Annotated in this window: 79 protein-coding genes and 2 pseudogenes (1 of these 81 running past the window's edge); 23 read left to right on the forward strand and 58 right to left on the reverse strand. The window is 70.4% G+C overall.

From position 1 onward, the window contains the following. Window positions 1–1,192: the 5' portion of a 1-deoxy-D-xylulose-5-phosphate reductoisomerase gene (gene dxr / locus SSP24_RS20155; RefSeq protein WP_141311054.1), read on the reverse strand. 89 nt of this gene lie to the left of the window's left edge; only the first 1,192 of its 1,281 coding nucleotides appear in the window; it begins with the start codon at window positions 1,190–1,192; the stop codon falls past the left edge of the window. Window positions 1,193–1,496: 304 nt separating this feature from the next. After that, complete coding sequence (locus tag SSP24_RS20160; RefSeq protein ID WP_141311055.1) at window positions 1,497–3,431, reverse strand: acyl-CoA dehydrogenase family protein; 1,935 nt, start codon at window positions 3,429–3,431, stop codon at window positions 1,497–1,499. A gap of 351 nt (window positions 3,432–3,782) precedes the next feature. Here SSP24_RS20160 and SSP24_RS20165 point away from each other — a divergent pair, with 351 nt between their 5' ends. Together SSP24_RS20165 and SSP24_RS20170 are read left to right on the forward strand one after the other, a co-directional pair. Next, window positions 3,783–4,796, forward strand: coding sequence for a LacI family DNA-binding transcriptional regulator (locus SSP24_RS20165; protein ID WP_141311056.1), 1,014 nt, complete (start codon window positions 3,783–3,785; stop codon window positions 4,794–4,796). Window positions 4,797–4,899: 103 nt separating this feature from the next. Continuing rightward, a complete protein-coding gene (locus SSP24_RS20170; RefSeq protein WP_141311057.1) occupies window positions 4,900–6,951 on the forward strand; it encodes a glycoside hydrolase family 31 protein in 2,052 nt (683 codons plus the stop codon). Window positions 6,952–7,008: 57 nt separating this feature from the next. Here SSP24_RS20170 and SSP24_RS20175 read toward each other — a convergent pair whose 3' ends face one another. The 5 genes from SSP24_RS20175 to SSP24_RS20195 form a co-directional block, all read right to left on the reverse strand. After that, window positions 7,009–9,474 (reverse strand): CBM35 domain-containing protein, encoded by a 2,466-nt coding sequence (locus tag SSP24_RS20175; protein WP_141311058.1) that lies wholly within the window; start codon window positions 9,472–9,474, stop codon window positions 7,009–7,011. 102 nt (window positions 9,475–9,576) lie between these two features. Further along, window positions 9,577–10,404, reverse strand: coding sequence for a carbohydrate ABC transporter permease (locus SSP24_RS20180; RefSeq protein WP_141311059.1), 828 nt, complete (start codon window positions 10,402–10,404; stop codon window positions 9,577–9,579). Continuing rightward, entirely contained in the window at window positions 10,401–11,321 is a 921-nt protein-coding gene (locus SSP24_RS20185; protein WP_141311060.1) for a carbohydrate ABC transporter permease, read from the reverse strand. Before SSP24_RS20185 ends, SSP24_RS20180 begins: the two co-directional genes overlap by 4 nt. After that, the gene (locus SSP24_RS20190; protein ID WP_141311130.1) at window positions 11,318–12,646 is read right to left on the reverse strand and encodes an ABC transporter substrate-binding protein; all 1,329 of its coding nucleotides are present in this window, start codon (window positions 12,644–12,646) and stop codon (window positions 11,318–11,320) included. Before SSP24_RS20190 ends, SSP24_RS20185 begins: the two co-directional genes overlap by 4 nt. A 59-nt stretch (window positions 12,647–12,705) precedes the next feature. Beyond that, window positions 12,706–13,764 (reverse strand): LacI family DNA-binding transcriptional regulator, encoded by a 1,059-nt coding sequence (locus SSP24_RS20195; RefSeq protein ID WP_229866033.1) that lies wholly within the window; start codon window positions 13,762–13,764, stop codon window positions 12,706–12,708. Between the two features lie 208 nt (window positions 13,765–13,972). On the opposite strand from SSP24_RS20195, the gene SSP24_RS20200 reads away from it, so the two are divergent. Both SSP24_RS20200 and SSP24_RS20205 read left to right on the forward strand, forming a co-directional pair. Beyond that, window positions 13,973–16,096, forward strand: a complete 2,124-nt coding sequence (locus SSP24_RS20200) for a glycoside hydrolase family 36 protein (RefSeq protein ID WP_141311062.1) — start codon at window positions 13,973–13,975, stop codon at window positions 16,094–16,096. A gap of 133 nt (window positions 16,097–16,229) precedes the next feature. Beyond that, a complete protein-coding gene (locus SSP24_RS20205) occupies window positions 16,230–17,417 on the forward strand; it encodes a sulfotransferase family protein (protein ID WP_141311063.1) in 1,188 nt (395 codons plus the stop codon). A 30-nt stretch (window positions 17,418–17,447) separates the two neighbouring features. Here the strand turns inward: SSP24_RS20205 and SSP24_RS20210 are convergent, their stop codons facing one another. From SSP24_RS20210 to SSP24_RS20240, 7 genes are all read right to left on the reverse strand, one after another. Then, window positions 17,448–18,179 carry a glycoside hydrolase family 12 protein gene (locus SSP24_RS20210; RefSeq protein ID WP_141311064.1) on the reverse strand — a complete coding sequence of 244 codons (732 nt, stop codon included), beginning with the start codon at window positions 18,177–18,179 and terminating at the stop codon, window positions 17,448–17,450. A gap of 37 nt (window positions 18,180–18,216) precedes the next feature. Continuing rightward, window positions 18,217–20,412, reverse strand: a complete 2,196-nt coding sequence (locus SSP24_RS20215) for a glycosyl hydrolase family 95 catalytic domain-containing protein (protein WP_141311065.1) — start codon at window positions 20,410–20,412, stop codon at window positions 18,217–18,219. Beyond that, entirely contained in the window at window positions 20,409–22,376 is a 1,968-nt protein-coding gene (locus SSP24_RS20220) for a beta-galactosidase (RefSeq protein ID WP_141311066.1), read from the reverse strand. Before SSP24_RS20220 ends, SSP24_RS20215 begins: the two co-directional genes overlap by 4 nt. After that, window positions 22,376–24,583, reverse strand: coding sequence for a sialidase family protein (locus SSP24_RS45570; protein WP_229866034.1), 2,208 nt, complete (start codon window positions 24,581–24,583; stop codon window positions 22,376–22,378). The genes SSP24_RS20220 and SSP24_RS45570 overlap by 1 nt, the downstream gene beginning before the upstream one ends. 121 nt (window positions 24,584–24,704) lie before the next feature. Continuing rightward, window positions 24,705–25,658 (reverse strand): carbohydrate ABC transporter permease, encoded by a 954-nt coding sequence (locus SSP24_RS20230; RefSeq protein WP_141311067.1) that lies wholly within the window; start codon window positions 25,656–25,658, stop codon window positions 24,705–24,707. Continuing rightward, window positions 25,655–26,680: an ABC transporter permease gene (locus SSP24_RS20235; RefSeq protein WP_141311068.1), complete on the reverse strand. Its 1,026-nt coding sequence runs from the start codon at window positions 26,678–26,680 to the stop codon at window positions 25,655–25,657. The genes SSP24_RS20230 and SSP24_RS20235 overlap by 4 nt, the downstream gene beginning before the upstream one ends. Before the next feature lie 26 nt (window positions 26,681–26,706). Further along, entirely contained in the window at window positions 26,707–28,392 is a 1,686-nt protein-coding gene (locus tag SSP24_RS20240) for an extracellular solute-binding protein (protein ID WP_141311069.1), read from the reverse strand. A 272-nt stretch (window positions 28,393–28,664) separates the two neighbouring features. Here SSP24_RS20240 and SSP24_RS20250 point away from each other — a divergent pair, with 272 nt between their 5' ends. The 3 genes and pseudogenes from SSP24_RS20250 (at window position 28,665) to SSP24_RS44200 (ending at window position 33,123) form a co-directional block, all read left to right on the forward strand. Continuing rightward, the gene (locus SSP24_RS20250) at window positions 28,665–31,535 is read left to right on the forward strand and encodes a glycoside hydrolase family 3 C-terminal domain-containing protein (RefSeq protein WP_141311070.1); all 2,871 of its coding nucleotides are present in this window, start codon (window positions 28,665–28,667) and stop codon (window positions 31,533–31,535) included. A gap of 189 nt (window positions 31,536–31,724) precedes the next feature. After that, window positions 31,725–32,794: pseudogene (locus tag SSP24_RS20255) on the forward strand (DNA polymerase III subunit beta family protein). Continuing rightward, a pseudogene (locus SSP24_RS44200) lies at window positions 32,791–33,123 on the forward strand (hypothetical protein). Before SSP24_RS20255 ends, SSP24_RS44200 begins: the two co-directional pseudogenes overlap by 4 nt. 100 nt (window positions 33,124–33,223) lie before the next feature. Here the strand turns inward: SSP24_RS44200 and SSP24_RS20265 are convergent. From SSP24_RS20265 to SSP24_RS20275, 3 genes are all read right to left on the reverse strand, one after another. Beyond that, the gene (locus SSP24_RS20265; protein ID WP_141311071.1) at window positions 33,224–34,669 is read right to left on the reverse strand and encodes an aldehyde dehydrogenase family protein; all 1,446 of its coding nucleotides are present in this window, start codon (window positions 34,667–34,669) and stop codon (window positions 33,224–33,226) included. Between the two features lie 155 nt (window positions 34,670–34,824). Continuing rightward, on the reverse strand, window positions 34,825–36,396 hold the full coding sequence (locus SSP24_RS20270) for a PucR family transcriptional regulator (RefSeq protein ID WP_141311072.1): 1,572 nt from the start codon (window positions 36,394–36,396) through the stop codon (window positions 34,825–34,827). A 133-nt stretch (window positions 36,397–36,529) separates the two neighbouring features. Beyond that, window positions 36,530–38,632 carry an ATP-binding protein gene (locus SSP24_RS20275; RefSeq protein WP_141311073.1) on the reverse strand — a complete coding sequence of 701 codons (2,103 nt, stop codon included), beginning with the start codon at window positions 38,630–38,632 and terminating at the stop codon, window positions 36,530–36,532. A 243-nt stretch (window positions 38,633–38,875) separates the two neighbouring features. Here SSP24_RS20275 and gabT point away from each other — a divergent pair, with 243 nt between their 5' ends. Beyond that, window positions 38,876–40,210, forward strand: a complete 1,335-nt coding sequence (gene gabT, locus SSP24_RS20280) for a 4-aminobutyrate--2-oxoglutarate transaminase (protein WP_141311074.1) — start codon at window positions 38,876–38,878, stop codon at window positions 40,208–40,210. A gap of 472 nt (window positions 40,211–40,682) precedes the next feature. Beyond that, window positions 40,683–41,354, forward strand: a complete 672-nt coding sequence (locus SSP24_RS20285; RefSeq protein WP_174864677.1) for a phosphatase PAP2 family protein — start codon at window positions 40,683–40,685, stop codon at window positions 41,352–41,354. Here SSP24_RS20285 and SSP24_RS20290 read toward each other — a convergent pair. The 8 genes from SSP24_RS20290 to SSP24_RS20325 all read right to left on the reverse strand — a co-directional run bounded on the left by SSP24_RS20290 (window position 41,293) and on the right by SSP24_RS20325 (window position 50,937). Further along, window positions 41,293–43,083 (reverse strand): chitinase, encoded by a 1,791-nt coding sequence (locus SSP24_RS20290; protein WP_167529639.1) that lies wholly within the window; start codon window positions 43,081–43,083, stop codon window positions 41,293–41,295. The two genes, SSP24_RS20285 and SSP24_RS20290, sit on opposite strands and share 62 nt — an antisense overlap. An 86-nt stretch (window positions 43,084–43,169) precedes the next feature. Then, window positions 43,170–43,628, reverse strand: a complete 459-nt coding sequence (locus tag SSP24_RS20295) for a hypothetical protein (protein WP_141311075.1) — start codon at window positions 43,626–43,628, stop codon at window positions 43,170–43,172. A 113-nt stretch (window positions 43,629–43,741) separates the two neighbouring features. After that, a complete protein-coding gene (locus SSP24_RS20300) occupies window positions 43,742–45,172 on the reverse strand; it encodes an NAD(P)/FAD-dependent oxidoreductase (RefSeq protein WP_141311076.1) in 1,431 nt (476 codons plus the stop codon). Window positions 45,173–45,195: 23 nt separating this feature from the next. Then, window positions 45,196–45,999, reverse strand: coding sequence for an ABC transporter permease (locus tag SSP24_RS20305; RefSeq protein WP_229866055.1), 804 nt, complete (start codon window positions 45,997–45,999; stop codon window positions 45,196–45,198). Window positions 46,000–46,023: 24 nt separating this feature from the next. Further along, on the reverse strand, window positions 46,024–46,950 hold the full coding sequence (locus tag SSP24_RS20310; protein WP_141311078.1) for an ABC transporter permease: 927 nt from the start codon (window positions 46,948–46,950) through the stop codon (window positions 46,024–46,026). Continuing rightward, window positions 46,950–48,095, reverse strand: a complete 1,146-nt coding sequence (locus SSP24_RS20315) for an ABC transporter ATP-binding protein (RefSeq protein WP_174864678.1) — start codon at window positions 48,093–48,095, stop codon at window positions 46,950–46,952. The genes SSP24_RS20310 and SSP24_RS20315 overlap by 1 nt, the downstream gene beginning before the upstream one ends. Window positions 48,096–48,103: 8 nt before the next feature. Beyond that, entirely contained in the window at window positions 48,104–49,348 is a 1,245-nt protein-coding gene (locus SSP24_RS20320; protein ID WP_141311080.1) for an ABC transporter substrate-binding protein, read from the reverse strand. A gap of 53 nt (window positions 49,349–49,401) precedes the next feature. Continuing rightward, a complete protein-coding gene (locus tag SSP24_RS20325; protein WP_141311081.1) occupies window positions 49,402–50,937 on the reverse strand; it encodes a gamma-aminobutyraldehyde dehydrogenase in 1,536 nt (511 codons plus the stop codon). A 220-nt stretch (window positions 50,938–51,157) separates the two neighbouring features. Between SSP24_RS20325 and ybiA the strand changes: the two genes are divergently transcribed. Next, a complete protein-coding gene (gene ybiA / locus SSP24_RS20330) occupies window positions 51,158–51,727 on the forward strand; it encodes a riboflavin biosynthesis intermediates N-glycosidase (RefSeq protein ID WP_141311133.1) in 570 nt (189 codons plus the stop codon). A 48-nt stretch (window positions 51,728–51,775) separates the two neighbouring features. Here the strand turns inward: ybiA and SSP24_RS20335 are convergent, their stop codons facing one another. Next, window positions 51,776–52,240: a DUF4190 domain-containing protein gene (locus SSP24_RS20335; protein ID WP_141311082.1), complete on the reverse strand. Its 465-nt coding sequence runs from the start codon at window positions 52,238–52,240 to the stop codon at window positions 51,776–51,778. Window positions 52,241–52,309: 69 nt separating this feature from the next. Beyond that, window positions 52,310–52,972 carry a DUF4190 domain-containing protein gene (locus tag SSP24_RS20340; protein ID WP_141311083.1) on the reverse strand — a complete coding sequence of 221 codons (663 nt, stop codon included), beginning with the start codon at window positions 52,970–52,972 and terminating at the stop codon, window positions 52,310–52,312. A 235-nt stretch (window positions 52,973–53,207) separates the two neighbouring features. Here SSP24_RS20340 and SSP24_RS20345 point away from each other — a divergent pair, with 235 nt between their 5' ends. After that, the gene (locus SSP24_RS20345; protein ID WP_141311084.1) at window positions 53,208–54,269 is read left to right on the forward strand and encodes an adenosine deaminase; all 1,062 of its coding nucleotides are present in this window, start codon (window positions 53,208–53,210) and stop codon (window positions 54,267–54,269) included. Window positions 54,270–54,286: 17 nt separating this feature from the next. Beyond that, entirely contained in the window at window positions 54,287–54,994 is a 708-nt protein-coding gene (locus SSP24_RS20350) for a glycerophosphodiester phosphodiesterase (RefSeq protein WP_141311085.1), read from the forward strand. Here SSP24_RS20350 and SSP24_RS20355 read toward each other — a convergent pair. Next, window positions 54,991–56,655: an RNA polymerase sigma factor gene (locus SSP24_RS20355; protein ID WP_141311086.1), complete on the reverse strand. Its 1,665-nt coding sequence runs from the start codon at window positions 56,653–56,655 to the stop codon at window positions 54,991–54,993. The two genes, SSP24_RS20350 and SSP24_RS20355, sit on opposite strands and share 4 nt — an antisense overlap. A gap of 395 nt (window positions 56,656–57,050) precedes the next feature. Between SSP24_RS20355 and pucD the strand changes: the two genes are divergently transcribed. Further along, entirely contained in the window at window positions 57,051–59,375 is a 2,325-nt protein-coding gene (gene pucD, locus SSP24_RS20360; RefSeq protein WP_141311087.1) for a xanthine dehydrogenase subunit D, read from the forward strand. A 35-nt stretch (window positions 59,376–59,410) separates the two neighbouring features. Beyond that, window positions 59,411–59,914: a nucleoside deaminase gene (locus SSP24_RS20365; protein ID WP_141311088.1), complete on the forward strand. Its 504-nt coding sequence runs from the start codon at window positions 59,411–59,413 to the stop codon at window positions 59,912–59,914. 59 nt (window positions 59,915–59,973) lie between these two features. On the opposite strand, the gene SSP24_RS20370 is transcribed toward SSP24_RS20365, so the two are convergent. Both SSP24_RS20370 and SSP24_RS20375 read right to left on the reverse strand, forming a co-directional pair. Then, window positions 59,974–61,164: a polyamine ABC transporter substrate-binding protein gene (locus SSP24_RS20370; protein WP_141311089.1), complete on the reverse strand. Its 1,191-nt coding sequence runs from the start codon at window positions 61,162–61,164 to the stop codon at window positions 59,974–59,976. Window positions 61,165–61,324: 160 nt separating this feature from the next. Continuing rightward, window positions 61,325–62,764 carry a gamma-aminobutyraldehyde dehydrogenase gene (locus tag SSP24_RS20375; RefSeq protein ID WP_141311090.1) on the reverse strand — a complete coding sequence of 480 codons (1,440 nt, stop codon included), beginning with the start codon at window positions 62,762–62,764 and terminating at the stop codon, window positions 61,325–61,327. Between the two features lie 165 nt (window positions 62,765–62,929). Between SSP24_RS20375 and SSP24_RS20380 the strand changes: the two genes are divergently transcribed. From SSP24_RS20380 to SSP24_RS20410, 7 genes are all read left to right on the forward strand, one after another. Further along, window positions 62,930–63,427, forward strand: coding sequence for an Lrp/AsnC family transcriptional regulator (locus SSP24_RS20380; protein WP_141311091.1), 498 nt, complete (start codon window positions 62,930–62,932; stop codon window positions 63,425–63,427). 2 nt (window positions 63,428–63,429) lie between these two features. Continuing rightward, window positions 63,430–64,794, forward strand: coding sequence for an aspartate aminotransferase family protein (locus tag SSP24_RS20385; protein WP_141311092.1), 1,365 nt, complete (start codon window positions 63,430–63,432; stop codon window positions 64,792–64,794). 209 nt (window positions 64,795–65,003) lie between these two features. Continuing rightward, window positions 65,004–65,744 (forward strand): ABC transporter ATP-binding protein, encoded by a 741-nt coding sequence (locus tag SSP24_RS20390; protein WP_141311093.1) that lies wholly within the window; start codon window positions 65,004–65,006, stop codon window positions 65,742–65,744. Next, window positions 65,726–67,069 carry a hypothetical protein gene (locus SSP24_RS20395; RefSeq protein WP_141311094.1) on the forward strand — a complete coding sequence of 448 codons (1,344 nt, stop codon included), beginning with the start codon at window positions 65,726–65,728 and terminating at the stop codon, window positions 67,067–67,069. Before SSP24_RS20390 ends, SSP24_RS20395 begins: the two co-directional genes overlap by 19 nt. Before the next feature lie 109 nt (window positions 67,070–67,178). Beyond that, the gene (locus SSP24_RS20400; RefSeq protein WP_141311095.1) at window positions 67,179–67,586 is read left to right on the forward strand and encodes a VOC family protein; all 408 of its coding nucleotides are present in this window, start codon (window positions 67,179–67,181) and stop codon (window positions 67,584–67,586) included. Between the two features lie 26 nt (window positions 67,587–67,612). Further along, entirely contained in the window at window positions 67,613–68,743 is a 1,131-nt protein-coding gene (locus SSP24_RS20405; protein ID WP_141311096.1) for an LOG family protein, read from the forward strand. Window positions 68,744–68,903: 160 nt separating this feature from the next. Next, window positions 68,904–69,614, forward strand: coding sequence for an LAETG motif-containing sortase-dependent surface protein (locus SSP24_RS20410; RefSeq protein ID WP_141311097.1), 711 nt, complete (start codon window positions 68,904–68,906; stop codon window positions 69,612–69,614). An 81-nt stretch (window positions 69,615–69,695) separates the two neighbouring features. Here the strand turns inward: SSP24_RS20410 and SSP24_RS20415 are convergent, their stop codons facing one another. The 10 genes from SSP24_RS20415 to rpsB form a co-directional block, all read right to left on the reverse strand. Then, on the reverse strand, window positions 69,696–70,493 hold the full coding sequence (locus SSP24_RS20415; RefSeq protein WP_141311098.1) for a maleylpyruvate isomerase family mycothiol-dependent enzyme: 798 nt from the start codon (window positions 70,491–70,493) through the stop codon (window positions 69,696–69,698). 24 nt (window positions 70,494–70,517) lie between these two features. Beyond that, entirely contained in the window at window positions 70,518–71,540 is a 1,023-nt protein-coding gene (locus tag SSP24_RS20420; protein ID WP_141311099.1) for an ABC transporter ATP-binding protein, read from the reverse strand. Next, window positions 71,540–73,213: an ABC transporter permease gene (locus SSP24_RS20425; RefSeq protein ID WP_141311100.1), complete on the reverse strand. Its 1,674-nt coding sequence runs from the start codon at window positions 73,211–73,213 to the stop codon at window positions 71,540–71,542. Before SSP24_RS20425 ends, SSP24_RS20420 begins: the two co-directional genes overlap by 1 nt. After that, on the reverse strand, window positions 73,189–74,271 hold the full coding sequence (locus SSP24_RS20430; RefSeq protein ID WP_141311101.1) for a thiamine ABC transporter substrate-binding protein: 1,083 nt from the start codon (window positions 74,269–74,271) through the stop codon (window positions 73,189–73,191). The genes SSP24_RS20425 and SSP24_RS20430 overlap by 25 nt, the downstream gene beginning before the upstream one ends. Window positions 74,272–74,500: 229 nt before the next feature. Then, window positions 74,501–75,607 (reverse strand): dual-specificity RNA methyltransferase RlmN, encoded by a 1,107-nt coding sequence (gene rlmN / locus SSP24_RS20435; RefSeq protein ID WP_141311102.1) that lies wholly within the window; start codon window positions 75,605–75,607, stop codon window positions 74,501–74,503. Window positions 75,608–75,886: 279 nt separating this feature from the next. Then, window positions 75,887–77,011: a phosphatidate cytidylyltransferase gene (locus SSP24_RS20440; RefSeq protein WP_141311103.1), complete on the reverse strand. Its 1,125-nt coding sequence runs from the start codon at window positions 77,009–77,011 to the stop codon at window positions 75,887–75,889. Beyond that, the gene (gene frr, locus SSP24_RS20445) at window positions 77,011–77,568 is read right to left on the reverse strand and encodes a ribosome recycling factor (protein WP_014675285.1); all 558 of its coding nucleotides are present in this window, start codon (window positions 77,566–77,568) and stop codon (window positions 77,011–77,013) included. Before frr ends, SSP24_RS20440 begins: the two co-directional genes overlap by 1 nt. Window positions 77,569–77,751: 183 nt before the next feature. Then, window positions 77,752–78,510, reverse strand: coding sequence for a UMP kinase (pyrH, locus tag SSP24_RS20450; protein WP_141311104.1), 759 nt, complete (start codon window positions 78,508–78,510; stop codon window positions 77,752–77,754). 210 nt (window positions 78,511–78,720) lie between these two features. Next, window positions 78,721–79,557 (reverse strand): translation elongation factor Ts, encoded by an 837-nt coding sequence (tsf, locus tag SSP24_RS20455; RefSeq protein ID WP_141311105.1) that lies wholly within the window; start codon window positions 79,555–79,557, stop codon window positions 78,721–78,723. A gap of 176 nt (window positions 79,558–79,733) precedes the next feature. Then, the gene (gene rpsB, locus SSP24_RS20460) at window positions 79,734–80,612 is read right to left on the reverse strand and encodes a 30S ribosomal protein S2 (protein WP_141311106.1); all 879 of its coding nucleotides are present in this window, start codon (window positions 80,610–80,612) and stop codon (window positions 79,734–79,736) included. Between the two features lie 274 nt (window positions 80,613–80,886). Between rpsB and SSP24_RS20465 the strand changes: the two genes are divergently transcribed. Continuing rightward, window positions 80,887–81,474 carry a murein hydrolase activator EnvC family protein gene (locus tag SSP24_RS20465; protein ID WP_141311107.1) on the forward strand — a complete coding sequence of 196 codons (588 nt, stop codon included), beginning with the start codon at window positions 80,887–80,889 and terminating at the stop codon, window positions 81,472–81,474. Between the two features lie 242 nt (window positions 81,475–81,716). On the opposite strand, the gene SSP24_RS20470 is transcribed toward SSP24_RS20465, so the two are convergent. The 17 genes from SSP24_RS20470 to SSP24_RS20550 form a co-directional block, all read right to left on the reverse strand. Then, a complete protein-coding gene (locus SSP24_RS20470; RefSeq protein WP_141311134.1) occupies window positions 81,717–82,271 on the reverse strand; it encodes a TetR/AcrR family transcriptional regulator in 555 nt (184 codons plus the stop codon). A gap of 94 nt (window positions 82,272–82,365) precedes the next feature. Beyond that, entirely contained in the window at window positions 82,366–83,208 is an 843-nt protein-coding gene (gene whiG, locus SSP24_RS20475) for an RNA polymerase sigma factor WhiG (protein ID WP_141311108.1), read from the reverse strand. Window positions 83,209–83,477: 269 nt separating this feature from the next. Then, window positions 83,478–84,638 carry a DNA-processing protein DprA gene (gene dprA / locus SSP24_RS20480; protein WP_141311109.1) on the reverse strand — a complete coding sequence of 387 codons (1,161 nt, stop codon included), beginning with the start codon at window positions 84,636–84,638 and terminating at the stop codon, window positions 83,478–83,480. Then, window positions 84,635–86,260: a YifB family Mg chelatase-like AAA ATPase gene (locus SSP24_RS20485; protein WP_141311110.1), complete on the reverse strand. Its 1,626-nt coding sequence runs from the start codon at window positions 86,258–86,260 to the stop codon at window positions 84,635–84,637. The genes dprA and SSP24_RS20485 overlap by 4 nt, the downstream gene beginning before the upstream one ends. 1 nt (window position 86,261) lies before the next feature. After that, window positions 86,262–86,624, reverse strand: a complete 363-nt coding sequence (locus tag SSP24_RS20490; protein ID WP_141311111.1) for a YraN family protein — start codon at window positions 86,622–86,624, stop codon at window positions 86,262–86,264. 129 nt (window positions 86,625–86,753) lie between these two features. Next, window positions 86,754–87,062, reverse strand: a complete 309-nt coding sequence (locus SSP24_RS20495; RefSeq protein WP_003993268.1) for a DUF2469 domain-containing protein — start codon at window positions 87,060–87,062, stop codon at window positions 86,754–86,756. 56 nt (window positions 87,063–87,118) lie between these two features. Continuing rightward, window positions 87,119–87,640 carry an NUDIX hydrolase gene (locus SSP24_RS20500; protein WP_141311112.1) on the reverse strand — a complete coding sequence of 174 codons (522 nt, stop codon included), beginning with the start codon at window positions 87,638–87,640 and terminating at the stop codon, window positions 87,119–87,121. Then, complete coding sequence (lepB, locus tag SSP24_RS20505) at window positions 87,630–88,394, reverse strand: signal peptidase I (protein ID WP_141311113.1); 765 nt, start codon at window positions 88,392–88,394, stop codon at window positions 87,630–87,632. Before lepB (SSP24_RS20505) ends, SSP24_RS20500 begins: the two co-directional genes overlap by 11 nt. 367 nt (window positions 88,395–88,761) lie before the next feature. Then, window positions 88,762–89,733 (reverse strand): signal peptidase I, encoded by a 972-nt coding sequence (lepB, locus tag SSP24_RS20510; protein ID WP_141311114.1) that lies wholly within the window; start codon window positions 89,731–89,733, stop codon window positions 88,762–88,764. Then, complete coding sequence (lepB, locus tag SSP24_RS20515; RefSeq protein ID WP_141311115.1) at window positions 89,621–90,715, reverse strand: signal peptidase I; 1,095 nt, start codon at window positions 90,713–90,715, stop codon at window positions 89,621–89,623. Before lepB (SSP24_RS20515) ends, lepB (SSP24_RS20510) begins: the two co-directional genes overlap by 113 nt. Then, on the reverse strand, window positions 90,708–91,424 hold the full coding sequence (lepB, locus tag SSP24_RS20520; RefSeq protein WP_141311116.1) for a signal peptidase I: 717 nt from the start codon (window positions 91,422–91,424) through the stop codon (window positions 90,708–90,710). The genes lepB (SSP24_RS20515) and lepB (SSP24_RS20520) overlap by 8 nt, the downstream gene beginning before the upstream one ends. Window positions 91,425–91,469: 45 nt before the next feature. Next, window positions 91,470–91,820, reverse strand: coding sequence for a 50S ribosomal protein L19 (gene rplS, locus SSP24_RS20525; RefSeq protein WP_141311117.1), 351 nt, complete (start codon window positions 91,818–91,820; stop codon window positions 91,470–91,472). Window positions 91,821–91,956: 136 nt separating this feature from the next. Then, a complete protein-coding gene (gene trmD, locus SSP24_RS20530; RefSeq protein ID WP_141311118.1) occupies window positions 91,957–92,790 on the reverse strand; it encodes a tRNA (guanosine(37)-N1)-methyltransferase TrmD in 834 nt (277 codons plus the stop codon). Beyond that, complete coding sequence (rimM, locus tag SSP24_RS20535; RefSeq protein ID WP_141311119.1) at window positions 92,790–93,332, reverse strand: ribosome maturation factor RimM; 543 nt, start codon at window positions 93,330–93,332, stop codon at window positions 92,790–92,792. Before rimM ends, trmD begins: the two co-directional genes overlap by 1 nt. 105 nt (window positions 93,333–93,437) lie before the next feature. Continuing rightward, window positions 93,438–93,677, reverse strand: a complete 240-nt coding sequence (locus SSP24_RS20540; protein WP_014176063.1) for an RNA-binding protein — start codon at window positions 93,675–93,677, stop codon at window positions 93,438–93,440. Between the two features lie 2 nt (window positions 93,678–93,679). After that, the gene (gene rpsP, locus SSP24_RS20545) at window positions 93,680–94,099 is read right to left on the reverse strand and encodes a 30S ribosomal protein S16 (protein ID WP_141311120.1); all 420 of its coding nucleotides are present in this window, start codon (window positions 94,097–94,099) and stop codon (window positions 93,680–93,682) included. 278 nt (window positions 94,100–94,377) lie between these two features. Then, window positions 94,378–94,974 carry a hypothetical protein gene (locus tag SSP24_RS20550; protein ID WP_141311121.1) on the reverse strand — a complete coding sequence of 199 codons (597 nt, stop codon included), beginning with the start codon at window positions 94,972–94,974 and terminating at the stop codon, window positions 94,378–94,380. Between the two features lie 583 nt (window positions 94,975–95,557). Here SSP24_RS20550 and SSP24_RS20555 point away from each other — a divergent pair. Continuing rightward, window positions 95,558–96,478: a class I SAM-dependent methyltransferase gene (locus SSP24_RS20555; RefSeq protein ID WP_141311122.1), complete on the forward strand. Its 921-nt coding sequence runs from the start codon at window positions 95,558–95,560 to the stop codon at window positions 96,476–96,478. 65 nt (window positions 96,479–96,543) lie between these two features. Here the strand turns inward: SSP24_RS20555 and ftsH are convergent, their stop codons facing one another. Continuing rightward, the gene (gene ftsH, locus SSP24_RS20560) at window positions 96,544–98,484 is read right to left on the reverse strand and encodes an ATP-dependent zinc metalloprotease FtsH (RefSeq protein ID WP_141311123.1); all 1,941 of its coding nucleotides are present in this window, start codon (window positions 98,482–98,484) and stop codon (window positions 96,544–96,546) included. Window positions 98,485–98,503 lie beyond the last annotated feature (19 nt).

Raw genomic sequence — 98,503 nt, forward strand, 5'->3', positions numbered from 1 at the left:
CTTCGAGGACGTCCGGCACGGTGAGCGAGGTTCCCGTGCCGGGAGTGCCGTGTTCGTCGACGACCCGGGTGACCGTCTCCATGATTCCGTTGAAGGGCAGCGTGCCGCGCAGGAACGCGTCCACGCACTCTTCGTTGGCGGCATTGAACACCGCCGGGGCGGTACCCGCGAGCTCTCCGACGTGCCGGGCGAGGCCGACCGACGGGAAGGCGTCGGTGTCGAGCGGGAAGAACTCCCAGGTCGACGCCGTGCTCCAGTCGAAGGCGGGCGCCGCGTCGGGGACGCGCTCGGGCCAGCCGAGGCCGATGGCGATCGGCCCGCGCATGTCCGGGGGCGTCGCCTGGGCGATCGTGGATCCGTCCGTGAACTCAACCATCGAGTGGACATACGACTGCGGATGCACGACCACCTCAATGCGTTCGAAGGGAATGTCGTACAGCAGGTGGGCCTCGATGACCTCCAGACCCTTGTTGACGAGGGTCGCGGAGTTGATCGTGATCACGGGTCCCATGGCCCAGGTGGGGTGGGCGAGGGCGTCCTCGACGGTGACGTTCGCCAGTTCCGCCTTCGTCCGGCCGCGGAAGGGGCCGCCGGACGCGGTGACGACGAGCTTGCGCACGTCCGCGCGGGTGCCGGCCGCCAGCGCCTGGAAGAGGGCGGCGTGCTCGGAGTCGACGGGGATGATCTGGCCGGGCTTGGCGAGGGCCTTGACCAGCGGGCCGCCGACGATGAGCGACTCCTTGTTGGCGAGCGCGAGAGTGCGGTTCGCCTCCAGGGCTGCGAGGGTCGGGGCGAGGCCGATGGAGCCGGTGATGCCGTTCAGGACGGTGTGGCAGTCGGAGGCGGCGAGCTGGGTGGCCGCGTCGGGTCCGGCGAGGATCTCGGGGAGCGGCTCCCCCGTGCCGTACTGCGCGGTCAGCGCGTCCCGCAGCGCCGGTACGACGTCCTCGCGGGCCACCGCGACGGTCCGGACCCGGAGCCGGTACGCCTGCTCGGCGAGGAGGCCGACCCGGCCGCCGTTGGCGGACAGGCCGGTGGCCCGGAAGCGGTCCGGGTTGCGCAGGACGAGGTCGATGGCCTGCGTGCCGATCGACCCGGTGGACCCGAGGATCACGACGTCCTTCGGTCCGTCGCCCGGCACGGGGTCGTAGACGAGGTGCGGGTCGGCGAGGGGGGCTGGGCTGTCGCTCATTGCTCCATTGTGGCCGCACGCGCGTGTGCGCAGGCAGGGTGTCCCCCTCACGGGGGTGTGTTGCGGAAGGTCGCCGGAACGACGCGCATCACAGACACCGGGCCGGCCGCCGCTTCTTCGACGAGTCCGCAGGCAGATGCGCTCTCCGAGCGCGAGGAGGCGGGTGACGACCCGATCGGGCGACGTACTCGATCCCATCGCTGCACCCTATGCCGCGTGATCCCTCGCCGGGCATCGCGGGGACGGGTATGAGTCCCGGCCGCCGGGCAGGGTGTCCCCTCCCGGGAGGACACCCTGCGAGCTCTCACCGGATCGGGCGGTGCACGTTCTCCTTCTGGGATGGGCCGGGGGTCGCGTCCGCGATCCACGGTCCGTCTCCGGACGGGTCGACGACGCCCTGTTCCAGCCACTCGTAGCTGCCCGCCAGGACCCCCTTGACCACCTTGCGGTCGAGGTCGTCGGTGTTGGTCCACAGTCGGCCGAAGAGTTCGTCGACGCGGATGCGGGCCTGGCGGCAGAAGGCGTCGGCGAGTTGGTAGGCCTCGCGGCCGTGTTCGCCGCGGCTGCGCAGGAGTTCGGCGCGGACGCAGGCCGCGCTCATCGCGAACAGTTCGGCACCGATGTCCACGATCCGGCCCAGGAAGCCCTGCTTGGTCTCCATCCGGCCCTGCCAGCGGGACATGGCGTAGAAGGTGGACCGGGCCAGCTTGCGGGAGGTGCGCTCGACGTACCGCAGATGCGGCGAGAGGTCGATGCCGTGCTTGAACTCCCCGTACGACGACGGGAGCTGCCCAGGGCCCGCCACCAGTTTCGGCAGCCACTTGGCGTAGAACACCCCCGCCTGCGCGCCCGCCTTCGCCTTGTCCTGCAGGGACTTTTCGGGGTCGATCAGGTCGCCGGCGACCGAGAGGTGGGCGTCGACCGCCTCGCGGGCGATCAGGAGGTGCATGATCTCGGTCGAGCCCTCGAAGATGCGGTTGATCCGCAGGTCGCGAAGGATCTGCTCGGCGGGCACCGCGCGCTCGCCCCGGGCCCGCAGGGACTCTGCCGTCTCGAAGCCGCGGCCGCCCCGGATCTGGACCAGTTCGTCGGCCATCAGCCAGGCCATCTCGGAGCCGTACAGCTTGGCGAGCGCGGCCTCGATGCGGATGTCGTTGAGGTCCTCGTCGGCCATCTGGGACGACAGGTCCAGTACGGCCTCCAGCGCGAAGGTCGTGGCCGCGATGAACGCGATCTTCGAACCGACCGCCTCGTGCAGCGCGACCGGCTTGCCCCACTGCTCCCGGGCACCCGACCACTCCCGCGCGATCTTCAGACACCACTTCCCGGCGCCCACGCACATCGCGGGCAGCGACAGCCGGCCCGTGTTCAGGGTGGTGAGGGCGATCTTCAGGCCCGCGCCCTCCGGCCCGATCCGGTTGGCGGCGGGGACGCGGACCTGGTGGAAGCGTGTGACGCCGTTCTCCAGGCCGCGCAGGCCCATGAAGGCGTTGCGGTTCTCGACCGTGATGCCCTCCGAGGCCGCCTCCACGACGAAGGCCGTGATGCCGCCCTTGTGCCCCTCGGACTTCGGCACGCGTGCCATCACGACCAGGAGGTCGGCGATGACGCCGTTGGTCGTCCAGAGCTTCACGCCGTCGAGGACGTAGTCGTCGCCGTCCGGGACGGCGGTGGTGGCGAGCCGGGCCGGGTCGGAGCCGACGTCCGGTTCCGTCAGCAGGAACGCGGAGATGTCGGTGCGCGCGCAGCGCGGCAGGAAGGCGTCCTTCTGCTCCTGCGTGCCGAAGATCTTCAGCGGCTGCGGTACGCCGATCGACTGGTGGGCGCTCAGCAGGGCGCCGATGGCCGGGTTGGCGGAGCCGACCAGGGCGAGGGCCTTGTTGTAGTACACCTGCGTCAGGCCCAGGCCGCCGTACTTCGTGTCGATCTTCATGCCGAAGGCGCCGAGCTCCTTCAGCCCGTCGATCACCTCGTCGGGGATCTGCGCGTCCCGCTCGATGCGGGCGGAGTCGATCTTCGTCTCGCAGAAGTCGCGCAGCTTGGTGAGGAACTCCTCCCCGCGCTGGGCGTCCTCGTCCGGGGGCAGGGGGTGGGGGTGGATGAGGTCGAGGCGGAAGCGTCCGAGGAACAGTTCCTTGGCGAAGCTGGGCTTGCGCCACTGCTGTTCCCGGGCCGCCTCCGCCACCTGGCGGGCCTCACGTTCGGTGACGGTGGGTCGAGTGGTGGGAGCTGCGGACATGAGGCTCACCTCGCCGCGAAGAGGGATGAGGATCCGATGTGGTTACCGACGGGTGCTACCCGTTCGTATGTACCCGATCCCGGGCGCGGCCACCACCCCGCGCGCAGCCGTTCAGCCGAACTCGGCCCCGCGGACGCGTTGCACCAGGGGCTCTTCCAGGAGACGGTGCGGGTACGTCCGTTCGAGCGACCGCACGGGGCAGGCCTCGCCCGCTGTCCGAGATTTTCCGCGTCGAAGCGCTTCGACTGACTATGGACACCCACCTCCGCTGGAGCTACTGTCGAAACACCCTCAGCCGCCGTTGTTCGCCCTGCGCACTGTCGAAGCGCTTCACAAAGCTTGGAGAGCTGGATGGTCACCCTTGCCGAGGTCGCCCAGCACGCCGGAGTGTCGGCGAGCACGGTGAGCTATGTCCTCAGCGGCAAGCGGTCCATCTCCGCGACCACCCGGCAGCGGGTCGAGGAGAGCATCCGGGAGCTGGGCTACCACCCGAACGCCGGCGCCCGCGCCCTGGCGAGCAGCCGCTCCAACATCATCGCGCTGATGATCCCGCTGCGCACGGACATGTACGTGCCGGTGATGATGGAGATCGCCATCGCCGTCGCCACCACCGCCCGCACACACGGGTACGACGTCCTGCTGCTCACCGGCGAGGAGGGCCCCGACGCGGTACGCCGGGTCACCGGCAGCGGGCTCGCCGACGCGATGATCCTGATGGACGTGGAACTGGACGACGACCGGCTGCCGTTGCTGCGCGGCACCGACCAGCCGTCCGTCCTGATCGGGCTGCCCGCCGACACCACCGGCCTGACCTGCGTGGACCTCGACTTCGCGGCGACCGGCGCACTGTGCGTCGAGCATCTGGCGATGCTGGGTCACCGTGACATCGCTGTCATCGGCGAGGCACCCGCGGTGTACGAACGGCACACCGGGTTCGCCGAGCGCACCCTCGACGGACTCCGCGCCCGCGCCCGTGAGCTGGGCCTCAGGGTGCTGCACCGGCCGTGCGAGGGCGGGTACGACGCGATGGCGGCGACGCTCGCCCGAGTCTTCGACGAGCGCCCGGCGACCACGGGCTTCGTCGTGCAGAACGAGTCGGCGGTCGAACCGCTGCTCGCGCTGCTGCGTCAGCAGGGCCGGGCCGTGCCGGAGGACGTGTCGGTCGTCGGGATCTGCCCGGACCAGGTCGCCACCCAGGCGTCGGTGCGGCTGACGTCGGTCGCCATCCCGGCGCAGGAGATGGGCCGGCACGCAGTGGAACAGCTGGTCGCCAAGCTGGACGGGCGCGGCAGCGACGAAGTGCTGCTGCTCGCCCCCGAGTTGACGGTCCGGGCAAGCACGGGCCCGGTGCCGTCCGGGTCCTGACCCGCACTTTTCAAGGCCTTCGAGTGGCCCTTCGAGGGCACGTCCCTGGTCTGCACTCCTCTGTCTGCACTCCCCTGTCTGCACCCCCCCAGGAGCACGCCACGTGAATCAGTCTGCCGAAAACCAGACCTCTTCAGGCGCGGTCAGCCTCGCGCAGTCCTCCCCCACCGTCGGCACGTTCCGCGAGCGGGACGGCGCTCTGGAGTGGAGCGGCCGCCAGGAGACCGTACGCATCGAGCCCTGGGGACCGGACGCGGTCCGGGTCCGGGCGCGGCTCGGCGGCCCGATCCTCGACGGGCTGCCCGGCGCGCTGCTGGCCGAGGCCCCGGCCACCGAGAGCACGGTCAAGATCGGTGACGGGGAAGGACAGTTGACGGTCGGGTCGCTGACCGTGCACGTCGATGCCGAGGGGCTCATCCGCTTCCTGCGCACCGACGGCTCGGGGGAACTCCTCGCCGAGGAGCGCGCCCACTTCTGGTGGCCCGGCCCCCGCCTCTACACCGCCATCGGCAACGGCCACCACCGGCTGGAGCAGCGGTTCGCCGCCTACGAGGACGAGCAGCTGTACGGCCTCGGCCAGCACCAGCACGGGCGGCTCGACCAGAAGGGCCTGGTCATCGACCTGGTCCAGCGCAACGCCGAGGTCGGCATCCCGGTGCTCACCTCCAGCCGGGGCTACACCCTGCTGTGGAACAACCCGGCGATCGGCCGCGTGGAGCTGGCGCACAACGGCACCCGCTGGGTCGCCGACTCCGCCCGCCAGCTCGACTACTGGATTACCGCGGGTACCCCGGCCGACGCTCAGCGCCGCTACAGCGCGGTCACGGGCCGGACGCCGATGCTGCCTCAGTGGGCGGCGGGCTTCTGGCAGTGCAAGCTGCGCTACCGCACCCAGGAAGAACTCCTCGCCGTGGCGCGGGAGTACAAGCGGCGCGGGCTTCCCCTCGATGTGATCGTCTGTGACTTCTTCCACTGGACCCACCTGGGCGAGTGGAAGTTCGACCCGAAGGAGTGGCCCGACCCGGCGGCCATGGTCCGGGAGCTGGACGAGCTGGGCGTGCAGCTGGTGGTCAGCGTGTGGCCCTCGGTCTCACCGCTGTCCGAGAACCACTCCCTGATGGAGCAGCGCGGCTACTTCATCGGCACCCAGTACGGCCCGATGGCCCACGCCGACTGGCCGGACAAGGAGGTGGCGTCGACGGTCCAGGTCGCCTTCTACGACGCCACGAACCCGGATGCCCGGGAGTTCGTGTGGTCGCGGGTGAAGGCGAACTACCTGGAGCCGTACGGCATCAAGGCGTTCTGGCTGGACGCCTGCGAGCCCGAGCTGAAGCCGGGCTTCCAGGAGAACCTGCGCTACTGGGCGGGCCCGGGTCTGGAGGTCGGCAACCTCTACCCGGCGGAGAACGCCCGCGCCTTCCACGAAGGCCTCACTGCGTCCGGCGAGGACGAGATCATCACCCTCAACCGCTCGGCCTGGGCGGGCAGTCAGCGCTATGGCGCCGCCCTGTGGTCCGGGGACATCGGCACCGACTTCCCGACCCTGCGCCGCCAGATCGCCGCCGGTCTCAACACAGCGCTCTCCGGCATCCCCTGGTGGAACACGGACATCGGCGGCTTCCACGGCGGCGACCCGGACGACCCGGCGTACCGCGAGGTGATGGTCCGCTGGTTCCAGTTCGGCGCGCTGTCCCCGCTGATGCGCCTGCACGGCTTCCGCGACCCGGGCATGCCGCTCGGCCCGGAGATGACCGGCGGCCCGAACGAGGTGTGGTCGTACGGCGAGGAGGCCGGCGCGATCCTGGAGAAGTACCTGCGGCTGCGTGAGCGTCTGAAGCCGTACGTCCTCGATGTCATGCGCGAGGCGCACGAGGAGGGGCTGCCGGTGATGCGGCCGCTGTTCCTGGAGTTCCCCAAGGATCCGGCGGCCTGGTCGGTGGACGACGCGTATCTCTTCGGCCGGGATCTGCTGGTGGCGCCGGTGCTGACGGCGGGCGCGACGGCCCGCACGGCCTATCTCCCGGCGGGCGCGACCTGGACGGACGCGTGGACCGGTGAGACGTACGAGGGCGGTGCGACCGTGACGGTCGACGCCCCGCTGGACCGTATCCCGCTGTTCCTGCGCGACGGGGTCTCGCTGCCGGTCGCCGAGTAGCGAAGAACCTTGGCCGCCGGGATGAGGTCCCGGCGGCCAAGGCCCAGCAGAAACCCCTTATCCGACGACCCGGCCCAGCTCGATCCGGTCGATGTCCGGTGCCCACGCGGTCGCGTTGCCGAACGTCACCTTGTTGGAGCCCTCCTTCAGGTCCACGGGGACGCCGAGGGTCCAGTAGTCGTCCCAGCTCCAGGTGTTCTTGAAGGTGACCTTCCGGGCAGTGCCGGAACCGACGGTGATGTCCGCAGTACGGGACATGATGTCCGTGTTGTAGGCGTGGCCGTTGTCGCGCCGGTCGTTGTGGGCGTAGTGGACGACCAGCAGATAGCGGCCGGACCTGGGCGCGTTCACGGTGAACTCGGCGGTGCTGTCGGCGCTGTTGCCCAGCCAGCCGATGTGCGACCCGGCGGATGCGTACGCCGACTCCACCAGCCGGGCGCCGCCCGCGAGGGTGGCCGAGGCGCCCTCGTAGGAGAGCGTGCCCGCGGTGGAGCCGCCGCCCGAAACGTCGAGGGAACGGACGGCGGCGTGGCCCGCGGTCATCGCGACGCGGTTGTTGCCCGCGACGAGGTAGAGGCGCAGGGGCCGTCCGGGTGCCGCCGTCACCGTCTCCCCGTGGAGCGCGAGCCGCACCGCCGCCGACCCCCTCGACACCACCGTGTAGTAGCCGTCGCGCGGGGCGTACACGTCGAAGACCGCCTGGTCGCCGCCCCGCAGGACGAGCGCGCCGGTGCCGGCGCCGGTCGAGGAGGAGTAGTCGTAGGAGGGCCGCCCGCTGATGTCCGCGAGGGTGGCCTCGTACGACGTCGAGGGCTCGCCCGTGCGGGCGGTCAGGTCGATGCGGTCGAGGGTGACCTCGGCGTCGCCCTTGGCCAGGGTGAGGACGTGGGTGCCGGCCGGGAGCCGGACGGTGACGTCCTGCTTGGCGCGGTAGGTCCAGTTCTCGGTGGACGGGTAGGTGACCGTCACCGGTTCCCCGCCGTCGATCGACAGCTTCTGGGTGGCGGGGGCGCCGGACTGGTTGCCGTAGAGGATCGCCAGGTCGTACGTCCCGGACTTCGGCACCGTCACCGTGAAGTCGACCTTGCTGGTCGGGGTGTTGAGCGAGCCGACGTCCTTGGTGCCAGAAGCCGCGTAGCCGTTGGCGTTGCTGACGGTGCCCTGGGTGTAGACGCGGCCGCCGGTGATCGCCGCGTCCTCGGCCTCGTACGAGGCGGACCACGGGACGGCGGGGGCGGCCGGGGTGCCGGAACCGCCGGGGGTGAGGACGATCCGGTACGCCGACATCTTGTGCATGCCGCGCAGCGGGACCGTCACCGTGCCGTCGGCCGCGACGGTGAGCTTCGTGCGGGCGAGGACGCGCGGCGCCGCGTGCTGTCCCTCGTACCCCGACCAGGCGGCCTCGGCGACGGTCGCGGTGACCGTACGGCCGAACAGCGACCGGGAGACATTGCGCACCACTACGTCGGAGTCACCGTCGGCGCCGCCGAGCAGGACCTGGGCCTGGCGGCGGGAGCGATCGACGGAAGCGAGGCCCTGGAGGGTGTCGATGGTGTGGGGCTGCGGCGGGGTCACCTTGACGGTGTCGCCGGTGAGCCCGGCGTACCAGCGGAAGAACCACCAGCCGCCGTTGGGGATGTTGCTGCGCACGACATGGCCGCTGAGGTTGCCGGCCGCGTCCCAGTACGCCGCGTTGGCGTACACCTTGTTGCGCTCGAACATCGAGACCCACTGGACGAGTTGCCCGGGCACGGACAGGTCGCGGCGGTTGGCGTACTCATCGATGTTGATCTTCAGGGGCGCGATGCCCGCCTCGCGTTCCAGCGCGCGGTAGTTGTCGTAGTGCGCCTGGAAGTCGCGCAGCGAGCCGGAGCCCAGCTCGTGCCAGGTCATGATCTGCGGGAGGACGTTCTCGCGCTTGGCGAAGGCGAGGAAGTCGCGGAGCAGACGGGTGTGGTAGGCGGACTCGTTGGGACCGGCGATCCTCGCGTCCGGGTCGATGGCGCGGATGCGGTGGTAGACCGTCTTCCAGTCCTGGAAGAAGCGATCGCGGTTCTTCTCGTAGGTGGCCTGGTCGGAGACGCCGAGGTGGTACCAGATCTGGTCGGGCTCGTTGAACGGGACATAGACGAAACGGTCGCTGTTCGGGTCGGCCGCCACCTCCTTGACGATCTTGTCGACCTTGGGGAGGTAGTCGTCGATGCCGAGGTCCTCGTACGGCCACTTGGCGTAGATGTCCTGCATCATGACGTTGATCTCGCCGCCGCCGTTGCGGAAGAACGACTTGGAGACGGTGAGCGCGTCGCCGTTGGGATGCTGGGCGCCGCCCTCCGGCTTCTGCGAGATGCTGGTGATCTTCAGCGGTTCCAGGGCCGCGTCGCTGGGCACGCCGTCGTCGCTGAGGCCGTAGAGCGCGCCGTTGGCGCCGAGCGTCACCGGGCCCTCGGGGGCGGAGAGGTCGACGGTGAGGCGCTGTGGGTCGGCGGCTGCGGCCGGTCCCGCTGCGGGGAGTGTGCCTGCCATGGTGGCGACTCCAAGGGCGGCTGTGACCAGGGCGGTTCTGGTACGGGACCTCGTGCGGGATCTGGTGCGGGGGCTCACGCTGGACCTCCGTATGAATGGGCGTTACTTGACGGCTCCACTGGTGATTCCGGACACGATCTTTCGCTGGGCCACCAGGAACACGGCGACCATCGGCAGGCTCATCACCACGACGTAGGCGAAGACGAGATGCCAGTTGTTGAGATAGAGCTGGGCGCTGGCGACCTTGTAGAGGTTGAGCGGGAGGGTCGCCCGCTCTCCGCCGCCGAGGACGAAGAACGCGTAGAAGATGTCGCTCCAGGCGTAGAGCATCACCATGATCGTCGCGGTGGCGATGACGGGCCTGAGCAGCGGCAGGATGATGCGCAGGAAGATCCGCGGCGGTTTGGCGCCGTCCATTCGCGCGGCCTCCTCCAGCTCCATGGGGATCGCCCGGATGAAGCCGGTCATGAAGAAGATGGAGGTGGAGAGGTACATGCCGGTGTAGACGGCGATCATTCCGGGGCGGGTGCCCGCCAGGCCGAGCTGGCGCAGCTCCATCACGATGGTGATGACGGCGGGCGGCAGCAGCAGTCCGCTGATGCACAGTGCGTACGCCGCCGAGACCAGCCTCGACCTGCGGCGCGCGAAGACCCAGGCGGCGCCCGCGCCGAGGATCAGGACGAGGACGACCGACGGCACCACGACGAGCAGGGAGTTGAGGAAGCCGCGGAGCATCTCGCCCTGGCTGACGGCGTCCTGGTAGTTGCTGCCCGGCTGCCAGTGCCCGGGCACGTCCAGGTTCGGCTTGATGGCCTCGGCCTGCGGCTTGGCGGACGTCACCAGGACCAGCCACAGCGGTACGCCGACGGCGAGCCCGGCGAGCAGGACGACCAGGGCCGGGCGGCCGTACCGCCACACCACCGGGGTCATAGCAGCTGCTCCCTTCGCCGCAGGCCGATGACCAGCGGGATCGCGATGGCGACCACGACCAGGAAGAGCACGAGGCTCATCGCGGAGGCCTGGGCGTACAGGCCCTGGCCGAAGATCCGGAACATGTAGATGTTGAAGACCTCGGTGGAGGCCGCGGGGCCGCCGCCGGTCGTGGCCTGCACGATGTCGAAGGTGTTCATCGAGCCGATCAGGGCCGTGGTGACGTTGAAGGTGACCGCCGGGGCGAGCATCGGCCAGCGCACCGACCAGAAGGTCCGCCAGGGGCCGGCGCCGTCGCACTTCGCGGCCTCCAGCATGTCGCCGGGGATGCCCTTCAACCCGGCGAGATAGATCAGCATGGACAGGCCCATCCACTTCCAGCCGTGGATGACCGTGACGAGGACGAGCGTCCAGGTCGTCGAGCCCAGCCACGGGATGTCCGTGCCCAGCACGGAGTTGACGGCGCCGTCCTGGTCGAGGAGGGCCTGGAAGACGTAACCGGTCGCGAGCGCGGAGATCAGCACCGGGAGGAAGAAGACCGCCCGGAAGAACCGGTTGAAGCGGGTGTCGGCCTCCAGCAGCAGCGCGAGCACCAGCCCGAAACCGTTCTGGAAGAGCGCCGCCAGAAGGGCGTAGAGCAGCGTCGTGCGGATCGCGCGGAGGAGGGAGCCGTCCTCGGCGATGGTGCGGAAGTTGTCGAGGCCGGTGAAGGCGATGTCCGCGTGGTAGGAGGACCAGTTGGTGAACGGGTAGTAGAAGTTGAGCAGGTTCGGCACCAGGAAGAACCCGGCGAAGACGGCGATCGCGGGCAGCGCGAACCACCAGGGGTGGTGGACGGCGGCACGCGGCAGCCGTCCGGCCCTCTTCGGTACGCCCGTCACGGGCGCGGTCTCGGTGCGTACGACCGTGTCCGTCACGGCTGGAACCCGGGTGCACCCTGGGCCTTGGCCACCTGCGTGAACTGGTCCTGGATGGCCTGGGCTACCTGCTCGGGCGTCTTCTTGTCGTAGAGCATGTCGGCGAGGTAGAGGTGCGTGTCCGGGGCGACGATCGCCTTGGCCTGGAAGACGCCGATGGCCTTGGGCAGGGCCGCGACCTGGTCCTTGGCGGTCTGCGGCAGCCCGTCGGGGGTGGGCACGGACGGCTGCACGGACGGGATCTTCATCGCCTCGATGTAGGCGGGGTAGTCGGGGCCGAGCCAGAAGGCGAGGAACTGCCGGGCGGCGTTCTGCCGCTTCTCGTCACCGGTCTTGAAGGCGACGACCCCGTTGGTCTGGTCGGGCGAGTACATGCCGGTGGCGGAGGAGTTGGCGATCGGGAACCAGCCGATCTTCTGGTCGATCTCGGCGGTGGAGTACTTGGCCTGCAACTGGCTCTGGAAGGAGGTGACGTTCAGGACCATGCCGGCCTCGCCCTTCCACAGGGCGTCGGCCTGGCCGGTGAAGGTGCCGGTGCGGTAGTTCTTCTGCGCGAGTCCGGCGTCGAGCAGCTTCTCCTTGTACTTCTTGATCGCGCCGACGACGACGGGGTCGGTCCACTTCTCCTCGTTCTTGTTCAGGCGGTCCCACCACTGCTGGTCGAGGTCGGTGAGCTGCACCTGCATCTGCCACTGCAGGGGCCACTTGTCGCCGCCGGCCTCGTAGAAGCCGGCCGCGTCGGTCTTGTCGGTGATGGTGCGGGCGAGGCCGAGCAGTTCGTCGTACGACTGCGGGAAGTCCTTCTCGCTGAGGCCCGCCTGCTTGAAGACGTCCTTGTTGTAGTAGACGCCGAGCATGGCGGGGCTGGTGACGATCGCCGCGTACCGCTTGCCGTCGATGACGCCGAGGGAGCGCTCGGTGTCGCCGAGCTTCGAGACCCACTCCTCGCCGTCGAGGGTGAGGAGGTTCTGCTGGGGCTGGACGAACGGCAGCGTGGAGATGGACGGCTGCCAGAACATCAGGTCGGGCCGGTCGCCGGAGGCCAGCTTGGTCGGCACGTTCTGCTCGTAGAGGTCCGGGATCGCCTGCGTCTCCACCTGGGCGCCGGTGGCCTTCTCGAAGGCGTCGATGACCTGCTTCGGCGCGTTGACGGTGTTCTGCGCGGTCCACATGGTCAGCCGTACGCCGTCCAGGCGGGCGGTGGGGTCGACCGCCGCCTGCTTGTCGTCCGTACCGGCGTCGCCCGCGGTGGGGTCGCTGCACGCGGTGGCGGCCAGGGCGGAGACGCATATCAGGGCCAGCGCGGGGAGGGCTCGTCTCATGATCACGTACCTCACGTGCCTTTCACGAACGGGGGTCCAGGAGGCGGCGGTACCGGGCTTGTTCAGTCGCGGGCGGGCGGCGGCCCCGAGCTTTCCCGCACCACCAGTTCCGGTACGGACACGGGGTGCGGGGCGATCCGCGCGGACTCCTCCAGCACGCCGTGCAGCAGGGCGAACGCGGAACGTCCGAGGCCGGTGAAGTCCAGGCGTACGGTCGTCAGGGACGGGGTCAGATAGGCGGAGTGCGGGGCGTCGTCGAACCCGGCCACGCTGATCTCGCCGGGGACGGAGCGGCCGGTCTCGTGCAGGGCGCGCAGGACGCCGAGGGCGAGGTCGTCGTTGCCGCAGAGGATGGCGGTGACGCTCTTGTCCTCGGCGAGTCGCAGGCCTGCCGCGTATCCGCCCGCCGGGCCCCAAGAGCCCTGCACCGGGCGGGGTTCGGGGGCTCCGGCCTCCCGCAGCGCCTGCCGCCAGCCCGTCGTACGGGCGCTGGTGCGGCGGGTGCTGGACGGGATGGCGACGTAGTGCACGGTCTCGTGGCCGAGGCCGAGCAGATGGCGGGTCGCCTGGTAGGCGGCCTCGCGGTCGTCGGTCCACACCCAGGGCCGGTCGTCGCCGGGCCGCCCCGCGGGGGTCTCGACGACGCCGACGACGGGCAGTTCGGCGGGGACGGCCTCCAGGGCACGGACGCCTGCCGGATCGTAGGCGATCACGATCAGGCCGCCGCCCGCGTCCGCCGCCCGCTGCACCGCGGCGGCGACGGCGGCTTCCTCCGCCGATTCCAGGACGCCGATCGCCATCGTGTACGACGCGGCGCGGGCCTCCTCCTCGATGCCCTGGAGGATGGAGGCGTAGCCGTGGTGGGTGGTGTTGGCGGTCAGCACGGTCACGGCCCGTGTGCGTCCGCTGGCCAGGGCGAGGGCCGTGGCGTTGCGGCGGAAGCCGAGTTCCTCGATGGCGGCGAGCACGCGTTCCCGGGTGGACGGCTTGACGCTGGGGTGGCCGTTGATCACCCGGGAGACGGTCTGGTACGAGACGCCGGCAGCGGTCGCCACGTCCCTGATGCTCGCCGGTCGCCTTGTGTGACCGGTCACATTCATGCCAGGATTGTGACCGGTCACACAGGGGTCGTCAAGACACCGTAACGATGGATTCACACGGCCGAAGCGGGCACCGCGCAGACCTGCGCGGAGTCTTGGACGGCCGAAGCGGACCGCGCAGACGCGCGCGGAGTCTTGAACGGCCGAGGCAAGACCGCGCAGACGCGCGCGGACACTTCAACGGCCGAAGCGGGCACCGCGCGGGCGCGCGGAGGCGGGAGGGGGCACCTTGACCGGTACGGCGGCGGACGGGACGCGGAACGGCTTTTCCTGGGGACACTCGGCGCTGGAGGCCGAGTTCGCGACGGCCTCGGACGGGACCCTGCGACTGGTCCGGCTGGGCGGCGGGCCCGCGCCCGGTGACCTCGAAGCCGCGCTCCCCTTGGTCGAGTTGATCGCCCTGGGACACGGCAGTGGCTGGTCCGGACCCCGCTTCACCGGTACGGCCCTCGGGACGCGGCTGCGCCACCGGGGTCACCGCAGCGGCACGCGGGCGGGCTGGGAGTGGCTGACGGTCGAACTCGACGACCCCCTCACCGGGTTGACGGCGTCGGTCGAACTCTCCTCCCCCACCGGACTGCCGGTGCTGCGCTCCCGGGTCCGGCTGCGCAACGACGGCACCGAACCCCTCGTAGTCCAGTCCGTCAGCAGCCTGCTGCTCGGCGGCCTGCCCTCCCCCGACACCCTCGACGTGCACCGGGCCCGCAACGACTGGCTGGCGGAGTGCCGTTGGTACGCCGAGCCGCTGCGGGCCGCGGTCGCCGACATCAACGCCGGCGCCCATCAGCACGACAGCCGGGCGGCGCTCACTCTGGTGGGGCGCGGCAGCTGGCCCACCGACGGCCATCTGCCGATGGGGGCGCTGACGGAGCGGGGCGGCGCGGGACGGGCCTGGGTGTGGCAGGTGGAGTCCCCGGCGGGCTGGCGCTGGGACCTGGGGGAACGGGCGCACGGCACGTATCTCGCGCTGAACGGTCCCACGGACGCCGAGCACCAGTGGCGGGTGCGACTGGGCCCCCGCGAGGAGTTCACCACCGTGCCTGGCGTACTGGCGTGGGGCTCCGGCCTGGACGCGGCACTGGGGGCGCTGACGTCGTACCGCCGCGCAGTGCGCCGCCCCCACCCGGACCACACCACCCTGCCCGTCGTCTTCAACGACTACATGAACACGCTGATGGGCGACCCGACGACGGAGAAACTGCTGCCGCTGATCGACGCGGCCGCCGAGGCCGGTGCGGAGTACTTCTGCATCGACTCCGGCTGGTACGACGACACGCAGGGCTGGTGGGACAGCGTCGGCGAGTGGCTGCCGTCGGCGCGGCGCTTCCCGGACGGGGGGATCGTGCGGGTCCTGGACCGGATCCGGGAGCGCGGCATGGTGCCCGGGCTGTGGCTGGAGCCGGAGGTCGTCGGGGTGCGCAGCCCCGTCGCGGCAGCGCTGCCGCCGGAGGCCTTCTTCCAGCGGGACGGCGTACGCCTCGCCGAACAGGGGCGGCACCAGCTCGACCTGCGGCATCCGGCCGCCCGCGCGCACCTCGACAAGACGGTGGACCGGATCGTCGGCGACTGGGGGGTGGGCTATCTCAAGCTGGACTACAACATCGTGGTCTCCCCCGGCACCCAGGCGCCCGGGGACCTCGCACCGGGCGCCGGGCTGCTCGGCCACGCCCAGGCGTACCTGGAGTGGCTGTCCGAGGTGCTGGACCGGCACCCAGGGCTGGTCATCGAGAACTGCGCCTCGGGCGGCATGCGGATGGACGGGGCCACCCTGGCCGTCACCCAGCTCCAGTCCACCAGCGACCAGCAGGACCCCCTGCGCTACCCGCCCATCGCCGCCGCCGCGCCGAGTGCCGTGCCGCCCGAGCAGAGCGCGGTCTGGGCCTACCCGCAGCCGGAGTTCGACGACGACCTGATCGCCTTCACGCTGGGCGGGGCGCTGCTCGGCCGCATCCATCTCTCCGGCCACCTCGACCGGATGTCACAGCGGCAGCTCGGACTCGTGCGGGACGCGGTGGCGACGTACAAGGCGATCCGCGGGGATCTCGCGCGGGCGGTGCCGTTCTGGCCGCTGGGGCTGCCGGGGTGGACGGACGAGTGGGTGGCGCTGGGGATGCGGGTGCCGGACGGGCCGTCGTATGTCCTGGTGTGGCGGCGGGACGGCGAAGGCGGGACCGCAGGCCGGAGCGAACTCCACCTGGAGGTGGGCGACTTGACGGGGGGCAAGGTCCATACGGAGATCCTGCATCCGTCCGCTCCGGGCGCCGCCTCGGCGGTCTGGGACGGCGACGCCCTGAGGGTGTCGCTGCCGCGCACGCCCGGCGTGCTGCTGATCCGGCTCGCTTCGGGCGCATAGGTCCCGGCTGAACGCCTTCGGCGCGACCGAGACGCCCACTGTGTACTTATAGGCACAGCAAGCCCGTTCGATGGGATACGTTCGCCCCGGCCGAACCCGCCGTCGTCTCGCCCACGAAGGGAAGCCGTCCCCGATGTCCTCCGCTCCGCTCCCCCTCGCCTTAGCCGATCTGCTGCTCCGGCCGGGTTTCGGCTCCCGGCGCGTGCCCGATCGGGTCTTCGACCGGCTCGTCGCCAAGGCCGGGCAGGTGGAGGGGGATCAGCAGTTCGTCGACGACTTCCGGTTCCTGCTGCGCTGTTGGGCCAAGGCCGAGAACCTCACTCCGGTCGGCTGGCAGTCCGCGCAGACCCACGTCCGCAGGCATCTCACCAACCGGGCCCGGATCCGGCGGCTGATCGCCGAGTGTCCCGCGATCGAGCAGGAGCCGGTCGAGAAGCCGGTGTTCGTGGTGGGCCTGCCGCGCACCGCGACGACCCTCACCCACGGCGTGCTGTCCCTCTCGGGCGAGCACCGCAGCCCCCTGCTGTGGGAGCTGCTCACGCCCGACCTGAAGGTACCGCCCGGCCGGCGGCGCAAGGCGACGGCGCCTGCGCGTCACCTGGTCCAGGGAACCAATCTGTTCGCCCCGCGCTTCCGCGACATCCATCCCCTGGTCGCAGAGGGTCCCGAGGAGTGCACCTTCGCCCTCCCGCACGCCCTGATGCCGCTGTCCTCGGCCCGCATACCCGAGTACCAGGCCTGGCACTACGAGCGGGACTTCGTCCCCGACTACCGCCACCTCAAGCAGGTCTACCAGGTCCTTCAGTACGGCCGCCCGCGCCGCCGCTGGATCCTGAAGTCCCCCATGCACCTGGAGAACCTCGACGCGCTGCGCACGGTCTTCCCGGACGCCACGATCGTATGGACCCACCGCGACCCGGCCACCGTCATGGCATCGTTCTGCAGCCTCGTCGAGCACGGCATGGTCCTCAGCACCCGCCCCGTCGACCTGCACGGCATCGGCGCCACCTGGCTCGAACTGCTGAGCCGCTCCGCGGCGCGCGGCCTGGCGTCCCGTGCCGCGATCCCGCGAGAGGCCCTGGTGGACGTCCCGTACTCCTGGCTCGGGTCCGACCCCGCCGTCGGCGCCCCGAAGCTCTACGCCGCCGTCGGCGCCCGCTGGACCGAGGCGGAGGCCGCCCGGCTCCCCGAGGTCACGGCCCGCCCCAAGGGCACCCGCCCCCACCGCTACGACCTGTCCCGCTACGGCCTGACCCGCGCCGACGTCGAGTCGGCCTTCGCGGACTACAACGCCCTGCGGGCCGAGGTCGACCGCGCCTGACGGCACGGCCGACCGAGCCCTGATTGCCCGTCAGGTGCTGCTGACCGTCAGGTTGTTGGTGCGGAAGTCCAGACCGCCGGACGACGAGGTGATCTCGAAGCCGAACTGCACGTCGCCGATGGTCTCGTTGCCCATCCAGCCCTTGGTGTCCTTGATCCACTTCAGGACGGGCAGGATCTGCACCGTGCCGGAGGTGGAGTCGGACGTGCGCAGGAAGGAGAAGACGTCCCAGTACGTCCCGTCGGCCCGGTAGACCCGACCCTTGTAGACGTTCCAGTTGTGACCGCCGAGCGTCGCGTTGCCCTGGTAGTCGCCGAGCGCACCGACGTCACCGTTGTAGTTGACCCAGAGCATGATCTCGTAGTCGTAGTCCGTGTCCCAGACGTCGTACGAGGTGTTGTACGAACCCGCGGACGGCACCGTGACGTTGTAGCTGCTGTTCAGCGAGCCCAGGGAGGTGATCGACTTGTTGATCACCTTTTTGGCGTTGGGGTAGGACTTGATGCCGCCGGTGTTGGGGTGGTTGGCCCAGACGCCCCAGTTGGTACCGGAGTTGGCCCAGATGCACTGGCTGCCGGCGCCCTGGCCCCAGATGTTGTTGTAGAGCGTGTAGCCGTTCAGGCTGGTGTTGCCCCACTGGTCGCAGGAGTTCCAGACGGCGGCGTGGGCAGGGGCGGAGGCGAGACCGACGGTGGCGCCGAGTGCGAGCGCGGGGGCGAGCAGAGCCTTGGTGATTCTGCTGCTCAGGGTGCGTGTTGCCATGGTGTCCCTTCCATGGGTGTGGGGGGAATTGCGGGGATTACCGCGCCTCCAGTGGGAGGACACGGTCTTCTCCGGCGACGAGGTCGAGCGGCTGCGCGCCGGAGGAAGTCCTCAGTTCGATGCGGAGGGTGCGGGTGGGTCGTACGACCGCCGTGGCGCCGTCGGGCCCCCAGGTGATGTCGACCTCCGCCCCGAAGCGGGTGCGGACGCCGCGGAGGCTGCCGTGCGGCAGGGCTGAGGGGAGCGCGGGGAGCAGGACCAGGCGGTCGGGGGTCGACTGGATCAGCATCTCGATCAGCGCGGCCGGGAGGGCGTGGGCGGCGTCCGCGTTGTAGACGTCCCGGTCGGGGTAGTGCGCGCTCATCAACGACGCGTGGAAGTAGTCGCCCTGGAGCACCTGGCCGAGCGCGTGGGCGACCCGTTCGCCGTCCCTCAAGCGGGCGGCGATCAGGGCGTGGTGCAGATGACCGTGCGCGGAGTCGTTCTCGGCGCCGCGCAGTTCGAGCGCGCGGTGGGCGGCGGCCGCGAGGTCGGGGGTGTCGTACGGGTTGATCTCGTCGAGTGGCCAGACGCCGTAGAGGTGGCTGAGGTGCCGGTGGTCGTACGAGTCCTCCAGTCCCGGCCAGGCCCATTCGGCGAGCGCGCCGTCGGCGTTGATCCGGTGGGGCGGGAGACGGTCGGCGAGGGCGCGCCAGCGGTCGGCGTCCGGGGTGTCCGGGTGGTACGCGGCCGCCGTGCGGAGGGCGTGCCGGGCGGCGGAGAGGTCCATGGCCGCGTTGATCGCGCCCCAACTGGCATTGGCGGGGCGGTTCTCGGGTGAGTAGGAGGGGACGACGACCAGGTGGCCGTCGGCGTCGGTGTGGGTGAGGAAGTCCTCGTAGAACTGGGCGAGTTCGGCGAGGGCGGCGGCGGTGCGGGGGTCGCGTTCGCCGCGGGTCTCGTCGTGGTCGACGAGGGGTTTGAGCAGCCAGTCGGCGCCCGCCGTCCACAGGTGCAGGGGGTATCGGCGGGAGAAGTGGTACGCGTGCCCGGACTCGCCGTCGGTGTGGGTGGGTGCGACGATGCCCCGGGCGCCGAAGAGCGCGCGGGCGTTGTCACGCCAATGCGGCAGTTGTCCGTGGATCAGGGAGGCGAGGGCCTCGGTGACTTCCGGTAGGGCGGCGGAGGCCGCTGATGCCGTCTGGAGGTTGAGGTTGGCGTTGGTGGTGAAGGCGCCGGACCAGCCGGTGTCCCAGTCGCCGGTCCACAGGCCGGGCAGGCGGGGTGGTTGCAGGCCGCTGGAGGAGAGCAGGTGGTAGCGGCCGGCGGCGAAGAGGCGTTCGAGCAGGGCCGGGCTCTGGGGGTGTTTGAGCAGCTCGGAGCCGGGGAGGGCGCGTTCGTCCCGGTCGGCGGCGAGGTCGAGGGTGACGCGGGTGTAGGCGGTGCGGTGGTGGGCGAGATGCCGGGCGAGCAGGTCGTCGTACGGCCGGATGAGGGCGCGCAGCGCCCGGGTCTCCGCCACGACGTCCAGTTCGGCAGTGTGGCGTCTGGTGCGGGTGAGGAGGAGGACGGACGTGGCTCCCTCGATGTGGGCGCCGGGCGGGGCGAGGGTGGTACGGCCGCCGGTGACCGCGACGAGAGTGAGGCCGGTGTAGGCGCGGTCGCTGTCGGGGTAGTGGGCGCGGAGGGTGAGGGCGGCGCCCTCGGGGGTGAGGAGGGAGCCGTGGCTGAGCGCCAGGCGGGTGGGGGCGTTGGGGAGGTGGTGGTCCTGGTGGATCTCCAGGGTCAGGCCGGGGGACGTGATCTCGTGGACGATGACGTCGTCGGCGCGGGAGACGAAGACACGGCTGGTCCAGTCGGTGGTGCGGGCGGTCGCCTCGCCGGTGGAGAAGTCGACATGTCGCCGGTAGTCGGTCGACTCCCCGGTTCGGCGCTTCAGCCGGAGCTGGAAGGCCGGGTGGAAGGGCTGCACCCACAGTGTCGGCCGCCCGTCCGTGAAGTCCTCCGCCGCGGTGAGGTCACCGGCGAGCAACCGGTCCTGCAGGGCAGGGAGTTCCTCGGCCAGCTCCGGAGGTCGGGCGTGCTCGGAGCCGTTGGGGCGGACGAGGGTGTGATGGGTGACGATGACACGGTCGTCGTTCGGGTCACCGAACACAAGGATGCCGTGGTGGCCGTTGCCACTCAGGAAGGCGTCCTCCCAGCGGGCGGCCGGGTGCGGCTCCCAGGTGCCGTGGACAGGGCCCGGCTGTGTCATGGCTTGAGCACCGCCACTCCGTAGCGGTCCAGGCGGACCTCGTCCTGGACAGTCGTATCGGTGAGCAGGTCGTGATGGGTGCCCGGGACGGGGACGGTGACCGGCTCGCGCCCGTGGTTGAGCACGAAGAGCAGATCACCCCGCCGTACGGCCTCCACGGTGGCGGGCAGCCCGTCGAGCACCGGGCGGACCTGCGCGTCGGCGGCGACACGGGTGAGCAGCTCGCGCAGCGCGTCCGGCTCCGGGAGCGTCGAGACGTACCAGGCGCGGCCCTTGCGGAGAACGGCGGGCAGGCCGTCCAGCTCGCCGCCCTTGTACGGGATCGTCTCGGTGACCGACGGCTCCGCCTCGATCTCCTCCGACCACAGGGTGCCGTCGAAACCGTCGCAGGACACCGACTCCCCCGCGTCCAGCGGCCACCACTCGTGCAGGGTGCGGATGCCGAACAGGTCGCGCAGCCGGGCGTCCATGCCACCGGGGCGTACCCGGTCGTCCTCGTCGGCGACGCCGGTGAGGAAGCCGCAGACGAGGGTGCCGCCTTGGCGGACGTACGCGATGAGGTTCTCGATCGCCGCGTCCGTGAGGAGGTAGAGCTGGGGGGCGATGACGAGGGAGTAGCCGGTCAGGTCGTGCTCGGGGTGGGCGAAGTCGGTGGTGAGGTGGGCCTCCCACAGGGCGCGGTGCCAGGCGCGGAGTACGGCCGGGTAGTCGACCTCGGTGGACAGACGGCCGTCCTGGACGCCGGCCCACCAGGAGTGCCAGTCGTGCAGGACAGCGATGTCTGCTGTGCTGTGGCTGCCCGACACGTGCGGGCCGATCGCCGCGAGCTCGGCGCCGAGCTGCTTGACCTCCTGGTACGTCCGCCCCCGCTCGCCCGCGTGGCTGACCATCCCGGAGTGGAACTTCTCCGCGCCCTGCCGGGACTGCCGCCACTGGAAGTAGCAGACGGCGTCCGCACCACGGGCCACGGCCTGCAGAGACCACAGGCGGTTGAGGCCGCGGGGCTTGGGGTGGTTCACGCCGCGCCAGTTGACGGGACCGGCGGCCTGCTCCATGAGCATCCAGGGGCCGCGGGCCTGGGAGCGGGTCATGTCCTGGACCAGCGCGCCTTGTTGTGCGCCCAGTGGGTCGCGCGGGTCCGGGTAGAGGTCGACCGAGACGACGTCCTCCTCCGCCGCCCAGCGCCAGGCGTCCTGGCCGATCCACAGCGGCATGAAGTTGCTGGTCACCGGGATGTGCGGGGTGTGGCGGCGGACGATGTCGCGCTCGGCGACATAGCACTCCAGGAGCATGTCGGAGGTGAAGCGCCGGAAGTCGAGGAGCTGGGTGGGGTTCTTCATGTAGTGGGCGTGGCGTGGCGGCAGGATGCCGGACCAGGTGTCGTAGCGCTGGCTCCAGAAGGCGGTGCCCCAGGCGGTGTTGAGGGCGTCGAGGGTGCCGTATCTGGCCTTCAGCCAGTTCCGGAAGCGTTCGGCGGCCTCGTCGCCGTAGTCGAAGGTGCAGTACTCGTTGTTGATGTGCCACATGGTGAGGGCGGGGTGGCTGCCGTAGCGGGCGGCCAGGTCCTCGGTGATGGCGGCGGCGTAACGGCGGTAGGTGGCGCTGGAGTGGGAGAAGTGCTGGCGGCCGCCCCAGAGTTCGATGCGGCCGTCGGCGTCGCGGGGCAGGGTGTCGGGGTGCAGCCGGCCCAGCCAGGGGGGTGGGGAGGCGCTGGGGGTGGCGAGGACGACGCCGATGCCGTTCTCGTGCATGAGGTCCATCAGGCGGTCGAGCCAGCCGAAGTTGCGCTCTCCCGGGGCGGGTTCGAGTTCGGACCAGGAGAAGACGCCGAGGGTGACGGAGTTGACGCCGGCGGCCTTCATGAGGCGTACGTCGTCGGGCCAGGTTTCCTCGGGCCATTGCTCGGGGTTGTAGTCGCCGCCGAAGAGGAGGCGGGCGCGGGTGGCGTCGCTGAGGTTCGGCATCAGACGGGCTCCCCGTACTGGATTCCGCGCCCGTTGGTGGCCAGGTACACGCGGCCGTGGATGCGCGGGTCGCCGATGATGGTCTCGCCGGTCCAGCCCCACTGGTGCTGGTCGTCGTTGATCCGCACCCAGGTCTTCGCCTCGTCGTCGGAGCGGTAGACGGCGGTGATGTTCTCGGTGGAGCCGACCTGGTAGATCGCCGGGTACGTGGCGCCGTCGGCGGCCTTGCCGAAGCCGAGGGTGTACGAGGCCCAGCAGCTGGTGATCTTCGAGAAGTTCGCCCCGCCGTCGGTGGACCGATAGAGGCCGTTCCACTTGACGCTCAACCACAGGTCACCGGACCGGCCCGGCGCCGCGACCAGCTTGAACTGACTGTCCCCGGAGGGCAGATCGCCTGCACGCTTGGTGAAGGTGAGGCCACTGTCAGTGCTGGCGTATAGCGTTCCTGTGTCGGTGTCGTACGCGTGGAAGAGCGTCGGGTCGGCCGGGTCGGCGACCGGCGTGGCGCCCTTCGGGAAGGAGGAGACCTCGGACCAGGTCGCGCCGTTGTCGGCGGATCGGTGGGCTGCGTACTTCGTGCCGTCCCAGTGCACGAAGGACCACAGCAGCACGCTGCCGTCGGCGTTGGTGGCGATCGGCCCCGGTGCGCTCTTGGCGATGTCGGGCTGGGCCGCGAAGGGCGCCCAGGTCCGCCCGCCGTCGTTCGAGTAGGCGCCGTTGCCGTGGTCGCCCCACCCGGTGCGCACGACGTACGCCGGCCTGCCCGCGGCCTGCGCGAGTCCCGTCGCCGACCCGAACACGGGGTTCGTCGCCATGCCGCGGGACGGGGAGGCCGTGAGCCGCTCGTGGTACATCACGCCGATGTCCCCGGATCCGCTGATCAGGTGCGCCTCTCCGACCGGGGGCGAGATCAGCTGGCGCACGGACGTCTCCTCCAGGCCACGGATCTGCGGGGCCCAGTGCCTCAGGTCCCGCGTGCCGTACAGGGTGGCGCCGGTGCCGTAGACGATGTGCTTCGAGTCGTACGGGTCGACGGCGAGCGCCTGGATCCACCAGCCGAACTTGGGCTTTTCTTCGCCCCACTTGAGGAAAGGAGTCTCGGACACGTCGAACACAGCGGTGTCCTTCAGGGAGGTCCAGCTGCGCCCGCCGTCGGTGGACCGGTAGAGGGTGTCGACGGCGGCCCACCGGTTGTTCGTGGACACGACGACGGTGCCGGGGCGGCGGGCGTCGACGGCGACGCCGCCGTAGCCGAAGGTGTCGGTGGAGCCGTCGGGGGTGGTCCCGCCCGGCTTGACCGGGGTGACGTCGGTCCAGGTGCCGGTCGCGGTGGCGAGCCGGTGCACGCTGCCGTCGGACTGGCCGTTGGGGCCGGGTGCGTTGGCGTACGTCACGTACAGCGCGCGGGTGTGGCGGTCGTAGGCGGCGCGGACCGGGACCTTGGCGTGCGCGCCGGTGGGCTGACCGGGGACGGCCGTCCAGGTGGTGCCGTCGGTGGTGCGGAACAGGTTGGCGGAGGCGCCGTCGCCGTCGCCCCAACCGGCGTACACGGCCCGCCCGGCGGCGACGAGCAGGGTGACGCCCTGCCCGGTGGCGCTCGGCGTGGCCGGAAAGCCGGTCGCCGGTGCCCAAGTGGCACCCCGGTCGGTGGACTTGAGCAGTCCGTCGTGCCGGGTGCCGAGCCACAGGGTGTCACAGTCCCGCGGATCGACGAGCAGCCGCTCGCCGGTGCCCCGGCCGTCCTCGTTGGCGCCGAGCTTCACGGTGAGGTCGGTACGGGTCCAGGTGGCGCCGCGGTCCTCGGAACGCAGGATCGCGCCGTTGCCGGCCCAGGGCTGGGAGTAGGTGCCGAGCGCGAGGTAGAGGCGGTCGCGGTGAACGGGGTCGACGGCCATCGCCTCCACCCCGAGGAGGTTCCAGTCGTCCCAGCCGAGGTGATCGGTGAGCGGCGTCCAGCGCCCGACGCGGTCGTCCCACCGGTAGGCACCCCCGATGTCCGTCCGCGCGTAGGCGAGGCCGCGCACGGAGGGGTGGAAGAGGACGCCGGTGATGAATCCGGTGCCGCCGATGACGGCGTTGCGCCAGCGATAGGTGGGGGCGGTGGCTGCGTGGGCGGCCGAGATTCCCATGCCGGGAACAGCGGTGAGCGCGGCACCGGCGGCGACCCCGGCAAGAACGGTGCGTCTACTGGGCTGGAACATGCGCATGACATACCTCGCTACGAAATTTGGGGGGACGGGCAACGCCCTTAGGGGCGCGGGGAACTGCGCGACCAGCCACAACACAGCCGCAGACGGCAAACAACAGACAGCTCAACGGCGAGAGCCGTTAACCCTTGACCGCCCCCGTGAGCATGCCCTTCTTGAAGTGCCGCTGGACGAAGGGGGAAAGGACAGCGACCGGGAGAAGGGCCAGGACCATGACGGCCATTTGGATGGCGATCGGGGAGAGCTGACCGGTGTTGATCTGCGTCTGAAGGCCGACGGGGCGTTCCTGCATCTGGACCAGCTGGATCATGACGTTCTGCAGCGGCATCATCTCCTGGTCCGTCAGGTAGATCGACGCGTTGAACCAGGCGCTCCAGTACCCCACCGCGTAGAAGAGCGCGATCACCGCGAGGACCGCACGCGACAGCGGGAGCACGATCTTCCACAGGATGCGCCAGTCGCCCGCGCCGTCGATGCGTGCGCTGTCGATGAGTTCCTGGGAGATGTTCATGAAGAAGGCACGCAGGACCAGGATGTTGAACACGCTCACCGCGCTGGGCAGGATCAGCGCGAGATAGGTGTCCATCAGTCCGAGCGCCTGCACCAGCAGGTAGGTCGGGATGAGGCCCGCCCCGAAGAACATGGTCGCCAGCAGCGTCATCAGGATCCAGCGGTGACCGAGCGAGCCGCTGCGGGACAGGCCGTAGGCGCACAGCACGGACACCGTCATGCTGAACAGCGTGCCGACCACCGTCACCCCGACGCTGACCAGCGCTGCCTTCTGGACCTGTCCACCGCCGAGGAGTTCCTGGTAGGCGACGAATGTGATGCCCTTCGGGATCACCACCAGACCGCCTGCCTCGTCGATGGTCTTCTTCGACTGGAGGCTGGTGACGATGACGATCCACAGGGGGAAGAGAATCGCGAAGCAGGCGATCCCCAGGACAAGGCCCTTGCCCGCCAGTCCGGCCTTGGACGGCTCTTCCTCCCATACCGGTCGGGGCGGTGCCGCCCAGGGGCTGGGCTTCTTGACGCGCGGCCTGTCGTCCGCCCGCTCGTCGAGGACGGCGCTCATTTCTTGTACACCCCCTGCTCACCCATCAGATGGGCGACCTTGTTCGCGGTCAGCACCAGCGCCAGGCCCACCACGCCCTTGATGAGTCCGGCGGCGGCGGCATAGCTGAAGTCCTGGTTGCGGATGCCGTTCCACCACACATAGGTGTCGAGGACGTCGGAGGCGTCGACTCCCACCGCCTGTCGTTGGAGCAGGAACTGCTCGAAGCCGACGGTGAGGGCGTCGCCGACGCGCAGCACCAGCAGCAGGGCGATCACCGGGCGCAGGGCGGGCAGGGTGATGTGCCACATGCGTCGCCAGCGTCCGGCGCCGTCCATGGCGGCGGCCTCGTACAGATCGTTGGAGACGGAGGAGAGCGCGGCGAGGAAGACGATGATGCCCCAGCCCGCGTCCTTCCAGATGGTCTCGAAGGTGACCAGGTACTTGAACAGCTCCGGGTTGGTCATCAGGTCGAAGCCCTCGTAGCCGTGCTGGCGGAGGGTCTGCGCGATGATGCCCGCGCCGCCGAAGATCTGCATGAAGACCGTGACGACGAGGACCCAGGAGAAGAAGTGCGGGAGGTACATGACCGCCTGGGCGATCGCCCGGACCCGGGGCCTGACCACGCTGTTGATGAGCAGCGCGAGCAGGATGGGGATCGGGAAGTAGAGCACGAGCTGGAGGAAGAAGAACACGAAGGTGTTCTGCACCGCGTGCCAGAAGGCCGCGTCCGCGAAGATCCGCTCGAACTGCTCGAAGCCGATCCAGGGGCTTTCGAGGATGGCGACGAAGCCGTTCTCGCTGAGGTAGGGGTCGTAGTCCTGGAAGGCGACCACATTGCCGAGGATCGGTATGTAGTTGAAGACCAGGACCAGCAGCACCGCCGGCACTGTCATCAGGAGCAGTGTGCGGTCGCGCCGGAATCTGAGCCCGAACCTCAGCTTTCCCGACCGCCCCGGCTGCTTCTCGCCGCCGGGGGCCGCCGGAGTCTTCTCGGGCGTCTTCGCCTCGGACCTGCTCCGAGGCACCGTGCTGTGGGACACGGCCTTCTCCTTGCGTCCGTCCCGGGTCAGTTCGCCGAGCCGGTGTCGTCGAGCAGCTTCTGGTACCAGTCGCGCAGGCCGTCGCCGCCCTTGCTCTTCCAGTCGGACACGGCCTGCTGCACGTCGCTGATCTTCTTGCGGCCGCGCACGACGTCGTCCTCCAACTGCTCGAAGTTGTCGGCGAGGTTGCTCCAGCGGCTGGGCTCGGTGATGGTCAGCCCGAAGAAGGAGGTCTTCTTGGTGAAGGCGCCCATGCGCTGCTGCCACTCGACGATGCCCCGGGTGACGTCGGGGAAGTCGGGGTACGCCACGTACGGGGCGGGGTTGCCCGTGTAGTCGTAGGCGCCGTTGACCTCGTTGACGCCCTGCTCCGTCTTGGACGGCAGGCCGTTCTTGATGGTGTAGTCGGTGCCCTCGACGCCGTACGCGGTGAGCATGAACTCCTTGGTGCCATACGGCGCGGCACAGTAGTTGCACAGCGCGAGGAAGTCCTTGATCTGCTGCTCGGACGCCGTCTTGGAGACGAAGGTGAAGATGTTGGCCGGCTGGACCGCCCACAGCGTCGGGGCGCCGCCGTCGGGGCCAAAGATGTCGAAGGCCGCCATGTCGAAGTCGGACTTCTGAGTGGCCTGCTCGGAGACCGAACCCCACCAGCCGGAGATGTTCCCGTTGTAGACGAGAACCTGACCGGCCGTGAACCGGTTCCTGGCGTCGCCGCCGGCCTTGCCGGAGACCGCGTCCGGGTGGACCACGTTCGCCGCGTACAGCTTCCGTGTCCACTCCAGGGCTTCGAGGTACTCCTCGGTCTCGATGCGGTTGACCAGCTTGCCGTCCCGCAGGTTCCACCACAGCGCCTTGTCGCTGCCCGGGTAGACGCTGAAGATGTTGAACGCCGTCCACTTCATGTCGTCGCAGGCCCAGACCTTCGACTTGGCGTCGGTGGCCTCCTTGGCCCAGGACAGGAACTCGTCCGGGCTCTTCGGGACGCTGTAGCCCTTCTTCTTGAACAGGTCCCGGCGATACATGGGCGCGATGTCTGTGACGTACGGGGCGGGGAACGGCACCGCGCGGAGCTGGCCGCCGAAGATGCCGCGCTGCCAGGCCTCGGTGGGGACGGCCGCGAGGTTCGGGTAGTCCTTGACCTTGTCACCGGACAGGTAGGGGCCGAGGTCCGCGAACTTGGCGTTGATCGCGCTGGGTATCCTGCCCATCAGGTTCCAGCCCGGCACGACCACGACGTCAGGGATGTTGCTGCCGGCGAGGACCGCACCGAGTTTCTGGTCGTAGGTGACGCCGTCCTGGTTCTGCCAGGTGACCTCGACGCCGATGGCCTCGTTCATCGCCGTGTAGTAGGGGTTGTCGCCCTTCGGCGGGGTGCCCCAGAACGGGGACAGGATCGTGAGCTTGCCGCCGCTGCCCAGCTTCTTCGGCACCGAGGTCTTCAGGTCGGCCGTCGCAATCGCCTTGGTGAAGCCCGCCGACGACCCGTTCTTCGCCGGAATGTCCGGCGCCACCACGCTCGACGCCACGAACGCCGGAAGGATCTTCTGGGCGTCCTTCCCGGAGGTCGTACCGTCCTTCCGGCCTTCCTGCGATCCCCCGCAGGCGGCCAGCAACGGCATACCCCCGCCCACCGCGACGGCGGCGACCGCCGTGGAGGCGAGGAAGCTTCTCCGGCTCGGGGCGGAGGCGGAAGCGGCGTTCGGCGTCATTGCGTCAACCCTTCGTGGCGCACCAGGACACCCGGCGGTGGAGCCGTCGGCTGCGGTGTCTTGAGTGGAACTGGCTGAGCTGAAGCGTTCGTTCGCCCCGCGACCGAGGGGCCTGTGCAGTCGAAGCGCTTCGATGTTGCTGTGAGGTTAAGTGAACACCCAGGGGTGCACAAGGGTCGCTTCCAAGATTCCTCCGGGCTGCGGAGACGACCTTTCCTCGTGCACCACTTGAAGTGACACCGCCCTTCTCTTGACACCCACCGGCCCGTCGAATGAGCATCGAAGCGCTTCGAAAGCGCCTCGCCGCTCCATCGCAAGGGGAACCCCACGTGACCGCAACAACGCCGCCTTTCCGCGATCCGCGTCTGCCGTTCGCGAAGCGCATCGACGACCTGCTGTCGCGGCTCACCCCGGACGAAAAGGTCGCCTTCCTGCACCAGTACGCGCCCGCGGTCGAGCGGCTCGGCGTCCAGGCCTTCCGCACCGGCCAGGAGGCACTGCACGGCGTGGCGTGGATGGGCCCGGCGACTGTGTTCCCGCAGGCGGTCGGGCTCGGCGCGACCTGGAATCCGGATCTCGTACGACGGGTCGGCGAGGCCGTGTCCAAGGAGGTGCGCGCCATGCGCACCCGCGACGACCGGGTCGGCCTCAACGTCTGGGCGCCGACGGTGAACCTGCTGCGCCACCCGCTGTGGGGCCGTAACGAGGAGGGCTACTCCGAGGACCCGAAGCTCACCTCGGCGATCGCCACCGCCTACACCAACGGCCTGCGCGGCGACCACCCGACGTACTGGCGCACGGCGCCCGTCCTGAAGCACTGGCTCGCGCACAACAACGAGACGGACCGCTCCACTTCGTCGAGCTCGGTGCGCCCGCGTGTGCTGCACGAGTACGACCTGCGCGCCTTCCGCGAGACCGTCGAGGCGGGCGCGGTGGCCGGGGTGATGCCGGCGTACAACCTGGTCAACGGCCGCCCGAACCACCTCTCGCCGTATCTGCGCGAGCAGTTGCGCACCTGGACCGACGAGGAACTGCTGGTCTGCTCGGACGCGGGCGCCCCCTCCAACCTGGTCGACTCCGAGCACTACTTCGACACGCACGAGGAGGCGACGGCGGCCGCGCTGCTCGCAGGCGTCGACAGCTTCACCGACCACGGCACGGACAGCACAAAGATCGTCGTGCGCGTCCAAGGCGCCCTGGATCAGGGACTGTTGACCGAAGCCGACATCGACACCGCCGTCCGCCGTCAGCTCTCGGTCCGCTTCCGGCTCGGCGAGTTCGACGGATACGACGAAACCGGCGCCTTCGACACCCCGGAGCACCGCGCGCTCGCCCAGGAGGCCGCCGAGCAGGCGATCGTCCTGCTCCAGAACGACAGTCTGCTGCCGCTCGCCCCCGACACCCGCATCGCGGTCGTCGGTCTGCTCGCCGACGAGTGCAAGCTCGACTGGTACAGCGGCACGCTCATGCACCGGTCCACCCCTCTGGAGGGCCTGTACGAGCGGTTCGGCGCCGACCGGGTGGAGTTCGCGGAGGGCGTGGACCGGGTGCTGCTGAGGACGTCCGCCGGTACGTTCCTGCACGTGCCCGCGGCGGACGCCGCCGACGAGGTGCGCGGCGCCGAGGGCGCCCTGGACCCGGCCCTCCTCGCGGGCCGCACGGACCTCCCGCCCCTGACCACCGACGCCACCGGCACCGAACTCGCCCTGATCGACTGGGGCGGGGGCGTCCTGACCCTGCGCGCACCCGACGGCCGCTACCTGTCCGTCGCCGAGGACGGTTACGTACGCGCCTCGGCCGACCAGCCCGGCGGCTGGGTGGTCCAGGAGACATTCCACCTCGAACCCCATGAGAACGGTCACCTCCTTCGGCATCTGGGCACGGGGCACCATGTCTCTGTCGCCGCCGAGGGGGTGAAGGTTGCCGCGGAGAACCCGGAGATCTTCGAGGTCGTCCACGTCGAACGCGGCGAGGACGCGGTGGCGCGGGCCGCGGCCGGGGCGGACGTCGTGGTGGTCGTCGCGGGCAACGACCCGCACATCAACGGCCGCGAGACCGAGGACCGTACGACGCTACGGCTGCCCGAGCACCAGGAACGCCTGCTGCGCGCCGCCCGCGCCGCGAACCCGCGCACGGTGCTGACGTTGGTCTCCGCCTACCCGTACGCGATCGACGCGTCCCCGCTCCCGGCCGTCCTCTGGACGGCACACGGCGGCCAGTCCGCGGGCACCGCCCTGGCCCGCGTCCTGGCGGGCGACGTGTCCCCCGCCGCCCGCCTCCCCCAGACCTGGTACGCCGACGACGCCGACCTGCCCGACCTCCTCGACTACGACGTGATCGGCGGCCGCCAGACCTACCTCTACTTCGAAGGCACACCGCTCTTCCCCTTCGGCCACGGCCTGTCGTACACGTCCTTCTCGTACGCCGACGTCACGACCCGCGTGGCGGGCGAGGCGGTGCGCGTCTCGTTCACGGTCACCAACACCGGAGACATGACGGCCGACGAGGTGGCCCAGGTGTACGGCCACGCCGCCGACGCGTCGATGATCCGCCCACGCCGCGAACTGCTCGGCCACCGGCGGGTGACGCTACGCCCCGGCGCGAGTCAGGAGCTGACCTTCGAACTCCCGCTGAACGCCTTCTCGTTCTGGGACGTGGCCCACGGCAGGTGGCGCCTGTACCCGGGCCCGTACGACGTCCTGATCGGCGCCTCCAGCGAGGACATCCGCCTGCGTACGACCGTGACGCTCGACGGCGAGCCCGCGACGCCGCGTGCCGTCGTCCGACGTGGCCTGGACGCGGCGGACTTCGACGAGCAGAGCGGCACGGAGATCGTCGACCGCACAAAGACCTCGGGCGACGCGGTGACGCCGGTGGGCGGCGGCAGCGGCGAACTCGTCTATCGTGCCTGCGACTTCGGGACCGGCGTCACCGAGGTGACGATGCAGGTGGCGGGCGAGGGACGGGCCGAACTGTCCCTCGACGGGGGCGCGACGCTGGCGACGGTCACGCTGGGTACGCCGACTCCGGGCCCGTACGACTACACGACCGTCTCCGCCGACATCACCGTCACCGGCGTCCACGACGTCCACCTCAGACTGCGCGGCCCTCTGCGGCTGGCGCATGTCGGCTTCTCCGGTTGAGGGTCCGGACCAGGCCGACACAGGGAAGGGGCCCGGCACCGGAAGGCATCGGTGCCGGGCCCCTTCGGGACGGCGAGCTCGCGTCACTGGAGAGATTACCTGAAAATGGTTCCCATTAGCTAGGGGTATCGGTGTTGACCTTCGAGTTGCTTGAAGCTCCATGATGACCGGGTGCCACCTACCGAGCTGATGCCGATCGGGGTCTTCGCCCAACGCAGCGGTCTGACGTCGAGCGCTTGCGTTTCTACGCCGACTCCGGGCTGCTGCGTCCTGCCGAGGTCGACCCGGTCTCGGGCTACCGCTACTACTGCGCCGGCCAAGTGGCGCGGGCAACGGCGCTGCGCCGGCTCCGCGCGATGGGCATGCCGCTCACGGTTGTCGCGGCGGTCCTCGACGCCGGGCCCGCCGAAGCATCCCGGCTGATCGACGAGCACGTCGGCACAGTCCTCGCGGACGCGGTGGCCGCGCAGCGGAGGGCCGCCGTCGTCAAGTCCTCGCTCGCCGACGTGCCCAGCGTGCTGATCGCCGCGGTGAAGGGCCCGGTGCTGGCCGACGCCGTGGAGCAGATCCTGACCGCGACGGCACCACGTGAGCCGGAGATGCCGGTCCTGGGCGGCCTGCGCATGGAGGCGGCCCAGGAAGCGATCACATTGACCGCGACCGACCGATACCGCCTCTCCACCCGAACCCTGGTGCCTGCCGAGCCCCCGACGAAGACGTGGGCCGCCACAGTCGACGGCGACGAGCTGCGGGCCGCGGCCGCCGGGATCCGCCGCAGCGCACTCGTACGCATCGAGGCGACGCCGCACGGCATCCGGCTCCGCATGGCCGATGGTGAGGACCAGTACTGCCGGTCGCTGTCCGAGCCGTTCCCCGACTACCGGCTGATGCTCGCGTCACTGGGCGAGGTCACCACCCGCGTGACGGTCCCGAAGGATCAGCTCCTGCGAGCCCTCGAAGAGCACCCCGGCGAACGGCTCGCGCTCCACGTCACCGACCACGGAGTGCAGGCCGTATCTGCCGACGTCGAACACCCCGGGATGACCCTCCCCGCCATCGCGACGGGCCGGACCGTCCGGGTCTGGTTCGACCTGACCACGCTCTATCCCGCCGTCAGCACCGCCATCGGCCCCGACGTGATGCTCGAAGTGCGCGGACCCGACCAGCCGGTCACGGTCCGCTCCGCCGACCGAGGCGATCTCACCACGCTGGCCATGCCCGTTAACCCCGACGACGGGAAGGAGGCAAACCCCCGATGACCACCACACCCACCACTCTCCCGACCCGACCATGGAAGCCATCGCCCGAGCCGTCACCGAAGGCCGGTCCGGCGCCGTGGCCTCCGCCCGCCGCGCACTCCTGGACCTGTGGTCCATGATCGGCGTCACCGGCGACCCACTGCACCGCTGCACCCTCGCCCACTACATGGCAGACCTCCACGAAGATCCCGCCGAGGCGCTGGCCTGGGACATCCGGACCCGAAGGCCCGTACGGCAACCTCCTTCGTGCCGCCACCGAAGAGGTCGCCGAGGCCATCACGAAGCGGGACACGGCACAGAGGGCCTCCGCACCTGGTGCGCGTGTCTGAGTGGCACGGCCACGCGAACATCAGCTCGGCTGAACAGATCCGTACGACAACGGCCGGAGCCCCCGCACAGTGGGCTCCGGCCGTTGGACTGGGGGAGGTGTCAGAGCGCCAGGCCGGTGAGGACCAGGACGCGCTCGTAGGTGTAGTCGTCCATCGCGAAGCGGACGCCCTCGCGGCCCACGCCCGACTGCTTGGCGCCGCCGTACGGCATCTGGTCCGCGCGGTAGGAGGGGACGTCGCCGATGATCACGCCGCCGACCTCCAGGGCGCGGTGGGCGCGGAAGGCGACCTGGACGTCGTGGGTGAACACGCCCGCCTGGAGGCCGTACTTGGAGTCGTTGACGGCCGCGAAGGCCTCGGACTCGCCGTCCACCTTCTGCACCGTCAGGACGGGGCCGAAGACCTCCTCGCAGGAGATCGTGGCATCGGCCGGTACGTCGGTGAGGACGGTCGGCGCGTACGAGGCGCCGTCGCGCTTGCCGCCGGTGAGGAGCTTGGCGCCCGCCTGGACCGCCTCGTCGACCCAGGACTCGACACGCTGGGCCGCGTCCTCGCTGACCAGCGGGCCGACGTCGGTCTTGGGGTCGGAGGGGTCGCCGGTGACCTGCGCCTCGACGGCGGCGACGATGCGCGGGAGGAGACGGTCGTACAGCGACGCGTCGGCGATCACGCGCTGCACCGAGATGCAGGACTGGCCGCCCTGGTAGTTGGAGAAGGTGGCGATGCGGTTCGCCGCCCAGTCCAGGTCCTCGTCGCTCGCGTAGTCGGCGAGGACGACGGCCGCGCCGTTGCCGCCCAGCTCCAGCGTGCAGTGCTTGCGCGGCACCGAGTCCATGATCGCGTAGCCGACCTTCTCGGAACCGGTGAAGGAGATGACCGGCAGGCGCTCGTCCTGGACGAGGGCGGGCATGGCCTCGTTCGGGACCGGGAGGATGCTCCACGAGCCCGCCGGGAGGTCCGTCTCGGCGAGCAGGTCACCGATGATCAGGCCGGACAGCGGCGTGGCGGGCGCCGGCTTGAGGATGATCGGGGCGCCGGCGGCGATGGCCGGGGCGACCTTGTGGGCGCACAGGTTGAGCGGGAAGTTGAAGGGCGCGATGCCGAGGACGACGCCCTTCGGGAAGCGCCGGGTCAGCGCGAGCCGGCCCTGGCCGCCGGCGTCGGTGTCGAGGCGCTGGGCCTCGCCGCCATTGAAGCGGCGGGCCTCCTCGGCGGCGAACCGGAACACGGACACCGCGCGGCCGACCTCGCCGCGCGCCCACTTGATCGGCTTGCCGTTCTCGGCGGAGATCAGCTGGGCGATCTCCTCGGTGCGCTCGACCAGCCGCCTGCTGACGTGGTCCAGGGCGGCGGCGCGGACATGGGCGGGAGTCGCGGCAAAGGCGTCCCGTACGGCGTACGCGGCGGCCACGGCTTCCTCGACCTGGGCGTCGGTGGGCACGCTGACCTTGCCGACGACGCGGCCGTCCCACGGAGAGGTGACGTCGAAGGTGTCCTGACCGGTGGCCTGACGGCCGGCGAGCCAGAAGGCGTGGGTGGAGGTCATGAGTCCCGGCCCCTTCCGCGTAGAGGTGTGCTTGAAGTTCGGCGTTCCCGGTCCACGGTAGGGGTGCGGGGCGGGTGGTGCGGTTGTCCGATCCGTAGCACTCGCGGGCGGGGGTACGCCGCTTTGGCCTCCTCGCTACGCCAACAAGGGACTGCCTACTCCGCCGACGTCGCCTTCAGCGCCAGCCACAGCTCCATCCGCACGTCCGGATCGTCCAGCGACCGCCCGAGGATCTCCTCCACGCGCCGCATCCGGTAGCGCAGGGTGTGCCGGTGGACGCCGAGGTCGGCGGCGGCCGCGTCCCACTGGCCGTGCCGGGACAGCCAGGCCCGCAGGGAGGCGACCAGGTCCCCCCGGCCAGTGGCGTCGTGCTCGTGCAGCGCGCGCAGCAGGCCGTCCGCGAAGGCGCGGACCGCGTCGTCGGCGAGCAGCGGCAGCACCGACCCCGCCGCCAGCCGCTCGTGCTCGACCAGCACCCGCCCCCGGCGCCGGGCCACCGACAGCGCCTGCTCGGCCTGCTTGTAGGCGGCGGCCGCCGCGATCGGCCCGGCCGGCGCCGACAGGCCGATGACCAGGTCGTCCTCCTCCCCCACCGACGGCTCCTGGCCCCCGGCCCGCGCGGCCTCCCGCGCCGCCGCGTACTCCCCGCACGCCGTGACCACCGCGCCCCCGTCCGCGGCCAACACCACCAGCCGCTCCCCGTCCCCCTCGGGCACGACCAGCACCGACTCCCCCGACCGGGCCGCGGCGGCCTCCACCGCCTCGGCGATGCCCGCGTGTCCCGAGGCGCACTCGGCGAGGACGATCCGGTAGGGCGCGTCGAGGAGGTCGCCGTACAGATCACCGGCGACGGCGCGGGCGTGGTCCGGCTGACCGGCGAGCAGCATCCGCAGCACGGCCGCGCCGATCCGCTGCTCGGCGGCCTGGAGGGAGCGGGAGCGTTCGGTGGTCAGGGTGAGCAGGGCGATGGCCGAGTGCAGGGCGTACCGCTCGGCGGTGCCGAGGGCGGCCGCCGTGCCGACGGCGAGGGCGGCGCGGGGGCGTCGGCCGGTGCCGATGCTGTGCAGTTCGACGCGGTCCTCGTGTTCCGGGCCGCCGACCACCGAGCTGGCCGGCGCCGGCCGGTCCCGCAGCCGCTCCACGTCCGCCGTGAGCCGCGCGGCCCGGCGGCCGGCCCACTCCGGTGCGGCCGCGACGACGGCGCCCGAGGCGTCGTAGAGCGCCGCCCAGCCGTCGACCTGCGCGGCGAGCACGGCGAGCAGCCCCTCGGGGCCCTCGCTCAGCGCCTGCCTGGTCAGCTCCCGCTGCGCCGCGAAGCCCGCCGTCACCGCCCGGTACTGGTCGGCGGCGATGGCGGCCGACACGGCCTTGGTGATGGCGAGGAAGGGGGTGCGGCGGGGGACCTCCAGCAGCGGCAGGCCCTCCTCCTCGGCCGCGTCGACGAGCGCCTTGGGGATCTCGTCGTAGTTCACCCCGACCGCGAAGCCAAGACCGACGACGCCCGCCCCGACCAGCCGCTTCACATAGCGCCGCATGGCCTGCGGATCCTCCGCGTCCAGCTTGAGCGCGGTGATCAGCAGCAGTTCCCCGCCCTCCATGTACGGCACGGGGTCGGCGAGCTCGCTGACGTGGGCCCAGCGCACGGGCACGTCGAGGCGGTCCTCGCCCGCCCGCACGGTGAGTTTGAGCGCGGAGTGGTGGACGAGGGAGGCGAGCGTGGGGGGCATCGGGCCTTCAGGTCTGCGGGGTCGGCTGATCCGGATCTGGGGGTGGGCTGATCGTTGTGATCTTTTGGCCGCCACGTATGAACGACCTGTGTCGATTCTGCCTCACCGTACGGTCCGGGCACCCGCGAAATCCTCAGTCGCGCAGATCCACCAGCAGCGGAGGCGCGTGCTCACCCTTCACGTTCGTCAACGACAGCACGGCATGCCCGGGCGGCACCGCGTGCGCCAGCTCGGACGCGGACCACCGCTCCCGCTCGACCTGCCGCACCGTGACCGCCCGCGCCGTCGGCGCCTTGCCGGTGATCACTCGGCGCAGCATGTGCACGGCCTTGCCCGCCGGGGTCTCGGCGATGATCTGCCGGTCGGTGACGTCCCGGGTCTCGGTCCACTCCGTGCCCCACACCTCGGCGAAGTCCTGCCCGTCCCACGGGGTGAGCCCGGACAGCGCGACCCTGCACCCGGTGGCCCCGAGCAGGGGTCCACGCAGCGGGCGCGGTACGTCGTCCAGGGTGCGCAGCGTCAGCACGGCCCCGGCGTGCGCCGACCGCAGCCGCTGGATCCCCCGGACGGCCTCGGGCGTCACGACGCCGGTCGCGTCGTCCAGGATCAGGCAGGCGAACAGCGAGCGGTCCTCCCGTACCGCCACGCTCGCCGTGAACTGGGCGAGGACAAGCCGGGCCAGCATCCGGGAGGCGTCGGCGTGCCCGCGTTCGGGCAGGTCGATGCGGACCCGCACGGGGTGGTCGAGGGCCTTCAGGGAGAACGGCCGGGACTGTCCGGAGGTGTCGAAGAACCCCGCGAAGGCGGGGCGGTCCAGCAGCGCCACCCGGTCGGCGAGCACACCGCCCACGTCTCCCGGGTGGCCCAGCTGCCGCTCGCGGGCGTCGAGTTCCCGCAGCAGTGAGTCCTGCCCGGCGTCCTGCAACGCCGTCCGCAGCTCACTCATCGGCCCGGGCGCGCCGTCGAGGAGCCCACGCAGTTCCGGTACGGAGGGGAAGCGGCCGTGGACCGCTCGGAACGGGCCGAGGAGCTGGGCCAGCACCGTGGTGGAGCGGCGGCTGTCGCTGCCGGGGTGCGGGTCGGCGAGGTCCCCGACCAGCGCCTCGGCCAGTATGGCGGCGGCCTCGTCGGGGTCGGTGGTGCCGCCGTACAGGTCCAGGTCGTGGACGGACTCCGGGTTGCCGATGCGTACGACGACGTCGTAGGCATCGGCCGGGCCGAGCCCGGCGCCCGCCGCGCCGACCACGACGACGGCGGCGCGTCCGGCGAGCGCGTGCAGGCACAGCGACTCGGCGAGCGGACGGACGACGGTGCCGGTCTTGCCGGAGCCGGCCGGGCCGACGGCCACGAGCGAGGTGCCGAGCAGGTCGGGGCCAAGGGCGAGGCCGGTGCCGCGGTAGGCGTAGGGGTTGCGGGGGTCGTCGGCGGTGGTGCCGAGCCTGACCTGGCCGGTGACCAGGTCGTGGCGGGCGAGCCGGGCGGACAGGTCGCGTTCGCCGGAGGGGTGCAGGCAGGCGGCGGCGCCGTCCTTGAGGACCGCGCCGGTGAAGGTGGCGAGGCTGTGCCGGCCGCTGCGGACGCCCTGCCAGGCGCGGGTGATGCGGGCGTGGTCGACGTCGCGCATCAGCCCGGCGCGGACGTCGGCGGCGAGCCGGTCGGCGGCGTCGGAGGCACCGGCGGCACGGAGTGCGGGCCATTCGGCGGGGTCGGCTTCCGGGGCGGGCGGCCGCTCGTGCCCCGGCGTACGGCGCCAGGCGGGGGGACCGTACCGGCGCCAGATCTCGCTCCACCGCCCGAGGCGCCCGACCCCGACCATGATGATCAGGGCGACGACGACGTAGTAGGCGTAGACGACGACAACGGCGCCGACGCTGTGCGGCTCGGCCCAGGAGTCGGGGATCATCGCGTACAGCGGGAGCAGCCACCAGCCGCCCAGGTAGCCGTTCCACAGCAGCGACCAGATCAGCCAGCCGACCAGGAAGGCGATCAGCGCCCCGGTGAGGAGCTGACGCCCGGGAACGGCCTCCGGCTCCTCCTCCGGCCGCGCCCGGTACCCGAACCGCCACACCCCGGGCGCCGCCTCCGGCCGCGGCGTGCGCAGCCAGGTGAGGAAGGCAGAGCCGTCCGGCCGGGGCGGCACGGAGGGCCTGGGTGGCATCGCAGGGGGTGGCCCCGCCGGACGAGGTACAGGATTCGCATGCGTACCCCGCGCGTCCTGCGTCCCGTCGCTGTCCATCGCGCTTGCCCCCTGAGCAGCCGTTCCGTCCACCATCAGCGAGTCAATCTAATGCCCCCGGAAGGGGAGTTCACGGCTTGCGCCGCCCGGCGCGCGGAGCGGACCGGCACTCTTCTATGTCCAAGACGGACAACCCCACCCCCCTGACAACGCCCACATGGAGCATGCCCACCCTCCTGCCCCGGTCCTAACCTGCGAGAAAAGGAAAGAACGTAAGCGTCCGTAAACCCCCAGGAGCCCCTCATGACCGCAATCCCGCAGGAGCGCCGCGTCGTCACCGCCATCCCCGGCCCGAAGTCGCAGGAACTGCAGGCCCGTCGTACCGCCGCGGTCGCCCAGGGCGTGGGCTCCGTGCTGCCGGTGTTCACCGCGCGCGCGGGCGGCGGGATCATCGAGGACGTCGACGGCAACCGCCTCATCGACTTCGGTTCCGGTATCGCCGTGACGTCCGTCGGCGCGTCCGCCGAGGCCGTCGTACGCCGGGCGAGCGCCCAGCTCGCCGACTTCACGCACACCTGTTTCATGGTCACGCCGTACGAGGGGTACGTCGAGGTCGCCGAGGCGCTCGCCGAGCTGACGCCGGGTGACCACGCCAAGAAGTCCGCGCTGTTCAACTCCGGCGCCGAGGCCGTCGAGAACGCCGTCAAGATCGCCCGTGCGTACACCAAGCGCCAGGCCGTCGTCGTCTTCGACCACGGCTACCACGGCCGTACGAACCTCACCATGGCGCTGACCGCGAAGAACATGCCGTACAAGCACGGCTTCGGCCCGTTCGCTCCCGAGGTCTACCGGGTGCCGGTCGCCTACGGCTACCGCTGGCCGACCGGCCCGGAGAACGCGGGCCCGGAGGCCGCCGCGCAGGCCATCGACCAGATGTCCAAGCAGGTCGGCGCCGACAACATCGCCGCGATCATCATCGAGCCGGTGCTCGGTGAGGGCGGCTTCATCGAGCCGGCCAAGGGCTTCCTCCCCGCCGTCCGGCAGTTCGCCGCCGACAACGGCATCGTCTTCGTCGCCGACGAGATCCAGTCCGGCTTCTGCCGCACCGGCCAGTGGTTCGCCTGCGAGGACGAGGGCATCGTCCCCGACCTGATCACCACCGCCAAGGGCATCGCGGGCGGTCTGCCGCTCGCCGCCGTCACCGGTCGCGCCGAGATCATGGACGCCGCGCACGCCGGTGGCCTGGGCGGCACCTACGGCGGCAACCCGGTGGCCTGCGCCGGTGCGCTCGGCTCCATCGAGACGATGAAGGAACTGGACCTCAACGCCAAGGCGAAGAACATCGAGGCGATCATGAAGGCCCGCCTCACCGCCATGGCAGAGAAGTTCGACATCATCGGCGACGTCCGCGGTCGCGGCGCCATGATCGCCATCGAGCTGGTCAAGGACCGCGCCACCAAGGAGCCCAACCCGGAGGCCACCGGCGCGCTCGCCAAGGCCTGCCACGCCGAGGGCCTGCTGGTCCTGACCTGTGGCACCTACGGCAACGTGCTGCGCTTCCTGCCGCCGCTGGTCATCGGCGAGGACCTGCTGAACGAGGGCCTCGACATCATCGAGCAGGCGTTCGCACGCATCTGAGCGCGAACCTTGGCTCGAACCCGAGCGCGCATCTGAGCACCGGCCCGTTCATCCAGCGCCCCACGTCAGGGCATGTGAAGAACGTGTGGGAGGTGGATGGCGGGTCGGGATTGCGTCTGTCGTAGCCGCGGCGCCTGCCGTAGGTTCTGACGCGATGAGATACACCCCGCCCGCAGGGAACTGTGGGTGACATCAGGCCGGGGCCTCCCCAGCTTCGACCTGGTCGTGCCCTCGCGCACACAACCGGGGCCCTCGGCCCCGGGTCTCCTCACCGATCGGACGGTCGCTCGCCCCAAACCCCCCGGGGCGCGCGACGTTCCGGTCAGGACGGCCGCCTGGGTGCGGTACGCCCCTGAAGGGCCGGCGCACACCCCCCCTTGCGTCGGCCTTTCGGCGTGTTTTGGCGCATTTGGGCGTGTCATTGGTCCAGACCTGTGATGGCGAATACCGCCCACCTGCGAAGCTGTTCCTCGTGTTTCCTCTGCTGCTCGCCCTGCCCGCCGTCCTCTTCGCGCTGATCACCTGGCAGGTCGTCGCCGACGGGCCGCTGGTCCGGCTGGACGAGCGGCTCAGCCATGTGCTCGTCCAGCCGGACCGGTTCTCCGAACTCCTCGCCGACCTCGGCAACGTCCAGGTCGCCGTCCCCGTGCTCGTCCTGGTCGCGGGGTACACCGCGTGGCGGGCCCGGGGCGCGGGGACGCACCGCTGGTGGCTGCCGGGTGCCGCCGCCGTCGTCCTGATGGCCCTGGTCCCGGCCCTCGTCGTCCCACTCAAGGAACTGACCGACCGCCCCGGCACCCCCGTCGAGCCGCCGGCCACCGGCTACTACCCCTCCGGGCACACCGCGACCGCCGCGATCGCCTACGGCTGCGCGACCCTGCTCCTCCTCTCCCGGCTTGCCGGTCCGCTCGTCCGCCGGGTGCTGCTCGCCGTCTGCCTCGCCCTCAATCTCGGCGTCGGCTTCGGGCTGGTCCGGCGTGGCTACCACTGGCCACTGGACGTCGTGGCCAGTTGGTGCCTCTGTACGGTGCTGATCACCGGCTATGTGCTGTACGTCGGCAGCGTCGGACGTGTCGGCCCGGTCAGCCGAAGTAGCCGTCGAACGTCCGCTGGAACTCCCAGTTCGAGTACCGGTCCCAGTTGATCGACCACGTCATCAGTCCGCGCAACCCCGGCCAGACGCCATGCGTGGCGTACGAACCGCAGTTGGTCTTCTTCGTCAGGCAGTCGAGGGTCTTCACGACCTCGGCCGGGGGGACGTGGCCGTTGCCCGCGTGCGTGGACGCCGGCATGCCGATCGCCACCTGCTCCGGGCGCAGCGGCGGGAAGACGTTGTTCTGGTCGCCCGCCACCGGGAAGCCAGTCAGCAGCATGTCGGTCATGGCGATGTGGAAGTCGGCGCCGCCCATGGAGTGGTACTGGTTGTCGAGGCCCATGATCGGGCCCGAGTTGTAGTCCTGGACGTGCAGCAGGGTGAGGTCGTCGCGCATCGCGTGGATCACCGGGAGGTACGCTCCGGCCCTCGGGTCCTGGCCGCCCCACTGGCCGGTGCCGTAGTACTGGTAGCCGAGCTGGACGAAGAACGTCTCCGGCGCCATGGTCAGCACGAAGTCGTCTCCGTATCTGGCCTTCAGGGTCTTCAGCGCCGAGATCAGGTTCACGATCACCGGGGTCTTGGGGTTCTTGAAGTCGGTGTCGTCGGCGTTCAGGGACAGCGAGTGGCCCTCGAAGTCGATGTCCAGGCCGTCCAGGCCGTACTCGTCGATGATCCTCGACACCGATGCCACGAAGGTGTCGCGGGCCGCCGTGGTCGTCAGCTGCACCTGGCCGTTCTGGCCGCCGATCGAGATCAGCACCTTCTTGCCCGCCGCCTGCTTGTCCCGGATCGCCGCCTTGAACTCGGCGTCGCTCTCGACGTTCGGGCACTCGGTCACCGGGCAGCGGTCGAAGCGGATGTCGCCGGAGGTGACCGAGGTCGGTTCGCCGAAGGCCAGGTCGATGACGTCCCAGCTGTCGGGCACGTCGGCGAGGCGGGTGTAGCCGGAGCCGTTGGCGAAGCTGGCGTGCAGATAGCCGACCAGGGCGTGCGGCGGGAGGTCGGGTGAGCTGCCGCCGCCCTGGGTGGTCGTCGCGGTCACGGTTGCCGACCTCGCCGACTCGCCCGCGTCGTTGACGGCGGCGACCTGGAAGGCGTACGCCGTCTGCGGCGACAGTCCGGTCACCGTGGCCGAAGTGCCGCTCACCGTCTGGACCTTCACGCCGTCGCGGTAGACGGCGTAACCGGACGCACCCGTCACCGCGGACCACGACAGGGCGACGCTGGCGGAGGTCACCGTGCCGACCTTCAGCCCTGTCGGCGGTGCGGGCGGCTGTCCGACCTCGCCGCCGGGGCCGATCAGCGTGATGTCGTCGGCGTGGTAGGCCCCGGTGCCGTACCAGCCGTGCGTGTAGATGGTGACCCGCGTGGTGGACGGGCCCGTGCGGAAGGTGGTCGTCAATTGCTGCCAGTCGGGGGCGGACTGGGTCCAGGTGGACACGTCGGTGGTGCCGGTGCCGGAGGCGCCGAGGTAGACGTAGGAGCCGCGGACGTGACCGCTGAGCGTGTAGGAGGAGTCCGGCCGTACGGTCACCGTCTGCGCGCACCGGGCGTTGTCACTGCCCGCCGGGGTCGCCTGCAGCGCGGAACTGCCGCTGCGCACGGGTGAGTTGACCGTCGTACCGGAGGTGCAGGTCCAGCCGTCGAGGCCGGATTCGAAGCCGCCGTTGCGAGCGAGGTCCGCGTCGGCCGCACGGGCGGCCGACGAGAGCGCGGTGACGCCGGGCAGGATCAACGCCGCGGCGGCTAGGAGGGCGAGGGGTCTGAAGCGGTCCACAAGTGCCTCCAGGCATGGGGGAATTGGAGGGTGGAGCGCCCACAACTTGGTCCAGACCAATCTCGCTTGTCAAGGGTTCTCGTCGACTAGCCCTCCTCGGTGTCCCTCGTCGCCAGGCCCGCCGCCGCCTCGTGCATGGCCAGTTCCAGCAGCGTCGGGTCCGTCAGCGTGCCCGAGCCGTCCGGGGGGACCAGCCAGCGCACCTTGCCGGTGCAGCGGCCCGGGTACGGCACGACGATCCAGACGCCGGCTCCGGCGGTGCGGATGCCCGTGCCGACCCAGCGGGACGCCGTGCCCGGCGGTACGAAGAACCCCGTCCGGGCGTCGCCGAAGTCGACGAGCACCGGGCCCGGTCGGTCGAGGATGCGGGTGAGGATGTCGAGCGTGCGATGGCCGAGCGCGCCCGGCAGGATCAGTACGTCCCAGGCCCGGCCGGCGGGCAGCAGCGCGACCCCCAGGGGGTGGCGCTCCCATTCCCACCGGCAGGCCTCGGGGTCCGGTGCGACGGATGCCAGCCACTCGACGGCCGTCTTCGCCCCTGTCATGAGGAAACCTCCCTCTCTGTTCGTGGACGCTGGTCGCGTCACGAGGGAGAGGGAGGTCTCCTGCCGGGCATTACGCGGCTTTCCGCACCCAATACGGGTGAACTGGGTCACCCTCAGCTGTCGAAGCCGAGCCCCAGTCTGTCCAGCGCCCTCAGCCACAGGTTCCGCCGCCCGTCGTGGGCGTCCGCCCTGGCCAGCGACCACTTGGTGAGGGCGATACCGGTCCAGGCGAACGGCTCCGGCGGGAACGGCAGCGGCTTCTTGCGGACCATGTCGAGCGAGGTGCGCTCGGTGTGCTCTCCGGCCAGCAGGTCGAGCATGACGTCGGCGCCGAATCTCGTCGCCCCCACGCCGAGCCCCGTGTAGCCCGCCGCGTACGCGACCCTGCCGCCGTGTGCCGTGCCGAAGAACGCCGAGAAGCGCGAGCAGGTGTCGATCGCGCCGCCCCAGGCGTGGGTGAAGCGGACGCCCTCCAATTGCGGGAAGCAGGTGAAGAAGTGCCCGGCGAGCTTGGCGTACGTCTGAGGGCGGTCGTCGTACTCGGCGCGCACCCGGCCGCCGTACGGGTAGATGGCGTCGTAGCCGCCCCACAGGATGCGGTTGTCGGCGGACAGCCGGAAGTAGTGGAACTGGTTGGCGCTGTCGCCGAGGCCCTGCCGGTTCTTCCAGCCGATCGCGCCGAGCTGCTCGGCGGTGAGCGGTTCGGTCATCAGGGCGTAGTCGTAGACCGGGACGGTGTACGCGCGGACGCGTCTGACGAGGCTCGGGAAGATGTTCGTGCCGAGCGCGACCTTGCGGGCGCGGACCTGGCCGTAGGGGGTGCGTACGGCCATTCCGGCGCCGTACGGCTTCAGGGTGAGGGCGGGGGTGTGCTCGTGGATACGCACGCCGAGGTCGAGGCAGGCCCGCTTCAGCCCCCAGGCGAGCCTGGCGGGGTTGAGCATGGCGACGCCGCGGCGGTCCCAAAGACCCGCCTGGAATGTCGGTGAGTCGACCTGTGCCCGCACCGCTTCGGCGTCCAGGAACTCCACGCCGTCGGCGAGGCCCTCGCGCTCCGTCTTCTCGTACCAGTCGCGCAGTTCCCACGCCTGATAGGTCTCGGTGGCGACGTCGATCTCGCCGGTGCGCTCGAAGTCGCAGTCGATGGAGTAGCGGGCGACCGCCGCCTCGATGCCGTCGAGGTTGCGGGCGCCCAGCTCCTGGAGCTTGTGGATCTCGTCGGGCCAGCGGGTCAGGCCGTTGGGCAGGCCGTGGGTGAGGGAGGCGGCGCAGAAGCCGCCGTTGCGGCCGGAGGCGGCCCAGCCCACCTCGCGGCCCTCCAGCAGGACGACATCCCGCCCGGGGTCGCGCTCCTTGGCGTTGAGCGCGGTCCACAGTCCGCTGTAGCCGCCGCCGACGACCAGCAGGTCGCAGGTCTCGGCGCCGGTCAGCGCGGGCTCGGGGTGGGGCCTGCCGGGGTCGTCCAGCCAGTACGCGACCGGCTGGGCGTCGGAAAGGGACTTCATCCAGTTGTCGTTACCACGGCTCATGGCGCTTGGGGCCATGATTTCAACTCCCTACGGGTGCGTTACGCCTTCTGGCGCTTTCGGCGGCTGCCGATGGCCATGGAAGCCAGGACGAGCAGTACGGCGACGACGAACATGGCCGTACCGATGACATTGATCTGAACGGGCGTGCCGCGCTGTGCCGAGCCCCAGACGAACATGGGGAAGGTGACGGTCGAACCCGCGTTGAAATTGGTGATGATGAAATCGTCGAAGGAGAGCGCGAAGGCGAGCAGCGCGCCCGCCGCGATTCCGGGGGCGGCGATCGGCAGGGTGACCCGGACGAAGGTCTGGAACGGGCCGGCGTACAGATCGCGCGCGGCCTCCTCCAGCCTCGGGTCCATCGACATCACACGCGCCTTGACGGCGGTCACGACGAAGCTGAGGCAGAACATGATGTGCGCGATCAGGATCGTCCAGAATCCCAACTGCACACCCATGTTGAGGAAGAGCGTCAGCAGCGAGGCCGCCATGACGACCTCGGGCATCGCCATGGGCAGGAAGATCAGCGAGTTGACGGCTCCCCGCGCGCGGAAGCGGTACCGCACGAGCGCGAAGGCGATCATCGCGCCCAGGACCGTGGCACCCAGCGTCGCCCAGAGGGCGATCTGGAGGCTGAGGGAGAGCGATCCGCACAGGTCGGCGACACCGCACGGATCGGTCCAGGCGGCCGTGGAGAATTCCTGCCACTCGTAGTTGAAACGGCCCTTCGGATTGTTGAAGGAGAAGACCGTTACGACGACGTTCGGCAGCAGCAGGAATCCGAGCGTGAACAGCCCCGCGATGACGACGAGATGGCGCTTGAGCCAGTTGACGCTCGTGCCCAATTTGCGACTCCGTCGCGTGTCCATTTAAACCAGATCCTCCGTGCCGGACTTGCGGATGTAGAGCGTCACCATGATGAGGATCGCGAACATCAGGATGAAGGAGAGCGCCGCGGCCGTCGGATAGTCCAGAATCCGCAGGAACTGCGACTGGATGACGTTTCCGATCATGCGGGTATCGGTGGAGCCGAGCAGATCGGCGTTCACGTAGTCACCGGCGGCCGGGATGAAGGTCAGCAGCGTGCCGGAGACGACACCGGGCATCGACAGCGGGAAGGTGACCTTCCGGAAGGTCGTCCAGGGCTTGGCGTACAGGTCGCCCGCCGCCTCGTGCAACCTGCCGTCGATGCGCTCCAGCGAGGTGTAGAGCGGCAGGATCATGAACGGCAGGAAGTTGTACGTCAGACCGCACACGACCGCCAGCGGGGTGGCCAGCACCCGGTCCCCGGCGGTGATGCCGAGCCAGCTGGTGACGTCCAGAATGTGCAGCGTGTTGAGGGCGCCGACGACCGGGCTGCCGTCCGCGAGGATCGTCTTCCAGGCGAGGGTGCGGATCAGGAAGCTGGTGAAGAACGGCGCGATCACAAGGATCATGATCAGGTTCCGCCAGCGACCCGCGCGGAAGGCGATCAGATACGCCAGCGGATAGCCCAGCAGCAGACACAGGACCGTAGCGGAACCGGCGTACAGCACCGAGCGCAGGAATTGCGGCCAGTACTCGGACAGCGCGTTCCAGTAGGTGGCGAAGTGCCAGGTGACCTCGTAGCCCTCCTCCAGGGAGCCCGTCTGCACGGACGTGGAGGCCTGGTAGATCATCGGCAGCGCGAAGAAGATCAGCAGCCAGAGGATGCCGGGCAGCAGCAGCCAGTACGGTGTCAGGCGGCCGCGCCTGCGCGGCGGTTTCTTCTCCGGTGCGGGCGCCAGCGGCGGTGGCGCCTCGGTGAGCGTCGACATCAGGCGGCCTCTTCCTCGGTGCCCGCGTCGATGTCCTGCGCGGCGTCCAGGCCGAAGGTGTGCGCGGGGCTCCAGTGCAGGACGACGTCGGCGCCGGGCGTGAGGCGGCCGTCACGCTCGACGTTCTGCACGTAGACGGCGAGTTCGGGACAGATGGGGCTGTCGATGACGTACTGCGTGGAGACGCCGATGAAACTGGCGTCCGCGATGGTGCCGGTGATGCGGTTGCGGCCGTCCGGGATCTCCCCGGCGTCGTCCGCGTGGACGAGGGAGATCTTCTCCGGGCGCACGCCGACCAGCACCTTGCCGCCGGTCGCGGTGGACGCGGAGCAGCGCTCCGAGGGGAGCGTGAGCTTGCCGCCGCCCGCCTTGAGGACGATGTCGTCGCCCGCCTTGGTGTCGACCTCGGCCTCGATCAGGTTGGAGGTGCCGAGGAAGTTGGCGACGAAGGTGGTGCGCGGGTTCTCGTACAGCTCGTCGGGGGCGCCGAGTTGCTCGACCCTGCCCGCGTTCATCACGGCGACCGTGTCGGCCATCGTCATGGCCTCCTCCTGGTCGTGCGTGACGTGGACGAAGGTGATGCCGACCTCGGTCTGGATGCGCTTGAGCTCCAGCTGCATCTGCCGGCGCAGCTTCAGGTCGAGGGCGCCGAGCGGCTCGTCGAGGAGCAGCACCTTGGGGTGGTTGATCAGCGCGCGGGCGACGGCGACGCGCTGCTGCTGGCCGCCGGAGAGCTGGTGCGGCTTCTTGCGGGCCTGCTCACCGAGCTGGACCAGGTCGAGCATCTCCTCGACCTGCTTCTTCACGCTCTTGACGCCGCGCCGGCGCAGGCCGAAGGCGACGTTCTCGAAGATGTCGAGGTGCGGGAAGAGGGCGTACGACTGGAAGACCGTGTTCACCGGCCGCTTGTACGGCGGCAGCGCGGTCACGTCCTGGTCGCCGAGGAAGACGGTGCCGCTCGTCGGCTCCTCGAGTCCCGCGATCATCCGCAGGGTGGTGGTCTTGCCGCAGCCCGAGGCGCCGAGCAGGGCGAAGAAGGAGCCCTGCGGGACGGTCAGGTCCAGCGGATGTACGGCGGTGAAGGAGCCGTAGGTCTTGCTGATTCCGGAGAGGCGGACGTCGCCGCTGCTGTCCTTCGTCGTCATCGTCGTCGTCACGCCCCTGTGAGCTTCGCGAACTTCTCTTCGTACGCCGTCTCTTCCTTCGAGCTCAGCGAGCGGAAGGCGTGAGACTTGGCGGCCATTTCCTGGTCGGGAATGATCAGCGGGTTGTTCGCCGCGTCCTCGTCGATCTTGGCGAGCTCCGCCTTCACCCCGTCGACCGGGCACACATAGTTGATGTACGCGGCGAGCTGCGCGGCCGGCCCCGGCTCGTAGTAGAAGTCGATGAGCCGTTCGGCGTTGGTCTTGTGGCGGGCCTTGTTGGGCACCAGGAGGTTGTCCGTCGAGGTCATGTAGCCGCTGTCGGGGATGACGAAGTCGACGTCCGGGCTGTCCGCCTTGAGCTGGACTACGTCACCGGCCCAGGCGAGGCATGCCGCGAAGTCGCCCTTGCTGAGGTCCGACGTGTAGTCGTTGCCGGTGAAGCGGCGGATCTGGCCCTTGTCGACGGCCTTCTGCAGACGGGCGATCGCCGCGTCGAAGTCGTCGTCGGTGAACTTGCCCGGGTCCTTGCCCATGTCCAGCAGGGTCATGCCGACGCTGTCGCGCATCTCGGTGAGGAAGCCGACGCGGCCCTTGAGCTTGGGGTTGTCGAGCAGATCGGAGACGGACTTCACCTCGACGCCGTCCAGCGCCTTCTTGTTGTAGGCGATGACCGTGGAGATGCCGGTCCAGGGGTAGGAGTACGCCCGTCCCGGGTCCCAGTCGGGGCTGCGGAACTGCTGGGACAGGTTGGCGTACGCGGTGGGCAGGTTGGACGCGTCCAGTTTCTGGACCCAGCCGAAGCGGATGAGGCGCGCGGCGAGCCAGTCGGTCACACAGATCAGGTCGCGGCCGGTGTCCTGGCCGGCCGCGAGCTGCGGCTTGATCTTGCCGAAGAACTCGACGTTGTCGTTGATGTCCTCGGTGTACTTGACGGTGATGCCGGTGCGCTTCTTGAACTCGTCGAGCGTCGGGTGGCGCTTGCCGCTCTCGTCGACGTCCATGTACTCGGTCCAGTTGGAGAAGTTGACCGTCTTCTCCTTGGCCGAGTGGTCCTCGGACGACACTCCGGCCGTCTGCGCCGCCGGCGGAATGCCGCAGGCGCTCAGCGCCCCCAGGCCGCCCACCGCGAGCGCGCCGCCTGCGGAGGCGCGCAGCAGCGAACGGCGGGTGAGGGCGGCCCTGCCGCTGCGCAGGCTGCGCCGCATGGCGGCCACCTGGGCCGCGGACGGGCGGTCGGGCTCGTACTGCTCCATGCGCGTGGTGCCCTTTCGGGATGGGCGGCCGCGGTTCGGGCGGCCTGAAGTGGTCATCGGTCCCCGAAGATCGTGCGGTGCCAGTCCTTCCGAGCGACCGCCGTATTGTCGAACATAACGTGCTTGAGCTGCGTGTACTCGTCGAACGAGTACACGGACATGTCCTTGCCGAAGCCGGACTGTTTGTATCCGCCGTGCGGCATCTCGCTGATGATCGGGATGTGATCGTTCACCCACACGCAGCCCGCCTTGATCTCGCGGGTGGCGCGGTTCGCACGGTAGACGTCACGGCTCCAGGCGGAGGCCGCGAGACCGTACGGGGTGTCGTTGGCGAGCCGGATCCCTTCGTCGTCGCTGTCGAAGGGCAGGACCACGAGGACCGGTCCGAAGATCTCGGACTGGACGATCTCGCTGTCCTGGGGCGCGTCCGCGACGAGCGTGGGCCGGTAGTACGCGCCGTTCTTGAGGTCGCCCTGGGGAGCTTCCCCACCGGTGACCACGCGCGCGTAGGCACGTGCCCGGTCGACGAAACCGGCGACGCGGTCCCGCTGGACGTGCGAGATCAGCGGTCCGAGGTCGGTGCCCGCCGCGAAGGGGTCGCCGAGGCGGACGGTTTCCATGAGGGCGGCGGTCTTGTCGACGAACGCCTCGTAGAGGGGGCGCTGTACGTACGCGCGCGTGGCGGCGGTGCAGTCCTGGCCGGTGTTGATCAGCGCGCCCGCGACCGCGCCGTGGACGGCGGCCTCCAGGTCGGCGTCGTCGAACACCACGAAGGGCGCCTTGCCGCCCAGTTCAAGGTGGAGCCGCTTGACGGTGGCGGTGGCGATCTCGGCGACGCGCTTGCCGACGGCGGTGGAGCCGGTGAACGACGTCATGGCCACGTCCGGGTGGCCCACGAGGTGCTCACCGGCCTCCTGGCCGGTGCCGGTCACGATGTTGATCACGCCGTCCGGGATCCCGGCGTCGGTGGCGGCCTGCGCGAAGAGCAGGGAGGTCAGCGGGGTCAGCTCGGCGGGCTTCAGGACGATCGTGTTGCCCGCGGCGATCGCCGGGAGGATCTTCCACGCGGCCATCTGGAGGGGGTAGTTCCAGGGCGCGATGGAGCCGACGACGCCGATGGGCTCGCGGCGGACGTACGAGGTGTGGTCGCCGGAGTACTCACCGGCGGACTGCCCTTGGAGGTGCCGTGCGGCCCCCGCGAAGAAGGACGTGTTGTCGATCGTGCCCGGCACGTCGAACTCGCGGGTCAGCTTCAGCGGCTTGCCGCACTGCAGGGACTCGGCGCGGGCGAAATCCTCCGCGCGCTCGGCGAGCACGGCGGCGAAACGGTGCAGCGCGTCGGAACGCTCACCGGGGGTGGCGCCGGCCCACGCCGGGAACGCCTCGCGGGCGGCGGCGACGGCCGCGTCCACGTCGTCCGTGCCCGCCAGGTCGTAGGTGAGGACCTCCTCGCCGGTGGCCGGGTCGACGACCGCGTGGGTCCGGCCCGAGGTGCCCTTCATGAGGCGGCCCGCGATGTACTGCGCGCCGTCCGCGAAACGGTCCTGGGCGGGGAATCGTTCCGGGGTGCTCCTGCCCGGCTTGTGCATGTCGCTCTCCTCCGCCGTCGCCCCGCTGTCCCTGGGGGCGGGTGGCGTAGCTCCAGCTCGATTTGAGTGCCGATCCTGACAGAGGGGCGGGCGTCCAACAAGTGATTCCGTTGTTGCCTTTTGGTTAAGCGACGGAATCTGTCGACCAGGTGTCGAGTCGGCGTTCAAAAGGGAGGACGGAGTGTCAGTGGTGCCTGCCAGACTCGCATGCGTGGAGAGGATGGAGGGGGTCAGCGGAGTGATCGATTCCCGGGATGCGCTGGTCAGGGAGGTCCGCGCGGGCGCTCGGATCAAGTATCTGCACTTCTGGGGGCACCGGCCGCGACCGGACGGGCGGATCGGCCCGAGCTGTCTGAGTCAGTGGTGGCCGTCGCCGTTCACCGTGGACGGGGTGGAGTACGCGACGGCGGAGCACTGGATGATGGCGGGCAAGGCCCGGCTCTTCGACGACGCGGAGGCGGAGCGGCGCGTGCTGGCGGCCGGGCATCCCGCCGAGGCGAAGAAGGCGGGGCGGCTGGTGCGGGGCTTCGACGAGGCCGTGTGGGAGCGCGAGCGGTTCCGGATCGTGGCCGAGGGCAGCGTCCACAAGTTCGCCGCGCATGCCGATCTGCGTGAGTTTCTGCTGGGCACCGGGGAGCGGGTGCTGGTCGAGGCGAGCCCCGTGGACCGGGTGTGGGGCATCGGGCTGGCCGCGGACGACGAGGCGGCGTCGGATCCGGAGCGGTGGCGGGGGCCGAATCTGCTCGGGTTCGCGCTGATGGAGGCGCGGGAGCGGCTGCGCGCGGCATGAGTGAGGGGCCGGTCCGGGGGCCGGCCCCTCGGCGCGTCGACGCGGCGTTCAGGAAGCCGCGCCGACCCCGCCCATGATGCTGGCGAAGGCCAGGAAGCCCAGCAGCGGAAGGATCACGGTGGCGATGATGCCGCAGACGAGGCCGGCGGTCGCCGCGCCCTTGTTGGTGGCCTCACCGCGAGTGGCCTTGCCCCGGCCGATGGCGCCGAAGATGATCCCGAGGATGCCGAGGATCACGCCGAAGAACCACAGGAAGAAGGTCATGCTGCACACCACGCCGATGATGCCCAGCACCAGCCCTGTGGTCCCCATGCCGTTGCTCGGCTGCACGGGCATCGCATAGCCGGGGGCCTGCGGGTAGCCCGCGGGCGGCGCGGCCGGGTAGCCGGGGCTTCCCTGGGGGTAGCCGTAGCCCGGTCCGGACTGCTGCGGATAGCCGTAGCCGGGGGCCGGCTGCTGCGGGGGCTGGGACGGCGGTCCGAACCCACCAGGGGTGGGGTTGGTGTTGGACATGGACGATCTCCCCTCCGTTGTCAGACCAGGGCATCGTAGTGGCGCTGATCGTCGCGGCGGGTGGCTGTTTCAGTAGTGGGCCGGGGCGGTGGCCACGGGGGCCGGGGCGCCGTAGTACGGGTCGTCCTCGTACGGCTCGTCGCTGTTGATGGCTGCCGTGATCCCGACGGCGATCAGGATGATCACCGCGAGGCCGAGGACGATCCCGATGATGCCCATGATCAGGCCTGCCTGGGCCTGACCGTGGTTGTCGGCCAGTCCGGCCTCGGCCCGCTTGCGTCCCTTGAGCCCGAAGACGACGGCGAGGATGCCGGTCACGAGCGAGACCACGCCGTACAGGCAGAACAGGGTGCACGAGACGATGCCCAGCACCATCGCCGCGATGCCCATGCCGTTCTGAGGGGCCATGGGCATACCGGGCCAGCCGTAGCCGCCCTGGGGATAGCCGTGGTAGCCGTAGCCGCCGGGTGCTCCCGGGCCGGTGGGGGCGACGGGCGGGGGTGGGACGGCGGGGCCGGGGCCGGGGCCGGGGTGGTCGAACGGTGTCGGCCCGGCGGGCGGGATGAAGCCCGGGCTCGGCATCGAGGTGACCGTGGCATGGTCGTGCACGGAGGGCGGCTGCGGTGTGGACGGTGCGGCGTCGGGCGCCTGGTTCTTGTCGAGCGAGGTCTTGTTCTCGGGAGGCGCCCACGGGTCGTGGCCGCCTCCGCCAGGCTGCGTCGCGTCCGTCATGTCGCATCCCCCCTGGGTCGATCGTGCCGCCATGCTACGGGGCCGTCCACCGCCTGCCACATGCGGGTGCGTGGGGGCCGGTCGCGCCCACGCGGCGGCGCCGGGCATCGATACCGCCCCACACCCTGAAGGCGACGCTGCCCCACCGCCTACGATGAACCCGAGTCACCGATCAGCCGATCACCGCGCCCCGCCCGCCACGCGCCGGCCGGGGCGCCGTTCCGGGGAGGAACCCTTGACCGAGCATCTCGTCGACCCCCGTGCCCCACGGGACCTGAAGGCCTTCATCGCCGGACTGCCCAAGGCCGAACTGCATGTGCACCACGTCGGCTCCGCCTCCCCCCGGATCGTCGCCGAACTCGCCGCCCGCCACCCCGACTCCAAGGTCCCCACGGACCCCGAGGCCCTGGTCGACTACTTCACGTTCACGGACTTCGCCCACTTCATCGAGGTGTACCTGTCCGTCGTCGACCTGATCCGCACCCCCGATGACGTCCGGCTGCTGACGTACGAGGTGGCCCGCGACATGGCCCGCCAGCAGGTGCGATACGCCGAGCTGACCATCACCCCGTTCTCCTCGACCCGGCGCGGCATCGAGGAGCAGGCGTTCATGGACGCGATCGAGGACGCCCGCAAGGCGGCCGAGGCCGACTTCGGGACCGTACTGCGCTGGTGCTTCGACATTCCCGGCGAGGCGGGCCTGGAGGCGGCCGAGGAGACGACCCGGCTCGCCACGGACGACAAACTGCGCCCCGAGGGACTGGTCTCCTTCGGGCTCGGCGGGCCCGAGATCGGCGTGCCGCGGCCGCAGTTCAAGCCGTACTTCGACCGCGCCATAGCCGCCGGGCTGCGCTCCGTGCCGCACGCCGGTGAGACGACGGGCCCGGAGACGGTGTGGGACGCGCTGACCCACCTGCGCGCCGAGCGCATCGGCCACGGCACCAGCTCGGCCCAGGACCCGAAGCTGCTGGCGCACCTCGCCGAGCACCGGATCCCGCTGGAGGTGTGCCCCACCTCCAACATCGCCACCCGCGCGGTCCGCACGCTCGACGAACACCCCATCAAGGAGTTCACCCGGGCCGGCGTCCTCGTCACCATCAACTCCGACGACCCGCCGATGTTCGGCACCGACCTCAACAGCGAGTACGCCGTCGCCGCCCGGCTGCTCGACCTCGACGAGCGGGGCCTCGCCGACCTCGCGAAGAACGCGGTCGAGGCCTCCTTCCACGACGAGGCCGGCAAGGGCCGCATCAAGGCCGAGATCGACACCTACACCTCGGCGTGGCTCGCGCGCTGACCCACCACAATGGCCCCATGCCGAACGTGACCGCCGTGGCCCACCGCGGTGCCCCCTACCACTTCCGCGAGAACACGATCGACTCGCTGCGTTCCGCGCTCCGACTGGGCGCGGACGCGGTCGAGGTCGACGTACGGCTGACCCGGGACGGTGTGCCCGTGCTGCTGCACGACGAGACGCTGAAGCGGTTGTGGGATCACGACCGGCCGCTGCTGTCGCTGTCGGCGGACGAGGTGCGCGGGCTGACGGCGGGCCGGGTGCCGACGCTCGCGGAGGCGCTCACGGCGACCGACGGGCACCGGGTGATGCTCGATCTGCCGGGCACGCCCGAGGTCCGGGCGGCACGCCGGGTCGTGGACGTCGTACGGGAGTGCGGGGCGGCGGACCGCGTGTACTACTGCGCGGGCGCCACCGCGATGCTCGCGGTACGGGCCGCCGACCCGGCCGCCGAGATCGCCCTCACCTGGACGACCCTGGCCCCGCCGCGCCCGGCCCTGCTGGACGCGGTGCGCCCGCGCTGGCTCAACTACCGCTTCGGCCTGATGAGCCGCGACCTCGCCGCCCGCGTCCACAAGGACGGCTACCTGCTGTCGGTGTGGACCCCCGACACCCGCCGCACCATGCGCCGCCTGCTCGCCCTCGGCGTCGACTCGATCACCACCAACCGCGTCGACGCCCTGTGCGCCCTGCGCACCGATGAGGTGATGGCCGCGCAGGAGCGTTAAACGCGGGAGCGCTGAGGGACGGTCGCCGGGTCGGTCGGGCGGGCGCGGGTGACGTACTGCGGCACGGGGGTGTCGTCCCTGCCGGTGTCGCGGACGAGGCCGTAGCGGGTCGCGCCGTCGGGAGGCCCGTGGTTGATGTCCTCGGTCACGTCGTCCCAGGTCGAGGGGAAGACGCTGAGGCCGTAGTCGGCGCCGCGTTCGTTGACGGTGAGGGTGACGGTGCCGTCGACGTAGAAGTACTCGTTCTGCCACATCTGCTGGGTGCCGGGCGGCAGTTGGGCGTATCCGGTGGCCGTGCTGCCCATGCCGGTGGCGGAGCTGTCGGTGCTGCTGACGCGGTCGTCCATACGGCGCCCGCCGCCCGAGGCGACATGGAAGAGCTTGCCCTTCAGGCCGGTCCAGGCGGGCATGACGAGGGCGCCGGGGCGGTACTGCGGGGAGATCTGCCAGCGGACGAGGACATAGCCCCGGCCGGTGAGGGTGACGCTGTCGCCGCGGTGGTTCATCACGGCGTGCGGGCCGCCGGTGCTGGTGAGCCCCGTCTCGGGGCGGCGCGGCAGGGCGGCGGGGCGCGCGTTCGGGTCGGGCGCCCGGTCGACGGCGTCGACGACCGTGCCGTACAGGTCGGTCTTCTGCTGCGTCACCGAGGGCGACGGCGTGGGCGACGGGGCCGGTGGGGTGGGCGTGCTCGTCGCGGTGGGGACGGCGGGGGCCGCGGCCCGTGGGGGGCGCGGAGTGTCCTGCGGGGTCTGCGTGACGACGTACGCGCCGCCCGCGGCGATCGTCGCTCCGGCCGTCACCGCCACGGCCGGTTTGGTGAGCGCGGTCATGACCTTGGCGGACCAGCCGACGGAGGTGGCGGCCACGGCGGTCTTGCCGCCGAACGCCAGCGACAGCGTGAAACCGACCGGGACCGGGACGAGCGCGATGCCGACGAGCAGCCGCTCCGCCGGTACGACGGACTCGCGGGTGTCCGAGCAGTAGCCGCAGCCCCGGATGTGCCGGGCCAGCCGCTTGCGCCACACGGAGTCGGGCCGCCCGGGCCAGCGTGCGGTCAGCTCACGCAGGTCGGGGCAGGCGCCGTCGAGGGCGCGGACGATGCCTCGGGCGGTCTCCAGCCGCTCCTTCATCCGCTGGACGCGGACGGCGGCGTGCTGGCGGGTGATGCCGACGGCGGCGGCCAGTTCACGCCGGGTGAGTTCACCGGCGACCTCCAGCCACCACAGCGACAGCAGCTGCCGGTCCTCGTCGTCGAGCCACCGCACGGCTTCGGCGACCTCGCGCCGCTGGCCCTCCAACTGGAGCCGCAGCACAGTGAGTTCGGCGAAGTCGGCGGCGTCGGAGGGCACCTCGTCGGCGGGCGCGGTGGGGCGGCTGCGGCGGGCCCGGTCCCGTATCTGCCGCATGGCGATCGCCACCAGCCAGGACCGGAAGCTGTCCGGGTCGCGCAGCGAGCCCAGGTTGCCGACGGCACGCAGCATCGTCTCCTGGACGACGTCGTCGACGTCGGCGTGGCCGTTCAGGGCGCGGCCGACGATGTTGTAGACCAGCGGCAGCCAGCCCTCGACCAGGTCGTCCAGCGCCCGCCGGTCCCCTGCCTGCGCCGCCGCGATGGTCGACCGCCACTGCCGCCCGTCCACCTCAGTCCTCTCCACCCTCATCCGACGTCCGCACGCACCTTCTCAGTCCGACCCGCACTTCTGGCTATGCCGGGGGTCACACCCCCTGTCGGGGACGTGGCGGGAGACGGGCGGATAACACTTTTCGGCGCACCTTTTCGGCGGCGGTGCCCTTAGGAGTTTCCTAACGCTGCGGGCCTCACCGGCCCTTGTAGAAACCTACGAAGAGCCATCCCCGGCCTGCGGAGTCTTTCATGCCTTCCACTCCTAGCTGACTCCACTCGGCTGCCTGTGTACTCCTCAACAAGTTGCAACGGAGCCAGGGAACTTGCTGCCTGGGCGGCTGGAACCCACCTGATCAATACCTGCTTCATCGGAACGGAGATCGACTACCTCATGCTCGGCAACCGTCTCGTCTCAAAGGTGGAGGCTTCCTGATGGCCGACCAGACTTCTCCCGCCCGCACCCCACAGGAACTCAATGAGGCCATCACCGGCGGAATCGGCGACAGCCCACTGCGGCCGGACGGAACGCTCAAAGTACGCGGGGAGTACGCCTATTCCTCGGATCTGTGGGCGGAGGACATGCTCTGGGGCGCGACCCTGCGCAGCCCGCACCCCTATGCGCGGATCACCTCGATCGACATCTCTCCCGCGCTCAAGCACCCCGGCGTGTACGCGGTGTTGACCCACCAGGACATCCCCGGCGAGAACATCTACGGCCTGAAGGTCTCCGACACGCCGGTGCTTGCCGAAGACGTGGTGCGGTACCAGGGCGAGCCGGTTGCCCTGGTGGCGGCCGATCACCCGGAGACGGCCCGGCGCGCGCTGGCGAAGATCGTCGTCGACTACGAGGTGCTGGAGCCGATCACGGACCCGGAGCGGGCCGCGCACGACGACACGCTGCCCAAGCTGCACCCCGGCGGCAACGTGGTGCGCTATCAGCCGATCATCAAGGGCGATCCGGAAGCCGGGGCCGATGTCGTGGTGTCCGATGTGTACACCCTGGGCATGCAGGACCAGGCGTTCCTCGGGCCGGAATCCGGGCTGGCCGTCCCGGCCGAGGACGGCGGGGTCGACCTGTTCATCGCCACCCAGTGGCTGCACGTGGACCAGAAGCAGACGGCGCGGGCCCTCGGTCTCCCGGTCGAGAAAGTGCGCTTCACCATGTCCGGTGTCGGGGGCGCCTTCGGTGGCCGTGAGGATCTGTCCATGCAGATCCACGCCTGCCTGCTGGCGCTGCACACCGGCAAGCCGGTGAAGATGGTCTACAACCGGTTCGAGTCGTTCTTCGGCCATGTGCACCGGCACCCGGCGAAGATGTACTACGAGCACGGGGCGACCAAGGACGGCAAGCTCGTCTACGTCAAGGCGAAGATGTACTTCGACGGCGGCGCATACGCCTCCAAGACCCCGGTCGTCGTCAGCAACGCCACCTCGCTGGGCGTCGGGCCGTACGAGGTGCCCAACGTGCAGATCGAGGGTTGGGGCCTCTACACGAACAATCCGCCGTGCGGCGCGATGCGTGGTCTCGGGGCCGTGCAGCCGGCGTTCGCCTACGAGCTGCAAATGGACAAGCTCGCCAAGGCGTTGGGCATGGACCCGGTGCGGCTGCGGCAGCTCAACGCCGTCGAGGAGGGCTCGACCATGCACACCGGGCAGGTGCTGGACTACCCGGCGCCGGTCGCGGAGCTGCTGGCACGTCTGAAGAAGCTCCCGATGCCGCCGGAGAACCGGACCGTACCGGTGGACGTCCGGGACCTGCCGGGCGGCGTATCCAACATCACGCACGGCGAAGGCATCGTGCGGGGCGTCGGATACAGCGTGATCATCAAGAACGTTTCCTACGCGGAAGGCGTCGACGACTACTCCACCGCGCGGGTACGACTTGAGGTCATCGGCGGCGAACCGGTCGCGATGGTGCACACCGCCGCGGCCGAGGTCGGGCAGGGCCTGATCACCGTGCAGCAGCAGATCGCCCGCACCGAACTGGGCGTGGAGCGGGTGAACATCCACCCGGCCGACACCAACGTCGGCGACGCGGGGTCGAGTTCGGCCTCCCGGCAGACCTACATCACCGGAGGTGCCGTCAGGAACGCGTGTGACGCCGTCCGCGAGGTGATCTTCGACCTGGTCGCCCGGCGTTTCGGTGAGAACCCGGCGGACCTGTCGCTCACCGGCGGCAAGGTCGTCTCCGGGACCACCGGTTTCATCGCCGATCTTGTCGACGTACTCGGCGATGACGTGATCGAGGAAACCAGGGAGTACCACCACCTCCAGACCTACGCGATGGACCCGGTGACCGGGCAGAGCCCGCGGGTGCACGTCCAGCACGCCTTCTCCGCGCACCGGGCGGTGGTGGACGTGGACACCGAGCTGGGCCTGGTGAAGGTCGTGCAGTTGGACTGTGCGCAGGACGTCGGCAAGGCGATCAACCCGGACGCCGTCGTCGGGCAGATCCAGGGCGGTTCCACACAGGGGCTCGGCCTTGCCGTGATGGAGGAGATCCAGGTCAAGGACGGCAAGATCCGCAACCCGTCGTTCACCGACTATCTGATCCCGACCATTCTGGACACGCCGCCGATGACGGTGGATGTGATCGAGAAGGCGGACCCGAACGCGCCGTACGGGGTGCGCGGTGTCGGCGAACCGCCCACCATCTCCGCCACCCCGGCGATCGTGAACGCCATCCGCAACGCGACGGGGCTGAACCTGACCCACACCCCGGTCAAGCCGGAGCACATCTGCGGAGTCCAGCCGTGATCTCCCACCCCACCGTCTCCGGAAAAGGAGTGACCATGACCACGCACACCCAGGAAACGAACGTCCAGGAGTTCGAGCGCGTCTGGATGGAGAAGGCGATCACGCTGGCCACCACCAGCGTGACGAACGGCGGCGGCCCGTTCGGCGCACTCGTCGCCAAGGACGGCGAGGTCGTCGCCATCGGGAACAACCAGGTCACCGCGACCCTGGACCCGGTGGCGCACGCCGAGGTGAGCGCGATGCGTGCCGCCTGCAAGAAGCTGGACACCTTCTCGCTCGAAGGCTGCGTCCTGGTCACGTCGTGCGAGCCGTGTCCGATGTGCCTCTCCGCCGCACTGTGGGCGCGGGTCGACCGGGTCGTCTACTCCGCTGACCGGCACGATGCCGCGGTGGCCGGTTTCGACGACCGCAAGTTCTACGACCTGTTCGAGAAGAAGCCCGAGTCGATGTGGCCGATGTCGGTCGCGCACCTGGACCTGCCGAACCGTACGGCGCCGTTCGAGGCATGGCTGGCCAAGCCCGACCGCATCGATTACTGACGAGGAGTCCTCAATGACACGGGGCACCTTCGGTAGAAGTGCCTTTCGCCCCCCTCGGTTCACAATCCCACAATCCCATTCCACCGCCGAGCGAACTCCACCCGCTCCTCCGCCGCGATGTCCCGTGCGATCGCGAGCCGTCGCCGCATCGCGGTGTCGGGGAAGATCAGCGGGTCCTCGGCCAGGGCGGCGGTCTCCTCGTCCTTGGCGGAGGCGAGGACGTCCTGGGCGGCCGGGACGGGGCAGACGTAGTTGACCCAGGCGGCCAGCTCCGCGGCGACGTCGGGGTCGTAGTAGTGGTCGACGAGACGCTCGGCGTTGGTCTTGTGGGCGGCGAGGTTGGGGATCATGAGGGACTCGGACCACAGCTCGGCGCCCTCCTCGGGGACGACGAACTCGATGTCCGGATCGTCCGCCTGGAGCTGGATCACATCGCCGGAGTAGGCCTGGCAGGCCAGCACGTCGCGGCTGAACAGGTCCTTGATGTAGTCGTTGCCGGTGAAGCGGCGGATGTGACCGCCCTTCACCCGCTTCTCGACCTGGTCGCACATCCGGTGGAAGTCGTCCGCCGTCCACCGCGTGATGTCGACGCCGTCGCCCTGCATCAGCAGCGCGAACGCCTCGTCCAGCCCGGACAGCAGCGTGACCCGGCCCTTGAGGTCGCTCGCCCACAGGTCGGAGACATGGCGGATCTCCCGGCCCAGCTCCCGCCGGTTGTACGCGATGCCGGTGATGCCGGACTGCCACGGCACGGTGAACCTGCGGCCGGGGTCGAAGGCCGGTGAGCGCAGCAGTGGGTCGAGGTACCGCGTGACGTTCGGCTGGCGGGCGCGGTCCATCTCCTGCACCCAGCCCAGCCGTACGAACCGCGCGCACATCCAGTCGCTGATGACGATCAGATCGCGGTCGGTGGGCTGGTGGTTCATCAGGGCGGGGCTGATCTTGCCGAAGAACTCGTCGTTGTCGTTGATCTCCTCGACATAGTCCACGGCGATGCCGGTGCGCCGCTCGAAGGCCTCCAGCGTGGGCCGCTTCCGTCCGGAGTCGTCGGTGTCGATGTACAGCGGCCAGTTGGCCCACGTCAGCCGCCGGTCGCGGGCCGAGCGGTCGGCGGCGGCCCGGTCGCCGGGCGCCACGTACGCCGCGGGCACGCCGCAGCCCGCCAGCGCGCCGAGCGCGGCACCGCCGCCGAGCGCGCGCAGTACGGAACGGCGGGACAGCATGGGTGTCTTCGGTGGTGGGAGGGCCATTGCCGCAGCATGCCGCCGGTGCCGGGGCACGGACAATGGACGCTGCGTCGAGCCCGCCCGCACAGCGCGGACACCTTGTCGATCACCGCAGGACACCGCCCGGACAGACCACGGCCCCGGACGGTCCGTCCTCCGTCCGGGGCCGCGAGCCATGGGAACCTCACGCCTCCAGCGAGGTCATGACGTGCTTGATCCGCGTGTAGTCGTCGAAGCCGTACGCCGACAGGTCCTTGCCGTAGCCGGACTTCTTGAAGCCGCCGTGCGGCATCTCGGCGACCAGCGGGATGTGGGTGTTGATCCACACGCAGCCGAAGTCGAGCTTCTTGGACATCCGCATCGCGCGGCCGTGGTCCTTGGTCCAGACGGAGGACGCGAGGGCGTACTCGACGCCGTTGGCGTACGCGACCGCCTGGTCCTCGTCGCGGAAGGACTGGACGGTGATGACCGGCCCGAAGACCTCCTTCTGGATGATCTCGTCGTCCTGCGTGACGCCCGAGACGACGGTCGGCGCGAAGAAGTAGCCCTTGTCGCCGACGCGCTTGCCGCCGGCCTCCACGCGCGCGTGCGCGGGCAGCCGCTCGATGAAGCCCTCGACCTGCTTGAGCTGGTTGGGGTTGTTCAGCGGCCCGTACAGCACGTCCTCGTCGTCCGGCCGGCCGGTCTTCGTGTCGGCCGCGGCCTTGGCGAGGGCGGCGACGAACTCGTCGTGGATCGCCTCGTGGACCAGGACGCGGCAGGCCGCCGTACAGTCCTGCCCGGCGTTGAAGAAGCCCGCCACGGAGATGTCCTCGACGGCCTTGGCGATGTCGGTGTCCTCGAAGACGACGACCGGCGCCTTGCCGCCCAGCTCCAGGTGGACCCGCTTGACGTCCTTGGCGGCGGACTCGGCGACCGACATGCCGGCGCGCACCGAGCCGGTGATGGAGGCCATCGCCGGGGTCGGGTGCTCGACCATCATGCGGCCGGTCTCGCGGTCACCGCAGATGACGTTGAAGACGCCCTTGGGCAGGATCTCCCCGAGGATCTCCGCGATGAGCACGGTGGACGCCGGGGTGGTGTCCGACGGCTTCAGTACGACCGTGTTGCCCGCCGCGATCGCCGGGGCGAACTTCCACACGGCCATCATCATCGGGTAGTTCCACGGCGCGACCTGCGCGCAGACGCCGACCGGCTCACGGCGGATGATCGAGGTCATCCCGTCCATGTACTCACCGGCCGAGCGGCCCTCCAGCATCCGGGCCGCGCCCGCGAAGAAGCGGATCTGGTCGACCATCGGCGGGATCTCCTCGGAGCGGGTCAGCCCCACCGGCTTGCCCGTGTTCTCCACCTCGGCCGCGATCAGGTCCTCGGCACGCTCCTCGAACGCGTCGGCGATCTTCAGGAGGGCCTTCTGCCGCTCGGCCGGGGTCGTGTCCCGCCACCCCGGGAACGCGGCCTCGGCGGCCGCCATCGCGGCGTCGACGTCGGCCTGCCCGGACAGCGGGGCGGTGGCGTACGCCTCGCCGGTGGCCGGGTTCACCACCTCGGTGGTCCGTCCGTCGGCGGCGTCCCGGAACTCTCCGTCGATGTAGTTGCGCAGACGACGCAGCTCGGTGCTCACTGCCGGCCCTCCAAAGTCGGGTGTCCAATCACTGAGACACCCACCCTAATCGGTAGTCCCACGGTTTCAACACCCCCCGACGCGCCATATCTGCGAAATCCGCAAGCTTCGAGCCCATGAACAACGAATTTCATCGATCAAGGCTTGCAAAACTGTCGAGACGTCGTGCACAGTGACGTCGTGGCCAGTCGAAGCGCAGACCCGAGAAACGGCAGTCCCCAGCTGGATGCCGTCTCCCTCGCCATCATCGAGCAGCTCCAGGAGGACGGCCGCCGGCCGTACGCCGCCATCGGCAAGGCCGTCGGCCTGTCCGAGGCGGCCGTGCGCCAGCGCGTGCAGAAGCTGCTCGACCAGGGCGTGATGCAGATCGTCGCCGTCACGGACCCGCTCACCGTGGGCTTCCGCCGACAGGCGATGGTCGGGATCAACGTCGAGGGCGACACGGAGTCCGTGGCCGACGCGCTGACCGGCATGTCGGAAGTCGAGTACGTGGTGATGACCGCGGGCTCGTTCGACATCCTCGCCGAGATCGTCTGCGAGGACGACGACCACCTGCTGGACGTCATCAACAAACGCATCCGGGCCCTGCCCGGCGTGCGCTCCACCGAGAGCTTCGTCTATCTGAAGCTCAAGAAGCAGACCTACATGTGGGGAACCCGATAACCGTGAGTACCAAGGACCTCAGCAAATCCGCGTACGACCACCTGTGGATGCACTTCACCCGCATGTCCTCGTACGAGAACTCCCCCGTACCGACGATCGTGCGCGGTGAGGGCACCTACATCTACGACGACAAGGGCAAGCGCTACCTCGACGGTCTGGCGGGTCTGTTCGTGGTCCAGGCCGGACACGGCCGCGTCGAGCTCGCCGAGACCGCGTCCAAGCAGGCCCAGGAGCTGGCGTTCTTCCCGGTGTGGTCCTACGCCCACCCCAAGGCCGTCGAGTTGGCCGAGCGCCTCGCCGACTACGCGCCGGGCGATCTGAACAAGGTCTTCTTCACCACCGGCGGCGGCGAGGCGGTCGAGACCGCCTGGAAGCTCGCCAAGCAGTACTTCAAGCTCAAGGGCCAGCCGACCAAGTACAAGGTCATCTCCCGCGCGGTCGCCTACCACGGCACCCCGCAGGGCGCCCTGTCCATCACCGGCCTGCCCGCTCTGAAGGCCCCCTTCGAGCCGCTGGTCCCGGGCGCGCACAAGGTCCCGAACACCAACATCTACCGCGCGCCGATCCACGGCGACGACCCCGAGGCCTTCGGCCGCTGGGCCGCCGACCAGATCGAGCAGCAGATCCTCTTCGAGGGCCCGGAGACGGTCGCCGCCGTCTTCCTGGAGCCGGTGCAGAACGCCGGTGGCTGCTTCCCGCCGCCGCCCGGCTACTTCCAGCGGGTGCGCGAGATCTGCGACCAGTACGACGTCCTGCTCGTGTCGGACGAGGTCATCTGCGCCTTCGGCCGCCTCGGAACGATCTTCGCCTGCGACAAGTTCGGCTACGTCCCGGACATGATCACCTGCGCCAAGGGCATGACCTCGGGCTACTCCCCGATCGGCGCGTGCATCGTCTCCGACCGCATCGCCGAGCCGTTCTACAAGGGCGACAACACCTTCCTGCACGGCTACACCTTCGGCGGCCACCCGGTGTCGGCCGCGGTGGGCCTGGCCAACCTCGACCTGTTCGAGCGCGAGAACCTCCCCCAGCACGTGCTCGACAACGAGGGCGCCTTCCTCGCCACCCTGCAGAAGCTGCACGACCTGCCGATCGTCGGCGACGTCCGCGGCAACGGCTTCTTCTACGGCATCGAGCTGGTCAAGGACAAGGCCACGAAGGAGACGTTCAACGACGAGGAGACCGAGCGCGTCCTGTACGGCTTCCTGTCCAAGGCCCTGTTCGACAACGGCCTGTACTGCCGTGCCGACGACCGCGGCGACCCGGTCGTCCAGCTCGCGCCGCCGCTGATCTCCAACCAGGAGACCTTCGACGAGATCGAGCAGATCCTGCGCGCCACCCTGACGGAGGCGTGGACGAAGCTGTGATCAGCTGACGCGGTGATCTTCCTTCGGGATGATCAACCACGGCCCCGGTGCCGTCCGTTCGAGTGAGAAACGGCGGCCCGGGGCCGTGTGCTGTCCGGGAGCCCGGTGGCCGCTGCCTAGCGTGCCCAGTGACCGATCGGCCCAGCCTTCGTTCCCCCGCACGAGGGACCTGGCACGGCACATACGGATCCGAACTGAGGTGTACGCCCATGGTGGCTCCGCCGGACAACGACGTCCTCTGGGCACGCGCCCTGCACTTCCAGCACCCCGACGGCTCCCCCGGGCTGAGCGGTGTCTCGCTGGGCGTCCAGGTGGCCGAGATCCTCGCCGTCACCGGCCCGCGCGGCAGCGGCAAGAGCACGCTGCTGGCCTGTCTGTCCGGCCTGCTGCGGCCCCGCGACGGCGAGGTCTGGTTCAACAGCGTCCCCGTGCACACCATGGGCCCCGTCACCCGCGAACGGCTGCGCCGCGACCGGTTCGGCTGGATCGACCCCGCCCCCGTCCTCGTACCGGAGCTGAACGTCTGGGAGAACGCCGCGCTCCCGCTGATGCTGCGCGGCACCAGTCGGCGGCGGGCCAAGACGGTCGCCCTGGAGTGGCTGGACCGCCTCGACGTCGGCAACTGCGCCCGCCGGCGCCCGCACGAACTGCGTCAGGCCGAGCGGCAGCGGGTGTGTATCGCCCGTGCGCTGGCCCCCGCGCCGACGGTCCTGTTCGCCGACGAGCCCACCGCCCCGCTGCACCACGCCGACCGGGGGCACGTGCTGCGCACGCTCACCACGGCGGCCCGCTCGCACGGCATCACGGTGGTCCTTGCCACCCACGACCCGCAGACCGCGGCCCAGGCCGATCGCACCGTCTCCCTCCTGGACGGTCGGTGCGTCACCACCGTGCACCTGCCGCCGGTCCCCGAGTCGGAAGGCCGGGCCGCGTGCTCGCTCTCCGTCTGACCCGCAGTGCCCACCCGGCCGTCCAGCTGCGCCGCCTGCTCGTCGCGGCGGCGTCGGCCGGAACGGGCCTTTTGCTGCTGTGCACCCTCGGCTACGCGCTCAGCCACCCGGACGATCCCCCCGCCGCCCTGCTCCGCCTCGGCTGGTGCACGGTCCCGCTGGCCGCCACGGTCCACTTCGCCGTCGCCGTCGCCCGCACGGACCCCGGCACCCGTCCCCGCCCCGGCCTGTCGGCGATCGGCCTGGGCCCGGCCCGCCTGATGGCCGTCTCGGCCACGACGACAGCTCTGTCCACGGCCCTGGGCTCGATGCTGGCCCTCCTCGTCTTCCTCCACCTGCGCGGCGACATCACCGGCATGCCCTTCGACGGAGCGGCGGCCCAGTTCCTGGCGGCGGGCCGGCCCCTCCCGGTTCCGGGGACCCTGACCCTGCTGTCCCTGGTCCCAGCAGCCGCGTCCCTGTCGGTGGCCCTGGTCCTGCGCCCGCGCGAGCCGAGCCCGGCACCGACCCGGGGCCCGCTCAGGGGGTTCGGCCGCTTCGGGGCGTACGGGAGCGGGGCGATGCGGGAGACGTTCGGGGCGTACGGGCGTTTCGGCGCGCATCTGAGGCGGGGGCCGCGCGACGACGAGCGGCAACCACCCGCGGCCGCCGCCGAGCAGGAACCCGTCGGCCCCGCCGCGGGCGCACCGTCACCGTCCGCCCCCGAAACCTCGGCCAAGCACCCCAACCCCACCGCCACCCTCCCCTGGAGCATCGCCACCCTCGCCGCCGGTCTCGCCGTGGAGGCCTACGCCGGAAACACCACCGCCACCACCGACATGCCCGGCGGCCTCACCAGCGGCCCCGTGGGCGTCCTCCTCGGCTGGCTGCTCACCGCGATCGCCCTCGCCGTCGCCGGCCCCGGCATCACGTACGTATGCGGCCGCCTCCTCCAGACCCTCCGCCCCGGCGCCCTGCGCCTCCTGGCCGGCCGTGTCCTGATGGAGGAGGCGTCACGCATCGGCCGCCCCCTCGGCATCGTCTGCGCGGTCGCGTCCGCCGCCTACGCCATGGCCGCCCTGCAGAAGCCCGACGGCCCCACCTTCGGCCCCCTCACCACCCTCGGCGCACTCCTCGTAGGGGGCTGCACCCTGGCCACCCTGCTCACCACAGCCGTGGAGGCCAAGCACGCCCGCGCCGACACCACCGCGGCCCTGGTCCGTCTCGGCGCCCCCACGGCCATGCTGCGCGCCGCCGCCACGGTGCGGGCCGCCGCCCTGGTCGCGGTGTTCGCCCCGCTGACCCTCGTCGTCGCCGCGCTCGCCGCACAGCCGCTGACCCGCTGAGACGCCCGCTGAAAACTCGTACAAAAAAAGTCCACGCCCGGCGATGAGTTCCGCACCACCCCCGGGTCTACCCCACCGAACGGCACAACACCGATGGGAGAGACCGCAGATGTACCAGCAGATGATCTTCGTGAACCTGCCCGTGAACGACCTCGACGCCTCGAAGAAGTTCTTCACCGAGCTCGGCTACTCGATCAACCAGCAGTTCAGCGACGAGAACGCGTCGTCGGTCGTGATCAGCGACACCATCGTCGTGATGCTGCTCACCAAGCCGTTCTACGCGACCTTCACGCAGAAGGAGATCGTGGACGCCACGAAGACCAGCGAGGTGCTGCTGTGCCTGAGCGCGGAGAGCCGCGAGAAGGTCGACGAGCTGGTAGAGAAGGCGGTCGCCGCCGGCGGTACCGCGTCGGACAAGGTGCAGGACCAGGGCTTCATGTACGGCCGGTCCTTCGACGACCTGGACGGCCACACCTGGGAGGTCGTGTGGATGGACCCGGGGGCCATCGAGGGCTGAGCGAGGCGCGCGCCTAGCATGGGCGGGTGCACGCCACGCCACCCGCCCACGCCACCCACACCGCCTCCCACGACCGCGAGATCGAGTCGCTCGCCGAGTTCGACGAGGTCGTCGCCACCCACGGCACGCTCGTCCGATTCCGCGTCCAAGCCGTCGATCTGACGGCCCGTACGGACGCGCTGCTCGCCGTCGACGTCACCGGCGCCGTCTTCCTCGGCTGCCCCATGACGGACGCCGCGGCCACCCGGGTCGCCGCCGCGGGCGCCCTGGTTTTCCCGCCCATACCGGACCTGCCCTTCGATCCGTACCGCGGCTTCGTCTACACCCCCGACGAGCTGTTCGACGGCCTGGAGAAGGGGTACGAGGGCACGCCGGACGCCTTGTCCTACGCCTGGTTCCAGCAGACCAAGGCCGACGGCGACGTCTTCGCGTCGATGCTGCGCGCCGTGCACGACGACGCCATCTCCGACGCGCTGGACGAACTCCTCGTCGGCGCACGGGTCGTGGGTGTCATGGGCGGGCACGCGATGGCGCGCGGCACGGAGGCGTACGCCGGTGCCGCGCGCCTCGGTCGTGAGCTGGCGCGCGCCGGGTTCACCGTCGCGACCGGCGGAGGCCCCGGCGCGATGGAGGCGGCGAACCTCGGCGCGTACGCGGCTCCGCACGCCGACGACATGCTCGACCAGGCGCTCCAACTCCTGGCTACGACCCCGATGTTCGTACCGTCGATCACCGACTGGGCCCGCACCGCCTTCGAGGTGCGCGAACGCTGGCCGGACGGCGGGCCCTCGGTCGGCATCCCGACCTGGTTCTACGGCCACGAACCGCCGAACGCCTTCGCCGCGCACATCGCCAAGTACTTCGCCAACGCCACCCGCGAGGACGGCCTGCTGGCCCGCTGCACCGCCGGTGTGGTGTTCCTGCCGGGCGCCGCCGGCACCGTACAGGAGATCTTCGACAACGCGACCCCGAACTACTACGAGTCGCGCGGCGAACCCACCCCCATGGTCCTGGTGAACCGGGAGCACTGGACCGACCGGCTCCCGACCTGGCCGCTGCTCCAGTCCCTCGCCCGGGAGCGGTCGATGGAGGCGCGTATCGCGCTGGTCGACGGGATCGAGGAGGCTCCGGACGCGTTGAAACGTCTTGGCGGTTAATAAGCGAGCAAAGCCAACGGACAGAGCGCGCCCACGGATTGACACTGCTTATGGAGCGCTTATAAACCTGAGCCTCCTGGGGAAGAAGGGGCCCCGGCGGTCGCTGGTGCCTCATCTGCCCCTCAACCCCCCGCAATTCGCGCATCCATGAAGGACAAACGTGTCCATAACTCGCCGTACCGCACGTCGTTCCGTGCGCATTCTCGGTGTCACCGCCGCCTCCGCCGCGCTCGCGCTCGGCGCCGCGGGCAACGCGCTCGCCTGCAACATCGGTGATTTCTCGGCCGAAGCCAAGTGCGACGGCACAAAGGGCGTCATCACCGTCACGGACGTGGATCCCGCCGGTGTCCCGGCGACCGTCACCGTGTACCTGCAGAACAACAACGCCGACGAGCGCAGGGTCGGCGAGCAGGAGGTCAAGGGCTCCCGCGAGGGCACCACGATCACCTTCACCGAGGACTGGCAGCCGAACGCGACGTACCGCATCCACGTCAAGGCCGCGCGCTACGTGGACGAGGACATGCCGAACCTGGTCACCCCGGCCACGGCCTGCACAACCAAGGACACCCCGACGCCGACCCCGTCGGAGACGACGCCGGAGCCGTCGGCCACCCCCTCGACCCCGGCCGAGTCCGCTACGCCGACCCCGTCGACCCCGTCGACCCCCTCGGCCTCCGAGGACGGCAGCACCCCGCCCGCAGCCGCCGCGAGCAACGCCCCGTCGCCCGCGGCCGGTGACTCCAACCTCGCCGAGACCGGCGCCGACTCCAACACCGGCCTGATCGCCGGTATTGCCGCGGCCCTGGTTGTCGTGGGTGGCGGCGCGGTGTTCTTCGGCATGCGCCGCCGTGGGGCGAACAGCGACCGCTGACCCCTCGCGCACGGTGTGAGCAACAGTGGCCCGCCCCCTCGCCTCGTGTGAGGGGACGGGCCATCGGCCGTACGGCGGCCCTCAGCCGAACGTCGCCCGCTCCAGCCAGAACTCCAGCAACTCCCGCTCGCCCAGCACCTCCACCTCCGCACTGTCCAGCGGCAGCCGCCGGTAGAACGCCAGCAGCACCGAGGTGAGCGGTCCGCGCAGCGCCACCGTCGCCTTCTCGTGGCCGCGCCGCCAGACGACCCCGTCCTCGGTGAGCTCGACGATCCACTCGGCGTCCAGCTCGGGCCCGGTGTCCGTGGCGTGCAAATGGATGCTTTTCCCCGGCCCGCGCAGCTCACGCGCCGCGTCGTGCGGCATGGTCCGCTGCACGAACTCCACGATCTCCAGCCACTCGTCGATCGCATCGGCGGCCACATCGGGAGCCACCTCGTACGGCAACCCGGCGGCCAGCGTGGCGTCGGCACGGTGGACGGTGATCTCGTGGGTCATCCGCCGCGCCCAGAACCCGGCGTCGGGCACCCCCGCCCACCCCCACACCTTGGCATGCGGCCCCGCCTCCCGCAGCGTGCCCACGACCCTCTCCCCGGCCTCACCCAGCCAGGCGTCCAGCGCGGCTGCGTCCCCCCGCACCGCGGGCCCGTCGGCCCCCGGCACCCGCTCCTCCGGGATCTCCACCTCGGACCGGGTGCGCACGAGCAGCTCCACCCACATCAGGGCCTGGCCCATATGCCGCACGAGCTGTTCCAGGGACCAGTCGGGGCAGGTCGGCACGGTGGCCGAAAGATCGGCCCCGGAGGTCACGACAGACCTCAGCAGACCCACCTGATGGGCGATTTCGTCGCAGTAACGGTCATGTGCGAGTCGCGTCATGCCCGCACTCTACGAGCGCCCGGATCAGCCGAGCACGACGATTTCCGCCGCGTCGAACTCGACGCCCACCGTCTCCCCCACCTCCGGCGCCTCGCGCAACGCACATGCCGCCTCCAACCGGGGCGCGCCGTCGACGGGTTGCAGATGTACGGCGACATGGGTGCCCTTGAACGTCCGCGCGGCCACCGTGCACCGCAGCCCGGCGTCCGCGGCCACGAGGCGCACACCGGCGGGCCGTACGAGCACCGTCCCCGGCCCTTGCGCCGCGCCCTCCGGCACCGGCAGCTTTCCCCAAGCCGTGTCCGCGATCTGCCCGCTCACGGTCGCGTCGACCACGTTGTCGAAGCCGAGGAAGCGTGCCACGAACTCGTCCGCGGGCCGCTGCCACACCTGAAGCGGCGTACCGGACTGCGCGATCCGCCCGTCGCGCATCACCACGACCCGGTCGGCCAGCGCGAAGGCCTCCCCCTGGTCGTGCGTCACCGCGAGCACGGTCGTCCCCAACCGGCCGAACAGCTCCCGCAGTTCCACCACCAGCCGCTCCCGCAGCGACCGGTCCAGCTGGCCGAGCGGCTCGTCCAGCATCAGCAGTCTCGGCCGCGGCGCCAGCGCCCGGGCCAGGGCCACCCGCTGCTGCTCACCGCCGGACAGCGCGGCGACCGCCCGGCGCGCGGCACCGGGCAGCCCGACCAGGTCCAGCAACTCCCGGACCCGGGACTCCTGTTCGCCGCGGGACGCCCCGTGCATGCGCAGCCCGAACGCCACATTGCCGCCGACATCCCGCTGCGGGAACAGCTGATGGTCCTGGAACATCAACCCGACCCCCCGCTGATGCGCGGGCACCCCGGCCTGGTCCCGCCCGTCGAGCAACACCCGCCCGGAATCCAGCGGTTGCAGCCCGGCCACCACCCGCAACAACGTCGACTTGCCGCTGCCGCTGGGCCCGAGCACGCACACCACCTCGTGCTCGGCGACGGACAGATCCACCCCGTCCAGCACGGCCCGCCCACCGAACCGTACGGTCGCCTTCTCCAGGCCGAGCAGCATCAGAACTCCCCCGTCCGGTCGGTCCGCAGCCGCTCCAGCACCAGCAGCGCCACCGCGCACACCACCATCAGAATCGTCGAAAGGGCCATCGCCTGCCCGTAGTTGAGATCACCGGGCCGCCCCAGCAGCCGCGCCACGGCGACCGGCAACGTTGGATTGTCCGGCCGCGCGATGAACACGGTCGCCCCGAACTCCCCCAGCGACACCGCGAACGCGAACCCGGCCGCGACCAGCAACGCCCGCCGCACCATCGGCAGATCCACCTCACGCCACGCCCGCCACGGCGACGCCCCGAGCACGGCCGCCGCCTCACGCAGCCGTACGTCCACAGCCCGCAGCACCGGCAGCATGGTGCGTACGACGAACGGCACCCCGACCAGCGCCTGCGCCAGCGGCACCAGAATCCACGAGGCGCGCAGATCCAGCGGCGGCTCGTCGAGCGCGATCAGGAACCCGAACCCGACCGTCACCGCGGACACGCCCAGCGGCAGCATCAGCAGCGCATCGAACCCGCGCACGAACCGCCCCGCGTCCCGCCGGGTCAGCGCCACGGCGGCGAGCCCGCCGACCAGCACGGCGATCGCGGTGGCGACGACGGCGTACGACAGCGAATTGCCGATCGCGTCGATCGGCGGGACGAGGAAAGTGCCGCCGTCGTCGCTGGTCAGCGCCCGGTAGTAGGCGAAGCCGGGCGCGTCCAGGGAGCGTTGCACCAGCACGGCCAGCGGCAGCAGAAGCAGTACGGCGACGGTGACCAGGACACCGGCCAGCAGCGCCCGCTGCCCGGCCCCGCGCGGCCGGCGCGCGGTCACGGACGCGTCCACCAGCCGCAGGGCGGTCTCCCGCCGCCGTACGGTCCAGGCGTGCACGGCGAGCACCGCGCCCACCGCCATGAACTGGACCATTGTCAGCACGGCGGCGGTGGTGAGGTCGAAGACCTCCGTCGTCTGCCGGTAGATCTCCACTTCGAGGGTGGAGAAGGTGGGCCCGCCGAGGATCTGCACCACACCGAAGGAGGTGAAGGTGAACAGGAAGACCATCAGCGCGGCAGCGGCGACGGCGGGCGCGAGGGCGGGCAGGGTGACGGTCCGCCAGGCGGTGAGGCGCGAGGCGCCCAGCATCCGCGCGGCCTCCTCCTGCCGTGGGTCGAGCTGCGCCCAGAGTCCGCCGACCGTCCGTACGACGACCGCGTAGTTGAAGAAGACATGCGCGAACAGGATCGCCCACACGGTGGTGTCCAGCCGTACGCCCCACAGCTCGTCCAGCAGCCCACCGCGCCCGACCAGCGCCAGGAACGCCGTACCGACCACGACCGTCGGCAGCACGAACGGCACGGTCACGACCGCCCGCAGCACCTGCTTGCCGGGGAAGTCGAACCGGGCGAACACATACGCGCCGGGCAGCGCGATCAGCAGCGTCAGCGCGGTGGAGGCGAGGGCCTGCCAGGTGGTGAACCACAACACGTGCCGGATGTCGGACTGGGTCAGTACGTCGACAAGTCGCCCGAACTGCCAGGTCCCGTCGGCCTTCAGCCCACGGCCGACGATCGCGGCGACGGGGTAGGCGAAGAAGATGGCGAAGAACGCGACGGGCAGGGCGAGAAGCCCGAGCCGCGCCGCGCCACCCCGCTTGAAGCGCCTCCTGGCGGCTACTTCAGTACGAGAGACGTCCACGACTTGACCCACTCGTCACGGTTTTCGGCGATCTTCGCCGGGTCCATGGTCTCGGGATCCTCGGCCTGCGGGCCGTACTTCACGAACTCCTCGGGCACCTGGGCGCCCTCCCGCACCGGGTAGACAAACATGTTCAGCGGCATGTCGTCCTGGAACTGCTTGCTGAGCAGGAAGTCGAGCAACGCCTTGCCCCCCTCGGGGTTCTGCGCGTTGCTCAGCAGCCCGGCGTACTCCACCTGCCGGAAGCAGGTGCCGGTGGCCACGCCGGTCGGGGCCGTCTTCGGCTTCGGGTCGGCGAAGACGACCTCGGCGGGCGGCGAGGAGGCGTACGACACGACCAGCGGCCGGTCGCCGCCCGCCTTCTTGCCGCTCGCGGAACCGGAGAACTCCTCGTTGTACGCCTGCTCCCAGCCGTCGACGACCTTCACGCCGTTGGCCTTCAGCTTCTTCCAGTAGCCCTCCCAGCCGTCGTCGCCGTACTTGGCGGCGGTGCCGAGCAGGAAGCCGAGGCCGGGTGAGGAGGTCGAGGCGTTCTCGGTGACGAGGAGGTTCTTGTACTCGGGCTTGACCAGGTCGTCGAGGGTCTTCGGCGGGTCCAGCTCGCGCTCGCTGAAGTAGGCCTTGTCGTAGTTGACGCAGATGTCGCCGGTGTCGACGGGCGTGACCCGGTGCTGGTCCTGGTCGACCCGGTACTCCGGCTTGACCTGGTCGGCGCCCTTCGCCTCGTACGACTGGAAGAGGTCGTTGTCGAGCGCGCGGGACAGCAGGGTGTTGTCGACGCCGAAGAGTACGTCGCCCTGCGGGTTGTCCTTGGTCAGGATGGCCTTGTTGACGGCCTGGCCGGCGTCGCCGTCCTTGAGGACCTTGACCTGGTAGCCGGACTGCTTCTCGAAGTCGGCGATCACGCTCTTGGACACGACCCATGAGTCGTGGCTGACGAGGGTGACCGTCTTGGAGTCCCCGGAACCCCCGCTGCCGGACTCGCCGGACCCGCACGCGGACAGCGTGAACAGGCCCAGCCCGACGGCGACGGCTGTGAACTTCTTGGTGTTGCTCACTGATGTCCTCCTGGCTGACCAGGAAGAGACGCGGCCCTGCCCGGGACCTCAAACGGGTTCCCGGGCAGGGCGCAACAGCTTGAGTGACGACCGATCTCCCTACCCAGAATGACCTGGGCGAGGTTCAGAGGGTCTGCGGCCCACCAAGATATGGCTGCCGCACTCTCAGCGCTGTGGCGCTCCCCTGCCGGAATATGCAGATGAATATGAAGATGTGTACGGCGTCAGACTACCGCTCGGTGGCCGCGAGCTGACCACACGCCCCGTCGATCTCCTGACCACGGGTGTCCCGGATCGTCACCGGTACACCATGCGCGGCGATGGCCTCGACGAACGCCTTCTCGTCCTCGGGCCGGGACGCGGTCCACTTGGACCCGGGCGTCGGGTTGAGCGGGATGAGATTGACGTGCACGGGCCTGCCCTTGAGCAGCCGGCCGAGCCGGTCACCGCGCCAGGCCTGGTCGTTGATGTCCCGGATCAGCGCGTACTCGATGGACAGCCGACGCCCGGACTTGGCGGCGTACTCGAACCCCGAGTCGAGCACCTCGCGCACCTTCCACCGGGTGTTGACGGGAACGAGGGTGTCGCGCAGCTCGTCGTCGGGGGCGTGCAGCGAGATGGCCAGGCGGCACTTGAAGCCCTCGTCGGAGAACCGGTGGATCGCCGGGACGAGCCCGACGGTCGACACGGTGATGCCGCGCTGCGAGAGCCCGAGCCCGTCCGGCTCGGGGTCGGTGAGGGCGCGGATGGCGCCGACGACGCGCTTGTAGTTGGCGAGGGGCTCGCCCATGCCCATGAAGACGATGTTGGACAGCCGCGCGGGCCCGCCGGGCACCTCGCCGTCGCGCAGCGCCCGCATGCCGTCGACGATCTGGTGCACGATCTCGGCGGTGGACAGATTCCGGTCGAGCCCGGCCTGCCCGGTGGCACAGAAGGGGCAGTTCATACCGCACCCGGCCTGCGAGCTGATGCACATGGTCACCCGGTCCGGGTACCGCATCAGCACCGACTCGACGAGCGTCCCGTCGAACAGCCGCCACAGCGTCTTGCGAGTGGTGCCCTGGTCCGTCGACAGATGCCGCACGACGGTCATCAGCTCCGGAAGCAACGCCTCCCGCAGCTTCCCCCGCGACGCGGCGGGGATGTCGGTCCACTGCTCGGGATCGTGCGCGTACCGCGCGAAGTAGTGCTGCGAGAGCTGCTTGGCACGAAACGGCTTCTCACCGATCTCGGCAACAGCGTCCTTGCGCTCGGCAGGCGTGAGATCGGCAAGATGCCGCGGCGGCTTCTTGGCTCCGCGCGGGGCGACGAATGTGAGTTCTCCGGGCTTAGGCATGGCTCAACCAGTGTCGCAGATCGATTGCGCGGCCAGTGCCGCCGCGAAGTCGGCCGGCAGCTCAGAAGAGCCCGGCGACCAACGTGACAACCCACGCGCCGTAATTCTTCAGCCGGTGGGAGAAGCGGCAGTACAGCCTCGGCCTTCGCCGCCCACCCTGGTCGATCAGCGTGTCACACCACCGGCACGGCAGATCGCCGTGATATCTCCCGTCGTCCCCCAGACGCGCGCCCCATGGGCGGACCCTACAGGCCCACCCATGGGGCGGTCACCCAACGATCAGCCAGAGCCCACGAACAGCACCAGCAACAACCACACCACCGGCGCCGTAGGCAGCAACGAGTCCAGGCGGTCCATGATGCCGCCATGACCCGGCAGCAGCGTGCCCATGTCCTTGATGCCCAGGTCGCGTTTGATCATCGACTCGCCGAGGTCGCCCAGCGTCGCGCTCGCGGCGACCGCGAGGCCCAGGAGCAGGCCCTGCCACCACGTGCCGTCGTCGATCAGGAACTCCATGCACAGCGCACCCGCGGCCATGGCGAAGCTGACCGCGCCGACCAGGCCCTCACGGGTCTTGCCGGGACTGATGCGCGGGGCGAGCTTGTGCCGCCCGAAGCGCCAGCCGACGGCGTAGGCGCCGGTGTCGCTGACCACGGTGAGCAGCAGGAACATGAACACCCGCTGCGGCCCGTCCTCCGCGGTCAGCATCATCGCGACGAACGTCGCCAGGAACGGCACGTAGAAGGCCGCGAAAACCCCGGCCGTGACGTCCTTGAGATAGCCCTCCGGCGGTTCCGTCATCCGCCAGACCAGCACCGCCAGCGCGGTGAGCGCCATCGCCATCCACGCACCCTCGGCGCCCCGCACATACCCGGCGACGACCATCGCCGCACCGCCGACCGCGAGCGGAACCAGCGGCGCGTGAATGCCCTTGCGCTCGTCCAGCCGCTTGGTCAGCTCCCACAGGCCCACCACGACGGCCACCGCCACGACCCCGACGAACACCGCCTTGACGATGAACAGGGACGCGATGATCACCGCACCGAGCCCGACCCCGACCCCTATCGCCGCACCCAGGTCACGGCCCGCACTCTTCTTCTGCGGTGCGGGCGCCGGCTGAGGGGCGTCGTGCATGGGCTCCGGATTCTGCGGCACCGTGCCGTAGGGCGGCGCCGACGGGCTCTCGTCGCGGAACAAGGGGCCGCTCAGCCGAGCGGCCCCCCGGTCGTCATCCTGGCTTCCGCCATGAGCGGATACGTCGGGCACGATGGGCATGGGGCGAGTCTGCTGCGCGTCAAGCGCATCGTACGTGGGACCCGCCGGGGCGGCCCCCTGGACAGGCCCTCGGTCGGACGGCCCCCAGTACCCGGCGTGGGGCGGCGCCCCCCAGGGAGAGTCGTTCATCAGACCTCGAGCAGCTCGGCTTCCTTGTGCTTGAGCAGCTCGTCCACCTGGGCGACGTACTTCGCCGTGGTGTCGTCGAGCTCCTTCTCCGCACGACGGCCCTCGTCCTCACCGACCTCGCCGTCCTTGATCAGCTTGTCGATGGCGTCCTTGGCCTTGCGGCGGACGGAGCGGATGGACACCTTGGCGTCCTCGCCCTTGCCCTTGGCGACCTTGATGTACTCGCGCCGGCGCTCCTCGGTCAGCTCGGGGAACACCACCCGGATGATGTTGCCGTCGTTGCTCGGGTTGACGCCCAGGTCGGAGTCGCGGATCGCCTGCTCGATATTGCGCAGCGCGCTCTTGTCGAACGGGGTGACGACCGCCATCCGCGGCTCCGGCACGGAGAACGAAGCCAGCTGGTTGATCGGCGTCGGCGCGCCGTAGTAGTCGGCCACGATCTTGTTGAACATCGCCGGGTGCGCACGGCCGGTGCGGATCGCGGCGAAGTCCTCCTTGGCGACCACGACGGCCTTCTCCATCTTCTCCTCGGCCTCGAGGAGGGTCTCTTCGATCACCACTTGCTCCTGCGTGTCTTGAGTAGGCCCGGCTGCGGTTCCTTTGCGGCGGCGGCCGGCTGCGTCGCGTCTTCTTCCTGCACGGTTCCCGACCGGCAGACCATTGTCCATCCCCCGGCCAGGGTCCGTCCCGTCCGTCCCCCGTACAGGTGGCGTCCGGCGGACGGCATGGCTGAAACCGGGTCAGCCCCGGCTGCCCTGCTCACCCACCAGCGTGCCGATCTTCTCACCCTTGACGGCGCGGGCGATATTGCCCTCCTTCAGCAGTTCGAAGACCACGATCGGCAGCTTGTTGTCGCGGCACAGCGTGATGGCGGTGGCGTCGGCGACCTTCAGGTCGCGGGTGATGACCTCGCCGTAGCCGAGCGAGTCGAACTTGACCGCGTCCGGGTTGGTCTTCGGGTCGGAGTCGTAGACCCCGTCCACCCCGTTCTTGCCCATCAGCAGAGCCTCGGCGTCGATCTCCAGGGCGCGCTGGGCGGCGGTGGTGTCGGTGGAGAAGTACGGCATGCCCATACCGGCGCCGAAGATGACCACGCGGCCCTTCTCCAGGTGCCGTACGGCGCGCAGCGGGATGTACGGCTCGGCGACCTGCCCCATGGTGATGGCGGTCTGCACCCGGCACTGGATGCCCTCCTTCTCCAGGAAGTCCTGGAGGGCGAGGCAGTTCATCACGGTGCCGAGCATGCCCATGTAGTCGGAGCGGGCGCGGTCCATGCCGCGCACCTGCAGTTCGGCGCCGCGGAAGAAGTTGCCGCCGCCGATGACGACCGCGATCTGCGCGCCGTCGCGTACGACGGCCGCGATCTCATGGGCGATCTTGTGCACCACGTCGGGGTCCACGCCCAGGCCCCCGCCGCCGGAGAAGGCCTCTCCGGACAGCTTCAGCAGAAACCGGCCGCGTACTTTGCCGTCGTCGCTCTTCTGGGCCTTGGTGGTCATGGGGTTCTCGCCTCTTTTACGGGTTGCACATACGAGGAAGGCCATTGCCGGTGGTGGGTTTCTGATCCCCTACGCGGCAATGGCCTCCTCGTCAGATCTGCTGTCGTCCGTCACGCGCGCGTGCGCGCCGGCCCACGTGAGCGACGCGGACGACTGCGGTCGACCCTAGCGGCATTCCGCCCCGGGCCGTGCGTCGATCGCGGTACGGACTCAGATGCCGACCTTGATGCGCGCGAAGCGCTTCAGGGTGACACCGGCCTCGTCCAGGATCTTCTGGACGGACTTCTTGTTGTCGAGGGCGTACGGCTGGCCGAGCAGTGTGGCGTCCTTGAAGAAGCCGTTCAGACGCCCCTCGACGATCTTGGCGATCGCGGCCTCGGGCTTGCCCTCGGCGCGGGTGGTCTCCTCGGCGATCCGGCGCTCGGTCTCCACGACCTCGGCCGGGACGTCCTCCTTGGAGAGGTACTTCGGCGCGAAGGCGGCGATGTGCTGCGCGACGCCCTTGGCGACCTCGGCGTTCGGCTTGTCGAACTCGACGAGGACACCGATCTGCGGCGGCAGGTCGGGCATCGTGCGGTGCATGTAGGCGAGCACGAAGCCGTCGGCGAACTGCGCGAAGCGGTCCAGGACGATCTTCTCGCCGAGGTTGGCGTTGGCCTCGTCCACGAACGCCTGAACGGTCTTGCCGGCCTCGATCTCGGAGGCGAGCAGGGCCTCGAGGTCCGCCGGGGAGGTCTTGGCCACGTGCTCGGCGATCGCCTTGGCGACGGCCTGGAACTTCTCGCCCTTGGCGACGAAGTCCGTCTCGCACTTCAGCTCGACCAGGACGCCGGAGGAGTTGTCGTCGGCGATGATGGAGACCACGGCGCCGTTCTCGGCGGAGCGGCCCTCACGCTTGGCGACGCCCTTCTGACCCTTGATGCGCAGCGCCTCGACGGCCTTGTCGACGTTGCCCTCGGCCTCGTCCAGCGCCTTCTTGCAGTCCATCATGCCGGCGCCGGTGAGCTCGCGGAGCTTCTTGACGTCGGCGGCGGTGTAGTTCGCCATGAGTCTGTGAATCTTTCTCGAAGTCTGGAAGATCGAAGATCTACGGGGTACGCGCCCCCCATGTAGCCGGGGGGCGCTGTCCTTCCGCTGACCTACGGGTGAACGGCGGGAGCGGAATTCACCGCGCCGGAGGCGCTATTGGCTCAGTACCGCCCCGCCGTACGTCCCGACGGAGGTCAGGCCTGCTCGCCCTCGGCAGCCGGAGCCTCAGCGGCCGGAGCCTCGGCGGCCGGAGCCTCAGCGGCGGGCGCCTCGGCGGCGGCCGGGGCCTCCTCGGCCTTCTTCTCACCCTCGAGCAGGTCGCGCTCCCACTCGGCGAGCGGCTCGCCCTCGGCCTTCTCGCCCTTGCCCTCACCGGCACCACCGGAGCGGGCGATCAGGCCCTCGGCGACGGCGTCGGCGATCACGCGGGTGAGCAGGGTGACGGAGCGGATCGCGTCGTCGTTGCCCGGGATCTTGTAGTCGACCTCGTCCGGGTCACAGTTGGTGTCGAGGATGGCGACGACCGGGATGTTCAGCTTCCGGGCCTCACCGACAGCAATGTGCTCCTTCTTGGTGTCCACGATCCAGACGGCGCTGGGCACCTTCTGCATCTCGCGGATACCGCCGAGGGTCTTCTCCAGCTTGGCCTTCTCGCGCGAGAGCACGAGAAGCTCCTTCTTGGTCAGACCGGAGGACGCGACGTCCTCGAAGTCGATCTGCTCAAGCTCCTTCAGGCGCTGCAGACGCTTGTAGACGGTCGAGAAGTTGGTGAGCATGCCGCCCAGCCAGCGCTGGTTGACGTAGGGCATGCCGACGCGGGTGGCCTGCTCGGCGATGGCCTCCTGCGCCTGCTTCTTGGTGCCGACGAACATGACCGTGCCGCCGTGGGCGACGGTCTCCTTGACGAACTCGTAGGCGCGGTCGATGTACGACAGCGACTGGAGCAGGTCGATGATGTAGATGCCGTTGCGCTCGGTGAAGATGAAGCGCTTCATCTTCGGGTTCCAGCGACGGGTCTGGTGACCGAAGTGGACGCCGCTTTCCAGCAGCTCCCGCATCGTGACGACGGCCATGGCCGTATCTCCTTGAATGTTCTCGGTTGTGCCGCGGATGCCGGATGGCTCCCGCGCCTGACGCCCACGTGCGCCGTGCCACGAAGGACCGAGGGGCGCTGATACGAACCGTTTCCGGTGGCCGTATCGGGGCGTGCGAAGTCGACCCGGTGACCCGGATCGCCATCAGAAGTGTACGGGACCGTCGACCCGCCGGGTGACGCCGCTGTCCACAACCCGGCGGTACTCCACAGGCTTGGGCGGCGATCGCGGCTGATACGGCACGGTTCGGTCCATGCGAGCGAAGCGATGCGCACGAGCGACGTGGGCGCTACTGCTGGTGGTGGCGCCGGTGGTCCTGACCCCTACGGCCCTGGCGGCCGACCCGCCGACGCCTGCCCCGACGAGGCCGGACGCCCCGGTACCGGCGATCGGCCGCACCTGGCCCGTGGGCTTTCGCCCGCCGGTCCTCCGCGGCTGGGAACCCCCGGCGACGCGCTACGGCCGTGGCCACCGAGGCGTGGACCTTGCGGCCCCACCCGGCACACCAGTACGAGCCATCGCCCCCGGCCGCGTCTCGTACGCGGGGCGGGTGGCCGGGAAGGGTGTGGTGTCGGTGGAGCTGAGCGGCACGGGTACGCCGCCTCTCCGAACCACGTACGAGCCGGTGAGGGCGTCGGTGAGGAAAGGCGACGAGGTGGCGGCGGGTGATGTGGTCGGCACGGTGGAGCCAAGGGGTTCCCACTGCACGACGACATGCGTCCACTGGGGCCTACGCAGAGGGGACACGTACCTGGACCCGCTGTCCGCACTCCCCCCGTGGCTCCTACGCCGGGGACCGTCCCGCCTGTTGCCGGTACTGGGGGTGCCGCTGCCGCCGTAGCGGGGATGCGCGCCGCCGGGGCCGTCAGGCCGAGAGTCCGGCGGGCATGCGCGCCGCGAGCCGTCAGTCCGTCAGTCCGTCAGTCCGTCAGTCCGTCAGTCCGTCAGTCCGCGGGCAATCGTGCCGCCTGGGGCGGCACGGGTGGGCGCGGGCGGCACCCCGTCGCGCCGGGCTGCGCACCCCACCGGCGCTCAGCCCCAGCCAACGCTCAGCCGCGAACGCCGCTCACCACCAGCCAACCTTCAGCCGCGCACACCCCGCAGTACCATCCCCACCGCAGCCTCAGCCACCACCGACGGCTCCTCCACCCCCAGCTCGATCCGCCGCACAGCCGAGTCCACCACTCCCTGCACCAGCATCGCCGCCAGCCGGGGCTCCGCGTGCCCCAGTTCCCGCAGCGCCTCCACGATCATCGCCACGAGCCCCCCATGCGCCGCCCGGATCTTCTCCCGGGCCCCGGCGTCCAGCTCGCTCGCGGAGATCGCCACGACAGCCCGATGCCGCTGGTCCCCCACCAGCGCGAGCTGCGCGCGCACATACGCCTCGACCTTGGCCTCGGCACCGTCCATCGCGGCCATCGCCGCCTCGACCTCCGCCGCCCAGACCGGGAAGTCGACCTCGCACAGCTCCTCGACCACGGCGGCCCGGGAGCGGAAGTACTCGTACACGGACGACCGCGCAAGCCCCGTCCGCTCGGCGAGGGCCGGGAAGGTCAGCGCCTCCGTCCCGCCCTCGGACAGCAGGGAACGAGCCGCGTCCAGCAGGGCGGCTCGCTGCATCGACCGGTGCTCGGCCACGGAGGCCGCTCGAATCCTAGGCACGCCGACCACTTTACGGACGCACCACCCCCGGCGGGAGTGCAGCACACCACCCCGCCGGTGTTCGGCCAGGTCAACGGCCGAAGCCGGCCAGTTTCGCGCGCAACTGAAGCACGGACTTGGTGTGGATCTGACTCACCCGGCTCTCGGTCACCCCCAGCACATTGCCGATCTCGGCGAGCGTGAGCCCCTCGTAGTAGTACAGCGTGACCACGGTCTTCTCCCGCTCGGGCAGCGTGTTGATCGCCCGCGCCAGGAACCGCCGCAGCTCCCGGTCCTCGGCCACCTCCACCGGATTGTCGGCGGCGGTGTCCTCCAGCGTGTCCATGACGCTCAGCCCGTCGCCGCCGTCGCCCCCGACGTGCAGCAGCTCCTCCAGCGCCACCACGTTCGCCAGCGACAACTGGCTGAAAACAGCGTGCAGCTCATCCACCGGGATGCCCAGCTCGGCGGCCACCTCCCCTTCGCTCGGCGTCCGCCGCAGCCGCGCCTCCAGCGTCGCGTACGCCCGCTCCACGTTCCGCGCCTTCTGCCGCACCGACCGCGGAATCCAGTCCAGCGCCCGCAGCTCGTCGATCATCGCGCCCCGGATCCGCGTGATCGCGTACGTCTCGAACTTGATCTCCCGGTCGATGTCGAACTTCTCGATCGCGTCGATCAGCCCGAACACCCCGGACGACACGAAGTCCGCCTGCTCGACATTGGGTGGCAGCCCCACGCTCACCCGCCCGGCCACGTATTTCACCAGCGGCGAGTAGTGCAGAATCAGCTGCTCCCGCAGCCGCTCGTCCCCCGTCTCCTTGTACGACCGCCAGAGCTCGTCGAGCGTCGAGGGAGCGGGCGGCCGATCGCTGCCACCGTCGCGGGCGGCTGGGGGGATCGCCGCCCGGTCGGACCCGGAGGTGTGCTGGGGCATTCGTCGCCTTGTGCCGTTCTGCCGTGAAGGGTGGTACTGGGTGAGCTGTCGCTCTGGTGTCGAGTTGCCGGACTGTGTCGGAATCCTCGTGAGCGTAGCGTGACTGAAGAGTCGCGGTGTGCGAAGGACGAGGCGGGCACCGTGCGCAGAAACGTTCCACGGAGCGCTCCGCCGGGTCATGACGGTCGCTCTCCGTGACCGCCATGGCCCGCCAACTGCCGGATTTCCCAAGGGCATCGGGATTCCCCCGGACGGCCGAACACGCTCGGTCAACATCCGTCCCGCCCGCCGCGAAGGGCGATCATCGCCTGGCGTGTCAACTTCCAGCCGTCGCCGTGTCGTTCGACGTAACCAAGTGCCCTGAGTTCGTACAGCCTCGCGATCGCGTCGTCCTCCGTCGTCGGCGCGCCCCGCGCGATCTCCCCGGCGGTGGCCGTCCCGCGCCCGGGCAGCGCGGCCAGGACGTGCCGGATGCCGGGAGCCAGCAGGTCGCGCGGCAGTACCGGACCGCGCCGGACGGGGGCCAGCTCCCCCATGTCACCGATCAGCTCGACGACCTCGGCCGCGTCGGTGACCAGCGTCGCCTCCCCGCGCAGCAGCTCGTGTACCCCGGCCGACTGCGCGCTGGTGGCCGGACCGGGCACACCCATGGTGTGCCGCCCCAGCCGCTGTGCCGCCCGCGCGGTGACGAGCGAGCCGCTGCGGTGGGCGGCCTCGACGACCACGGTCCCCCTGGTCAGCGCCGCGATCACGCGGTTGCGCACGATGAACCGGCTCGGCGTCGGATGATCCCCCGGCGGCAGCTCGCCCACCACCAGCCCCTGATCGGCGATTCTGCCGATCAGCTGGGCGTGCCCGCGTGGATAGGGCCGGTCCACGCCACAGGCCAGTACGGCGACGGTGGCTCCGCCGGCGCCGAGGGCGCCCCGGTGGGCGGCGCCGTCGACGCCGTAGGCGCCCCCGGAGACGACCACCCAGCCGCGCTCGGCGAGGCCGCAGGCGAGGGTGACGGCCATATGGGCGCCGTACTCCGTGCAGGCCCGCGCCCCCACGACGGCGACGGACCGCAGCGCCCACATCCGCAGGCTGGCCCGCCCCCGCACCCAGAGCCCCAGCGGCCGACCGTCCCCCAGATCATCGAGCTGTCCCGGCCACTCCGTCTCCCCCGGGCACACGAACCGCACCCCGACCGCCCGAGCCATCTCAAGGTCCCGCTCCGGCTCGGCCCATCGAGCCCGCGCCAGCAGCCCTGCCCACCGCTTGTCACTCACCCCCGCCAAGGGCACCCCACCGCCCCGCAACTGCCGCACCACCTCACCAACCCCCAACTCCCGCACCCACCGCCCGGCGACCTCATCACCGGGTTCGAGCACCCGCGTGAGAAAGATCCGACCAAGCAGCTCGTCGTCCGGATCGTCACCGCCGGTCACGTCAGGGCCCCGATGGCCATCGGCACACCGCGTGGAACGCCGGTGCGCAGTTGCAGCGCCAGGGCCACGTCCGTCGCGTCGGGCCGGTCGTGCCCCACGAGGTCCGCCACGGTCCAGGCGACCCGCAGGACCCGGTCGAGACCGCGAGCCGTGAGCACCCCGCGCTCCAGGTTCCGCTCCGCCTCGTCCATCGCGCCGATCGCGGCGTACCAGCGGCTGCGCAGCTCCCGGCCGGGCACCTCGCTGTTCGTCCGCCATGGAGTGCCCGCGAGGCGGGCGGCCGCCCGTTCCCGGGCTGCGCGGACGCGTTCCGCGACGGCCGCGGTGGGCTCGCCGCGCGCGCCGCGGTCGGTGAGCTCGGCCCGCGTGACGCGGTCCACCTCGACGCGGAGGTCGACCCGGTCCAGCAGCGGTCCCGACAGCCGGGCCTGGTAGCGGCGGATCGCCGAGGGTGGGCACTCGCACAGGTCGTCCCGCTGGGAGAAGCGCCCGCACGGGCAGGGGTTGGCGGCGAGCACCATCAGGAACTTCGCCGGGAACCGCACCACGCCGGCACTGCGGGCAATCACGACATGCCCCGCCTCCAGGGGCTGCCGCAGGGCGTCGAGGGCCTGGCTGTTGAACTCCGGCGTCTCGTCGAGGAACAGCACCCCTCGGTGCGAGAGCGACACCGCGCCGGGCCGGGCGATGCCGGCGCCGCCGCCGACGAGCGCCTGCATGGTGGCCGAGTGGTGCGGGGCGCAGTACGGGGCGATGTCGATCAGCGGCTTGCCGGGCGGCAGCAGCCCGGCCACCGAGTGCACCGCCGTGACCTCCAGGGACTCCTCGCGGGTGAGCCGGGGCAGAATCCCCGGCAGCCGCTCCGCGAGCATCGTCTTACCGGCGCCGGGCGGACCCTCCAGGAACAGGTGATGTCCGCCGGCCGCGGCGACCTCCACCGCCGTACGCGCCGAGATCTGGCCCACGACGTCGGCCAGGTCGTGCCCGTGGTCGTGCTGGGCGGCGCCGACGCTGTGCATGCCCGTGGCCGAGCCGGTGCCAGGGACGCGCAGCCCGGCGAGCAAGGGATCGGGGCGGCCGTGTGTATCCGGTTCCTCCTCCGGCACGGGCTCGTCCGCGAGGACCGCGATCAGCTGGCGCAGACTGCGGACGCCCAGCACGGACACCCCCGGGACGAGCGACGCCTCGGCGGCCGCGCACTCGGGTACGACCACCTGCTCATAGCCCGCGTTCGCCGCCGCCAGCACCGCCGGCAGGATGCCGCGCACCGGCCGCACCCGTCCGTCCAGGCCGAGCTCTCCGATCATCACGATGTCGGCGAGCACCCGTGGGTCGATCCGCTCACTGGCCCCCAGCACCGCGCAGGCGACGGCCAGGTCGAACCCACTGCCGGCCTTCGGTACGGACGCCGGGCTGAGTCCGACCGTGAGCTTCTTCTGCGGCCATTCGGCGCCCGAATTCACCACGGCCGCCCGCACCCGGTCCCGACTCTCGGTCAGGCTCTTGTCCGGCAGCCCCACCAGCGTGAACGCGGCGACGCCCGGTTCGAGGTCGGCCTGGACCTCCACCACCACGCCCTCGACCCCGACGAGGGCGACGGAGCACGTACGTGCGAAGCCCATCTCAGGCCACCCCCCGCGCGTGCTCGACCACGGGCGCGCCGCGGTCGGGCAGGACGACGCCGATCAGGTCGATGCGGACGCCTCCCGGTGGTGCCCCTCCGTGGGCGTGGATCCAGCGTTCGGCGAGGCCGCGCAGCCGCTGGGCCTTCTCCTGTTGCACCGCCGCCATCGGATGCTGGAACCGGCCGGCCCTGCGTGTCTTCACCTCGCAGACGACCAGGGCATCCCCGTCCCGCGCCACGATGTCGATCTCACCGGTCCTGCCACAGCGCCAGTTGCGCTCCAGGACCGTCATACCGGCGGCCACCAGCCGTCGGGCGGCCAGTTCCTCGCCGTACCTGCCGAGTGCGTCTCGTGCGTTCATGTCGGCACCTCCTTGGGCGCCAACGGTCACGCATCCGCCACCAAGAAGTGGATCTTGGTGTGTTACTCAGCGGTTGTGGACAACTTCGTCACCCACACGAGCGACAAAGGCCGAGCCAGCTGCGGCTCATCACCCACTGGGCAGTTCGAGATCGCTCTTGTTCAGCTCCTCGATGTTCACGTCCTTGAACGTGAGGACACGCACCTGCTTCACGAACCGAGCCGGCCGGTACATGTCCCACACCCAGGCGTCCGCCATGGACACCTCGAAGAACACCTCTCCCTGGACCGAGTGCACCTGCATCTCGTAGTCGTTGGTCAGGTAGAAGCGCCGCTCGGTCTCGATCACGTATTTGAACAGACCGACGACATCGCGGTACTCCCGGTAGAGCTTGAGCTCCATCTCGGTCTCGTACTTTTCGAGGTCCTCGGCGCTCATGGCATGTTCCCCTTCAGCCGTGCGATCCCACCATTGTGCGCCAGTCCCGTGAGCCCCTAGACGATTTCCGTGTCAAGGATCTCGGGCCTGGCAGGGGGACCTTCGTCGAGCAGCCTGCGCAGCAGCTCGGCGAGTCTGGTCGGATACACCGTCTCATGAGCCCGGGTCAGTTCCTCACAAGTCCACCACCGGGCTCCCACGACGCTGCGTCGCTCCAGCTCGGTGAGGGCGGCGGCCTGCGTCGCCGTCTGGGTGGTGCGGGCCAGGTAGTACCACTCGTCCTGGTCCCAGCGGCGCCCGGCGAACGGGAAGGAGCACATCCGCCGCCACAGCACCGGACCGAGCTGGACCTCTGTGATTCCCGTCTCCTCCGCGAGTTCCCGCAGCGCGGCCTCCTCACGGGTCTCCTCGCCCTCCAGTCCGCCGCCCGGCGTGAACCACCAGTCGTCCGCCGGATCGTCCGGCTCGTGGCCGTGCAGCAGCAGGATCCGGTCTTCCGGGTCGAGCAGCACGACCCGCGCCACCTTGCGCGCACGGCCGCCGTCGAGCTCGTACCCCTCCGTGGCCTCAGCGGGCACGGGCGGGCTCCGTCCTCGCCCGCGATCCCTGACGCTTCGCGATCGGCCCGTACGCGGCACCAGCGAGCACCAGCACGGCGCCTACGACGATCAGGGCGCCGATCGTCCGCAGCGGCCCCGGCGCGGACAGGCTGCCGAGGGCCTCGAAGCCCGTGGGGCGTGCCAGCATGCCGTTCATGGGCCAGACCACGGCGTCCACCCGGGCGGAGACGTCGTCGCGGGCCACGGTGCCGCTCGCGGCGTCCGTGAGGTGGGCGGTGGAGTCGAGGGAGCCGTGCCGCTCGTCGCCGAGCAGGAACAGCCGGCCCTCGGGCACGGTCACGCCGAAGTTGATGTCCGAGGCCCGCTGACCCTTGGACAGATACGGTTCGTCGATCTCCTTGCCGTTGACGGTGAGCTTGCCGTCCTGGCAGCAGGCGACCTTGTCACCGCCGACGGCCACTACCCGCTTGATCAGCGGCGCGTCGCCCCAGGCCGCATCCTTGAACACGACGACGTCACCGCGGCGCACCTCGGCGCCGTCGACACGCTGGGCCAGCACCCGGTCGCCCGCGTCGATGGTCGGCGTCATGGAGCCGGTGGGCACGGTGTACGGCAGATAGATCACCGCTGCCCAGCCGAAGCCGCCGAGGAACAGCACGAGGCCCAGCGCGACCGCCAGCCCGGACAACCGCTGTCCGATCCGGCCGCCCGCCGGGCCCTTGCTCGTCCCACCGCTGTGCGGGGCCGTACGTGTCGCGCTCTCGCCACCCATGGATCCGCACCCTACCCGGCGGTACCAGGCCCGGTCAGCCCTCCATCCCGCCTCGCGCGCACAGCTCCACGATGACTTCACGCGGGCCAGAGGCCCCACCGACGCCCAGGCCGCCGACCGGCCCGCGACGGCGAGAACACCCGACCGCCGGTTCGGCGACGCGGATCAGACCTCCAGCCGCCGACCAACACGCCGATCAGCCGTCGGCCGCCGACCGGACCACGACACGAAGCAGACCTCCGCCGCCGGACCGCGACGCGAATCAGACCTCCGGTCGCCGACCACCACGCCGGTCAACCGTCGGCCGCCGCCCAGCCCGCTCCGCAGCTCAGCTCAGGCCCCCGGCCGCCACACCGCGAGCGACCGGTCACTCCCCCGGCCGCCGACGGCGCCACAGTGCCACCGGTACAACCCCCGCCAGCGCCAGTGCGTTCGGCGCGTTGGTCAGGGCCGCTGTCGTGGCCGACTGGTCGTTCAGGCCGGGCTGGTCGAAGGTGTCCGGTACCGGGAGGGTGCCCCAGCGGTTGATCGGCCAGGCCTTCACGATGGCGCGTCCGACGACCTTGTCGACCGGGACCATGCCCTTGTTGGCGTCGCCCTGGTTGTAGCGGGAGTCCCGGGAGTTCTGCCGGTGGTCGCCCATGACCCAGATGAAGCCCTCGGGGACCTTCACCTTGAACTGGCCGCCCTGGTCGTCCTGGCTGCACGGCGTGTTGCCGGGGTAGACGTACGGCTCGTTCAGCGCCTTGCCGTTGACCTTCAGCGGGCCGGTGCCGTTGCACTCGACGGTGTCGCCGCCGACGCCGATGACACGCTTGATGAGGTCCTTCTCCTCGGCGGACGGCATCAGGCCGATCCAGCTCAGGAACGTCTGCAGGGCGTTCGGATCCGGCGTCGGCTCACCCGCCAGCCAGTTGTCGGGGTCGTGGAAGACGACGACCTCGCCGCGCTCGGGCTCCGAGCCGAACCAGGGGGTGAGCTTGTCGACGAGTACGCGGTCGCCCTCCTGCAGGGTGTTCTGCATCGAGTCGGAGGGGATCGAGAACGCCTGCACCAGGAACGTCTTGATCAGCAGCGCCAGCACCAGCGCGATACCGATCAGGATCGGCAGCTCCTTCCAGAAGGAGCGCTGCTTCTTCGGCTGCTTGGGGGCAGGGCCCGACGGCCCCTGATCCCCGGTCTGGCTCTGCTCGTCCGTCACCGTGCCGTCCTCGGCCGCCTGGCCTTCATTCCCGGAGCTTACGGCGCTGTCCGTGGCCCGGGGGGCCGCTTCCACGGGGCGTCCGCGGTGCTCCTCGCCGTCGTGTCCGGACCGTGCGCCAACCGCCACATCCCCCACGCCAACTCCTTACTCCGTGCCACCGCCTGCCCCACATACGACGCAGGCCCACCACTCCCATAACGAGCGGGAGTTCCGCAGGGCTCGGGAGCTGGATCGTTCCGTTCGAATCGTCGGTGGCAACCCTATGCGACGGCTGGGGGGCCGCGGTCGACCCGCCCGCCGAGTCGGACACGGAAGCGTAGGTTTTCGGTTCGTTCAGCGTGGTCCAGTGGGCCAGCGGCCAGGCGATCACGACGGCCCGGCCGACCACCTCGTCCACGGAGACGGTGCCGCCGTAGTCGGTGTCCTGGTGGGAGCGGGAGTCCGCGGAGTTGGACCGGTGGTCGCCCATCACCCACAGCCGGCCCTGCGGCACGGTGATGTCGAACGGGGTGGCGGACGGCTCGTCGCCCGGGTTCAGATAGTCCTCGTTCAGCGGAACGCCGTTGACCGTGACCCGCCCCTGCGTGTCACAGCACTGCACCCGGTCACCGCCGACGCCGACGACCCGTTTGATGAGGTCCTTCTCGTTCTCGGACGGCAGCAGGCCGATGAAGGTGAGCCCCTCCTTGACCTGCTTGACGACGACGGGGTCCTCCTTCTGCGGCGTGGGCTGCTCGTCCTGGAGCCAGCCGCCGGGGTCCTTGAAGACCACGACGTCGCCGCGCTCGGGCTTGGAGCCGAACCACGGCGTGAGCTTGTCGACCAGGACCCGGTCGCCGATCTGGATCGTCTGCTCCATGGAGCCCGAGGGAATCACGAACGCCTGGACCAGGAACGTCTTCAGGACCAGCGCTATCAGCACGGCCACACCGACCAGGAGCGGTATCTCCTTTATGGCCGACCGGCGTCGGCGCCGTTTGACCTTCCGCTGCAGCTTGCGCCGCTCCGCGCGCGTACGGCCGCCCCCGGCCGGGGCGGCGGCACGCCGGGTGCCGGTGGGCAGCAGGTTCTCGGCGGCACTGACGGGCGTACCGCGCGGTTTGCCGCGGTTACCCATGCGTACCCTCCGGCGCGGGCACGCGCGCGTAGGCGCCGGTTCGGTCCAGGTGGGTGGCGTGGCCGAGGGGCCAGACGATCCAGTCGGCCCGGCCGATCACATCGCCGACGGGGATCATGCCGCCGCCGGGTGAGCCGAGGCGGTCGCGGGAGTCGCTGGAGGCGCTGCGGTGGTCGCCGAGGACGAACAGGGTGCCGTCGGGCACGACGACGTCGAAGGGCACCGTGGACGCGCTGTCGCCGGGGTACAGGAACGTCGACTCGTCGACGGACCGGCCGTTCACCTGGAGCCTCCCCTCCTTGTCGCAGCAGACCACGTGATCTCCACCCACACCCACAACACGTTTGACGTAGTCGGCGTCCCCGAAGTTTCCGGCGCCGTCGAACACGACCACGTCGCCGCGGCGCGGCTGAGCATCGAAACGGTACGCCAACTTATTTACGAGAACGCGGTCGCCGATCCTCAATCCCTGCTCCATCGAGCCACTGGGGATCTGGAACGGCTGCATCACGAACGTGTTGAGCAGCAGCGCGAACACCAGGCAGACCAGCAGAGTCAGGGTGATCCGTCCGCCCGGCACCCACCCGGCGACCCGCGCCACCAACGCGAAGCGCGACCGGCCCTCCGGTCCCTCTGTGTCCGAGATCTCCTCGGCATCGGAAGGGCGGGAGGAGCGGTCGCGCTCCGTCGGCTGTGCTTCGGTGTCCATCGGAGCCAGATGCTATCCGGCCCCGCTGTGAACCCCGGGAGGCGCTCAGCTCTCGCGCTTCTCCTTGATCTTCGCGGCCTTGCCGCGCAGGTCGCGCAGGTAGTACAGCTTGGCGCGGCGGACGTCACCCTTGGTGACGAGCTCGATCTTCTCCACGATCGGGGTGTGCACCGGGAAGGTGCGCTCGACGCCGACGGAGAAGGAGACCTTGCGGACCGTGAAGGTCTCGCGCACGCCGGAACCCTGGCGACGAATCACCACGCCCTTGAACTGCTGCACACGGGAGCGGTTGCCCTCGATGACGCGGACGTGGACGTTCACGGTGTCACCCGGGCGGAACGCCGGGACGTCGCTGCGCAGCGACGCGGAGTCGACGGAGTCGAGCAGGTGCGACATTTCGTCTGCTTTCTTCGCTGATGCCACAGGTCATCAACGGAAACTAGGTTTCTGGTACGAGAGTCGTGCGGGTCGAAAGCGGGCGTCGTGTCCCCCTGTGGCAGGGGCGCACGCCGGACGGGCGCACAACAGCGGTCTATTCTTCCACGCCCTCGGTCCTGCGCCAAAATCGGCCGTACGGCTCCCCTGCGGGGTCCGGTTCCCAGCCCAGGATGGAGAGCATCTCGCGGTCCTTCTTGTCGAAGGCCTTGGGATCGCACCGCTCGATCAGGTCCGGCCGGTGGGCCGTCGTACGCCGCAGCGCCTCGTCGCGCCGCCAGCGGGCGATCTTCCCGTGATGCCCGCTGAGCAGCACGTCCGGGATCCCGCGGCCCCGCCACTCGGGCGGCTTTGTGTAGACGGGCCCCTCCAGGAGGTTGGCCATGGCTCCGGGCGCGAAGGAGTCGTCCCGGTGCGACTCGGCGTTCCCGAGGACGCCGGGCAGCAGCCGCGCCACGGCCTCCGTGATGACCAGTACGGCCGCCTCCCCGCCGGCGAGGACGTAGTCGCCGATGGACACCTCGTACACCGGCATCCGGGTGGCGTACTCGTCGATGACCCGCCGGTCGATGCCCTCGTAGCGGGCCGGGGTGAAGATCAGCCACGGGCGCTCGGAGAGCTCCACGGCGAGTTCCTGGGTGAAGGGGCGGCCGCTGGGCGTGGGGACGATCAGGGCCGGACCGTGGGCGCCCGCCTCGTAGCCGTCGGCGAGAACGGAGTCGAGGGCGTCGCCCCAGGGCTCGGTCTTCATGACCATGCCGGGGCCGCCGCCGTACGGCGTGTCGTCGACCGTGTGGTGGCGGTCGTACGTCCAGGTGCGCAGATCATGCACGTGCACCATCAGCTGTCCACGCGCGCGTGCCTTGCCCACCAGCGAGACGTTCAGCGGGTCGAGGTACTCGGGGAAGATCGTGACGACGTCGAGCCGCATCAGGACTCATCCCTGGACGAGGCGATGTCCGCGCGGTCGTCGATCAGCCCGGGCGGCGGGTCGATGACGGCCCGCTGCTCCTCCAGGTCGATCTCGGTGACGATCTCCTCCACGAACGGGATCATGACCTCGCTGCCGTCGGCGCGCTCGACGATGAACAGGTCCTGCGAGGGCAGGTGCGAGATCTCGGTGATCCGGCCGACGGCCACCCCGTCCTTGGTGACGACGTCGAGGTCGATCAGCTGGTGGTCGTAGTACTCGTCCTCGCCCTCGGGCAGCTCGTCCGGGTCGATCTCGGCGATCAGGAGGGTGTTGCGCAGGGCCTCTGCGCCGTTGCGGTCGCTCACGCCCTCGAAGCGCAGCAGCAGACGGCCGCTGTGCACCCGGCCGGTCTCGATCGTCAGCGGGCCGACCGAGGCCGGGTCGGTGGCCAGGACGGCGCCGGGCGCGAGCCTGAGCTCGGGCTCGTCGGTACGTACCTCCACGGTGACCTCGCCCTTGATGCCGTGGGCACGGCCGATCCGTGCGACTACCAGCTGCACTGTGCTTGCTCTCCTGTCATACGACTGGCCGTGCGGACGGCCATACGACGACGGGCCGGGGACGGCCCTGTGGCCCTCCCCGGCCCGAGCCGGTTGCGATAAGCGTCAGCGGACTTGGTCCACGTCGACGAGGTCGACACGGACTCCCCGGCCGCCGATGGCGCCCACGACGGTGCGCAGAGCGCGTGCGGTGCGGCCGTTGCGGCCGATCACCTTGCCGAGGTCGTCGGGGTGGACCCGGACCTCCAGCACACGTCCACGGCGCAGGTTGCGCGAGGCGACCTGCACATCGTCAGGGTTGTCGACGATGCCCTTCACGAGGTGCTCGAGAGCCTCCTCGAGCATGCTCAGGCCTCGGCCGACTCGGACTCGGCAGCAGCCTCGTCCTTCTTCTCCGCCTTCTTCTTCTGGGTGATCGCCTCACCCTTGCCCTCTTCGTCGCCACCGAGGGCCTCGAACGTCGGGCGGGCCTTCTTCGGCTCGGCGGTCAGCAGCGGCGCCGGGGCGGGCTCGCCCTTGAACTTCTGCCAGTCGCCGGTCTTCTTGAGGATGGCGAGCACGGGCTCGGTCGGCTGGGCGCCGACACCGAGCCAGTACGCCACACGCTCGGCGTCGACCTCGATCACCGACGGGTGGTACGTCGGGTGGTACTTGCCGATCTCCTCGATCGCACGGCCGTCACGGCGGGTGCGGGAGTCGGCGACGACGATGCGGTAGTGAGGCGAACGGATCTTGCCCAGACGCTTCAGCTTGATCTTGACTGCCACGGGAGTGGGTTCTCCTGGATTTGACGTGGTTGGGCACGGCGAGATGGCCGCGTGGGGTTGCGGTACCCGAGTGCCCGATGGACGCGTCAGCCGGAGGAGAGAGGGGTCCTGTGCGGCTGTCGAGTACAGCTAGCCATTCTGCCACACCCCGCGGACCGCTTCAGACCGAGGGTGCGCCGAGGCACGCCGGAGCGACACCCGGCGTCCCCGCGACCGACGCCGGGTGCGCGGCCGGCGGCGCTACGGGTGCCGCACGGCTGCCACGAGCAGCCGTGCGCTCACCTCGCGCCCGCGCCCACCACCTCGGGGATCCGGAACGGCTTGCCGCAGCCGCCGCAGACGATCGGGGCCTGGGCGAGGACGGACGGGACGACCCGCACATTGCGGCCGCAGTCGCACACCGCCTTGACCCGGACGCCGCCGCCGGAGGAGCCGTGGCGGGCGGCCGGGCCGCGGAAGGCACGGCCGGTGTCGGCGGTGGTGGCGGCGGTGTGGGCCTTCAGGGCGCGCTGGAGGCGCTCGATCGTCGGGCGGTAACGCCGCTTGGCCTCGGGGTTGAGCGTGACCAGCGAGAAGCCGCTGCTGGGGTGCGGCTCCTCGGGGTGGTCCAGGCCCAGCTCCTCGGCGATCGCGAGGAATCTGCGGTTGTGGTACCGGCCGGCGCGGGAGGTGTCGCGGATTCCGCGCGCGGCGGCGATGCCGTGGACTGCCTCATGAAGCAGCCGTTCGAAGGAGAGTTCGTGTCCGCAGGCGGACGACGACTCCCCGATCAGGGACTCGGGCGCGGCAAGGTCCGGCAGCTCGGGGTGGTACCGCTGAATGTCGGCCCACGCCTGTGCCAGCTCTGCGGCGAGAACAGGTGGTGTCGTGCTCACGTAATGACAACGAGCCTGAGTCCCGCCGTGTTCCTATTCCGGGGCATCCCAAATAATTTGCACGTACCCGTCAGTTGCCGCTGATGCGTCCTGACGAGGGCGGGTGCGCTGATCTGCGGAGAAGCCGCACAGCTCATACCAAGGTGGTGCGTAGCCTGACGTACGACCCGGCGCGTAGAGCGTGTCCGCACGCCGGGGCGTGGGGGTCCGCGGGTGCGCAAGAGCTGTTTCGGCCACCTCGCGCCCGCGTTTCGCACGCGTGCGGTACGACCGTGACCATACCTGGTCCGCGCCCTGGGCCCGTCACCGCCCCGCCCCCGTGACCCACGGTCATCACCTACGGCATGAACACGCCACTCAACGTCCCCTCGGACGGAGGAATTCCGTCGCAAAGAGGGACACCAGCGTTGCCGGAATGTGAATTCTCGCCACTCACGGGGACACCCCACAAGCGGGCCGCCGCGACCCCTGGACGGCGCCGCGGGCTCGGAGTTACCTGGCATACGGGGGGAGGGTGGACGTACGCGACGGGGGCGACGAAAACCGGTACAGCGGCAACTCTCTGCGGATTGGGGCGCTTTCGATGACACCTACGCTCGTGCGGCAGCACCAGCCTCACGCGGGACCCGCACCCCGTGTGGACCTGCGTGCACGCGCGCGTGACTGGTCGGAGATCCAGGAGCGGATGCTCGTACCGCTCTACGAGGCCGTCTACGAGCGACTGGACGTGGGACCCGGCACCCGGCTGCTGGGCCTGGGCTGCGGTTCCGGACTCGCCCTGCTGATGGCGGCCGCCCGGGGCGCCGCCGTCACCGGTGTCGAGTCCGCCTCCCCCGAGAGACTGGCCCTCGCGCGCGAGCGCCTGCTGCCGGAGACACGCGAACGCCTGCTGACGGAGACAACGGAGGCGACGCAGGCACAGGGCACGCGCGCGCGTACGGGCGCCCGGCTGGTCGAGGGCTCCCCGGAGGACGCTGTCCCCGAGGCGGCCGCCGACGTGCAGGCAGCGGCGTACACCCTCGTCACCGCCTTCGAGCCCATCGGGTGTCTCGCGGGTGACGCGGAGGGCCTCGGTGGGCTGCTCGCCGCGGCGACACCGCTCGCCGAGCGGGACGCGCCGGTGGTGCTGGCCGGCTGGGGGCCGCCGGAACGGTGCGCCACGTCGTCGGTGCTGCGGGTGGCCACCAAGCTGGCCGATCCACTGCGCGGCGGCGGCAGTTGGCGCCCGGCGCTCCGCGACGACCTGGAGGAGGTCGCCCAGCGGGCCGGGCTCAGGCCGGACGGTTCGGGCCGGGTCGCCTGCGCGTTCGGGTACGCCGACGTGGACAGCGCGGTGCGCGGGCTGCTGTCGACCGGGCTGTTCGACGCGGCGATCACGGCGACCGACCAGGAGCAGGTGGACAAGGAGCTGACCGAGGCGCTGCATCCGCACCGGCGGCCCGACGGCACGGTGTGGATGCCGAACGTGTTCCGCTATCTGATCGCCCGGACTCCCCAGAGGTGACGCCGTAGGGAAAGCGGAGGGTGCGTGAGGCGCCCCGAGCAGTGGCCTTCCGGCCAAGGGCCGCCCTACCCCTCCGCATCCACCTTGGCCAGCCGCGTGATCCCCGCGATCCGGTACGCGTCCGCCTCCTCCAGCGTCTCCCGCTCCAGCAGCGCCTCGGCCAGCGCGTCCAGTTGACCGCGGTGGTCGCGCAGCTTGCGACAGGCCTCCTCGTAGCACTCGTCGACGATCCGCCGCATCTCGCCGTCGATCACGTCCAGCGTCTGCGGCGCCGCCGCCAGCCCGTACGCCTGCTGCGCGTCGTTGGGCAGCGCCGACAACCGGCCCACCTGCCGGCTCATGCCCCAGCGGGCGACCATCCCGCGCACGATCTTGGTGACCTGCTCCAGATCGTTCTCCGAGCCGGTCGTGATGACGCCGTAGACGACGTGTTCCGCTGCCATCCCGCCCAGCGCGCCGATGATCCGGCCGCGCAGGTACTCCTCGGTGTACGCGTACTTGTCCGATTCCGGCGTCGACAGCGTCACCCCCAGCGCCCTCCCGCGCGGCACGATGGTGATCTTGCGGACGGGGTCGGCGCCCGGCTGCAGCATGCCCAGCAGGGCGTGTCCGCTCTCGTGGTAGGCGGTGCGCCGGCGTTCCTCCTCGGGCATCACCAGCGCACGTTCGGCACCCAGTTGGACCTTCTCCAGCGCCTCCGACAGGTCGGACTGCGTCACCGTCTGCTGCCCCCGCTTGACGGCGAGCAGGGCGGCCTCGTTGGCGAGGTTGGCCAGCTCGGCGCCGGTCATCCCCGGGGTCGTACGGGCGACCTGGGCGAGGTCGACGTCCGGGCCGAGCGGGATCTCCCGGGTGTGGATCCTCAGGATCGCTTCGCGGCCACCCCGGTCCGGCGGCGCGACGTTGACGACCCGGTCGAACCGGCCGGGCCGGGTCAGGGCCGGGTCCAGGACGTCCGCGCGGTTGGTCGCGGCGATCACGATCACGCCCTCCGAGCCCGAGAAGCCGTCCATTTCGGTCAGGATCTGGTTCAGGGTCTGCTCGCGCTCGTCGTGCCCGCCCACGGCGGCGCCGCCGCCACGCGCCCGGCCGATGGTGTCGATCTCGTCGATGAAGATGATCGACGGGGCCACCTTCCGCGCCTCCGCGAACAGTTCCCGCACACGGGACGCGCCCACACCGACGATCATCTCGATGAACTCCGACGCGGACGCCGAGAAGAACGGCACCCCCGCCTCCCCCGCCACCGCCCGCGCGAGCAGTGTCTTGCCGGTGCCGGGCGGGCCGGCGAGCAGCACACCGCGCGGCATCTTGGCGCCCATCCGCCGATAGGCGTCGGGGTTCTTCAGGAAGTCGACGACGTCGTTGAGCTCGCCCTCCACCTCGTCGATGCCCGCCACGTCCGCGAACGTCGTCCGCTTCTCCCCCGGCTCCAGCTCGACCGGCCTGGGTGGCGGCTTGCGCCCGAACATGCCGCCCGCCCCGCCCAGCCCCGCCCTCATCCGCCGTGCGATGAAGACCCACAGCACGACGAGCAGCAGCAGCGGCGCCAGCGAGATCAGCAGGTTGGTCAGAAAGCCGCGCTGCTGGACGACCGGCTCCGCGGTGACCGTGACGTTGTGCCTGGTCAGTTCCTCCCAGAGCTGGTCGTCCGCGAAGGCCGGCCGCTGCGTCTTGAACCGGGTGTAGGTGCCCTCGCCCTCGGGGTTGTCCTGGGCCTTCTTCAGCTGGCCCTGGATCGCGTCACCCTTGGCGTAGATCTTGCTGACGTTGCCGTCGTCGACCTGCCTGCTGAACGCCGTGTACGAGATGGTCGGCTCTTCCTCGTCGAGGAACGACAGCACGACGTTGGCGATCAGGAACACGACCAGCGCGGTGACGACGAGGCTCCACCAGCCGCCGCGCATCCGCCGCCCGCCGGGCGCGGACTTCGGCGGCTCCTCCGGGGCGCCCTCGGTGCGCCAGGGCTGGTCCGGCGACTTGCGTGGCGGCGCGGGGTTGGTCATATCGGGACGTTACGCCACA

The organism is Streptomyces spinoverrucosus (genome assembly GCF_006539505.1).
In the GTDB taxonomy this organism is placed as follows: domain Bacteria; phylum Actinomycetota; class Actinomycetes; order Streptomycetales; family Streptomycetaceae; genus Streptomyces; species Streptomyces spinoverrucosus.

Coding starts and splice junctions, on each gene's coding strand:
- SSP24_RS20160 (WP_141311055.1), bottom strand. CDS start 3,431: ATGTCCGCAGCTCCCACCACTCGACCCACCGTCACCGAACGTGAGGCC.
- SSP24_RS20165 (WP_141311056.1), top strand. CDS start 3,783: ATGGTCACCCTTGCCGAGGTCGCCCAGCACGCCGGAGTGTCGGCGAGC.
- SSP24_RS20175 (WP_141311058.1), bottom strand. CDS start 9,474: ATGGCAGGCACACTCCCCGCAGCGGGACCGGCCGCAGCCGCCGACCCA.
- SSP24_RS20180 (WP_141311059.1), bottom strand. CDS start 10,404: ATGACCCCGGTGGTGTGGCGGTACGGCCGCCCGGCCCTGGTCGTCCTG.
- SSP24_RS20205 (WP_141311063.1), top strand. CDS start 16,230: ATGTCCTCCGCTCCGCTCCCCCTCGCCTTAGCCGATCTGCTGCTCCGG.
- SSP24_RS20210 (WP_141311064.1), bottom strand. CDS start 18,179: ATGGCAACACGCACCCTGAGCAGCAGAATCACCAAGGCTCTGCTCGCC.
- SSP24_RS20215 (WP_141311065.1), bottom strand. CDS start 20,412: ATGACACAGCCGGGCCCTGTCCACGGCACCTGGGAGCCGCACCCGGCC.
- SSP24_RS20220 (WP_141311066.1), bottom strand. CDS start 22,376: ATGCCGAACCTCAGCGACGCCACCCGCGCCCGCCTCCTCTTCGGCGGC.
- SSP24_RS45570 (WP_229866034.1), bottom strand. CDS start 24,583: ATGCGCATGTTCCAGCCCAGTAGACGCACCGTTCTTGCCGGGGTCGCC.
- SSP24_RS20230 (WP_141311067.1), bottom strand. CDS start 25,658: ATGAGCGCCGTCCTCGACGAGCGGGCGGACGACAGGCCGCGCGTCAAG.
- SSP24_RS20240 (WP_141311069.1), bottom strand. CDS start 28,392: ATGACGCCGAACGCCGCTTCCGCCTCCGCCCCGAGCCGGAGAAGCTTC.
- SSP24_RS20250 (WP_141311070.1), top strand. CDS start 28,665: ATGAGCATCGAAGCGCTTCGAAAGCGCCTCGCCGCTCCATCGCAAGGG.
- SSP24_RS20265 (WP_141311071.1), bottom strand. CDS start 34,669: ATGACCTCCACCCACGCCTTCTGGCTCGCCGGCCGTCAGGCCACCGGT.
- SSP24_RS20270 (WP_141311072.1), bottom strand. CDS start 36,396: ATGCCCCCCACGCTCGCCTCCCTCGTCCACCACTCCGCGCTCAAACTC.
- SSP24_RS20275 (WP_141311073.1), bottom strand. CDS start 38,632: ATGGACAGCGACGGGACGCAGGACGCGCGGGGTACGCATGCGAATCCT.
- gabT (WP_141311074.1), top strand. CDS start 38,876: ATGACCGCAATCCCGCAGGAGCGCCGCGTCGTCACCGCCATCCCCGGC.
- SSP24_RS20295 (WP_141311075.1), bottom strand. CDS start 43,628: ATGACAGGGGCGAAGACGGCCGTCGAGTGGCTGGCATCCGTCGCACCG.
- SSP24_RS20300 (WP_141311076.1), bottom strand. CDS start 45,172: ATGGCCCCAAGCGCCATGAGCCGTGGTAACGACAACTGGATGAAGTCC.
- SSP24_RS20310 (WP_141311078.1), bottom strand. CDS start 46,950: ATGTCGACGCTCACCGAGGCGCCACCGCCGCTGGCGCCCGCACCGGAG.
- SSP24_RS20315 (WP_174864678.1), bottom strand. CDS start 48,095: ATGACGACGAAGGACAGCAGCGGCGACGTCCGCCTCTCCGGAATCAGC.
- SSP24_RS20320 (WP_141311080.1), bottom strand. CDS start 49,348: ATGGAGCAGTACGAGCCCGACCGCCCGTCCGCGGCCCAGGTGGCCGCC.
- SSP24_RS20325 (WP_141311081.1), bottom strand. CDS start 50,937: ATGCACAAGCCGGGCAGGAGCACCCCGGAACGATTCCCCGCCCAGGAC.
- ybiA (WP_141311133.1), top strand. CDS start 51,158: ATGGAGGGGGTCAGCGGAGTGATCGATTCCCGGGATGCGCTGGTCAGG.
- SSP24_RS20335 (WP_141311082.1), bottom strand. CDS start 52,240: ATGTCCAACACCAACCCCACCCCTGGTGGGTTCGGACCGCCGTCCCAG.
- SSP24_RS20340 (WP_141311083.1), bottom strand. CDS start 52,972: ATGACGGACGCGACGCAGCCTGGCGGAGGCGGCCACGACCCGTGGGCG.
- SSP24_RS20350 (WP_141311085.1), top strand. CDS start 54,287: ATGCCGAACGTGACCGCCGTGGCCCACCGCGGTGCCCCCTACCACTTC.
- SSP24_RS20355 (WP_141311086.1), bottom strand. CDS start 56,655: ATGAGGGTGGAGAGGACTGAGGTGGACGGGCGGCAGTGGCGGTCGACC.
- pucD (WP_141311087.1), top strand. CDS start 57,051: ATGGCCGACCAGACTTCTCCCGCCCGCACCCCACAGGAACTCAATGAG.
- SSP24_RS20365 (WP_141311088.1), top strand. CDS start 59,411: ATGACCACGCACACCCAGGAAACGAACGTCCAGGAGTTCGAGCGCGTC.
- SSP24_RS20370 (WP_141311089.1), bottom strand. CDS start 61,164: ATGGCCCTCCCACCACCGAAGACACCCATGCTGTCCCGCCGTTCCGTA.
- SSP24_RS20390 (WP_141311093.1), top strand. CDS start 65,004: ATGGTGGCTCCGCCGGACAACGACGTCCTCTGGGCACGCGCCCTGCAC.
- SSP24_RS20400 (WP_141311095.1), top strand. CDS start 67,179: ATGTACCAGCAGATGATCTTCGTGAACCTGCCCGTGAACGACCTCGAC.
- SSP24_RS20415 (WP_141311098.1), bottom strand. CDS start 70,493: ATGACGCGACTCGCACATGACCGTTACTGCGACGAAATCGCCCATCAG.
- SSP24_RS20420 (WP_141311099.1), bottom strand. CDS start 71,540: ATGCTGCTCGGCCTGGAGAAGGCGACCGTACGGTTCGGTGGGCGGGCC.
- rlmN (WP_141311102.1), bottom strand. CDS start 75,607: ATGCCTAAGCCCGGAGAACTCACATTCGTCGCCCCGCGCGGAGCCAAG.
- SSP24_RS20440 (WP_141311103.1), bottom strand. CDS start 77,011: ATGAACGACTCTCCCTGGGGGGCGCCGCCCCACGCCGGGTACTGGGGG.
- pyrH (WP_141311104.1), bottom strand. CDS start 78,510: ATGACCACCAAGGCCCAGAAGAGCGACGACGGCAAAGTACGCGGCCGG.
- tsf (WP_141311105.1), bottom strand. CDS start 79,557: ATGGCGAACTACACCGCCGCCGACGTCAAGAAGCTCCGCGAGCTCACC.
- rpsB (WP_141311106.1), bottom strand. CDS start 80,612: ATGGCCGTCGTCACGATGCGGGAGCTGCTGGAAAGCGGCGTCCACTTC.
- SSP24_RS20465 (WP_141311107.1), top strand. CDS start 80,887: ATGCGAGCGAAGCGATGCGCACGAGCGACGTGGGCGCTACTGCTGGTG.
- whiG (WP_141311108.1), bottom strand. CDS start 83,208: ATGCCCCAGCACACCTCCGGGTCCGACCGGGCGGCGATCCCCCCAGCC.
- SSP24_RS20485 (WP_141311110.1), bottom strand. CDS start 86,260: ATGGGCTTCGCACGTACGTGCTCCGTCGCCCTCGTCGGGGTCGAGGGC.
- SSP24_RS20490 (WP_141311111.1), bottom strand. CDS start 86,624: ATGAACGCACGAGACGCACTCGGCAGGTACGGCGAGGAACTGGCCGCC.
- SSP24_RS20495 (WP_003993268.1), bottom strand. CDS start 87,062: ATGAGCGCCGAGGACCTCGAAAAGTACGAGACCGAGATGGAGCTCAAG.
- lepB (WP_141311113.1), bottom strand. CDS start 88,394: ATGGGTGGCGAGAGCGCGACACGTACGGCCCCGCACAGCGGTGGGACG.
- lepB (WP_141311115.1), bottom strand. CDS start 90,715: ATGGGTAACCGCGGCAAACCGCGCGGTACGCCCGTCAGTGCCGCCGAG.
- lepB (WP_141311116.1), bottom strand. CDS start 91,424: ATGGACACCGAAGCACAGCCGACGGAGCGCGACCGCTCCTCCCGCCCT.
- rplS (WP_141311117.1), bottom strand. CDS start 91,820: ATGTCGCACCTGCTCGACTCCGTCGACTCCGCGTCGCTGCGCAGCGAC.
- trmD (WP_141311118.1), bottom strand. CDS start 92,790: ATGCGGCTCGACGTCGTCACGATCTTCCCCGAGTACCTCGACCCGCTG.
- SSP24_RS20540 (WP_014176063.1), bottom strand. CDS start 93,677: ATGCTCGAGGAGGCTCTCGAGCACCTCGTGAAGGGCATCGTCGACAAC.
- SSP24_RS20555 (WP_141311122.1), top strand. CDS start 95,558: ATGACACCTACGCTCGTGCGGCAGCACCAGCCTCACGCGGGACCCGCA.
- ftsH (WP_141311123.1), bottom strand. CDS start 98,484: ATGACCAACCCCGCGCCGCCACGCAAGTCGCCGGACCAGCCCTGGCGC.